Raw genomic sequence first — 113,243 nt, forward strand, 5'->3', positions numbered from 1 at the left:
TCGGTGATCGAGTCGTCGGTCACCGGTGGCGCCAACAGGATGGACGTTTCGGGCTGGCCGGCCGGACCGACGGTGAGCCAGCGCATCGTGCCCTGGCCGACGTCGTTGCGGAGCTCGAACCCTAGTGTCCCTCGCCAGGGATCCGTTGCATAAGTCGGTGGGATGAAGTGGTGAGCTGCAAGGCGGAGGAGGAAGGCGTACCGGGTCGTACGGCGACTGACGACAACGCGGCAGATCGCCGCTTCAGCGCGCCGAATTATGTGACGGATCCCTGGCGGGGGGCACTAGCACGTCGCGATAGAACGTCAGCGAAGCCTCAGGATCCTTGTGGGGCAGGAATGTCGTCTGAATGGTGATCTTCATGTCAGCCACCGTGCCAGGTCGTCACCGACCCGGCTTCTCGATTCCTGATCGATCTACCCCTCGTCGAGGACCGAAGCGTGGGCCCGGTCCGGCAGGGCGGTCAGGTACGGGGCTTCGGGCCGGACCAACCGGGTCGACGCCGTGCCGAGGTCGAACCACAGGCCGATCAGCTCGAGCTCCCCGTTGTCTTCGGCCCGGCGGACACAGTCGAAGCTGCGCAGGTTCCGCAGCTGGACGGCGACGTTGGCGACCGAGAGTTTGTCCGCCGCGGCGAGCGGACTTCCGGTGACCGGGTCGACGAGCCCGGGCATCCGCTCGGCCCGGCGCAGCGACGGCTCGAAGTGGCCCAGCCAGGATCGCAGACCGGATCCGGCCGGCGCGGTCCGATGCAGCGCCGCCGCGGCCGCGCCGCAGTGCGAGTGGCCGCAGACGACGATGGACGCCACGCCGAGCACCTCGACGGCGTACTCGACGGCCGCGCTGACCGAATCGCCGCCGGACCCCTGCCGGGGCACCAGATTGCCGATGTTGCGGACGCAGAACTGGTCGCCCGGTCCGGTGGTGGTGATCAGGTTCGGCACGATCCGGGAGTCGGCGCAGGTCAGGAACAGTTGCGTCGGCCGCTGGCCGTCGGCGGCGAGCCGGGCCAGCACCGGCCGGATCTCCTCGGCCCGCTGCTCGAACTCGCGGATCCCGTCCAGGGTGGTCTCGGTCCGCGGCCGGCCGGTGGCGAGCCGGCCCAGCCCGGCCAACCAGCGGAGCCGGCTGGAGTTGCCGCGCAGCGCCGTGAGCAGGGCGGCCTCGTCGAGGTGGACGGTGCCGCCGCGGGCGAGGTGTCCGCGGCGCCAGTCCTCGATCGCCTCGTACGCGGCGTGATCGAGATGATCGATCTGGAGCTCGACCCGGGCGGTCGCTCCGGCCGGCACGGTGCGCAGGGTCCGGATCAGGGCTGCGACGCCGAGGAACACCAGCGAGCCGTCGAGTCGTACGGTCCAGATCCCGTCCCGCTCGGTCGCCGCGACGCTCGACCGAGCCAACCGGTAGAGCACCCGGGCGAGCGCCAGCACGAGACCGGCGAGCACTCCCTCGGCCAGCCCGAGCACGGCGACGCCGAGGCCGGTGACCAGATAGACCAGCAGTTCGTCGTGCCGGCGCAGGGTCCTGATGTGGGCGAGCTGGATCAGTTTGATCCCGGTGACCAGCAGCACACCGGCCAGGGCGGCCATCGGGATCCGCTCCAGCAGGGCGCCGGCGGCGAGCACGAACGCGGCGATCCAGACCCCGTGCAGGATGGCCGACGCGCGGCTCCGGGCGCCGGCGGCGACGTTGGTGGAGCTGCGCACGATCACGCCGGTGACCGGCATCCCGCCGAGCGCGCCGGAGATCGCGTTGGCGGCGCCCTGGCCGACCAGTTCCCGATCAAGGTTGCTCCGCGGCCCGCGGTGCAGCTTGTCCACGGCGACCGCGGAGAGCAGCGACTCGACGCTGGCGACCAGGGCGACGGTGAGCACACCGATGGTGATCTCCAGCGGCCCGCCGGTCGGCAACGCCGGCGGGATCAGGCTGCGCAACGGATCGTCTGGCAGGTCGACTCGGTCGACGGGCAGCCACAGGGCGGCGGAGAGTACGGTCACGGCGACGACCGCGACCAGCGGCCCCGGGACGGCCCGGGCGCGCGGGATCCGTGGCCAGATCACCAGCAGGGCGACGGTCAGCACCCCGATCAACACCGACGGCGGATGGTGGCCGATCACCTGACCCGGCAGCTCGGCCAGGTTCTTGATCAACGAGCTCTGCGGCGAGCCGCCGAGCACCACGTGCAGTTGCTGGAACGCGATCGTCAGGCCGATCCCGGCGAGCATGCCGTGCACGACGGCCGGGGACAGCGAGAGGGCGAGCCGGCCGATCTTGGTGATCCCGAGCAGGATCTGCACCAGCCCGGCGGCGCAGGTGATCGCCGCGGTCGCGGGCCAGCCGAACTGGCTGACCAGCCCGGCGACGATCACGGTCAGTCCCGCGGCCGGACCGCTGACCTGCAGCACCGAACCGCCGAGCGCGCCGGCGACGACTCCGCCGACGACCGCGGCGATCAGGCCGGCGATCAGCGGCGCACCGGAGGCGGCGGCGATGCCGAGCGAGAGCGGGATGGCGATCAGGAAGACGACCAGGGAGGCCGGCACGTCGTGCCGGACGATCGAACGCCACGCCCTCGGTTCGGGAGCGTGGTCAACAGTGGTGGGTGCAGGCATCGGCACAGGTCCCATCGGCATCGGTGTCGCAACATCGATTCGTCGCCGCGGCGACGTGTCGAACTGGATCGTGTCGGTGTCCGTCGAATGATCACGACGGAACGATCCGTCGTCAGACGATCAGGGGATGCTTCCGGCCGCGCCGATGCGCCACGAGGTCGTACAAGATCATCGGGGGCCTCCCGGGTCCGCAGTTCTGGCCGCTGTGGGCCGGCCCCGAGCCCGGCTACTGCACCTCACAACTAGCAGACCCCGCCCCGAGTTCCCGCTAGCGCCGCCCGCCCCACCACCAAACGCGGCAGTTGCGACGATCCGCGGCAGTTGCAACTGCCGCGGATCGCTCGAACTGCCGCGTTTGGGTGGGGTAGGGGCGGGGCGGGTTAGAGGGTCAGGCGGTCGAGGTCGGGGGCGCTGCTGCTCGGGTTGCCGAAGGTGATCTTGTTCGGGCCCGCTTTGAGGTCGACCATGACCTGGAGGGTCTGCGGGGTGTTCCAGTCCTCGTCGTTGGTGCCGGGGGCGTTGATCCAGGTGATCTTGTCGTTGATCGTGATCTTGGCCTGACGGGAGGAGTCGGCGGCGACGTAGTCGATCGTCAGCAGATAGCTGCCGTCGGCCGGGGCGGTGATCGCGGGGAAGCTCATCGTGCCGGAGCCGCCGATGTAGCCGGCCTTGCGGCCGCCGGAACAGTTGTCGCAGTCCCAGATCCCGGCGCCACCGGCGAGCTGGTTGGCCGGGTCCTCCGCCTCGTACTCCCGCGGGCCGTCGGCGCCGGGGGTGGTGATCCGGAGCGGTGCGCCGGGGGCCGAGGTGTGTCGGGCGCCGACCGCCCGGATCTCGAATCGGTACGCGGTCGCCGGGTCCAGCCCGGTGATCACGGTGTCGGTGTCACCGGTGCGGAGTGCTTCCCGGCCGTTGATCAACACGGCGTAGTCGGGTGCCTCGCCGCCGTCGGTCGCCGGCTGCCAGGCGAGGGTGACCCGATCGGGCCCGGCGTCGGTCGCCCGCAGCCCGGTCGGAATCGACGGCTGCGCGGCGTGCGGCTTGACCGGTCGGACGGTGAAGAGCCTGGAGCCGTGCACCGGCAGGTCGGCGCCGATCCCGGAGCGCTCGACCCCGAGATCCTTGCCCTGCCAGACATCGCGGACCTTGGCGGGACCGTCGAAGCCGAGCTCGCGCCAGCTGGCCGAGACCTTGGCGGGCTCGCCGGCCAGGTTGAACAGCGCGACGGTGTTGCTGCCGTCGTCATTGCGCGCCGACCACACCTGCTGCTGCGACGACTGGCTCAGCGGCCGGGCCGCGTTGCCGCGCTGGTTGATCGCGATCACTTCGCGGTTGGTCAGCAACTGCTTGCCGTACGCGTCGAGTCTGGTCAGGTCGTCGCCGATGTAGAGCGGTGCCGCGGCGATCGACCAGAGGGTGACGTAGCTCTGCCGTTCGGCCTTGGTCAGCCCGTCCATCTCGCCGTTGCCGACGTTGAGCGAGTCGAGGTTGGGCCAGAATCCGGCGCCCGCGTCGTCCAGCCACTGCACGGAATCGAACCAGCGTTGCTTCACCGACTGGTCCCACTTGACCAGGGTGTCGCAGTAGCACTCGACGTCGGTGTCCACCCGGACCCCGTTCGACCACTGCTTCCACTCGTCGGCGTAGCGGTGGCTGATCGACCAGGAGAGCAGGAAGTTCATCGATCGCCCGGTCTTCTTGATCGCCTTCGACCAGGCCTCGATGTCGGCCCGGTTGTCGTAGTTGGCGCCGCCCTTGAACGAGCCGGGGCCGACCCCGTCGATCTTGATGAAGTCGACGCCCCAGTCGGCGAACACCCGGGCGATGCTGTCGGCGTACGCCTGGGCGCACGGGCTGTCATAGTTGATCTTGTATGACATGTCCCAGCCGTTGGTGGTGCGCAGGTCGTCGTAGACCAGATCGGCGGTGGTGCAACCGGGCGCGTCCTTGATCGGTGTCGTGCCGTCCCGGTAGACGTCCTTGCCCAGCCCGACCACGGTGTAGATGCCGAACCTCAGGCCGCGATCATGGACGTAGTCCGACAGCGCCTTGATCCCGCTCGGGAAACGATCTTGGTTCACGGTCGGCAGTCCGTGCTCGTCGCCGCCGGACTGCCAGCCCGCGTCGATGTTGATGTATTCGTAGCCGAACTCGGCCAGGTCCGCGGCCATCACATCGGCCTGGGCCCTGACCCGGTCCTCGTGCAGCCAGCTGCCCGGTCCGTCGGGATTGACGCCGGGGTAGTTGGTCGCCTGCAGGCTCCAACTGCTCCAGCCCAGGTACGGCTTCGCGGCGGTCGCCGGGCCGTTGTCCCGAGTCGGTGCGATCGGTTCGGCGACCGCGGCCGGGGCGGCGGTCAGGCCCGCAGCGGTGATCACCAGAGCCAGGGCGGCTGCGGTCAGGCGGGGGAGTCGGGGCCGGCGGACAGGATTCGGATGCGTCATCGCAGTGCCTTCCAGAGGGTCGGTCACTCGACCGTACCGGCACTTACTTCACATCGTCAAATATTTGGTACGGCCACCGGACAGGACCACCGACCGGAGCAGGGCGACGGCCGCGCCGCGAGCCCAGTCGGTGAAGCTGTGCGAGCGGGTGCCGATCCGACACCGATCCGCGGCGCCGAACACATGATCATGGAACTCGTCTCGCATCCGGGCTTCGTAGAGGTCGAAGTCGGCCACCCCCTCGCCGACCACCTGGACCACCTCGGGCCCGACCAGATTGACCACCGTGGCCATCGCCCGGCCGATCGCGGCGCCGGCCTGCTCGAACGCGGCGACCGCGACCGGCTCCCCGGCATGCGCCAGGCGCAGCGCGTTGTCCCAGGTCAGGCGCCGTTTTCCGGTGCCCGCGCGGATCTCGGCCAGGATCGCCGCCGAGGACGCGACGGTCTCCAGGCAGGCCCGGCGACCGCAGCTGCAGACCCGTTCCGAATCGGCCATCGGCAGGTGTCCGATCTCGCCGGCGACGCCGAAGGCCCCCTCGACCACGTCACCGTTGAGATGCAGGCCGCAGCCGATGCCGGTGCCGATCGTGATGATCACGAAGGAGCCGGTGTCGACGCCGACCCCGAACCAGTGCTCGGCGATCGTCAGCGCGCGGACGTCGTTCTCGATCAACACCGGCAGCCCGGTCCGCTGCCGCAGCAGCTCGGCCAAGGGCACCTCCTGCCAACCCAGCCGAGCCGAGGCGCGGACGATGCCGCCGCGGCTGTCGACATCGCCGGACACGGCAACCCCGACGCCGATCACCCGGTCGGACAGCGCGCCGGCCCCGGCGCGGAGCCGGGTCACGAGCTCGGCCGCCGCCGCGACGACGGTCTCCACCTCGTCGCCGGCCGGCTCGATCCGGAGCTCGGCCCGGATCCCGGCGGTGAGGCCGGTGATCACGCCGATCAACTCGCCCGGATTGATCTTGATCCCGATCATCAGCGCGGCGTCCTCGACCACCGACAGCGGATTCACCGGACGGCCCGCAGCCGAAGCGGTTCGCGCCGCCCCGAGCTCGCGGACAACCCCGGCGTCGACCAGCGGCGCGATCGCCTTGGTCACGGCGGCGAACGACAGCCCGGTGGCCCGAGCGATCTCCACCCGCGGCACCGGTCCGCGGGTGAGCAGATGGGTGAAGACGTCGATCGATGCCGGGCCGGTCAGCGGCAGCAGCGAGTGCTCGGCCAACGTCGCTGAGTCGGTCGTGATCCACCTCGCTTCGGGCACTTCGGACGTGGGCACTCTATCCGTCGGCGCGGCGTCGGCCGGGCTCCGACGGCCGCCGACCCGACGTGGTCCACGGGTCAATCGACCTGGAATCGATAGACCGCCGGGGGAGACCGGTCGTCCTTGATCGTCGCGGTGCCAGGCCGGGCGGTCTCCGGAATGTGGACCGTGACGTTGAAGCCGAAGTCCTGGCCGGCGGGCGTGAAACGGCCCAGCCGCTGTGGTTGGCCGCCGGGCAGGGTGAGGGTCAACTCCACGTCCGGCAGCGGAACCAGCGGATCATTGCGACAGGTGTCGTTGCAGGTGCTGGTGTACCAGTGCCCATAGATCTCGACGCTGTCCCCGGCGCGCACGGTAGGGGTTGGTGCGCCGTAGCTGCCAGCTGGTGGTTGGTCGTCGAGGTAGGGCCCGACGCAGGATGCCGCGCAGCCAACGGAAACCGTGCATGCCACGAGCAGCGGCATCAGGAGCAGTAGCCAGCAAAGGCGCTTCATGAATGGATTGTGGTCGAACCGAACTCGGAGAACCGCACGACAGCCAAGATCGCAAACCGATCGTGACGACTATGGACGCTCCGGCACCGGCCTTCCTCAGGGCAAGCGGCGCCGGGACCAGGTCGCGGTTCGACCCACCGAGTCTGGCTCGACGTGGCCGGCGGCTTTGAGTTGATTGAGCACCAATCGAATCGTCTGGTCGGAGACCCCTGGCAGCGCGACCCGGATGTCGCCGATCTGGAACGAGGCGGGTGCGTGGTTGACCACGTAGTCGCGGACCCGGTCTTGTTTGCTGCCGTCTGACCGGGCCCGGGAGGTGAGTGAGGCGAACTCCTCATAGGACCTGGCGACGATGGTGACGATGGTGACGAAGTATCGGAGCCAAGGCCACGGATCGTGTCGGGCTCGGTGCCACTGTGCGGTCGAGCCGAGCAGCGCTGCGTAGTAGGCATCCGCCGACTGCGCGATGGACGTTTCGAGCGAGACATAGCGGGTCACCTCGTAACCGGCATCCTGGAGCAGCGCGTTGGTGAGCGCCCGAGTGATCCTGCCGTTTCCATCGAGGAATGGGTGGATCGTGAGGAGATCGAGCGCGAAGAGCCCGATCATGATCACGGGATGATGCCGGGCATCCTGCTGGGCCGCGAGATACCGATCGATCAACTCGGCGACATGGCCCGGTGTTTCGGCCGCTGAAACGGGAGTGAACCGCTTGACCCGGGTCCCGTCCGGAAGCCGGTCGACGACGACATTGTCGGTCGTCTTGAACGGACCCCCGGTTACCTCGGTGTAGCGGAACAGCAGCCGGTGCAAGTGCATGATCAGCCCGACATTGAGTGGTTGCCATGGTTCGCGGTAGAGGTGGTCGAGGGCCGCCCGATAGCCGGCCAGCTCCTGCTCGCTGCGGGTTCGGAGATGCTCCGAGTCGCCTTGAACGATTTCGGCAGCGCGCCGGCGATCCTCGACGACGACTCCTTCGATGGCTGACGATGCCTCGATGCTGGCGACTAAACTAACTAATTAACAGGGCAGATTAGTTAGTTTGGTCAGTTCTTGGCGGTCAGGACGAGAGCCAGACCCGATGCGGGCCGACCGGGGTGAAGCTGGCAGCGAGGGCGTCGGTCAGGTCCTGGTCGCGTTCGTAGCCGACCAGGTCGCGGCCCGGGAAGAGCAGCTCGGCCATGATCATGATCTCCGCCCAGCCGCCCGGTTCGACATCGGCCCAGACGTTCGACACGGCGACGACTGACCCGGTCCGGTGCAGCACGGCACCGCCGGTCAGCCGGCCGTCCCGGGTCCGGGCCAGGATCCGCAGCTCCGGCAGCCGCAGGGCGGCCTCGGTCAGCACGCCGACGTAGTCGTGCCGCCGGCTCCACTCCGCCAACAGTTCCGGCGACGTGATCACGGACCAGTCCTCGGGGTGAGCGGCTCCCGTTCGGGGCGCCGGCGCGTGCACCCAGGTGGCGTCGAACAGCACGGTGAAGCCCTGGTCGGCAAGATCAAGATCGACGAAGTTGTCGGCGATCGAGGAGTCGAAGTCGGGGCCGAGCAGTTCGATCACCCGGGCCGGTTCCAACCCGGGCTGCAGCGTCATCGCGCCCGAGTGCCAGGGCGGCCCCGGATCGGTGCCGAGCCAGAGCCCGTCGACCGTCCGGAATCCCTTGCCGTGCAGGCCGTAGGCCATTTCGTACCAGGCTCGGCTGGCGCCGGTCGCGGCCGCCAGTCGATCATCCGGAACCCGTACGTCACTCATGGCTTCAGCAGTCGGCCGAGGGTGAGCGCCATCCGCAACGTGTACGCGTCCCGGGGATCGGTCGGGCTGTAGCCGGAGACCTCGTGGATCCGGCGCAACCGGTAGCGCACCGTGTTGGCGTGCACGAACAGCGCCCGCGCAGCGGCCTCGACCGAGTTGCCGTGATCAAGGAACATGATCAAGGTCTCCAGCAGTCCGCCGCCGGCCTGGGTGAGCGGGAGATAGACGTCGTGGGCGAGAGCACGACGGGCGTGCCCGTCGCCGGACAGGGCTCGCTCGGGCAGCAGGTCGAGCGCGTCGACCGGCCGCGGCGCCTCCGGCCAGGCGGCGGCCGCGCGGAAGCCGGAGAGGGCACCGCGAGTGCTCGCCGGGGCGTCCATCAGATGCTCCACGGCCGGGCCGACCACGACCGGGCCCGGGCCGAACCGATCGACGAACCGGGCTGTCGCCTGGGCCGCCCGGCCCGGCTCGGCGAGCTCGGTGCCGCCGAGGATGATGGCCAGCCGATCGCCCTGGACGGCGCCGAGCATGTCCAGGCCATCGTTCATCGCGGCCCGCCGGATCGACTCGACCGCCTGGTTCGGTTCCTTCTCCGGTGCGGGCCCGACCACGACGACGACCGTCGTCGCCGAGCCCCAGCCCAGCGTCGAGGCGCGGGAGAGCACCGCCTCGTCGGTCTCGCCGCGGAGCACCGCGTCGACCACCAACGCCTCCAGCCGGGCATCCCAGGCGCCGCGCAGCTCGGCCGCCCGGGCGTAGATCTCGGCGGCCGAGAAGGCGATCTCCCGGCTGTAATGCAGGATCCCCGCGTGCAGCACCGGTCGGTCGGCGCGCGGCATCAGTTCGTCGATCTGCTGCTCGACCACGTCGGTCGTGGTGCGGACCAGCTCGACGGTCTGATAGAGCGAGATCTTCCGGGCCAGCTCGCGCGGCGCCGAACCGAAGACGTCGATCGTGCTCGGGTCGGCCGGGTCGGGCTCGCTGAACCAGCGGACGAAGCCGTCGATGCCGGCCTGCGCGACCAGCGTGATCCAGGACCGGTCCTTGGCGTCCAGCCGGCCGAACCAGGGGTGCCGCGACTCCATCTCGGCCACCGTCGCGGTCGCCATCGCACCGGTCACGGCCGCCAGCCGGCGCCCGATCGCGGCCCGCGTCTTGGCCGAGGGGAGCAGCGACCTGATGATCCCTCGAGTGGTCGCAGCCATGCGCTGAGCCTATTGCAACCCCGACTTGTCAGAACTAGGGAACGCTCTGGCGTGCCCTAGTGGTGTGGTCAGGAAGTTGTGTGACGTTTGCCGGCGCCCAGGCACGCACCTCGCTGCGTTCTCCTCAGTCGATCTATGACCCGATAGGTCTTCCTCGTCGGCCTGGCGATGCACGCACCTGAACACCGGCAAACGTCACACAACTTCCTGACCACACCACTAGTTCTGACAAGTGGGGGTTGGGCGTCATTAGGGTGAGGGGGTGAGTGATGTCGAGGCCCGGCCGGGGGAGTACGACTGCGGGTCGGCGGGTGCCGAGGGGCCGGAGGCGCTGCTGCTTCCGGCGCGTACGGTCTGGCTGGGCAAGACCACCCAGGTGGCGCGGGCGTTGCCGGACCGCACCGTGCGAATGATCGGCGCCTGGTGCTTCCTCGACCACTACGGGCCGGAGGACGTCAGCGACTCGCCCGGGATGCGGGTCTGGGCCCATCCGCACACCGGGCTGCAGACCGTGACCTGGCTGCTGGCCGGTGAGATCGACCACGCCGACAGCCTCGGCAGCCGGGTCCGGGTGCGGCCCGGCGAACTGCACCTGATGACCGCCGGCCGCGGGATCGTGCACAGCGAGCTGTCGCCGGCCGCCAAGCCGCCGATCAGCTTTTCGGGGTCCCCGCGGCGCAGTTCGGGGGAGCGCAGCGGAGGAGAACTGCGTCGTGCGGTGTTCCTGCACGGTCTGCAGCTGTGGCTGGCGCTGCCCGACTCGGCCCGGTTCACCGAGCCGCGGTTCGTGTCCCATCCGGAGTTGCCGGTGATCACCGGCAACGGCGTGACCGGGATCGTGCTGCTCGGCGAGATCGACGGGGTGGCCTCGCCGGCCGACACGTACACGCCATTGCTCGCGGTCGACCTCGACCTCGAACCGGGAGCCGAGATCACCCTGCCGCTGACTCCGGAGTTCGAATACGGAGCCTTCACGGTGAGCGGGACGGCCGACGTCGCCGGGACCCGGGTCGAGCATGATCAACTGCTGTATCTCGGCACCGGCCGGCGCGAGCTGGGATTGCGCAGCCGGGAAGGTGGTCGGATCCTGTTGCTCGGCGGCGAACCGTTCGCCGAGGAGATCGTGATGTGGTGGAATTTCGTCGGTCGTGATCATGACGAGGTCGCCGGCTACCGACAGGCCTGGCTGGATCGGGCCGATCGGTTTCCGCCGGTGGTCGACCGGTCCGAGCCGGTGATGGAAGCGCCGGCGATGCCCAGTGTGCCGTTACGGCCGCGGCCGCGCCGCCGGCGTTGACCGGCCGAAGCCGACCCTGTCCGGAAGACCGGACGCCTATTCGAGAAGGGGAATGACCGTGGATCCCGTGGTCGCGTTGCGAGAGATCGCCTTCCTGCTGGAACGGAGCCGGTCCGACACCCACCGGGTCAAGGCGTACCGGCGCGCGGCCGACACGGTTGATGCCATGCCGGTCGACGTACGTCATGATCATCAGGAGCGCAACAGCTGGGCCAAGGTGGCCGGGATCGGGCCCAAGACGGCTGCCGTGATCGGTCAGGCGATGGCCGGCTCCGTGCCTGAATATCTGGCTCAGCTGCGGGCTGCGACCGCGCCGCTGGTCGAGGGTGGCGAGACGATGCGGCAGGCGCTCAAGGGTGATCTGCACTGCCATTCCGACTGGTCCGACGGCGGTAGCCCGCTGGACGAGACCATGATCACCGCCCGGTCGCTCGGCCACGAATACTGCGCGATCACCGACCACTCGCCGCGGCTCACCGTGGCCCGCGGCCTGACCACCGAACGGCGGCGGCAGCAGCTGGCAGTGATCGAGGACCTGAACGAGGCCCTGGCGCCGTTCCGGATCCTGAAGGGGATCGAGATCGACATCCTCGAGGACGGCTCGCTGGACGGTGAGGACGAACTGCTGGCCGACCTGGAGCTCGTCGTCTCCAGCGTCCATTCCAAGCTGCGGATGGATTCGGAGTCGATGACCCACCGGATGGTCGCGGCGATCGCGAACCCGCGGACCAACATCCTCGGCCACTGCACCGGCCGACTGATCCAGGGCGATCGCGGCACCCGGCCGGAATCGACCTTCGACGCCGAGGTCGTGTTCGAGGCCTGCCGGACGTTCGGCGTCGCGGTGGAGATCAACTCCCGGCCGGAACGCCGTGATCCGCCGACCCGGCTGCTGCAGTTGGCCGTCGAGATGGGCTGCCTGTTCTCGATCGACACCGATGCTCACGCGCCCGGTCAGCTGGAGTTCCTGGCGTACGGCTGCGAGCGCGCGGAGGCCGCCGGCATCGACCCGGATCGGGTGATCAACACCTGGCCGGTGCAGCGGCTGCTGGACTGGTGCGCGGGCGACCTACCTGGGCGACACGACACTAGATAGGGTCGAGTCCGTGGACGATTCCGATCTTGCCGCGGACCTGGTGCGAGACGCGGGCACGCTGGCCGCGAAAATGCTGGCCGACGGCCTGGAGACGCACTACAAGACGTCGGTCTCCGACGTCGTCTCGGCAGCCGATCATGCCGCCGAGGAACGAGTGCTGAGCAGGCTGATCGAGCATCGGCCCGACGACGGGGTGGTCGGCGAGGAAGGGGCGAGCCGGCCCGGCCGACGGACCTGGTACATCGATCCGGTCGACGGTACGTACAACTTCCTCAATCAGATCCCCTACTGGTGCTCGGCCATCGGGCTGGCCCAGGACGAGCTGCCCGTGGTCGGCGCGGTCTACTACCCGGCGATGGACGAACTCTGGGTCGGCGGCCCCGACCGGCCCACCACCCGCAACGCTGTGCCCGTCCCGACTCTCGAGGACCAGCCGTTGGAACGGATCTCGGTCTGCACCTACCTGCATCCGAACCGGTTCGACGATGCGGACATGTTCGAGCCGTGGCGCGCCGTCATCGCAGCCACCGCGACGATCCGGATGCTCGGCTCCGCCTCGATCGACCTGTCCGGTGTGGCGACCGGCCGCTCCGGTCTGTTCCTGCAGAAGAACCTGAACCTGTGGGACTGGCTGCCCGGCGCAGCCCTGGTCCAGGGCGCCGGCGGCGTCGCCGAGATCTTCCCGCACCGCGGCCAGAGCTGGAATCTCGCCGGCTCCGCCCAAGCCGTGGCCGAAGCCAAGGCCCTCATCCTCGGCTGCTGAATCTCTCGCGCACCCGGGCTCGCGCCCTCGGTGTCTCGCGCTCCGGGTTCGCGCCCTCGGCGTCTCGCCTTCCGGGAGTTGCGTACTCGGCCTCCCTCTCCTGGGGATTTGCCGCTCGCGGCACGTCTTTGCGCGACTTGGGAGCGGCCGGTGCCGGCTGGGCCGTGTTGAGCGGTTGCGCGATGGGCTTCTGCGGTATGCATGGGTGAAGTCGATGGTCGGGTCGAGGGCGCGGCGGGGAGGGCGGTTGCCGGTCTTGGCCGGTGTGGCCGGTTCGATCTGGCTTCGCGGCCGTTTCTGAAGCTTCGCGCCGTCTATTGGTGGGGCGGAGGGCGAGTAGGTGGGGCGGAGGGTGAGATTGCCGGGTCGGGCTGCCCTCCGACTCGCGGTGTTGGGTCTCGCGGTCGTCGGCGTCGTGGAAGGCGGTCCGCGGGCCGAGGTGTTGGCGGCGCGGTGGGTGCCCGCGGTGGGTCCGCGCCGTCACGGGTGGGGCGGTGGTCGGGTCGCCGGCGCGCCAGGAAGGGCGGGTGCCGGTTTGACTGGTGTGGCCGGTTCGATCTGGCTTCGCGGCCGTTTCTGAAGCTTCGCGCCGTCTGTTGGTGGGGCGGAGGGCGAGTAGGTGGGGCGGAGGGTGAGATTGCAGGGCCGGTCGGGCCGGTTGGCTCTCCGGCTCGCCGGGGTTCGGGTCTCGCCGTCGAGTGGGTTTGGCATCGGCGTCGCCTGGGCCGAGGCAAGGCAGCTCATGGCTCGGCTCGCGGGGCCGGGGACTTGCCGGTCCACAGGTCTGCTTCGCTCCACTTTCTCGGGCTTCGCGCCCTCTATTGGTGGGGCGAAGGGCGAGTAGGTGGCGCGGAGCGGGTGTGCCGGCTCGGCCGGGCGTCCGGGTCTCGGTCCTGGGGAGCGGGGATCGCGCCGCCTGTAGCTGGGGCGAAGCCCCAGCAGAGGCCGCGCGACGGTGCCGAAAGGATCGGTCGGGCCGCGGAGGGCCCACGAGTGGACTGGTTGGCCACGGGTTTGGGCGATTCCGGTGGTCAAGGTCCGCCCGCGGGGTCAGGGGGTGTCGGTGAGGCGGTGGGAGCGCGGGGAGGTGCCGTCGGGGTGGCCGGAGCTGAAGACGGCGAGGGGGAGCTGGCTGCGGGACAGTCCGAGGCGGGCGTGGAGGGCGGCGGCGGCGAAGGGCGCGTCGATGATCTCCGAGTGGGGTGCGACGCGTTGGCCGTGCCGGTGGGCGTGCAGCCAGCAGCGGAGCAGGGCTCGGCCGGCCTCGATCAGCGCGGCGGCGCCGATCCCGGCCGGGCTCGTGGACCCGGCGGACCCCGCGGGCCGGGCGGACCCCGCGGGCTGGGCGGACCCCGCGGGCCCGGCGGACCCCGTGGACGCGTCGGACCCGGCAGACTCGGAGGCGAGCCTGGGGTCGGCGATCAGGACGAGATGATCGACTCCGGCGACGTTGCTGACCGGGGCACGGTCCGGTGGGCGGTCGCCGGTCCGGGCTCGCCAGAACAGTTCCAGCGGGGTCCCGATCGCGGTCACCAGCCGCAGGGTGGCCCGAGAACGTGCGGGATGGCGGAGCCAGGAGCGGAGGAGCCGGCCGACCCCGGTGGGTAGGCCGAGGGAGCGGACGTCGAGGCCGTCGCGCCGGGTCCGGGCGTCGGCCGGAGTGAACCGGAGCCAGGCGATCAGCTCCGACAGCACCAGCGGGTGTGAGAGCAGATAGCCGGTGCCGAGGCGGAGCAGTCGGTGCATCGCGGGCGAGTCGAGGCGTCGCAGTTGCAGCCAGGGCGGCAGGTCGCAGTCGGTCAGGTCGTCCCACAGTTGCGGCCCGGGGATCAGCCGACCCCGGAACACGGCTCGCTCGGCGACGTCGGTCGCGCTGAACGGCGAGGCCGCGGCACCCGGGACGAGCTCGACCCGGGCCACGGGCCGACCGAAGTCCGGCGCGCCGGTCAGCTCGAGTTGGTCCACCTGCTCCACCGCCGGCAAGATCGTGATCATGGTCCGCAACCCCGCGGTGGCCGCGACGATGGTGAAGCACTCCAGCCAGGCGCCCAGCGCCAGCAGGGTGTCCCGGCCGGTCTGGTCGCCGGCCGGCAGGGTTCGCCGCGGGTCGACCGCAAGATCAACACCGCCGTCCCGGATCCGGGTCGCCCACGGCTGGGTGTTGTGCGCGGAGGGTGCCCGACCTGCCGCGCGGATCAGGTCCAGCAGTTGATCATGGTCGGGCTGCCGGTGATCATCGTCGGTCGTCGTCACCGGCACCCCGCGGTCGTCCGGCCGGCGGTCAGGCGCGCGGTCGCGGTCATCGGTGCTGCCGGGGATGGGTTACCGGGCGGCGGTAGAAGGTGTAGCCGTGCAGCGGTTGGCCGCCGACCCGGGTCAGTTGCCGGGCGGAGGCGGGATTGTCCCGGCCGATGTAGGTGGTCCGGATCCGTCGGTAGCCGCGGGTCTGCAGGTTGGCGTACAGCTGCCGGACCAGCAGGGTGATCACCCCGCGGCCCTGCAGCCCGGGCACGGTGCCCTGGACGATCCCGATCGCCTCGCTCCGGTACGCGCTCGGGGTGATCAACAACCGAAGCAGCTGCAGCGGCCCCATCCGGCCGCCGGTCCGCTGCAGGAACAGGCTCAGGTCGGGGACGAAGAGCACGAAGGCGACGACCCGGCCGGCGTCGTCGTAGGCGAGCAGCAGCAGCTTCTCGTCCAGCAGATAGGAGAGCCCGTCGGTGGCCAGGGCCAGCTCGGCCGGGGAGATCTCGGTGTAGTACGGAAGTTGATCAAAGCTCGCGTTCAGGGCGACCAACAGATCAGCGAGCTGGCGCCGGATGAACCGTCGGCGGCCGTACTCGATCCGCAGCCCGGCGTCCCGCCACTCGGCCGCGCTCGGGGCGCCGCCGGAACGCTCGACCGTCGCCGCGGTGATCGCCAATTGCCAGGTGTCGGCCGGAAACCACTCCTGGTAACCGTGGGCGGCGTAGTCGAGGAGATAGCGGCCGGGATTCCAGGCCGAGTCGACGAAGCCGCGGTCGCTGAAGCCGCTGGTGATCACGCCGCCGGACTGGTTCGGCAGCAGGTTGACCGGGCCCAGCAGCGCCACCCGATCGGCGTCCGACGCCCGCCGATCAAGGTGTACGGTCAGCGCGCCGAGGGCTGTGGCGTCGGCGAACTCGCACAGCCCGAACAGCTGCAGTCGCTCGCCCAGCTTGGCGTCCAGGCGGGGATCGTGGTGACTGACGCAGCGGCCGACGGCCGCACCGGACGCGTCCCGGGCCAGCCAGAACTCGACCGGCCGGCCGAACGCGTCGCCCTTGGTCCACCAGCGATGCAGCGTCGGTCGCGGCACCGGGACATAGCGGTCGGCCGGATGCAGCCGCAGCGGCAGCGCGACGAAGTCGGCGAAGTCGCGCCGGGTCAGCACCGGCACCACGCGGGGCAGGGCGGCGGGAGTCATCGCCATTCCGGCTGGTCCTCCTCGGCCCGCCAGAGCCCGTTGGTGTAACCGTCCGGATCGCCGGTGTAGAAGCGAATGAAGCCGGCGTCCGCCGGTCGGCGACCGGTCCGGGGGTGGGGCGCCATCACCCAGCGCACCAGGTCCCGGTGGATCGGCGTCCGGGCGAAGGTGGTCAGCTCGGCCCGAGTGCTGAAGCCGATCAACAGGCCGATGCTCCACGGCGGCACCCAGTAGGAGTGGTGCCAGCAGTAGCCGGGCGCGGCTCGGAGCTGCCGGTCCACCCGGGGCCAGCGCAGGATCTGGGTGATCATCGGCCCCGGCCCGCTGAAGCCGTTCAGACCGACGAAGACCGCCTCCGCCCGAGCGTGCCGGGGCGCGGCTGAGAAGTCCGTGCTCCTCATCGGCCGCCGTCCTCACGATCCACCAGATAGACGTTCTTGATCTTGGTCCGGGCGGATGAGAACGGGCCGGTGCCGTGATCATGGACCAGCACCCGCAGCTCGGCCGAGGTCGGGTCCTCGGCCAACGACTGGGCGAAATCGCGGGACACCGACGCCAGATGCCTGATCACCCCGGCCCGGGCCCGGCCGGCGAGGTCGGCCCGTTCGGCGTCGGTCAGCCCGGAGCGCGGCCGCAGCTCGAGATGCACGGAAGGCCGGGCTTCGGAGTCACCGATGTCGTCGACGCTGAGCTTGAACGACTCGATCCGGTCCGCGTACGGATTGTCGTCGTAGAGCCCGTTCTCCACGTCCAGCGGATAGATGTTCGCGCCCAGGTAGGAAATGGTGGAGTCCTTGCGGCCGAACAGCAGCACGAACGGCAGCTTCATCCGCTGGCTGGCGAACGCCCGCTCGAAGCCGTACGCCAACCGGGGAAAGGCCGCCAACCGCTGCCGCAGCTCCGGGAACGTGATCAACTTCGCCTCGTCGCCGATGTTGTAGCGCAGCTTCGGCGCCAGCACGGCGGTGGAGTTGATCGTCACCACCAGCTCGTCGTCCGGCGTCGTCTCGAAGTAGGTCTCCAGCGGGTTGTACTGGAACACCATCGGGGTCCGGTCCTCACCGGGGCCGAGCAGCGCGTGCCGCACCTCCGGCCGGGCCAGCAGCACCCGGCGGATCCACACGGCCAGGTCGGTCTCGCCGCCCATCCCGATGGTCAGATCCGACGCACCGTAACCGGAATAGACCCGGACGAACCTTTCCTCCAGGTAGTCCCGCAGCCCCTCGGTCAGCGCCTCGCCGCCGACGAACCCGTGCAGGGTGTGGCGGTCCCAGTCGAACTGCTCGTCGTCCAGCCGATCTCGCAGATGCTTGAGGAACGGGGGATAGGCGCTGATCAAATAGACGAAGCCGGGGCCGAAGTGCCGCAGCGTGTCGACGATCTTGTCCAGGTCGGGACCGGTGTTCTTCACCATGGCCACCCGGGCCATCGCGATCCCGGTGTTGGTGCCGGTGGCCCAGGCGCCCATCGAGAAGGCGTTGATGCAGAACAGCTGCCGGGAGCCGAAGAGCAGGGTGATGTAGCCCGCGACGTTCTTGTGCACGGTCCGCAGTTCGCGCCGCGACCGGACCCAGTTGAAGGCCTGGCCGGACGACCCGCTGGACTCGTCCACCACGGTGCCGGCGGTGACGATGGTGCCGTGCCAGCAGCGGTCCGCCTCGCTGTAGGCCCGGACATAGCTGTCCTTGGCGGTCGCCGGATAGCTGGTCAGGTCCCACCAGCGGAACCGGAATCCATGATCAGCAAGGAAGGCCGAGTAGGCCGGAACGTCGAGATTCGCGTGCTGGCAGGTCATCCAGGCGTTGAGCCGGGCGAACCGGCCGAGCGCCGGATGATAATTGCGGGCGGTGAAACGCCACAGAGCGGGATGCGACCGGTAGATGCCGTAGACGGCGGTCAACGCGGCCGACCCGGCTCTCAGTGCGGTCCGTCGGATCCGCGAGCCAAGGGCCATCAACGAATCCTAAGGACCCAAAGCTCACGAACCCCCCGACTTGTCAGAGTCTCACCACGTCATAGCGTGGTGAGAGTCTGACAAGTCGGGGGGTTCAGGCGGTGGCGGTGCGGGCGACCGAGAGGGCGGAGGGGCCGTGGATCTCGACCTCGATGCCGTCGGCCGCGACGATGTCCAGGGCCTTCCGGACCAGCCGGACCTGATCACCGGAGCGGTGCAGGTCGACGTCGAAGCCGCGGACCCGTTGATCGAATCGGGTGTCGGTGGACCAGTAGCGCAGCCCGACCCCGTACACGTCGATCCGCCGGACCCCGCACCAGCGCAGGATCTGCAGGGCGCCGAAGATCACGTTGTAGCCGTGCCCCAGGCCGATCCGCGGATCCCGGGAGAAGGTCTCGTAGTCGAGCATCCGGATCGCGATCAACCGGTCGTCGACGATCCCGGCCTGGTGGGCGATGTCGGCGTTGGCGGCGAAGAACCTGGTCCGGCACAGGTACGGCAGCAGGGCGTCGGGCTTGGTCGCGATGAAGCGCTCGTCCTGGATCCAGCACAGGTCGGCCATCGCGTCGTGCTCGGCCATCAACTTCAGGCCGGCGTTGACCGTCACCACCCGGACCGACGGCCGCGGCCGCCAGTCGCTCGCGGACGGTCCGTTGCCGACCAGATCGATCGACGCCCCGGCGAGATGATCACGCAACCGCGTCAGCCCGCTCGCCATGCTCCACCTTCCCGCCGCGATAGATCTCGTCGTAGATGCCGACCACCCGCTCGGCCGACATCACCCGCCAGTAGTAGTCGTGCGACGCGTCCATCCAGTCCGCCAGCAGCCGGCGATCGGAGGCGAGCCGGCCCAGTTGCTCGGCGAACTCGTCCACATCGGTGCGCAGGAACGGCGGCGGCTCGTTGGTCTGGAACCCCATCGCGAAGGCCGCCAGCGACAGCTGGTCGGCGCCGTTGACGACGACGTTGCCGGCCGCCATGCCCTCATAGGACACCAGGTGGAAACCCCCGGTGAGGATCTCGTCGATGCTGACGTCGGCCACCGTCCGGGTCGCCGACAGCCGCTCCGGAGAGACGTCGGTGACCCGGACCAGCTCGAACCGCCGGTTGACGGCGAGCGCCTCCAGCAGCGCATCGAAGACCGGCGAGGTCTTGCTGCTCCATCGGGCCCGGGACGGCGTCGACGGCGAGAAGACCACCCGGACCGGACCGTCGAACCGCGGCCGGGATCGGCGCTGCGGCGTGAGCCAGTCCCGGTACAGACAGTTCGGCACCGGCGTCATGGTCGGGAACAGCCGCGGATGGATCTGCGACACCGCCAGCCGGGCCCGCCACTGCAGGCCGAGCGAGGCCGACAGATCCTGATAGATCGGGCGTTCCCGGGTCGGTGAGTGCACCTGATAGATCAGCGTGCGTTCGTTGATCCCGTCGATCGACGCGAGCCAGGCCAACGCGAACGGGGCGACCAGGTTGTGGACGTGGATCACGTCGGCCTCGGTGACGTGCTGCCGGACCAGCTCGGCATCGAGCGCGTTGGGTCGGACCGGGATGCAGTTGACCGACATCAGGTCGCGGAAATGACCAAGATCACCGGTCCGGAAATGGACGGCATCGTAGCCGTACAACTGATTCTGGGCGCGGGCCAGCATGCCGGGCGCCCCGGCCAGCGCCGAGCCGGACAGGTGAACGATCTTCATCGCGGTCTCCAAGAAGGCGTCGGCGAGGGCGACTGGATCCGCAGCCGCGCGCCACGTTCGATCAACCGTTGCAGCAGGACGGCCGGCTGCTCGGCGCGGATCAGAGTCTCGTGGCTGTAGAGGAAACGGGAATGGACGGCGATCACCAGTGACAGGTCGATCAACGCGTCGAGGTATTCGGCGAAGCTGGACAGCACGCTGGCGTCCAACTCCTCCGGAATGACGCAGACGATGTCGATCTCGGAGTCGACTCCGGCCGGCAGTTCGTCGATGTCGCCCAAGATCGCGAAGTGATAGCCGGGCGGTCGTTCCAGCGACCCGCTGACCAGCGCCTTGATCTGGGCCAGTGCCTCATCGGGCTCGGAAAACGTTGTGGTGAAGGGAATCCGCAGGTCCGCGTACGGCTCCGGGTCGACCCCGTCGGCGATCAACAGGGCGTCGACCTCGGCGAAACAGGACGGTGGGAACGGGCTGGGCCGGGTCAGCACCGCGACGGTCCGGGTCCGGCCCCAGGTCGAGGCCACCGACAACGACGTCCGGGTCGGCGGGTCGAGCACGACGACCAGGTTGCGCTGCTCGGTGAACTGATCGACGGTCGGTTGGATCCGGGTCCGGGACAGCAGCGTGAGCAGGTCGTGCGCCGAGGTGAGCTGCGGATTGCGCTCGTCGATCACGCAGACCAGGTCGCGGTTCTTCGACGGGAAGACCCGGCGGCCGAGCTCGTTGGCCAGGGCGGTGGCGTCGGTGTCCTTGTTGACCCGCCAGACGGCGATGTGATCCCAGCGGGAGATCCGGAGCGGATCGGCCCAGACCACGCCCCGGAGCCCGGCGAAGAAGTCGTCCGCGCCGGGCCCGATGTCGATCTTGGAGCCGACCTTGATCCGGAGCGCGATCGGGACCCGGCTGCCGTGGTGATTCAGTGGCTTCCGGACGATGCTGAACCGGAGCGCCTGGTAGTGGCGATTGCCTCGGATCCGCTCGTTCTTGGTGATTTTCTGGACCAGTTTGTTGCGCGCCAGAGTGCGGACCAGATTTGCCACGGGCAAGACCGTACCAGTCCCGGATGGGCCGTCGGTCCACCGATTTCGGGCTCGGGTTCGTTCGTCAGCTGTCGACCATCTGATGGTCACCTTCCGTTCATCTGAAGGATTCCGGACGGATGCGATCAGTCCCAGGCCTGGGCGATCGTCTGCCGGATGATCTTGCCGTCGCGGACCGTGGAGACGGCCAGACAGGTGACGCTGTTGCCCTCGGGATAGCGGCAGTGCTGCTCGAAGGCGACGCCGTTGGCGTCGGCGACCAGCTGCGGCACCGTGTGCACGATGTCGCGGCCACAGATGTCGCGGAAGTAGGCACCGATCTCCTCGGTGCCAATCAGCACCAGCGGCGATGCCGGTGGATGATCGCGGTCGACGACATTGATCACGGCGTCGCCGGCGTAGAACGCGGTGAGGGTGGCGGCATCGCGCCGGGTGGTGGCCGCGATGAGGGCGGTGCCGTCCACGCCGGCGCCGGTGGTTGTGGTGGTCATGATGATCTCCTTGGATCGATGGTGGCTGCCGTTGGTCGGAGCCGAGTGAAGTTGATCAAGGTCTGGCCTCGAGGACGAGGTTGACCGGACTGGTGGCGGCGACCCGGACCCGGCCGAAGCCGGCGTCGCGGAGCACCGAGCTGAGGACCGCCGGGCCGGCCTGCGTGCCGAGTGCCCGTCGCCCTTCCTGCTGCAGTGAGCAGGGCGTGCAGATCATGGTCGAGGCGCCGTAGAACACCCGGCCGAGCGGATGGAGATTGTCCTCGATCCGGTCGCCGGCCATCGGCTCGACGACCATCAGCGTGCCGTCGGCGCCGAGCAGCCCGCGGGCGGCGCGGGCGGCGGCCGCCGGATCACCCAGGTCGTGCAGGCAGTCGAACATCGTCACCAGGTCGGCCGATCCCGGTGGCAGCGAGGACGCGTCGGCCACCTCGAACGTGACCCGGCCGTCGAGACCGGCGGCCGCGGCCCGGCGGCGAGCGACCGTGATCGAGGCCTCGTGATAGTCCACGCCGAGGAAGGTCGACCGGTCGAAGGCCTGGGCCATCAGCACGGTGGAGGAGCCGTGGCCGCAACCGACGTCGACGACCCGGCCGCCGGCCTCGAGCTTGGCGACGACGCTGTCCAGCGCCGGCAGCCAGGTGCCGACCAGGCTCTCGACATAGCCGGGGCGGAAGAAGCGCTCGGTGCCCTCGAACAGTTCCGGATCGTGTTCGTGCCAGCCGAAACCTGCTTCGGTACGGAAGCACTCCTCGATCTGGTCCACGTCGCGCAGGGTGGCCAGGGCCAGCTGCATCGACGCGGCGAAGAACGCCGGACTCTCCGGCTGGGCCAGGACGAACGACTGCTCGGGGGTGAGCGACCAGGTGCCGGCCGCCGGGTCGTACTGGACGTAGCCGCCGGCGGCCTGGCCGGACAGCCAGGGCCGCAGATAGATGGCGGAGGTGCCGGTCCGCCGGGCCAGTTCCTCGACCGTCACCGGGACGCCGTCGGCCATCGCCCGGTAAAGCCCGAGCCGGTCGCCGAGGACCACCAGGCCGGCGTTGAAGGTCGCCCCGAGGTCGCCGATCATGAGGCCGAGCAGGGCGTTCAGCCGATCGGTGTCGACGGCGCCGGGGCCCGCGATGGTGGTGGACATGAGGCTCTCCTCTCCTCGATCCGCCGGGCGCGGACCGGATGTCGCCGAGCGTGCCCGGCCGGCCGTCGATTCACCGTCAAAACAGCGTCAACGCCAGGAGCCGGGACTTACCCTGGTGAGATGCTCCGCTTGCGGATCTGCGGGCCGATGGCCGCCGATCTGGCGGGGATCCCGCTCGCCCTGCCGAGCAGCGAACGGGCCCGGGCGCTGATCGCCTGGCTGGCGCTGCACCCCGGACGAAACGCCCGGGCCGCGGTGGCCGCCGGGCTGTGGCCGGACGCCGGCGCGGACCGGGCCCGGGCCAATCTGCGCACCGCCGTCTGGGCCGTCCACACGGCGTGGGGCGATGCCGCCGCGGTGCTCGAGACGACCCGGACCACGCTGGCGCTGGTCGACGTGGCGGTCGATGTCGACGACGAGCCGTCACCCGACCGGGCCCCGGACGAGCTGCTGCCGGAGCTGGCCGACGACTGGGTGTTCCGGGCCCGGGCCGAGCTGGTCGATCGCCGGGCCCGGCGCCTGGTCGAGCTGGCCGACCGGGCCGAGACGGCCGGCGCCGGGACCGACGCGGTCGGCTGGTCGCGGCAGCTGGCCGCCCTGCGCCCGCACGACGAGTCGGCCCACCGGGCGCTGGTGGAGCGGTTGTTGCGGGCCGGTGAGCGGGCCGAGGCGGTGCTGGTGACCCGGGAGTTCGCGCGGCGGCTACGGGAGGAGTTGGGCGTACGGCCCTCGCCCGCGACCCGGGCCGTGCACGCGCGGACCGACGGTGGCCGGGGAACGAGCCGACGGATCCAGATCTTCGGCCGGTCGGCGGAACTGGCCTGGCTGGCCGAGCGCTGGCGGGAGGCGGCGAACGGGCGCGGGCAGGTGGTCGTGCTGGCCGGCGAGGCCGGGATCGGCAAGACCACGCTGCTGGCAGAGCTGGCCCGCCGGGTCGCCGATCAGGGTGGTCACACCGCGGTCGCGGCCGCGATCGACGTGGCCGGGGAGACGCCGTTCGCCGCCTGGCTCGAGCTGGCCCGGTCCCTGGTCGGCGGCGTCCGGCAGGTGCCGGCCGCGGCGACCTGGCCGGAGGAGCTGAACCGGCTGTCGCCCGGGCTCGGCGCCCGGCTCGGCCACCCGCACCCGCCCGCGCCGGCCACCGCCCCGGAACTCGAACGGCTCCGGGTGTCCGAGGCGCTGCTGCGGCTGGTCGAGTGGTCGTGTCTGGAGCGGCCGACGCTGCTGGCCGTCGACGACGCCCAGCGTGCGGACCGGGCGAGTCTGCGGCTGGCGGCGTACGTCGGCCGTCGGCTGCCGCAACTGCCCGCGCTGCTGCTGCTCGCCCGGCGGGACGGCGCGCGACGGCCGGAGGTCGACCAGCTGATCGCCGACCTGAGCGGGCACGGGGTCCCGGTGAGCACGCTCGCGATGCCGCCGATCAGCGACCGGGACGTGGCCGCCCTGACCCGCGCCCTGCATGATCTCGACGCCGGCCGGCTGGCCAAGGTGATCGGCGCGGCCGAGGGCAACCCGCTGCTCGCGGTCGAGGCCGCCCGGACCATCGTCGCCGGCGGCGAGGGCCCGCCGCCCAACCTCCGCGCGGCCGTCGCCGCGACGATGAGCCGGCTGCCGGCCGCGACCGTCGCGCTGGTCGAGCTGGTGGCCGCGGCGGGCCGGCCGCTGTGGCCCGGCGAGCTGGCTCGGCTGCCGGTCCCGGTCCCGGCCGACGCGGTGGCCGGCTCGGAGGGGCTGTTGACCCGCCGGGACGGGCGGCTCGGCTTCCGCCACGAACTGCTGCGGGCGGCGGTCTACGCCGACCTGGCCGACCCGGCCGGCCTGCATGACCGGCTCGCCGACGGGATCGAGCCGACCGAGCACGTCGAGCGGGCCCATCACCTGGCCCTGGCCGGCCGGGGTCGGGAGTCGGGTCGCGAGCTGGCCGCCGCGGCCGCCCGGGCGCGATCCGTGGGAGCGCTGGACGAGGCGGCCGAGCTGCTCCGGCGGGCCGTGGCGGTCGATCCGGCGGACGGCGGGCTCTGGCTCGAGCTGGCGGAGGTCTACGCCTGGGCGCACCGGCAACCGGAGCTGGAGCTCGCCTGGTCCGAGGCCCTGGTTCGGCTGCCCGCAGCGGCGCTGCCGGCGGCGTGGTGTCGGCGCGGCCGGCAGTTCCGGACCGTCAGCTGCCATCCGGCGGAGTCACTGCGGGCCTATCGCACGGCCCGCTCCCTGCTCACCGCCGACCCTGATCCGGCCGTGCTGGCCGAGGTGCTGGTCGGCCTGGCCTGGGGCGACGCCGTCGCCGGCCCCGGCACCGACAGCGAACGGCTGCTGGCCGAGGCTTCGGCGCTGACCGACCTGCGCTCCACGCTGAGCGCAGACGTGCTGGAGATCAGGATGCAGGCACTGATCCGGCAGGCTCGGTTCGCCGAGGCGGCGGCATTGATCGCCGACCCGAACGATCCCGTCGTCCGCCGGGTCGAGGCCGCCCCGGACCGGGCGTACACCGTGTTCGTCAACGCCGCCTGTGCCCTGCTCTGCGACGGGCGGGACGAGCCGGCGCTGGTGATGATCGACCGGGCCTACGAGGCGAGTGCGGCGGTGACCGGTCTGGCGCTGAAGACGCTCGCGGCCAAGGCGCAGATCCTGGCCCGGCTGGGCCGGCACGACGAGGCCGCGCGCGCCGCGGACGAGGTGCAGGACTGGGCCGACCGGATCGACGATCCGGTGCTGGCTGCCACCGCGACCCACGACCGCGGCCTGCTGGCGCTGCGCGCCGGACGGTACGGCGAGGCGGCGGAGCTGATCGGCCGTGGCCTGGCGGCGGGCGCCGAAGTCAGCCGGGTGACCGCCGGTCTGGTCCGGGCCGAGGCGCTCGCGCTGGCCGGCCGACCGGAGGAGGCCACCGCCCAGCTCCGCGCCGCCCTGCAGGAGTCGGTCGGCCGGGCCGATCAGGCCTGGGCGCTGGTGCCGCGGGTGGCCTGGGTGCAGGCCCTGATCGCCCAGGCCCGGGGCAGCTTCGGCCTGGCCCAGCGGCGGCTGGCGGAGTCGGCGGCGGCCTGGCAGCGGGTCGCCGGAGCCGCCGCGGGCGAAGCGGGCGACGGCTATCTGGCCAGCCTGGTCGACCTGGGCCGGCCGCCGATCATCGGTCTGGTCGAGCCGGGACGCGAGCTGGAGCGGATCGCGGAACTGAGCGCCCGGGTCGATGCCGCGGCCGCCGTCGAGTCGGTGCGGTGAGTCCGATGCCGTCGTTCACGCTGAACCGTCGCAGCGCCGGTCCGGTCGAGGCGGTGTGGAAGCTGCTGCACGACCCGACCCGGTTCCCCGACTGGTGGCAGGGCGTCGAGACCGTCGCGGTGCGCACGGCCGACCCGGACTCTTCGGCGTACACGATGTGGCCGGCCGGCTATCCCGACTTCCCGATGGAGCAGCGGCTGGACGCGACGCCCGGCCGGGTCACCATCTCCTGCCTGGTCTCGGAGCTGATCTTCGTCTGGCGGCTCCGCGAGGACGGCAGCGGCACCGAGATCGAAGTCACCGTCGAGCTGCCCGAGCGGGAGGCCCGTCGGCTCGATGATCAACGGCGGCTGATCGAGGAGTCGCTGCTGACGTTGGCCCGGCTGGCCGTCGACGACTGACCGGGTTTCTGTCAGCTGTTGCTGGCCTGTTCGTCACCTTCCCGACATCTCCGACCCCTCTGCTGGGTACGCGAGCGGCACCGGCCGCTCGCCTCAGAGAGCTTCAGGGGTGACGATGTCCGCGACGGTCGACGGCGCGCCCCGGCCCGTCCTTGATCAGGAGCGCCGGTCGGTCCGGGCCGTGCTGCCGACCATGATCATGACGGCGATGATCTTGGTCGCGGCCGGATGTGCGCTGCTGCTGCCGCTGAACGGCGACGTCCGATTCGAGGCCGGCGTCGAGCAGACGTCACCCCGGCCGGTGGCCGACACGTTCACCCATCGCCCGCTGGCGTACCGGCTGATCATGTCGGCCGTCTTCGCCCCGGCCCGGCTGTTGGGCGAGAGCAGCCGCGGCTTCGAGCTGGCAATGCAGGCCTCCGCGCTGCTGCTCTGCGTGCTCGCCGCCCTGCTGCTGCACCGCGCGTTGACCGATCGCGGTCTGCCGACCGCGACCACGCGGCCGCTGGCAATCGCGGTCGGCGGCTGCATCGGCTTGCAGGGCGCGGTCTCGGTCTGGGAGCCGGACTGGCTTGCGCTGCTGCTGACCGCGCTCGCCGTGTCGGTCGGGCTGCTCGGCCGCGACGATCGCCGGACCTGGCTGCCGGCGGCGGTCGGCGCCGGCGTGCTGCTGGCCGCCGCGGCGTCGATCAAGTTCGTCACGCTGCCGATCGCGTTGATCGGGCTGGTGCTGATCACCGTCCTGCACCGGCGCCGGGCGATCGCCGCGACGTTGGCGGCCGGGGCCGCCGGGATCGCCGGGATCGGGCTGACGGCCTGGCTCTGGCCGCGTGAGTTGCGGTGGCTGGCCGAGCTCTCGGCCCTGCAGCCGCCCAACACCGAACCGGTCTGGCGGGCCTTGCTCGGGCTGGGCTGCGCGCTGCTGGCCTGGCCGGTGACGATCATGCTCCCGGCCGCGCTATCGGTGCTGATCGCCGGCCGGCCGGCGCGGGTCAGGCTCGGCCACGGTGCGGTCGCGGCCGTGGTGCTGCTGCTCGCGTCGCTGCCCGCGGTCGTCCAACAGCAGTTCTTCATCTATCACTTCGTCGCGTTCCCGGTGATCACGGCCGCCGTGCTGGTGCTGGCCGTCGTCCGGGCCGACCGGCGGACGGCGGCCCGGTTGGTGATCGGCACCGCACTGGCCGGGCTCACGACCGCGGTGATCATCCGGCTGCCGGCACCCTGGCGGGTTGATCATCCGGCCGCGTTCGTGACCGGCCTGATCGCGGCCATGATCATCGCCGTTCTGATCGTGCGCCGGCCCGGCCGAGCGTCCGGCCCGGCGCCGAAGATGGCGGTGACCGCGGCGGCCGCCGTCTGCTGCGCGAGCATGATCGGCATCGTCGCGCCGGGGCCGACCGGCACGGCCCCGCTGAGTGAGCTGCCGCAGACCGGGCTGGTCAACATCTACACCGCCGAGGCGTCCGATCAGCGCCAGGAGTCGGCCCGGCAGGTGCGCCGGTTGATCGGCGTCGACACCCCGGTGCTCTATCTCGCCTTCGGCGACGTCAACTATTTCGTCCGCAACCCGACGCCCTGCGACTATCCGGCAGCCGTCTGGCTGCAGCGCGCCCGCTACAACCCGTCGGTCGTCGACACCACCAGCTACGCCGAGAACCTCGCCTGTCTGGACGACCCGGCGCCGCGGTTCCTGCTGATCGACGGCGGCTGGTTCCAGCTGCCCAAACAGCCGGACCAGGTGCAACGCCTGATCACCACCCGCTACGCCTGCACCGACGCCCGGAAGATCGACGACCTCCTGATCTGCCCCCGCCGCCCCTGAAACCCCCGAGTTGTCAGACTCTCACCACGCCAGGGCATGGTGAGAGTCTGACAACTCGGGGTTGGGTCAGGCGCCGGCGCCCTCTTGGGCCACGCCGGCTACGGCGGTCGGGTCGCCCAGCTCGTACTGGCGGTAGGCCTCGGCGGCGGCGTGGCGGTCGTACTTGCCTTCCCGGGCCAGGGTCTGCAGGGTGGCGACGACGATGGCCTGGGCGTCGACCTGGAAGTAGCGTCGCGCCGCGGCCCGGGTGTCGGCGAAACCGAACCCGTCGGTGCCGAGCGAGCACCAGGTGTGCTGCACCCAAGGGGCGATCTGGTCCTGCACCGCGCGCATGTAGTCGCTGACCGCGATCACCGGACCCTGCCGGCCGTGCAGCGCCTGGGTGACGTAGGGCCAGTGCCGGTCCTCGTCGGGATGGTTGAGGTTGTACTTCTCCACCTCGACCGCGTCCCGGCGCAGCTCGTTCCACGAGGTGACCGACCAGACGTCGGCCGACACGCCCCAGTCCTCGGCCAAGATCTTTTGCGCGGCCAGCGCATTCGGCATCGCGACACCGGAGGCCAGGATCTGCGCCCGGGATGCGTTCTCGTCCTGGTTGGGCGAAGCGGTGTAGTGGTAGAGACCCTTGAGCAGACCGTCCACGTCGAGCTCGGCCGGCGCGCCTGGCTGGTGCACCGGCTCGTTGTAGACGGTGATGTAGTAGATCAGGTTCTCGCCCTCGGGGTGATCATCGTCGGTGCCGAAGCCGTACATCCGGCGCAGCCCCTCCTTGACGATGTGGGCCACCTCGAAGCCGAACGCCGGGTCGTAGTGCACCACCGCCGGGTTGGAGCTGGCCAACAGCGGGGAGTGCCCGTCGGCGTGCTGCAGCCCCTCGCCGGTCAGCGTGGTCCGACCGGCCGTCGCGCCGATCAGGAACCCGCGGGCCAGCTGGTCGGCCATCGCCCAGATGGAGTCGCCGGTGCGCTGGAACCCGAACATCGAATAGAAGATGTAGAACGGGATCATCGGCTCGCCGTGCATCGAGTACGCCGAGCCGGCCGCGATCGTCGAGCCCATCGCGCCGGCCTCGGAGATGCCCTCGTGCAGCAGCTGGCCCTCGGTGGATTCCTTGTACGACAGCAGAAGCTTGCGGTCGACCGAGTCGTACGTCATCCCGTGCGGCGAATAGATCTTGGCCGTCGGGAACATCGAATCCATGCCGAAGGTGCGGAACTCGTCCGGCGCGATCGGCACGATCCGGCGGCCGATCTCGGGATCGCGCATCAGATCCCGGAGCAGCCGGACGAAGGCCTGAGTGGTCGCGACCTTGGCCTTCTCGCCGGCCGACTCCATCAGCGGGGCGTAGATCTCGTCACCGGGCAGCTTGACGATCGTCGGCTTGACCCGCCGCTCCGGCAGATAGCCGCCGAGCGCCTTGCGCCGCTCCTGCAGGTACTCGTACTCGTCGGAATCCGTGCCCGGGTGGAAATACGGCGGGTTGTAGGCGTCGGCGAGTTGATCATCGGCGATCGGCAGGTAGAGCCGGTCGCGGAACGCCTTCAGATCGTCGGTGGTCAGCTTCTTCATCTGATGGGTGGCGTTGCGCGCCTCGAGCGCGTCGATCGTCCACCCCTTCACCGTCTGGGCCAAGATCACGGTCGGCTGCCCGACGTGCTCGGTCGCCGCCTTGAACGCCGCGTACACCTTGCGGTAGTCGTGGCCGCCGCGGGACAGATGGCGAAGATCATCATCGGAGAGACCCGAGACCAGCTTCTGCAGCCGCGGGTCGCCGCCGAAGAAGTTCTCCCGGATGTAGCCGCCGTTCTCCACCGAGTAGGTCTGGAACTGGCCGTCCGGCGTGGTGTTCATCTTGTTCACCAGCACGCCGTCGCGATCGGCCGCCAGTAGCGGATCCCAGTCCCGGCCCCAGAGCACCTTGATCACGTGCCAGCCGGCGCCGAGGAAGATCGACTCCAGCTCCTGGACGATCTTGCCATTGCCGCGGACCGGGCCGTCCAGTTGCTGCAGGTTGCAGTTGATCACCCAGGTGAGGTTGTCCAGCTCCTCCCGCGCGGCCAGGCCGATCGCGCCGAGGGATTCGGGCTCGCCCATCTCGCCGTCGCCGAGGAACGCCCAGACCTGCTTGTCGGCCGTGTCGACGATGCTCCGGTTGAGCAGATAGCGGTTGAACCGGGCCTGATAGATCGAATTGATGCCGGTGAGGCCCATCGAGACCGTCGGGAACTCCCAGAACTGGGGCATCAACCGCGGGTGCGGGTAGGAGGACAGGCCGTTGCCCTGGCCGCGGGACACCTCCTGTCGGAAGCCGTCCAGATGATCGGTGGTGAGCCGGCCCTCGAGATAGGCGCGGGCATAAATGCCGGGCGAGGCGTGACCCTGGATGAAGATGTGGTCGCCGCCGCCCGGGTGGTCCTTGCCGCGGAAGAAGTGGTTGAAGCCGACCTCATACAGGCTGGCGGCGCTCTGATAGGTGGCGATGTGGCCGCCGACCTCGAGCCCCTTCCGGTTGGCCTTGCTGACCATGATCGCGGCGTTCCACCGGATGAAGGCGCGGATCCGGCGCTCGACGTGCTCGTCGCCGGGGAACCACGGCTCCGACTCCGGCGGGATCGTGTTGATGTAGTCGCTGCTGCGCAACGCCGGCAGCCCGATCTGACGCTCCCGGGCCCGCTCGAGCAGCTTCAGCATGATGAACCGGGCGCGGTGCTTGCCCTGTTCATCCAGCAGGCCGTCCAGCGACTCCAGCCATTCGCTCGTTTCCTCGGGATCGATATCGGGGATCTGCGACGGCAAACCCTCGGCGGTGATAGCCGGTCGAGGTCCGGGCTTGGCCATTGAAGGCTCCTCTTCATCAACTCCCGGCGGGGTGTGCCGGGACCCTGCACTCACGGATACACCCAATCCTGTCACTCCGGCGGAAGGAAGTCTCAACCGCGTCCCGGCGGACGAATCGAGCGAGGCTCCCCCGGGAGACGTCCTACCTCCTGGGCCTAGCTCGTGCACGATCGTCGGGCAGATGCGAGAATTTGTGCGAGACTCGCCGGGGCGTGTCCAGGGTTCCCCCAGGACGTACGGCTCTGGCAGGCTGGGCGCCACGTATTAGTTCCCTCGGGTTCGTCCGCGTGCCAGCGGGTGGGTCCGGGGGAGGGGAACTCGAGTGGAGGCAGGGGAGTGAGTTCGTCAAGGCCCGAGGCCGAAGGTCCCGGGGACAACAAGCTGGGTCTGACCAGCGGGCAGGTCGTGCAGGAACTCGGCTGGGACGAGGATGCCGACGAGAATGTCCGAGTCATGGTCGAGGACTCGATCGACGGCGAGTTGTTCGAAGAAGTCATGGAAGCCGCCGAGGTCGTCCTGATGTGGTGGCGGGACAGCGACGGTGATCTTGCGGACGGTCTGGTCGACGCGTTGACCGACCTGGCCGAGGACGGTTACGTCTGGCTGATGACCCCCAAGGTCGGCCGCGAGGGTTTCGTCGATCCGACCGATGTCGCCGAGGCCGCGGTCTCAGCCGGGCTGTCGGTCACGATCGGGGTGTCGGTGTCCTCCGACTGGGCCGCCAACAAGCTGGTGCGGCCCAAGAGCGGGCGGCGGTGACGGCGTAGCACCGCTTCGCACCGGCGATCGGGCGCCGGAATTCGTCACCCGTAATCAGCACGGACAGGATCTGCGGCTGTCCGCGATGCATGGCCGGCGGGTGGCTCTGATCTTCTACCCCTGGGCCTTCTCCTCGATCTGTACGTCGGAGTTGACCGAGCTCCGCGATGCCCAGCCGAGGCTGGCCGCTCTCGACCTCGAGGTGCTGGCCGTCTCCTGCGACCCGATGTTTTCGCTCCGGGCCTACTCCGATGCCGAACGGCTCCCGTTCGACCTGCTCACCGACTGGTGGCCGCACGGCCGGATCGCCGGCGACTACGGTGTCTTCGACCCCGAGCGGGGCTGCGCCCTCAGGGGTACGTTCATCGTCGGCCCGGACGGGGTGCTCGAGCACGCCTCGGTGACCGCCATCGGTGAGCGGCGTGACCTGCTCGCCCTCCTCGGCGCCGGGGGCTGATCCGGTCGGGGTGGGAGTTGCCGGGAGCGCCGTCTCGAACAGGCACTCCCGAAGGGCACCAGCCATGCAGTTCATTCACGAGACATCGTCAGGCATGGGCGCGACGGGCCGTGCCGCCGACGATGACCTCGATCCCGAACCGGAAGTCGTCGGGCACCTGCTCCTCCCGCTCGGCGCCGCGGGGCAGGTGGCCGGCGCGTTCGAGTTCGCTCCGGTTCTGCTCCTCGGCGACGGAGCCGAGCACGTAGAGCACCAGGGTTCTTCCCGCCCAGCGGGCCTGGTCCGACGACAGCCCGCTGCCGAAGCTCTCGTACAGCTTTCGCAGCGGACGCAGGCCGTCGGGACGGAGGGCGAGCGCGAAGGAGACGACTTCGGCGCCGTCGCGAACGGCGAGCAGGGCCGCTCGGAGGTCGATCGCGGCTTCGATCGGATCGGCCGGCGCCGGGCTCAGTGGGGCGATGATCCGCTCGGCCAGGTCGGCCAGGAGTTCCTGCTTGCTCGGCACATGCCAGTAGAGCGCGCCGGGGGCGACGCCGAGATCGGTGGCCAGCCGGCGCATCGACAGCGTCGCCAGGCCGTGCTCGCGGAGCAGCCGGAAGCCGCAGTCGAGGATCTGGTCTCGGTTCAGTGCCACCCGTGCTCCCGTCTCGATCTCGGCGGCGATGCTACTCTTGAACAGTGTTCAAGAGCGCTGTTGAGTTGACTGCCCTGGCCGACCGGCAACTGGCCGGTGGCGTCCTCACCGAGGACCAAGGGCTCGCTCTGCTGGCTACCCCGGGCCACCTGCTGCTCGACCTGGTGGCCGCCGGCGGTCGGCTCCGGCGGGCCGCGTTCGGGACCACCGTGAAGGTGAACTACCTGGTCAACCTCAAGTCCGGGCTCTGCCCCGAGGACTGTGGGTACTGCTCCCAGCGGCTCGGCTCGGCAGCGGAGATCCTGAAGTACTCCTGGCTGAGCACCGACGAGGCCGTCGCGCAGGCCACGGCCGGGGTGCGCGGCGGTGCGTCCCGCGTCTGCCTGGTCGCCAGCGGCCGAGGCCCGGCGACGCGCGACCTGGACCGGATCGCCGACGTCGTCGGCAACCTCAAGCGGGAGCATCCCGAGGTCGAGGTCTGCGCCTGCCTCGGCCTGCTCCGCGACGGTCAGGCGGAACGGCTCCGCGAGGCCGGCGTGGACGCCTACAACCACAACCTCAACACCAGCGAATCCCGCTACACCGAGATCTGCACGACCCACGAGTACGCCGACCGGGTGGCCACCGTCGAGAAGGCCCGCGGCGCCGGCCTGTCCCCGTGTTCCGGCCTGATCGTCGGGATGGGGGAGAGCGACCGCGAACTCGTGGCCGCGGTGTTCGCGCTGCGGGAGCTGGGCAGTGACTCGATCGCGGTCAACTTCCTGATCCCGTTCGAAGGCACGCCGCTGGCCGGGGTCAACCTGCTGTCACCGGAGCACTGCCTGCGGATCCTCGCTCTGGTCCGCTTCGCCTGCCCGCGGTCGGAGGTACGGCTGGCCGGGGGTCGGGAACTGCACCTGCGGACACTGCAGCCGCTGGCGTTGCACCTGGCCAACTCCCTGTTCCTCGGTGACTACCTGACCAGCGAGGGGCAGGCCGCGCAGGCCGACCTGGAGCTGATCGCCGACGCCGGGTTCGAGGTGTTGAAGGCCGGGGCCGATCCGGCTCCGGAGCCGGTACGGGTGCCGACGGTGGTCCCGCGGCGGCGCGGGGCGGGGACGCTGATCGCGCCGAACGCGGAGACCGGACCCGCTGCGGAGCCGGATCCGGCCGAGATCGGCGGCGATCTGATCGAGCGGGATCGCGGCCTGCTCTGGCATCCGTACGCGCCGCTGGACGGACCGGCCCCCTATGCGGTGACCCGGGCCGAGGGAGTCCGGCTCGGGCTGACCGGGCCGGACGGCCGGCGCCACACGGCGATCGACGCGATGAGTTCGTGGTGGACCGCTGTGCACGGCTACCGGAATCCGGTCCTGGACCGGGCGGCGACCGAACAGGTGGGCCGGTTCAGTCACGTCATGTTCGGCGGGCTGACTCACGAGCCGGCGGTCCGGCTCGCCGAACGCCTGGTCCGGGTGGCGCCGGCCGGGCTGCGGCACGTCTTCTTCGCCGACTCCGGCTCGGTCGCGGTCGAGGTCGCGATCAAGCTGGCGCTGCAGTATCAGGCGGCGGCCGGACGACCGGGACGGCAGCGGCTGGCCGCGCTGCGCGGGGCCTATCACGGTGACACGGCCGCGGCGATGAGCCTGGGCGACCCGGACAGCGGGATGCACGCGGTCTTTCCCCGATTGCTGCCGGAGCAGGTCTTCCTGCCGCAACCGCCGGCCGCGGCCCTGGTCGCGGGGCGGATCGCCGGTGAGACGGACCCGGCGGCCGTGGACCGCTGGATCGCCGAGGTCGAGTTGATCATCGCCGAGGCCGCGGATCGGCTGGCCGCGATCATGGTGGAACCCGTGCTGCAGAACGCCGGCGGCATGCACGCCTACCCGCCGCGCTGCCTGGCCGCGTTGCGACGGATCGCCGATGATCATGATCTGTTGTTGATCACCGACGAGATCGCCACCGGGTTCAGCCGGACCGGGCCGCTGTTTGCGGTGGACTGGGCCGGGATCGCGCCGGACGTCGCCTGCGTCGGCAAGGCTCTGACCGGCGGCTACCTGTCGCTGGCCGCCGTGCTGTGCCACCCGCGGGTGGCCGAGGCGGTGACCCGTTCGCCGCAGCGGGCGCTGCTGCACGGCCCGACCTTCATGGCCAATCCGCTGGCCTGCTCCGTGGCCGACGCCTCCCTGGGGCTGCTCGAGTCGATGCCGGTCCGGGACCTGGTGGAAGGCATCGGTGCCGGGTTCGCGACGGCGCTCGAACCGGCGCGGGCGCTGACCTGCGTCCGGGACGTACGGGCGCTGGGCGCGGTCGGCGTGATCGAGTTGACCGGCCCGGTCGACGTGCCCGCAGTGACGCGGGCGGCCCTCGATCTCGGCGTCTGGCTGCGGCCCTTCCGCAACCTGGTCTACGCGATGCCGCCGTACGTCACCGAAGCCGACGACGTGGCCCGGATCGGCGCCGCCATGGTGGCCGCGGTGGACCGGGTGCACGGGCGGTGAACGGGCTCGAAGCACGGCTCGCGACGGCGGCCCGGGGCCGGGCCCGGCATCGGATGATCAGGACGGCCGAGCCGCGCCCGGCCGGGATCGACCTGGCCTCCAACGACTATCTCGGCCTGATCCGGGACCCGCGGCTGGTCGCGGCGGCGGTGACGGCGCTGCAGCGGTACGGCACCGGCGCCGGCGCTTCCCGGGTCGTCACCGGGACGGTGCCGGTGCACCGAGAGCTCGAGGACGAGCTGGCGGCGTTGACCGGTCAGCCGGCGGCGCTGGTCTTCGCCAGCGGCTACGCGGCCAACCTCGGCTTGCTCGGATCGATCGGCGGGCCGGGCACCATGATCGCGCTGGACGCGCACGCGCATGCTTCGCTGATCGACGGTGCCCGGCTGTCTGGCGCGGTCGTGCGTTTCTGGCCGCACAACGATCTGGCCGCGCTGGCCGAGCTGCTGGGCGCCGCCGACCGCCGGGTCGTGGTCGTCGTCGAGTCCGTCTACTCGGTGCTCGGTGACGCGGCCGACCTGCCCCGGCTGGCGGAGCTGTGCGCGGACCGGGACGCGACCCTGGTGGTGGATGAGGCGCACGGTCTCGGGGTGACCGGAGCCGGCCACGGCTCGGTGTGGGCCGCCGGGCTGGCCGGGGTCGGTCACGTGCTGGTCACCGCGTCGCTGTCCAAGGCGCTCGGCGCGCAGGGCGGGGTGGTGCTGGGCTCCGACCGGCTCCGGGAGCACTTGATCAACACCGCGCGGACCTTCGTCTTCGACACCGGTCTCGCTCCGGCGGCGGCTGCGGCCGCCGCCGAGGCGTGCCGGATCGTCCGCTCGGAGCCGGAGCGGGTCGCCGCCCTGCGGGCCGTGGCGGAGGCGATCGCCGCCGGTTGGGGCCGGCCGGTCGCGGCCGGAGCGGTGCAGTCGCTGCCGGCCGGGAGCGCCGGGGCGGCCGAGAGCGTCGCCCGGCAGCTGACCACCGAAGGCGTCCTGGTCGGTTGTTTCCGGCCGCCGAGCGTGCCCGACGGCATCTCCCGGATCCGGCTCACCGCCCGGGCCGATCTTGATCCGGCGATGGCCCTCGGGGTGGCCCGGCGCGTGCCGGCCCTGCTGGCGGGAGCGGAATGACCGGGTGCCCGGTGCGATTCGGCGGGACGGACTATCAGCAGGTCGAGGATCCCGCCGCCGTCCGGGAGGTGTTCGGCCGGGTGGCCGACTTCCCACCGGCGAACGCGCTGACCGCGGCCCAGCCGCTGAGCCGGGCCGCCCTGGACGTGCTGGCCGGCGCGGGGGTCTCGCTGCCCCCGGTGTTGGCGTCGGCGTCCGGGGAGCTGCATGCCCGGACCCGGCGGGTCGTGGCCCGCTTCTTCTCGCCGGGCCGGTCGGCGGCGACGGAGCCGGCCATCGTCGCTCGTACGATCGCGGCGACCGAGCGGATCCGGGCCGGTCTCGGAGCCGGTCCGGTGGATCTGGCCACCGAGCTGTCCCGGCAGGTGCCGGCGGCCGTGCTGGGCGAGCTGATCGGGGTGACGCTGCCGCCGCCGGAGGTGCTGCAACCCTGGAGCCGGGACTCCCTGGAACTGTTCTGGGGCGCGCCGGACGGCGACCGGCAGCTGCAGTTGGCCCACTCGGTGGCGACCTTCTACCGCTGGCTGCACGCTCAGGTCCTGGCCTGCGAGGGGCCGGCGGACGGGCTGTTCGGTGCGCTCCGGGCGGCCGGATTGTCGCTGCGCCAGCGCTGCTCGCTCGGCTTCTTCTTGATCATCGCCGGCCAGGAGACGACCGTCCAGTTGATCAACATCGGGCTGCTGCGAGCGATCACCCGCACCGGTTGCTGGGCGGAGCTCGCCGATCGGGACCGCGCCGGCCACTTCGTCCGGCGGTTGCTCGCCACCGAGTCGTCGGTGCCGGCCTGGCGCCGGATCGCCGGCCAGGACGGCACGATCGCGGGCCGGCCGGTCGTCCGGGGCACCGAGCTGTTGCTCCGGCTGACCGGCGATGATCATGGTCTGGCGTTCGGCTACGGCGTCCACCGTTGTCTGGGGGCGACCCTGGCCGAGCTGGAGACGACCCTGGTGCTGCACACCGCCGCCCGCGAGCTGCCCGGCCTGGAGCTCGCCGGACCCGAACCCGACTGGATCAGGCTGCTCTGCTTCCAGACCCCGCGCACGGTCCTGGTCCGGGCCGGATGATCACCCGTTGGCCGCCGGTCTCGCTGATCACCGGCACCGACACCGGCGTGGGGAAGACGATCACCGCGGCGGCGCTGGCCGCCGTGCTGCTGGCCGAGGGCCGGTCGGTCGCCGGCTACAAGCCGGTCCAGGCCGGGGATCTCGACGAGGAGCCGGACGCGGTCCGGGCCGCCAGGTTGTCCGGAGCGACCTGGCGGCAGGGCATCGGCCTGCGCGACCCGATGGCGCCCCTGGCCGCGGCGGAACGGGAGGGCCGATCCCTGCCCACGCTGCAAGATCACCGGGACCGGATCACCGAACTCCGGCGGAGCCACCGGCACCTGGTGATCGAGGGTGCGGGCGGAGTCCTGGTCGAGCTCGATCACGCGGGCACGACGATCGCCGACCTCGCCCGCTCCATCGGGCCGGCCGCCGGGGTGATCGTGGTCTGTCGCAGCGGGCTCGGCACGCTGAACCACACAGCGCTCACCCTCGAGGCCTTGCGCCACCGCGGCGCCACCGTCGCCGGGCTGGTGATCGGCAGCTGGCCGCCGACCCCGACCCCGATCGACCTCGACAACCGTGACCGCCTGGCCCGCCTCGGCGCCCCGCTCCTGGGCTGCATCCGGTCGGGAGCCGGCCGGCTGACCCCGGCCCGGTTCCGTACCGCTGCGTCCGAATGGTTTCGGCCCTGACCGCGTACGACCTTGATCACGGCGCGGCGGCCCGAGAGAAGCTGATCAAGAAGGGTCAGCCGGCGGCGATGGCCTCGATCTCCACCAGCAGCCGCGGGTCGGCCAGCTGACCGACGATCAGCAGCGTCGCCGCCGGGCCCGGCTGAGGCACGGCGCCACCGCCGGCCTGGAAGAACCCCTCCAGGTTGGCCGGGTCGGTCAGATAGATCGTGTATTTGATCACCTGCTCGGTCGTCAGGCCGGCCTCGTCCAGCACGGCCTGCAGATTGCCGATCGCGATCGTGGTCTGCTCGGCGATGCCCTCGCCCATCGTGCCGTCGCCCCTGACTCCGACCTGACCGGAGACGAACAGCAGCCGCTCGGGCTGGGTGATCAAGACGCCGGGGCTGAGGAAGGGTTGCGGGGCGATGCTGGCCGGATTGATGTGAGTGATCATGATCGGTCCTTGTCTGTCGGATCGTTCCCTGACGGAGCTGCCGGACCGCAATCGGGCGGGACCGGCGGCCCGGGGACTCGACCTCGCACCGAAGGCCCCGAACGTGCACCAGCATGCCGGGCGCCACTGACAACCGGGCTCGGCGACGGGTCGCGCGGCACCGATCGGATGGCCGGGTGGTGGGCGATACTCGCGGGATGACGATCATCCGGCGGACAGTGCGGCGCTGGGTCGCGCTGGCGGTGACCGGGCTGCTGGCGGTCGCCGGCTGTGCGTTGCTGCCGCCGGAGCCGGTGCCGCTGGTGCCGTTCACCGACTTCAGCATCACCACCACCGGCGGCATCGCCGGGATCTACCGCGAGCTGCGGATCTCCGCCGACGGTGACGTCCTGGTGCTCTCCGACGATCCGCGCGTCGGCCGGATCGGCCGGGCCACTCTGGACCGACTGCGGACCCTGCTGGAGTCGGAGGGACTGCGCCGCGACGTGGCGCGGTTGCGGGACGACCGGAGCGAGTCCCGGTGCTCCGACGCGTTCCAGACGACGCTGCGGATGGGCGAACTGGTGGCGACCGGGACCGACACCTGTGGCCTGGTGCCGACCCCGGCGCTGGACGAGCTCGACGTGATCGTCCAGCCGTTCTGGAAGGGCTTCTTCGAGGAACCGCTGCCGGAGGGTCCGCGGCCGCCCCGGATCGTGGTCCAGGCCGTGCAGTCCGGTCAGCCGACGCCGACGCGCATCGAGCTCGAAGGTGACCGGGCCACCCTGTTCTCCAGCGGCACCAAGCCGGACACCAGCGTGCTCGACCCAGAACTGCTGGCCGTGCTGCAGGTGCTGGCCGCGGCGCCGCCCTGCCGGCCCGACCACGAGCTCGACGACGGCTACCGGATCCGGATCGGTGATCAACCGCCGAGCCCAGTGATCGGCGGCCGCCCCGGCCGGACCTGCCCGGAGCTGAGCACGATCGCGGCCATCGCCCTGGACGCCGTCGACGCCTGACCGGGTCCAGCCCTCGTTCGCCGGATCGCCCTTCGACCCGATGCGATATCCACGAGGATGGCGGTACGGCTGGAAACACCAAGTACTCAGCGGAGTTCAGGGCTAAGTGCTACTCATCGACAGCCAGCACGACGGGAGTAGGCAATGGGTGAGCTGATCAGTGCTGGAGGAAGTACCGAACGTCCGACGGGAGCGGAGGTGGCGGGTCCGGTCGGTCGAAGCCTGATCGTCGCTCAATCAGAGCGCGCGGCAGTCGTGATCACTCACATCGAGGCCTACAGCGACGCGCTGACGTTTGATCTCCAGCTTCGAGTAGCCCCTGGCTTCGCCGAGGTGGAATCGATCGCCCATGAGTGCCTATCCCTCGTTCGTCGGGCTGCGGGTCGTTCAGACGGTGAGGCCTTAACTGGGATCAGTTCCGCGCTGGACGGCCTGCAGTTCGACGTCGCTACGGGCGAAACGCCATCCCGGCTGTCCTCGGCCGGCGCCTGGGGCGGCGGTGTGGCCGCTGGGTTCGGTCTCTGGCGCGTGTCCTACGTCCTCAGACCTCGCCCGGAGAGAGTGGAGTTCACTGCTCGGTGGCCGATGCTCGAAGTGCCTGAATCGGCGGCGGTCCTCGACGCAGCCGATCTCCAGGCAGCCGTGGAAATGATCACGACCCTGTTCAGCGATCAAGGTCGATAGCCGGCCGCCCGGCGCGACAACAGATAGTTCATTTTGTTGTCGATCTGGTCGGCGGTCGCCTGGCCGGGTGACTGCGGGGGAAGGCCTTTGACCGATGACACCTGTCTCCAGACAACGCCGACTACTGCCGCTGGTGGCGATCGCCGCAGCCGCCTTGATCACCGGCTTCTTCGCCATCCCGGCTTACGCTGACGACCCGATGAAGCCCGAGCCGTGCCCGACCGAGAACATCGCCGACGACCAACTGGCCGACATCGCCGACTGCGATCCGACCGGGCTGACGATCCGAACCCGCTCCGGAGCCACGATGGGCGTTCCGGAGAAGGGTGTGTCGGTCGTGGCCAGTTGGATCCGCGACGACGGCATCGTCGACCATCCGGTGACGGTCTTCCAGTCGGAGGAGGGTGGAGTCGCGATCAGCGAGGGCAGTTCCGTCTACGCCGGCAGCACCCAGGAAGCACGATCCAGCCTGAACGCTAGACACCAGCGCAACGCCGAGGAGAGCCAGCCCTCGGCGCCGCTGGCGGTCAGCAAGTGCAGCTCGGCCGCACCGTACGTCCGCTTTTCCAAGTGGGGCAACGGCGGTGAGTACAAGTGGTACTACAACTCCGCCGGACAGCCAGACACCTTCGCCCGGACCCGGATCAGCTCCGCCGGCGCCACCATCGCCGGCGGCCTGAGCAGCACGTGCGGAAACCTCTCCAACGGCTCCACCACGCCCTACGGCGGAACAACAACCGGAGCCATCAACGTCAACTCGAACGGCTGTCCCGACAATTACAGCGGCTTCAACGCTCAAGGCTGGGGGGCCCTCACCGGACCCCAAGAAAAGTGGCTCGCGCTCAACTGCACCTGGTACACCGTGTACATACGCCACTCCGACACCAAGTTCGACCTCACCGGACGCTCCTGGTGGACCGGCGCTACGACGTCGGGATGCAGCGGCAAATGGGACCTCCAAGGTGTCGCGACCCACGAGTTCGGACACGCCCTCGGCCTCGACCACGTCCACGAATCGGAGCCCCAGGTCATGAACCCTGGCCTGGCCGGAACCTGCAACTGGTCCTGGCGCCAACTCGGGCGGGGCGACCAGAACGGCCTCCGGGCCCAGTACGGCTCATAGGATTGACACCATGCGAACAGCAACCAAAGCCGCCATCGGCGTCGCCATCGCTGTCGCGGTCGTCATCGGGGTCGTGGTCCTCGTCCGCGCGCTCATTCCCCCGATGATGGTCCGAACCTGCGCGGATACAGGCGAGGCGGATACCAGCTTCTGTACTAGCAGGCCGGTCGGTCCGTAGCAAGAGTGTGGGCAGCCGCAACGCCTCAGCACGCCCGGACACCGCTGTTCGCCGCTCGGCGACCCTGGACCACCACCACCGTCGCCTAGCTTGACCGTCATGGATCAGACTCGGGGGCCCCGGCGGCCAGCGCCCGGTCGACAGCACTACGCCGGCCGAGTTCGCACGCGTCGTCGACCAGCTGGTGGTGGTCCAGCCGTCGCCCGCGGCCGCCAGCAGGGTCGTGGCGCCGTACATGACGGCGCTGCCGGTGCGGATCTCCGCCGACGTCCTGGCCGCCGCCGATCCAACGGCCGCGCTGGCGGCCCGGTTCCTGCTTCGCGTCTCCCGCAACACCCGCCCCGTTTAGGCCGCGGCCCTGGCCGAGGGGTTCAACTTCGCCCGCCAGCTCGACGTCGAACCCCTGCAGGCCAAGATCGACCACGCCGACGTCTACGCCCTGTACCTGCGCGAACACCCGTATCGGGGCGGCCGGCCGTTGAAGTCGGCCACCGTGCCAGCGCAAGCTGCCGACCCGCTCCAGCTTCTACCGCTACGCCGTCGAGACCCGGGTTCTGTCCGAATCGCCGTTCCTCGGCGTCACCCGGCCCAAGCTGCCGGCCGAGTCGACCACGGGTCGGGCTCGGCCCGGTCGAGATGTCCTCGCCGGCCCAGAAGCCGACCAAGATCACGAGTGAACTGCGAGCCGGTGTTCGCCGGGGGGCGGGTTGTTGCCGGAGGGCACGAACCCTGAGCGTCTTCGACAACCGCCTGAGACAGCAAGAGGCCCGCCGCATCAGCATCGGGCCTCTTTCCTGGGCGTCTCCCGAACGTAGCCGTTTTGCGCCAATGGTGGATCACTTACGCCGGCACGGTCCCGCGTTTCCAGCGGATAGCGGTGTGAACTGCCGTTGCCACGACAGCCAGAACCATGAAGACGACGTGCATTTCGTTCGTTCCCGGCGGGTCGGCCCAAGGTCCGTAATAAAACCGAATGCTCATAATGAGCATGGTTGCGCCAAATGCGACGAGCAGAAGCACGCCGAGTTCAAGGACGAAAGTCAGCGCACACCAAACGATCAACTGCCAACGTCCATCGGGTCGAATCATGGGCATGTCATCCCTACCCTCCAAGTGCCGCCAAACAGCCCACTGAGTTTGATCCATTGAGGACCGGACAAAAGATTTAGTAAATCGCCGCGCATGGGGATAGGTGCTAGTGCAGCGACGGCCATCAACGCGACAACTAACTTTCTCCCGACATAAGCTCATCCCCGGTTGAGTTCCTGTGGAGTGACATAAATCACTCCCAGATGGCGACACGCTAACACGACAACGCGGCGAAATTTGGCTACTTCAGAATCTTCGCAGCAGCGAACCGGAGGGCAACTGAGCACGATGACACTGGGACTCATCGGCCGCGCCGCACCGCCCCCGCGCTCTGCTCGTGCACTGTTACGCCTAGGTGCGCGACGAATACGAACGGGTTTACGGCGAGCTCTGAGTTCGTCGCCGCGGTACCGTGAGCCCTTCGCCCCGTGACGATGTGGAGGTGCCGGTGAAGCGGAAGGATCGCAAGCGGCTCGAGGCCTTCGTCCGAGACCGTACCGACGAACTGTCCGATCCGCGGGTCGCGGCGTCCCACCAGGCGTTGTTGACGCTGACCGAGTTGCTACGCAAAGAGGCGGCCCGGGAGGCCACCTGGGACTGGATCGAGGCCGCGGCGCTGGGCGGCTTCGACGGTGGCGGGGGAGAGCGTTGGGCGGACGACCTGATCGGCGAGAACGTCTTCGGCGACGATCCGGAATCCCAGGCGACCACGGTGATCACCGCGATCCACCAGGCGCTGGCGCTGGCGCATGCTGATCATCCCGACTACGACTCCGGCTGGAGTCCGCGCCGCCGCGACTGACCCGTTCAGGTCCGGGTCGGGCGCCCGGCCCGGATCGCCTCGGTGATCAACGGGAGCTGCCAGAACAGTTGGACGACGCCGATCGCCTTGACCCACCGCGGTTTCGATTCGTCACGCAACAGGTCGGCGGTCAGTTGCAGCTTGGCCGGCATCACCGCCACGAAGAACGCGGCGGCGAGGGCGGCCGCGGGGCGCCGGGCCCGGGTCGTGGTCAGGCCCGCGCCGATTACCAGCGCGGCGGAGCCGGACAGGTAGGTGTAGGTCCGGGCCCGGCCCGGCAGCGCCGGCGGGATGATCGCGTCGAACCGGCGCGGGACGAGGAAATGCGCGCAGCCGGCGCCGAGCATGATCACGGCGAGCCGTCGGGCGGCCGATCGTTGCGGCCCGTCGGGCCGTGGGCCGGTCATTGGTGTCTCCGGTTCAGTGTTGATCATGGAACGGCCTGGTAGCGGGGTGCCAGCTCGTCGTAGCGCTGGATCCAGTTCGGGACCGGTCGCTCGGCCAGTTGGGCGGCGAGCCGATCGAGGTAGGCGTGAGTGCCGGGCAGGAAGCCGCGGGCGTTGTCGAGGCCGAGGCCGCGATGGGTGAAGCGCAGCAGGGTGCCGTCGCCGTCCCGGGACAACGCGTATCGGACCACGCCGGGCTCGATCGGTGCCTGCCGCCACTCGTGCTCCAGCACGTGCGGCGGATCCCAGACCAGGATCCGGCCGGTCATCCGCTTGTCCGCCACCGGGGCCGCCGGGCCGGTCGGCACCAACTCGATCAGGCCGCCGACCCGGCCGTCGATGCTGGTCGGGCCGAACCACTGCCGCCGCTGGGCCGGATCGGTCAGGGCTGACCACACCTCCTCGATCGGGTACGGCAGCCGGCGGACGAAGCTGATCACGGTCTGGTCCTGATCATGACCGAGTCGCCCGTCCTGATCACTCATCGGGATGCGTCGTCGGGTCGTGGCGGCTGGCCAGGTGGAGTTCAAGATCAACCAGATGGCCGGCCCAGAACCGGCGATAGCGCTCGATCCACTGATCGATCTCGGCCAGCCCGGCACCCCGCAACGCGTAGATCCGCCGCTGCCCGTCCGGCCGCACCTCGACCAGCCCGGCCTCACGCAGGATCCGAAGATGCCGCGACACGGCCGGCTGACTCAACCGCGGCAACGTCGCCACCAGCCCCCCCGCCGGCTGCTCACCCTCCGCCAGCAACTCCAGCAGCGTCCGCCGATTCGGCTCCGCCACCGCCTCGAACACGTCCACACCAGAAATATAACAGAGTCCCTATATACGCCAACTGAGATATGTCGCCGGGAGAAGTCAGTGGTGGGGTGTTCCAGCACCGACGCCATCGGCGAGTCGCCCGGTGCCGGGGTGGTTGTGGGCGAACCCGATCTGGCGGCGTGCAACGGTGGTCAGTGGAGGAGTGTCGTGATTTCACTGCGTGCGAGGTGGTTAAGCGTTTAAAGTCGAGCTACCCGTCCGCACGCAGTGAAATAACGACACCGGATCAACCCACAGCGATCAGCGAGTCGGCCGACCCGCGCAAGCGGACACCGGCCCGGCCCCTTTCTGCCGAAAGCTGTCCACCGCCCAGGCCGGTGGCGCGGGACTCGGGCTGATCCCCGGAAGGTCGCGACAGGTCGAGTGGTCCGACCGTCGAGCACGCATCGGTGCCCAACGACCCGGGAAATCAGCAGCACGCAGTCGGCGTCCCTGTCGCCGCGTAGGGTGCTGTCGTGGCTGACGACGAGGTGACGCTTCGCCCGATCGAGGAGACCGACCTCTCCTTCCTGCAACAGATGATCAGCGATCCGGAGAACGCCGGATCCTTTATGTGGCAGGGTTTCCGGGATCCGCGTGAGTGGCGGTCGCGGTGGCAGGCCGGCGGTCTGATCGGCGACTCCGGCGGGGTCGTCCTTGTCACGGCGGGCGGAGAGCAGGCGGGCTGCATTTCTTGGGATCGGCACCACTGGTTCGGCCGGGACTGCTGGAGCCTCGGCATCGAGCTCGCCCGGGCGAGGCGCGGCCGGGGCATCGGGACCCGGGCCCACCGGCTCCTCGTCGACTACCTGTTCGCCCAGACGCTGGTGCACCGGATCGAGGCCTACACCGAGACCGACAACATCGCCGAACGGCGAGCGCTGGAGAAGTCCGGCTTCACGCTCGAGGGGACGTTGCGCGACGCCGGCTTCCGCGACGGACAGTGGCGCGATGGCGTGCTGTATTCCCGCTGCCGCCGATCCGATTCACCGGACGAGCCGCCGACCGCGCCATTAGCGTGACGACATGACGATCGAGGTGCGACCGGCGACCCGCTTCGCCGACGTTGCGACGATGCTGGGCCCGAAGAAGAGTCCGGACTCGAGCGTGTGCTGGTGTCTGAGCCATCGGGTCGATGCCAAGACGAACCGATCGCTGGCCGGACGCGAGCGGGCCGACTATGTCCGCAAGCTCTGCCGCCACACGGTGCCGCCCGGCGTGCTCGCCTACGACGGCGACGACGTGGCCGGCTGGGCCGGCATCGCGCCGCGGGCCGAGCTTCCGGTCGCCCGCTCGACCAAGATCAAAGCCGTCGACGACCTGCCGGTCTGGTCGATCTTCTGCGTCCGCGTCCGCTCCGGCTTTCGCGGCCGCGGGATCGCCCACGAGCTCGTGGCCGGCGCGGTCGATCTGGCTCGCAGCCAGGGTGCGCCCGCCGTCGAGGCGATCCCGGTCGACAACCGCGGCCAGAAGGTCGACCTCACCATGGCCTTCGTCGGCACCCGCTCCCTCTTCGAGCAGGCCGGCTTCACCAAGGTGGCCGACACCGAATCCGTCACCGACGGCTTCCCTCGCGTCGTCATGCGACTCCCGCTCGAGTGACTTCCTGCGGGATCAACAAGGAGACTGAGCACGAGATCGTCAGATTTCTGTCGGGCGATGTTCCCGCAGCCTGGAAGAAACTTCTCGCGCAAGATTGGCCACACGCACCGCGGTGAGTGGAAAATACGTCGCCCAACCCTGCGTCCCGCTGGGACCATGGCCGGGTGTTCCACGAATCGGCGGCCGATCAGGAGTTCCGGGACCTGCTGGCGCGGGTCTCCGACGACGATCGCGTCGCCGGTGTGGTGCTCACCGGCTCCCGGGCGCGCGAGGGAGCGGCGACGGAGCGTTCCGACTACGACGTGTACCTCGTGACGTACGGCGACCCGGCCGCGCTGCCGGACGGAGAGCGGCGCCGGGGCAGCAAACTCGACGTCGTGCCGATGTCCCTCGCGGACTTCCGTACCCACGCGACGCCTGGAACGGCGGCCGAGTGGAACCGCTACGCCTTCGCTCACGCCCGTGTCCTCCGGGACACGGGTGACGGCGAGATCGCCCGATTGGTCGCAGCCAAAGGAACCCTGGCCCCGGACGAGGCACGGCAGCGGGCTGCCGGCTGGCTGGACGCCTTCTGCAACTCCCTCTACCGCTGGCTGAAGAACGACCGCGACGGCCGCCGCGCCGAAGCCCGGCTGGACGCCGCGGAGTCGCTGCCCTGGCTGCTCGGCTTCCTCTTCGCGGTGCACGCCCGGGTCCGCCCGTACAACAAGTGGCTGCTGCAAGACCTGGCGGAGCATCCACTCGGGCCGCCCGAGCTCGCAGCCGAGCGGTTCGGGCCGCTGCTGGAAGAGGTCCTGGACACCGGCGCCGCGACGGCCGGCCACCGGCTCTTCGCGATCATCGAGCCGCTCGCGCGATCGGCCGGGCACGGCGAGATTCTCGACGAGTGGGGCGACGACGTGGCGCTGATGCGCGGAGCTGAAGATCGGTGGGCGCAAAGGGACTCGAACCCCTGACCCCCTGCTTGTAAGGCAGGTGCTCTAACCAACTGAGCTATGCGCCCGCAACTGGCCTGCGGTCCGACAACCCTAACGGCGGCCGGGGCAGCCGCCAAAGTCGATTGTGTGCTCACCTCCTTGACACATGTCGATATGGGCATATGATCTTGGTATGCCCAGGGCAGCGACCACCTCCGACGTGTTCAACGCGGTGGCGGAGCCGTGTCGGCGGGAGATCCTCGGGGCGCTGGCGGTGGAGGAGTGTTCGGTCGGAGATCTGGTCGGCTCGTTGCAGCTGTCGCAGCCGGTGGTTTCCAAGCACCTGGCGGTGTTGCGGGCGGTGCGACTGGTGGACGTACGCAATGACGGCCGGCGCCGGGTCTATCGGCTGGTGCCGACGGCGCTGTTGCCGATGGAGGAGTGGCTGGCGGGGTTTCGGCATCTGTGGTCGGCGCGGCTGGATCGGTTCGACGACGTCCTGGCCGAGTTGCGTGATGATCATGACCGGCGGACGGCGGAGTCCGACCGATGATCAACAGCACCAGTGTGACGCTGCCGAGCGACACCGAGATCGTGATCACCCGGATGTTCGACGCACCACGTGAGCTGGTGTTCACGGTCTGGACCACGCCGGAGTACGTACGCCGCTGGTGGACCTCGACCGACGCGCCGCTGATTGTCTGCGAGATCGATCTTCGAGTCGGCGGCCGGTGGCGCTACGTCTCCCGTGACGCGGCGGGCACCGAGCTCGGCTGGTTCGGCATCTATCGGCAGATCGAGGCGCCGCGTCGGCTGGTCACCACCGAGGGATTCGAAGGCAACCCGGGCGTCGAGGCGATCACCGACCTGGCCCTCATCGAACGGGACGGCCGGACCACGATGACGGTCACCGTCCGGCACGCCAGTCGTGAGCATCGCGACAATCACGTCAGCTCCGGCATGGAGGCCGGCCTGAACCGGTCCCTCCGCCGAATCGATGGCATTCTTGACCAACTCATGAAGGAGCACCGATGAATTCACCCGACGTCACGCCGGCCGAGCGCTATCGCCAGGTCGCCGCGGCCTTCACCGATCGGGTCCAGGGCGTCCCGGACGGCGGCTGGTCCCGGCCGGCTCCGCCCGACGGCTGGGCCGCGCGGGACGTGGTCAACCATCTGACCGAGTGGTTTCCCGCGTTCCTCAACGCCGGCACCGGGATCACGCTGCCGCAGGGTCCACCGGTCAGCGACGACCCGCTGGCCAACTGGACCACGGTGAGTGACGCGGTGCAGGGTCTGCTCGACGACCCGGGGACGGCCGACCGCGTCCTTGATCATCCGGTGGCCGGCCGGCATCAGCTTGATCAGGCCATCCACAATTTCTTCACGGCCGACGTGTTCATGCACACCTGGGATCTGGCCCGCGCCACCGGTCAGGATGAGACCCTCGACGCCGACTATGCCGCGGAACTGCTGGCCGGCATGGAATCCCTGGACGAGGTGCTCCGGTCCAGCGGCCAGTACGGGCCGAAGGTCGAGGTGCCCGAGGATGCGGACGTGCAGACGAAACTGATCGCGTTCATCGGCCGGCAGCCCTGACCGGGTGACTGTCGAGATCTTGTTCTCCGCCGCTGATCGGTACTACCGGTTTGCGGTGCAGGAGTTGAAACGATCATTCCCGGTGGTTGATCATGTCGCCGTCGGTGAGGACGCCGGCCTGATCCGGCTGGACGGCGCCGGCCTGGCCGAGGTGGCGGACGCGGCACGAACCGGCGGGCTCCGGTTCGTCCGCCACCTGGCCGAGGTTGCGGAGCACCGGGCGGCCGGCGACGCGGCCGATCCCGAGATGATCATCGAGCTGGCCGAATCGGCCGCCGGTGCGACCGAGCCGATCGCCGTCCAGGTCTGGGCCAGCGGTCGCAGCCGGCATCGTCCGGAGGCGGTACGAGCGATGATCGCCGACCGCCTCACCGCGGCCGGACGGACCGTGCAGCGGGCCGGTTGCGCGACGGTGCTCGCGGTCTGCCTCGGCGAACGGCGGGTGGTGATCGGCCGCACCCGCGTCGCCGACGCGCTGTCGGACTGGCCCGGCGGGCGGATGCGGCTGGCCGAGTCGCCGCAGCAGATCTCGCGGGCCGAGCACAAGCTGGAGGAGCTGTTTTCCCTGCTGCCGTTGACGATCACCGGTGACGCGCTCGACCTCGGCGCCAGCCCGGGCGGCTGGACCAGGATCCTGCTCGAGCGGGGAGCCCGACGAGTGCATGGCGTCGACCCGGGGGAGCCGGCACCGTCGCTGGCCAGGCGGCCGGAGCTGAGCTGGCACCGGACGACCGCGGGGGAGTTCCTGCGTCGCAGCAAACGGACGTTCCAGGTGATCGTGAACGACATGCGGATGGACCCGCTGCTTTCGGTGCAGACCATGATCACGGCCGCTCCGTTGCAACGCCATGGTGACTTGATCATTATCACACTGAAGATCACGACCAACCGGCCGGTTGAGTTGATCGACCGCGCCCTGGATGATCTCGGCGAGCGATACAAGATCATCTTCGCTCGCCAGTTGCATCACAACCGAAACGAAGTTACGGTCGTCGGCCGACGGCGGTAACGTCGCCGTCGCAGATCGTCACGGGGCTTTTACAGCTCGAAAGCTGGCCCTGAGGCTCATTTCTTGAGTATCGTACGAAGGAGATTGTCAACAATCCTACGGCCGCTGGCGCCCGGAGGCGCCGACGACCATGGCTCGGCGCCGCCCGGGCCGGGACGGAGGAGAGTTCGATGACCGATGCAACAGCCGCAGAATCCAAGCCACCACAGGAGGTGGATGCGAAGACGCTCCGCCGAGCGGTGGGGGCGTCGGCCATCGGCAACGCGACAGAGTGGTTCGACTACGGTCTGTACGCCTACGGCACCGCCTACATCACGGCCAATCTGATCCCGGGTGAGAACGTACTCATCACCCTGGGCATCTTCGCCGTGTCGTTCCTGATCCGGCCGCTGGGCGGTCTGGTCTGGGGGCCGCTGGGCGACAGGCTCGGTCGCAAGCAGGTCCTGGCGATCACCATCCTGATGATGTCCGGGGCCACGCTGTGCCTCGGCCTGCTGCCGACCTTCGAGACGATCGGCTACGCGGCACCGTTGCTGCTGATCCTGCTCCGGTTGATCCAGGGCTTCTCCACCGGCGGCGAGTACGGCGGCGCCGCGACGTTCATGGCCGAGTACGCGCCGGACAAGCGGCGTGGCTTCTTCGGCAGCTTCCTCGAGTTCGGCACCCTCGGCGGCTTCTCGCTGGGCGCCCTGTTGATGTTGCTGGCCCAGTTGGTCCTTGGCCAGGAGGCCATGATGGCCTGGGGCTGGCGGATTCCGTTCCTGGTCGCGGCGCCACTGGGACTGATCGGGCTCTATCTGCGGAGTCGGATGGAGGACACCCCGGTCTTCCAGGAACTGGAGGAGACCGGTCAGAAGGAAACCGAGACGAGGACCCAGTTCCGGGACATGTTCCTCGGCTACTGGCGGCCGATCCTGCAGCTGTTCGGGCTGGTGATCGCGCTGAACGTGGTCAACTACACCTTGATCGCCTACACCCCGACCTACTTGCAGGAGTCGATCGGTCTCGACGAGAACGGTGCGCTGATCGTTCCGATCATCGGCCAGTTGGCGATGATGATCTTCCTGCCCTTCGCGGGTGCGCTGTCCGACCGCGTCGGTCGCAAGCCGATGTGGTGGGCCTCGCTGATCGGCCTGTTCGTGATGGCCACGCCGATGTACATGTTGATGGGCACCAACGCGGTCGGAGCGGTGATCGGCTTTGCCGTCATCGGCCTGCTGTACGTGCCGCAGTTGGCCACCATCTCCGCGACCTTCCCGGCCATGTTTCCGACCCACATCCGGTTCGCGGCGTTGGCGATCGCCTACAACGTGGCGACCTCGCTCTTCGGCGGCACGGCTCCGGCGATCAACGAGGCTCTCATCGGCGCGACCGGAAACAGCCTGTTCCCGGCGTTCTACATGATGGCCGCCTGTGCCGTCGGCGCCGTGGCCTTGATCTCCGTGATCGAGACGAAGGGAGCATCGCTGCGCGGCCGCGGCGTGCCCGGCGTGATCTCCCGGCCGGCGGGCCGCCGACCCGGACCGCGTGGGCCGGTGCCGGAGCCGGACGCGAGCTGATCCGTTGTTCTGGGAGCCCGTCGAAGCTTGTTCGTTCCCTGAGCCTGTCGAAGGGCAAGCCAGCTGGGTGCCCTTCGGTTTTCGGCCTGACGGCCGGAAAGAGCGCGCCAAGGACGGGCGCGGCGAAATCCTGCCGTCCGGGTCCACTCGGCGGGTGCCCGGGTCCCGCGACCCGAATCCAGACAGGGCTTGCCCTTCGACAGGCTCAGGGAACGAACACTCCAGCTGGACTGTGCCCGTCCGACACCGCCCGATCCAAGATCATCGGTGGATCCAGGGAACGAACGTGATCACAGCACGGCGTTCACCGCGTCGGCCCAGATCCCGGCGGCCTCGTCCACCTCGGCCGGGGAGACGACCAGGGCGGGGATGAAGCGGACGACCTGGCCGTAGGCGCCGCAGGTCAGCAGCAGGAGTCCGCGGCGCGAGGCTTCCTGCTGCGCCGCTGCGGCGGTCGCACCGTCGGGGTTGCCGGCGGCGTCGCGGAACTCGTTTCCGATCATCAGGCCCAGGCCGCGGACGTCGGTGATCTGATCATGGTCGGCCGCGACTGCGGTCAGGGCGTCCTTGAGTTGCCGCCCCCGTTCGGCCGAGTTCTGCACCAGGCCCTCGTCCTCGATCACCTGCAGGGTGGCGCAGGCGGCGGCGCAGGCGACGGCGTTGCCGCCGTAGGTGCCGCCCTGCGATCCGGGCCAGGCCCTCTCCATCAGCGCGGCCGGCGCCGCCATCGCGGACAGCGGGAAGCCGGAGGCGAGGCCCTTGGCCGTGATCAATACGTCCGGCCGGACGCCGAAATGATCACCGCCCCAGAACGTCCCGGTACGGCCGAAGCCGGTCTGGATCTCATCGATCATCAGCAGGCAGCCGTGCCGGTCGGCCCGCTCCCTCAGGCCGGCGAAGAACCGCTCGTTGCCCGGCACATAGCCGCCCTCGCCGAGCACCGGCTCGACCAGGAAGGCCGCGGTGTCGGCCGGCGCGGACACAGTCTGCAGCAGATAGTCGAGCTGCCGCAGCGCGAAGTCGGTGCACTCCTCCTCGGACCAGCCGAAGTGGCCGGGATCCGGAAACGGCGCCAGGTGCACGCCGCCCATCAGCGGGGCGAAGCCGGACCGGAACCGGGTGCCCGAGGTGGTCAGCGACGCCGCGGCCACGGTCCGGCCGTGGAACCCGCCGTGGAAGACGATCACGTTCGGCCGCCCGGTTGCCTGCCGGGCCAGCCGGATCGCCGACTCGATCGCCTCCGAACCCGAGTTGGCGAAGAAGACCCGGTCCAACCCCGATGGCAGCACGGATCCGAGCCGTTCGGTCAGCTCGAGCAACGGCCGATTGCGTACGGTCGTGTACTGCGCGTGGATGATCGTCGCGACCTGACGCTGGGCCGCCTCCACCACCACCGGATGACAGTGGCCGGTGCTGGTGACGCCGATCCCGGCGGTGAAGTCGAGGTAGCGACGATCATCGGCGTCGAAGATCAGGACACCGGAGCCGCGGTCGGCGAGGATCGGGTTCGCCTGGGTCAGGATCGGGGAGAGCTCGGCCATGATCGTCCTCTCGAAGGCTGCGTCGGATAGTAGGATTGTTGACAATAATCGAGGGTAACAAGAGGGCTGTCGGCAGGTCGAGGCCAGCGAGTACCGTGGCCCCATGAGCGCGACGCAGACCCCGCAGTCCACCCGTCCGGCCGTCGTCGACGCGGTGCCGAAACAGCTCTTCGTCGGCGGCGCCTGGGGGCCCGCGGCGGAGGGGCGGACCTTCGAGGTGCTCAACCCGGCGACCGGCGAGGTCCTCGCCGAGGTGGCCGACGCCAGCCCGGCCGACGGCCGGCGGGCGCTGGACGCCGCGGCCGCCGCCCAGCCCGCGATGGCGGCCCTGTCGCCACGGCAGCGGGCCGACATCCTGACCCGGGCGTTCGACCTGCTGCACGAGCGAATCGACGACCTGGCGCTGCTGATGACCTCGGAGATGGGTAAGCCGCTGGCCGAGGCCCGGGGCGAGATCGTCTATGCGGCCGAGTTCTTCCGCCATTTCGCCGGCGAGGCGGTCCGGATCGACGGCGGCTACCAGACCTCACCCGCCGGCGACGCCCGGTTCTTGATCACCAAGCAGCCGGTCGGCGTCACGTTGTTGATCACACCGTGGAATTTCCCGATGGCGATGGGCACCCGCAAGCTCGGCCCGGCGATCGCCGCCGGCTGTGCCAGTGTGATCAAGCCGGCGCCGCAGACCCCGCTGTCGATGCTGGCCTTGATCGACATCCTGCGCGAGGCCGGGATGCCCGACGGCGGCGTCAATCTGATCACCTGCACCGACGCCGCCGCCGTCCTGGAGCCCATGATCAGATCCGGGCTGGCCCGCAAGCTGTCCTTCACCGGCTCGACCAAGGTCGGCCGGATCCTGCTCGAGCAATGCGCCGAGAAGGTGCTGCGGACGTCGATGGAGCTCGGCGGCAACGCGCCGTTCGTGGTCTTCGACGACGCCGACCTGGACGAGGCGGTGGCCGGCGCGATGCAGGCCAAGATGCGCAACATGGGCGAGGCCTGCACCGCCGCGAACCGGATCTACGTCCAGGCCGGGGTGATCGAGGAGTTCGGCCGCCGGCTGGCGGCGAAGATGGCCGAGCTCCGGGTCGGCCCCGGCACCGACGACGGCGTCCAGGTGGGCCCGCTGATCGACCAGGCCGCGCTGACCAAGGTTTCCGAGCTGGTCCGGGATGCCCTCGATCGCGGCGCGTCGGTGCTCACCGGCGGCGAGCCGATCGACGGCCCCGGCTACTTCTTCCGGCCGACCGTGCTGTCCGGGGTGCCGCGGGAGGCCAAGATGAGCTCGGAGGAGATCTTCGGGCCGGTGGCGCCGCTGACCCCGTTCGGCGACGAGGAGGAGGCGGTCGCGCTGGCCAACGACACCGAGTTCGGCCTGGTGTCGTACGTCTTCACCAACGATCTGCGGCGGGCGCTGCGGATGGCGGAGCGGATCGAGTCCGGCATGGTCGGGCTCAACCAAGGCATCGTGTCCAACCCGGCCGCGCCGTTCGGCGGAGTCAAGCAGTCCGGGCTCGGCCGCGAGGGCGGCGCGATCGGCATCGACGAGTTCCTGGAGACCAAATACATCGGCATCGCGATGCCGAGTTGATCATCACTCGGCCGGGGCAGACAGGACGCTCCGGGCGAGGCTCTGCAGTGCGGCGACCCGTTGCTCGGCGGTGATTCCCTGATCGATCAGGTGCTGCTGAAGTTCGCCGGCCAGCGGCGCGAGCAGAACGTCGGCCAGGGCATCACCCGGGTCGGCAGCGCCGGCATCGCGCAGCAGCACCTGCAGATGCAAGCGCCAGAAGGCATACGCTCCGGTACGAAAGCGCGCGGCCCCGGTCTCCGCGGCCAGCGCCAGCTGCAGATGCCGGTCGAGCAACTCGACCATCGCCGCGTAGAACGCCGCCAGCCGCTCGGCCGCCGGCGCCCCCGGCCCGAGCGGCGGCGGCCCCGAGATCATCCGCTCCTGCAGCCGCCGTTCGTGCTCGTCCAGCATCGCGACCGCGAGCGCCGCCCGGTTGGGATAGCGCCGATACAACGTCCCCTTGCCGACCCCGGCGGCCCGGGCCACGTCCTCCATGCTGACGTCGGTCGCACCGCGTTCGGCGAACAGCCGCTCGGCGGCCGCCAGCACCTTCGCGCGGTTGCGCTGGGCGTCCGCCCGCTCCGGCCGGTCGGCCGGATCCGCCGTCGGTAGCGTCACGCCGCGAGACTACCAACTGGACGCGCGTCCGTTTCGCTTGTACTCTCGAAATCGAAGAAGCGGACTCCAGTCCGTTTCGCTGGTCCGGAAAGGATGATCATGGGCGCACCGTCTCCCGAACTCGTCGACGAATGGCTCGGCCGCGCGTTCAATACCGGCGATGTCGAGGCCGCCGCGGCCCTGTATCACCCGGAGGCGCGGGTGGTCCGGCTGGACCGGGTGCACGGCGACGACGCGGTGGCCAAGGGGGCCGCGGGGATCAGGGAGGTGATGGCCGGCTACATCGGGCTGAACCCCCGGATGGACGTCGTGGTGCACCACGTCACCCGGGCCGGTGACTTCGCGCTGGTGCGCTCCCAGTGGTTGATCACCGGTACGAAGTCGGACGGCGAACCGCTCGAACTGCACCACCACGGGATGGAGGTGATGCGCCGGCTGCCGGACGACAGTTGGGTCTTCTACATCGATCATCCGTACGGTGCCGACTCGTCCTGGGCCGTCGACCGGCCCGCGCCCGCGCCCGCAAACTAGGGCTTGTTGGCCACCGGCGGGACGACCTGGGCCAGCCGGCCGACGGCGTCGGCCATGTGCGCGATCAGCAGCCGGTCGAACCGTTTCTGATCACCCTCCCGCATCGCCTCGGCCAGCGCCTTGTGCTCCGGCACCCGCTCGTCCGGCGGGGGATAGCTGCCGCCGAGCGCGTTGATGCAGAGCTTGGTCTCGGTCATCAGGGTGCGGTGGATCCGAGACAGCCGCGGGCTCTTCGCCTGCGCCACCAGGCACTCGTGGAACTTGACGTCCCACTGACCCATCGCGACGACATCGTTGCGCTTGCCGGCCCGCTCCATGTCCCGCCAGACCTTGATCAACCGCTCACCGGCGCGCTCCGGGTTCCCGGAGCGGAAGATCTCCTGGGCCGCCGACCGTTCGATCGCCTCCCGGGCCAGGTAGATGTCCCGGACGTCGGCCTCGGTCAGCTCGACGACGAACAGGCCGCGGTTCTTGATCGAGACCAGCAGACCTTCCTGGGTGAGCCGTTGCATGCCCTCCCGGAGCGGCCCGCGACTGACGCCGAACTCCCGCGCGAGCTCGACCTCGTGCAATTGTTCACCGGCGGCGAAGTGCCCGCTGTGGATCGCCGAGCGGAGCCGGTCGGCGATGATGCTCGCGGTCGACACGGCCGAGAGCGGCTCGATCAGGCGGCGTTCGGGCATGGCTCCGCCTCACCGATCGGGGCCGGCGAACAACCGGCCGAGACCGGGCCAGTCGAGCGTTCCGCCGGCGATCCGCAGGCCCTGCCAGACGGTCACCTGGTTGGCGGTCAGCACCGGCTTGCCCAGCGCGTCCTCGAGATCATCCAGCCAGAGCAGGGAATGCATCGCCGTGTCCGGCACCAGCACGGCCTCCGCCTCCGGATGATCATGATCGACGGCGAGCTTGATCACGTCCTCCCGGCCCAGCGTGCCGACTTCGGCCGCGGTCATGATGTCCCGGCTGCCCCAGTGCACCACCTCGATCTCGCCGACACCGAGGAAGTCGACGAACCGGGCCGCCACGTCCGCCGGGTACGAGGCCGCCACGGCGACCCGGCGCAGCCCGAGCGAGCGGGCCGCCTCGACGAACGCGATCGAGGTGGAGGAGGCCGGTTTCCCTTGTGCGGCGGCGATCTGCTCGACCTGCTGCCGGGCGCCGTCCCAGCCGAAGACGAAACTGCCCGAGGTGCAGGCCCACATGATCGAATCCGGCTCACTCGCGGCCAATCGCTGCGCGCCCTCGGCCAGCCGGGCGTCGCTGCCGAGATCGAGCAGGGCGTCCACCCGGTGCGCGTCCTCGCCCACGCTGGTGTGCACCAGGGGCAGCCGAAGTCGTCCCTCCAGCCGCTCGGCCAGGGCCGGGAAGTCGTCCTCGGCGCTGAACCCCGGATACAGCAGGCCGACCGTCACCGGTGCGTTCGTCATCAGCTACCCCTCCACCTGTCAGGCCGGCGCTTTGTCGTCCAGCGTGCCGATCAGTCGCAGCGCCGCCAGGGCGTACGTCCTCGCCGCGGTGACCAGGTCGGCCACCGGGACCGACTCGTTCGGCCGGTGTGCGTGCTCGTTCACCGAACCCGGCCCGAGCACGACCACCGGCACCCCGGCGTCGCGGGCGATGAAGCCGCCGTCGCAGGCGGCGGTCCAGCCACCGAGGCCCCAGCGCGGTCCGCTGGCGTCGGACAGCGCCGCCTCCACCGCCTGGACCAACGGATGATCGGGCGGAGTCTCGAAGCCGGGCATGTCCATCGTCATCCGGGCCCGGACCGACAGCCCGCGCGCCGCCAGCCCAAGATCATCGAGCCGGCGCCGGATGTCGTCCAGCACCGCACTGGCGGATTCGCCGGGTAACAGCCGCCGGTCCGCGACCACGGTGCACTCGCCGGCCACCACGGTCGGGCCGGTGCCGCCGGTGATCGTGCCGATGCTCCAGGTCGCCGGCCCGGCCAGCAGGTGGGCGCTGGTCGCCAGCTCGCTCTGCCAGGACTCGATCGCGGTGATCACGGCCGCGGCGCCGGAGATCGCATTCGCCCCATCGGAAGGGTTTCCGGCGTGCGCCGGCCGGCCGGTGATCACGAACTCGACGTAGGAATCGCCGCGGGTGGCGATGATCGTCTGCAGCTCGGTCGGCTCGGCGACGATGCAGCCGGCGAACGGGCCGATCGGGCCGCCGAGGTAGTGCCGGATGCCGAGTCCGTGGTCCTCCTCGTCGACGACCGCGGCGAGTTCGACCGGCCCGGCCAACCGGACCCGGGCCTGCCGGATCGCCGCCATCGCGGTCAGGCAGGCGGCCAGCCCGCCCTTCATGTCCGTGGAACCGCGGCCGTACAGCCGGCCGCCCGAGATCTGCCCGCTCCACGGGTCGCCGGTCCAGCCGTCGCCCAGTGGGACCACGTCGGTATGGCCGAGGAACAGCAGGCCGGGCTCGGTGCCGCCGGGCAGCCGGACCGAGACATTGGATCGATCTTGGGCGACCTCGCTGGTGATCACCTCGAGGTCGAGGCCGGACGCGAGATCGGACAGCACGGCGACGGTCGGCGCCTCGCCACCGGGCGGATTGACATTCGGTACGTGCCGGGCCGGTGCCCGCACCAGCGCCACGGCGAGCCGGGTCACCAGACCCTCGTCGATCTGGTCCAGCACCGCTTGTTCGGTCGTGGAAAGCACCGTGGGGTTGATGGCTATCTCCTCACCTCCAGGTCACGGGGCAACCTGCAGAGCGGCTCGGCACCGCCAGCGGAGATGATCACCGGCTCGGACAACTCGTACCCCCAGCCGTCCATCCACAGCCCCAGAATCACGTGCAAGGCCATGCCGGCGGTGAAGGTCCGAGTCTCCTCGGCTCGGAGGCTGATCGTCCGCTCGCCCCAGTCGGGAGGATAGCCGACGCCGATGGAATAGCCGATCCTCGATTCCTTGGTCAGACCGCGGGCGTTGATGATCCGGCTGAACGCGGAATGTGCCTCTCGGATGGCGGTGCCGGGGGTCATCGCGGCCAGTGCGCCGGCCATCCCGTCCTTGATCACCGCGGCTGCTTCGGCGAGTCGCGGCGGCGGGTCGCCGAGCATGACGGTCCGGGCCAGCGGCGCGTGGTAGCGCTGATAGGCCCCGGCCAGCTCGATCGTCGTCGCCTCGCCGGTCCGGAACGGCCGTTCGGACCAGGTGAGATGCGGGGTGCCGGCGTTCACCCCGGTGGGCAGCAGCGGCACGATGGCCGGGAAGTCGCCGCCGTGATCATCGGTGCCGGCGGCCTGGGCGGCGAGGATCTCGGCCGCGACGTCGCACTGGCGCCGGCCGGGGACGACCGCCTCGAGCGCTACCCGCATCGCCTGCTCGGCCAGCCGGCCGGCGACCCGCAGCCGCTCCTGCTCGGCGGCGGACTTGATCAGCCGGACCCAGTTGACCAGCGCCTCGCTGTCCACCAGCCGAGCTCGGCCGACTCGGGCACAGAGCGACTGGTAGGCGCGCACCGAGAAGAAGTGCGCGTCGCCCTCGACGGCGATGATCGACTCCGGCCCGTCCGGCAGCAGCCCCAGCTCGCGGGCCCGGTCGGCGATCCAGTCGAACGGATGGACGTCGATCCGGTGCACCAGGGCCTCCGGATAGCCCTCGATCCGGTCCGCCGGCAGCCGGGCCGTGGCCGTGGCGCCGTTCGCGTCCATCGCCCGCAGGAACAGCCGCGGCTCACCCACGGCCGGAACGATCAGGCACTGCGGCATGTAGAACGACCAGGCGTCGTAGCCGGTCAGATAAAACAGGTTGGCCGGATCGGCGACGACCAACGCCGACCATGATCGCGGCACCATCGCCTGCTGCACCCGGAGCACCCGGTCGGCGTACTCCTCCTCGGTGACGGGTTTGATCATGCCCGGACCGATCACGATTGTCCGGCCAGCGTCTGCCCGGGGCCGATCAACTGGCGCCCGGTCAGCCGCAGCGCGGCCCAGACCGTCGCCTGGTTGGCCGAGATCACCGGGATGCCGAGATCGACCTCGAGCGGGGCGATCAGGTCGTAGCTGCTCAGGTTGGTGCAGGAGATCAACACCGCCTCGGCGCCGGACCGCGGAATGCCCATGATCATCCGCGCCGTGGTCCGGTACGGGACCTGCCAGATCTTGCCCTTCAGGCCGAGGAATCCCTGCCCGGACACGGAAACCCCGGCCTCGTCGAGGAAGGCGACCAGCCGCTCCGTGACCGCGGCGTCGTACGGGGTCGCCACGCACACACTGCTCACGCCGAGGGCGGCCAGGGCGGCGAGCAAGGCCCCCGAGGTGGTGATCGCCGGGGCGCCGCCGGCCAGCTCCATCGCCACCGCCAGCTCCCGCTCGCCCGCCAGGCCGTGGACGAAGCTGCCCGAGGTGCAGGCGTACGCGTAACCGACCGGCTCGATCACCTTGAGGTCGGTGACGCACTGGCTGATCTGATCAAGGTCGGCCAGCACCTCGGACTGCTTCAGGCTGACCGGCACCGCGGCGTGCGGCGTCCGGGTGCAATGCAGGCTGACATCGTTCGGCAGCCAGCGGCTCAGCTCGTCGTCCAGGGCCATGTCAAAGGGGGCCACGACCCCGATCCGGACCCGGTCCGCAGGGCCGGTCAGGCGGTCGACCGCGCGGGTCCGGGGCGCCGACCTCATCATGGGAGCATCATGCATCCCGGATCAGATTGTTGACAATCCTGTCGCCGGATTTCTAATCTCGCCGTTGTGAGCCCCGCCCGGACCGAGACCGTCATGACGGTGCTCTGCGGGCCGGACGGGGTTCGGCCACGTGGCCTGGAGCGCGTCGCCGAACGGGCCGAGCTCCGCTACGTCGACGCCGCCGGGCTGACCGACGGGCTGGCCGGAGCTCGCGCGCTCTTCCTCTGGGACTTCTTCTCCACCGCGGTCGCCGACACCTGGCCGGCCGCCGCGGAGCTGGACTGGATCCACGTCGCCGCGGCCGGGGTGGACTCGCTGCTCTTCGACGGTCTGGTCCGGTCGCCGATCACCGTCACCAACGCCCGCGGCACCTTCGACCGGCCGATCGCCGAGTTCGTCCTGACCTCGATCCTTGATCACCTCAAGGGTGTGCATCTGACCCGGTACCAGCAGCGCGAGCAGCACTGGCGGCATCGGGAGACCCTGCTGGCCGAGGGGCGGACGGTGTTGATCATCGGCACCGGTCCGATCGGCCGGGCCACCGCCCGGCTGCTGCGGGCCGTCGGGTTCGAGGTCCGCGGCGTCGGCCGCGTCGCCCGGGAAGCCGATCCGGACTTCGGCACCGTCGGGTCCAGTGCGACCCTGGTCGACCAGATCGGCTGGGCCGATCACGTGGTCGCCGTGGCCCCGCTCACCCCGCAGACCTGGCACCTGCTCGGACCGGACGTCTTCGCCGCGATGAAGCCGACGGCGCAGGTGATCAACGTCGGCCGCGGCCCGCTGATCGACCAGCAGGCCCTGCTCGCGGCGCTGACCGGGGGCCGGATCGCCGCCGCCGCGCTCGACGTGTTCGCCACCGAGCCGCTGCCCGCCGATCATCCGCTGTGGAACGCTCCCGGCGTGGTCGTGTCACCGCATCTGTCCGGCGACGTCGTCGGTTGGCGGGACACGCTGGGCCGCCAATTCGCCGACAACGCCCTGCGGTGGTTGGACGGGCGGCCGTTGTTCAATGTCGTCGACAAACGTCGCGGCTACGTGACAGTTTCATGATCAGCTAGGGAGCTTCATGATCAAGAAGGCGTGCCGGCGATGACCGACCTGTCGATGCTCAGCGCGACCGAGCTGGTCGCCGGCTACCGTTCCGGGGACTTCACCCCGGTGGACGCGACCCTGGCCGCGCTGGCCGCGATCGAGGCCCACGACCGGGCGGTCAACGCCTTCGTCCTGGTCGATCCGGAGCGGGCGCTGACCGCGGCCGAGTGGTCGGCCCGGCGCTACGCCGCCGGCGCCCCGACCGGGCCGGGCGACGGCGTCCCGACTTCGATCAAGGACATGTTCCTGACCGAGGACTGGCCCACCCGCCGGGGGAGTGCGCTGATCCCGGCCGACGGTCCGTGGCTGGACAGCGCGCCGCCGGTGGCCCGGCTGCGGGAGGCCGGTGCCGTACTGCTGGGCAAGACGACGACCCCCGAGTTCGGCTGGAAGGGCGTGACCGACTCGCGCGCCTTCGGCGCGACCGGCAACCCGTGGGATCCGGCCCTGACCGCCGGCGGATCGAGCGGCGGTTCGGCCGCCGCGGTCTGCCTCGGCATGGGCGCCTGGTCGATCGGCACCGACGGCGGCGGCTCGGTCCGGATCCCGGCATCGTTCACCGGCACCGTCGCGCTGAAGCCGACCTACGGCCTGGTACCGATCTATCCGCCGAGCCCGTTCGGCACGCTCTCCCACGCCGGCCCGATGACCCGCACCGTGACCGATGCCGCGATCATGCTCGACCTGCTGGCCCGGCCCGACCCGCGGGACTGGTCGGCCCTGCCGACCCCGGCCGCCTCGTTCCTTGATCAACTCGAGCACGGGGTCGACGGCCTGCGGATCGGGTTCTCGCCCGATCTCGGCTTCGTCCGCAACGATCCGGAGGTCGACCGTTGCGTCCGGGCCGCGGTCGACGTGCTGGCCGGGGCCGGGGCCCGGGTGGAGGAGGTCGAGCTCGGCCTGGAGGATCCGGTCGACGCGTTCTCGGTGCTCTGGTTCGCCGGCGCGGCCAAGGTGCTGGAGGCGTACGGGCCGGGGATCGAGGACCGGATCGATCCCGGGCTGCGCCGCGGCGCCGAGTACGGCCGCACCCTGTCCGCCTCGGACTATCTGGACGCGACCGCGGTCCGGATGCGGCTCGGCACGCTGATGGGGGAGCTGCACGAGTCCTACGACGTGCTGGTCACGCCGACGATGCCGCTCGCCGCCTTCCCGCTGGGCCGGGACGCCCCGCCGGACTGGCCGTCGGACGACTGGACCAGCTGGACCTCGTACACCTATCCGTTCAACCTGACCCAGCAGCCGGCCCTGAGCGTGCCCTGCGGCTTCACCGAGGACGGCCGCCCGATCGGCCTGCAGTTCGTCGGGGCGCGCCACGCCGACGGCCTGGTGCTCCGCGCCGGCCGCGGCTACGAGCGGGCCACGGACTGGGCCACCCGGCGACCGGCGCTGCTCTCCCGGGACCGTCCGGCCGAAGCCACCTGACCCGGCGTTCTTGATCACCTGCGAAAGGATCTCCATGACCCGCTACATCACTGTCACCCTCGAGGCCCGCGGAGTGACCTGCCGGGCCCGGCTGCTGGACGACGAGGCCCCCCGAACCGCCGCCGCGGTCTGGGACGCACTGCCGCTGTCCGGGCCGGTGCACCACGGAAAATACGCCCGGAACGAGATCTACAATCTCGTCCCGGCCTTCGCGAAAACCGAACCAGGCAAGGAGAACACGACGGTCACCCCGATCCCCGGTGACCTCTGCTACTTCGCCTTCGATGCTGATGATCTTGGTAATCCGGCCTACGGCTACGAGTCCGACTCCGGCCCGGGCGAGCTGTCCAAGATCATCGACCTGGCCGTCTTCTACGGCCGGAACAACCTGTTGATCAACGGCGACCAGGGCTGGGTCCCGGGCAACGTCTTCGGCACCATCGAGGAAGGCCTGCCGGAGCTGGCCGCCGCCTGCCAGGACGTCTGGATGGGCGGCGCCCGCGGCGAAACCCTGACCTTCGCCCGCGCCTAGCCCGCCGGCCAAGACTCCGCCCAGTGGCCTGACCCACGGTGTCGCAGCGGGGTCGGGGGGCGAAAGTCGCCACAGGTAGAGAAATTCGCCGATTCCGGGCCGAGACAGGTGCGGAAGTCGCCACAGGTAGAGAAACGCACCGCTCGGGTTGGGGTCGAAGGGGGAGTGAATCGGGCGGTCGGGGTGCAGGAGGGGCGTTGATCCGGCACCGGACGACCGAACCGGACCAGGGCGCGCCCCATCGGCCCGGGGAGCCGTAGGGTGAGGCGTGATGGAAGGCAATGACACCGCGCATCCGATCCTCCGGCTGGTTCTCGGCCTGGGGGCCGGCGCGCTCACGCTGATCGGCATGATCCGCCTGGTCGCCGGCAACTTCGACGGCCGGCTGGCGGTGTTCGCCTGGGTCGTGGTGGCCCTGGCCATGATCCCGTGGATCGGCTACTGCGCCTGGCGCAGCTGGCACGGCCGATTGAATCTCAAACGCGCGCTCGTGGTCGCGATCCTGGTCGTGGTCGGGCTGGTCGTGGTGTGGCTGTTCGTGCTGGGCCCGGTGATCGGGCTCGCCTGCTCCCTGGCGGCCTTCGTGCTGATCTGGATCAGCGACTGGCCCGGGAAGCGGGCGACCGGCGAGGAGAAGTTCGTCGCGTTCGAGGAGTTGGCCGAATCGACCGAGGACGATCCCGACCCGGATGAGCCGTCACGGAACGATCCGCCACGGAACGATCCGCCGCGGCAGCACGATCCGCCGCGAGACGACGCCGACCCGGACGCACCGACCCGGCAGCGCAGCACCGCTCCCGGCCGCATCACCGGCGCCCTGGACCAACCCTCCACCTGACCGAGTTGTCAGAACTGAGTTGTGCCCTGGGGCTACTCAGTTCTGACAACTCGGTGGGGTTGGTCAGTTGAGGCCGAAGGCGAGGGCGGCGGCACCGAGCAAGCCCGCGTTGGCCAGGACTGCCGGCCGGACTTCCAGCTCGCTGACGTACGGCAGCACGGCGAAGTCGCGCAGATGCCGGCGCAACGGTTCGAAGATCACGTCGCCCGCCTTGGCGACCCCGCCGCCGAGCACGACGGTGGCAATGTCCAGCTCGGTCGCGGTGGTCGCCAGGCCCGCGGCCAGGGCACGCATCCCGCGATCGATGACGCTGGTCGCGATCGGGTCGCCGTCCCGCGCCGCCGCGGTCAGGGCCCGGGCGTCGTCGGGTCCGGTCCAGCCGGCCTGCCGGGCGGCGGCCACCATCCCGGGCCCGCGCGCGTACAGCTCGACGCAGCCGTAGCCGCCGCAGACGCACCGGGCGCCCCAGGCGTCGACGGTGATGTGGCCGAGGTGGACGGCGTTGCCGGTCATCCCGCCGACCAGCCGGTCCCGCAGCACCGCGCCGCCGCCGACCCCGGTCGACACGACCACGCCGATGATCGAATCCAGATCCCGGCCCGCGCCGAGCCAGTGCTCACCAAGGGCGAAGCAGTGCCCGTCGCCGGCCAGCCCGACCAGCGGCTCAGAACCGGTCAGTTCCTTGATCACCGTCCGGGTGCGCGGCACGATCGGGAAGCCGCGCCAGGCGCCGATGTTGACCGGCGACACGGTCCCGGCCGGCTCGTCGATCGGCCCGGCCGAGCCGATCCCGACCCGCGGTGCCGGTGTGCCCGGCTCGAGCAACTCGGTGACGGCGGTCGCGAGCGCGCCGAACACCTCGTCGGGGTCGGCCGTCCGCGGCGTCGGCTGCTCGGTCTGCCGGCCGATCGCGCCGGTGTCGTCCACCAGCGCGGCCGCGATCTTGGTCCCGCCGACGTCGATCGCCAGCACCTGCTCGGTCATCGGGCTCCTCCCCGTCGGTCGGAGAGCTTAGTGGTGCCTCAGCCTGAACCGGCAGGCGAGTTCAGGGTGAAGGCGGAGTGACCGGAATCCCGCACTCGTCGGCGAGATCCGCCTTCCGGCACGCGTTTTCGGCGACTGTTGCTGGATTCCGGTCACCGAGTCGGCACCCTCATCGAGCGGTCGGTGCCGCGCTGTGGACCGAGTCAGTAGAGTGACCGGTTGTGGCAGTCTCAGATTTTCCCGCAGAGCTCGCCGAGCTGGGCAAGGCCCTGGACTCGATCGAGGCCGTTCTCGACCCCGAAGCCAAGCGGGCGGAGATCGCCGAGCTGGAGATCGAGGTGGCGGCGCCCGACCTCTGGGACGACCAGGCCAACGCCCAGCGGGTGACCTCGCGGCTGTCCGTGCTGCAGTCCGAGGTGGAGCGGATGGCCCGGCTGCGCTCCCGGCTGGACGACTTGGGCGTGCTGGTCGAGCTGGCCGAGGAGGAGAGCGACGCCGGCAGCCTGGCCGAGGCGGAGTCGGAGCTGACCGGGCTGCGGTCCGAGATCGACGCGCTCGAGGTGCGGACCCTGCTGGCCGGCGAGTACGACGAGCGCGAGGCGTTGATCACCATCCGGTCCGAGGCGGGCGGCACCGACGCGGCGGACTTCGCGGCGATGCTGCTCCGGATGTATCTGCGATGGGCCGAGCGGCACTCGTACTCGACCGAGGTCTATGACACCTCCTATGCCGAGGAGGCGGGGATCAAGTCGGCCACCTTCACGGTCAAGGCGCCGTTCGCGTACGGCACGCTGTCGGTGGAGCAGGGCACGCACCGGCTGGTCCGGATTTCGCCGTTCGACAACCAGGGCCGGCGGCAGACGTCGTTCGCGGGGGTCGAGGTGCTGCCGGTGACCGAGGAGGCCGACCACATCGACCTGCCCGAGGCCGACCTGCGGATCGACGTCTTCCGGTCCTCGGGTCCGGGCGGGCAGAGCGTCAACACCACGGACTCAGCGGTCCGGATCACCCACCTGCCGACCGGGATCGTGGTTTCCTGCCAGAACGAGAAGTCCCAGCTGCAGAACAAGGCGGCGGCGCTGCGGGTGCTCCAGTCCCGGCTGCTGGAACGCGCCCGGCAGGAGCGGGAGGCGGAGCTGAACGCGCTCCGCGGCGACGGCGGTAACAGCTGGGGCTCGCAGATGCGGTCCTACGTGCTGAATCCGTTCCAGATGGTCAAGGACCTGCGCACCAACCACGAGGTGTCCAATCCGGACGCGGTCTTCGACGGCGACATCGACGGCTTCATCGACTCCGGGATCCGCTGGCGCCGGACCTCCGCCGCGGCCAACTGACCGGCCGGTGACTCGGGAGGACTGGTCGGCCGAGCTCTCCGCGCTGGCCGTACGGCACGGCGTGCCCGGCGCTGTGCTCGGCGTGATCGACATCGGCGCCGACCAAGCCGCGGACCGTTGCCGGGTTGCCGCGCACGGAGTGATCAACACCGGCACCGGCCAGCCGGTGCTGCCCGAGACGGTGTTTCAGATCGGTTCGATCACGAAGCCGTACACCGCGACCCTGATGGCGCAGGCGATCGACGAGGGCCGGACGGCGCTGGACCAGCCGGTGATCGAGATCCTCGGCCCCGGGGTGGCGCTGACCGCCGATCCCGTGGCGTCGTCCATGATCACGATCGGCCACCTGCTGACCCACCGGTCCGGCATCGACGGCGACCTCTTCGCCGACACCGGCCGCGGCGACGACTGCCTCGAGCGCTACGTCGAACTGCTCGCCCGATCGACCCAGATGTTCCGCCCGGGCAGCCGGTACTCCTATTCGAATGCCGCCTGGGTGGTGGCCGGCCGGGTCCTCGAGATCCTGTACGGGCGCCCGTGGCGGCTGGTGCTGCGGGACAAGATCATCGAGCCGCTCGGCCTGACCCACACCTCGACCCTGGCCGAGGAAGCGATCCTGCACTCGGCCGCGGTCGGCCACACCGGCGGTCCGGGGGAGCCCCGGCACCCGGTTGATCACTGGACCCTGCCGCGGTCGATCGGACCGGCCGGCTTGATCAACTCCACCGCCGCGGAGCTGCTCGCGGTGGCCGCCGAGCACGCCCGGGACGGCGGCCGGCTGCTGTCGCCGGCGGCGGCCGCGTCGATGCGAGCCGACTACGGCGCGAACCCGCCCGGCCTGCAGATCGAGGGCCATCAGGGTCTCGGCTGGATGGTCGGTCGTTGGCAGGGGCACGAGGTGTTCGGGCACAACGGGCTGACCGTGGGCCAGTCCGCGTACGTGATCGTGGTGCCGTCGCTGCGGGTCGCCGTCTGTCTGCTCACCAACGGGCCCGGTGCGGCGAACCTGTGGTTCGAGCTGCGCCGAGAGGTGCTGGCCGACCGCGGGCTGACGGTGCCGCCGAGCACGCTCGAACCGACCGGGACCGAGGCCGACCTCGCCCCCTGGCTCGGCCGCTACGGCCGGGTCGGCGAACGGATCGAACTGGTCCGTTCCGAGACCGGCTACCGCGCCCTGATCGAGGAGGACATCGATCTCGGCGACGAGCCGGAGACCCAGGAGTTGGAGCTGCACCCGGTCCGCGACGGGCTATGGGCCGGCCGCTCCGCCGGTCAGCTGTCCTGGACCCAGTTCCGGGTCGGCACGTTCACCGATGCCGAGCTCCCGCCGACCAGCCCGCCGGCCGATCGCCGCTACCTCTACGCCGGCTCCCGGATCAACCACGTCCTCAGCTGACCGTCCCGGCGCTCACCTGGACCGGCGGAGCTCGGAGGGTGCCGGGGGAGGTGCCGGTTTCGGCCTTGATGTGGCGGCTGAGGTGGCTGACGGAGTCGTAGCCGCACAGGGTGGCGATCTTCTGCAGGGTCAGGGTGGAGTTGCGCAGGTAGCCAAGTGCGTGGCGGAGCCGGACCGATCGCAGGTACGCGCGCGGGCTGATCCCACGGAGCCGGCCGAAGTAGGACCGCAAGGCCGACGGGGAGCAGGACAGCTCGACGCACAGGTCGGCGACCCGCAGCCGGTCGGCGAAGCGCTGCTCGATCAGCCATTCCGCCGCGGCGACGGTCTGTTCGGCGACCCCGACGGATCGTTCGGCCGCAGCCCGGCGCAGCTGCAGGTCGAGCTGTTCGGTCAACAGCGCGAGCATCCGGTCCCGGTCCCGGTCCCGGTCCGGGGCGGGGCGCAGGAACTCGTGGGTGATCGCGTCGAAGAGCCGGCCGAGCGAGCCGGCGCCGTCGTCGAAACTGGCCCGCGGCCAGGCCCGGTCCGGCGGCGCGTCGAGCTGGATGTAGCGGTTGGCGTAGCCGGTCACGGTCAGTTCGGCGTGCGGCGTGGCGGGCGGCGTCGCCAGGATCGTGCCCGGGACGCCGTCGTACGTCTCGTCACCGATCGGGCAGCGGGCCCGGCCGCTGGCGTAGTAGACGACCTCCCAGCTGCCGTGGGAGTGCAGCGGGAAATCCTGCCCGGGCCCGGCGACGTGCGCACCGGCACCGATCAGTCGTGGCACAGCGGGCGGTCCTGGCGGTTCGTGCATAGGGTGCGTCGCCTCCTGCATTCTGCTCGCCTCCCGATCGCGGCAGGGTCGAGGTCAAGCACATCAGGCGGCGACGGGCGTCCGCAACGAAAGGTGCAAGCGATGGACATGGAGACGGCACTGCGCGACCTCGGCGTCGCCGACGACACGTTGACCGCGGCGGAGCGGGAGCAGCTGGACCGGGACGGCTTCCTGCCCCTGGAGGGCATCATCAGCGCCGAACAACTCGCCGCGTTCAACGCGCGGCTGGCCGAGCTGACCGCGGCCGAGGGCGGCCAGGCCGGGGTCGAGGTGCATCAGGAGCGCGGCACCGATCGGCTGGCCGACCTGGTGAACAAGGACCCGATGTTCGAGGTCTGCTTCTCCCACCCGCGCGTGCTGGCGGCGATGCGGCACGTGTTGGGCGCCTCGTTCCGGCTGTACTCGCTGAACGCCCGGTCGGCGCTGCCGGGCCAGGGACACCAGGGCCTACACGCCGATTACGGGGTGCCGGTGACGGCGGGCGAATACCTGGTCTGCAACTCGATCTGGCTGCTGGACGACTTCACCGCCGAGAACGGCGCGACCCGGATCGTCCCGGGCACCCATCGCAGCGGCAAGCTCCCGGGGGACGTGATGCCCGATCCGACCGCTGCCCATCCCGATGAGGTGCTGTTGCTGGCCCCGGCCGGCACCGTGGTGATCTTCAACAGCCATCTCTGGCACGGCGGCACCCAGAACCGGACCGACCGGCCGCGGCGGGCGATGCACTCCTGTTTCGCCAGCCGCGAGCTGCCGCAGCAGCTCGACCAGCAGGCGTACATCCGGGTGAACACGTTCGCCCGGCTGAGCCCCGCCCAGCGGTACGCGCTCGACGTGGCGATGCCCGGCGCCTGACCGCGGCCGCTCGACGCGCCAACGGGTGCCAATGGTCTTGGATCACAGAACGGTCACCTAGACTCTGCTCTGGCCGGTTTCCGGCGCTCTACTAGGAGCGCCCTCAAACGTCTAGCCCGGCCGAGGCACAACTGTGATTCGTTTCGAGAATGTTTCCAAGGTCTATGCCAATCAGCGCCGGGCGGCGCTGGACGAGGTCGACGTCGAGATCGAGAAGGGCGAGTTCGTCTTCCTGGTCGGCGCGTCCGGGTCGGGCAAGTCGACCTTCCTCCGGCTGATCCTGCGCGAGCAGCGGCCGACGGCGGGTCACGTCTACGTCGCCGGACGGGACCTGAACCGGCTGCACTCCTGGAAGATCCCGAGCATGCGCCGCCAGATCGGCACCGTGTTCCAGGACTTCCGGCTGCTGCCGAACAAGACCGTGCACGAGAACGTCGCGTTCGCCCTGCAGGTGATCGGCAAGCCGGCCTCGGTGATCCGCCGGGTCGTGCCCGAGGTGTTGGACCTCGTCGGCCTCGACGGCAAGGGCGACCGGATGCCGGACGAGCTGTCCGGCGGCGAGCAGCAGCGGGTGGCGGTGGCCCGCGCGTTCGTCAACCGGCCGAAGATCCTGATCGCGGACGAGCCGACCGGAAACCTGGATCCGGCGACCAGCGTCGGGATCATGAAACTGCTCGACCGGATCAATCGTTCGGATACGACGGTGCTGATGGCCACCCACGACTCGACCATCGTCGATCAGATGCGCAAGCGCGTGATCGAGCTGGACGAGGGGATCGTGGTGCGCGATCAGAGCCGCGGTGTCTACGGATACTGAGCGCCTGATCGTCGTGTTTCTGCTGTGTTCTGTGATTGAGGTTGATTGATGCGTTTCCGCCACATCGTCTCCGAGACCCTGAATGGGTTGCGGCGCAATCTGACGATGACCCTCGCGGTGATCATGACCATGTGGGTGTCGCTGTCCCTGTTCGGTTCCGGTCTGCTGGCCAGCCAGCAGATCAACCTGATGAAGGGCAACTGGTACGACAAGATCGAGATCGCGGTCTTCCTCTGCACCAAGGACACCCGGGGCCAGATGTGCACGCCGGGCCAGGACATCAGCCAGTCGCAGAAGGACGAGATCGAGCGCACCCTGCGGACCAACCCCGAGGTCGCGCCGGACGGCATCTTCTTCGAGACCAAGGCGATGGCGTTCGCCGAGTATCAGGACCGATACCGGGGCAATCCGCTCGGCGCGGTGCTGACCGAGCAGGACATGCAGGAGTCGTTCCGGGTCAAGCTGAAGAATCCGGAGCATTACGAGGGCGTGGTGAGTGCCGTCGTCGGGCTGCCCGGAGTGCAGACCGTTCAGGATTTGCGAGCGATTCTCGAACCGTTCTTCCAGTGGCTCAATCTGCTCCAATGGACGGCCATTGTCGCGTCCGGATTATTGCTGGTGGCGGCGGCCATGCAGATCGGTAACACGATCAGATTGGCGGCATTCGCGCGGCGCCGGGAGATCGGCATCATGCGCCTGGTCGGAGCGAGCAATCTATATATCACGCTTCCGTTCCTTTTGGAAGCCATCGTCTCAGCCCTCGTCGGGGCTGCTCTCGCATGCGTCACATTGGCCGCAGGCGTTTACTTCGTCATCTTCCAACGGGCTCAACCCTCAATCCAAGGTTTACCCTGGATCCAGTGGCATCACGCCTTGTTGGCCATGGGAGGGGTTGCGATCGTCGGGTTGCTTCTGTCTATTATTCCCACGCTGATAACGACCAGAAAGTACTTGAGAGTGTGACCTGAGTAGAAACTCTCGCGCACGACTCAAGACGCTCTCAGAATCGGGGACTGGGCGGAAAAAATCGAAAATCTGTGATTGGGGAAAGCTGTGGTTCCGGATCTTCCCTGCGCCCGAAAGGGCGCTCCGGGCGACAGCGAAGCGAAGAACGATGGTCGCTTCGCCCGGCCGAAATTGGTGTCCGCCGAAACGGACGCCGCCCGACTCGCCAGTCGGCGACGCTGGTCGCTGCGGGCTCGCCGACTGCGGGCCGGCCTCGTGGTCGTGCTGGCGACCGCGGTGGCCTTCGCGCTGCCCAGTGGTTTGGCGACGGCCGACGACCTCGATGATCAGAAGGCCAAGATCGAGGCCCAGCTCAAGGACACCAAGCAGCAACTGAACGAGTCGACCTCGCAGCTGCAGAATGCCGTCGCCGCCGTGGAGCAGGCGCAGGCCGACGTCGATGCCGCCGAGGCCAAGCTCGCCGCGACCCAGGCGGAACTGGATGAGGCCCGCCGGGTCGATCAGCAGATGGCCGCGAAGCTGAAGAAGTCGCAGGCCGCGCTGAAGGCGGCCAAGGCCGCCGTGGTCGCCGGCCAGCGCCAACTGGAGGCGAAGGAGAAGCGCGCCGCCGCGGTGGTACGGGATCAGGTGCAGCAGCAGACCAACCTGCTCGGGGTCGCCTTCCTGGTCGAGAGCTCGACCCTCGGCGACCTGCAGACCCGGCTGCAGTGGTCCACCACGATGGTGGAGACCTCCAACAGCCAGATCACCGAACTGACCGAGGCCCAGCGCAAGCTGAACGCGGCCCGGTCGCACCAGACCGACGTCGAGAAGGAGGACGCGGCAAATCGCCAGGCCGCCGCGGAGAACCTCGTCCGGAAGCGGAAGTTGGAGCAGCAGGCGCAGGACGAGGCCGCCCAGGTCGCGGCGCTGCTGCAGACCAAGCAGGCGGCCGAGAGCGCCGCCGCCGGTCAGGTCGCGGCGGACAAGGAGCAGTACGCGGAGCAGACCGCCGAGCGGGCCCAGGTCGAGCAGCGGATCGCCGACCGGATCGCCCGGGAGAAGGCCGAGGCGGCGCGGAAGGCGGAGGCCGCACGGAAGGCCCGGATCGCCGCGGAGAAGCGGCGGAAGGCGGCCGAGGCCAGGGAGCGGGCCGAGGAGCAGGAGAAGTCGAACTCCGACTCCGGTTCGAGTTCCGACGATGACGACGATGACGAGCCGAAGAAGAAGCCGAAGAAGAAAAAGAAGTCTTCGTCGTCCTCGGCCTCGCACGGCTTCGACTACCCGGTCAGCGCGCCCATCACGTCCCCGTACGGGATGCGGTTCCACCCGGTGCTGCACTACTGGAAGCTGCACGACGGGACCGACTTCGGCGCCGGCTGCGGCACCGCGATCCGAGCGCCGTACAAGGGCCGGGTCGAGGAGCGCTACTACAACGGCGGGTACGGCAACCGGCTGATCATCGACCACGGCAAGGTCGACGGCCGCTACGTCACCACCGCGTACAACCACGCCATCCGCTACACCGTCGGCGTCGGCGAGCGCGTGTCCAAGGGCGAAGTGATCGGCTACGTCGGCACCACCGGCTATTCGACCGGCTGCCATCTGCACCTGATGGTCTGGCTCGACGGCGACATGAAGAACCCGATGTCCTGGTTCTGACCCCCCTTCAAGCCGAGTTGTCAGAACTGAGTAGCCCCCGGGCACAACTCAGTTCTGACAACTCGGCATGTGGGCGAGGAGTGCGGATTTTTCCAAGTCGGCTGTCAGGGGGCGGTGGCAGGGTGACTTGCTGTGACCGACTCGGTGTTGACCCGGCTTCGCGACCGGCAGGAGTGGAAGTTCTTCCGTGTCCTGCCGCGGGCGGATCTGCCGCTGACCGTGCTGTGGTGGACGTTGCTGTTGGTCAGCGGCATCGCGCCGGCCGTGTTCGCCGTGGCCACCGGGGCGGTCGTCGGCGCGATCGCGGGCGGCTCCTCGATCGTCGGCCCGCTGGTCGCGGCCGGCACGCTGTTCCTGCTGATGCAGGTGCTGCCGCCGGTGCTGCAGGCGGTCAGCATGAACCTCGGCAATCGGGTCTCGGCCTGGCTGAACGATGAGCTGACCCGGACCTGTGTCGAGCCGCCCGGCATCGCACACCTGGAGGACCCCGAGCTGGCCGAGGATCTGACCGTCGCGCGGGAGTTCGATCGCGGCATGACCGGGCCGCCGATGTATCTCAACGTCGACTTCATCGCCGGCGGGCTGCTCGGCGTGGTCGGCGGGGTCGCCTCGGCCGTCGTACTGCTCGGATTCGCCTGGTGGGCGCCGTTGATCCTCGTGGGCTGCTGGGCCTCGACCCACTGGCTGCTCCGGGAGAGCGGGGTCTGGAAGGACCGGCAGACCGCCGAGGTCCGGTCGGCGCAGCGGCACGCCGACTACGCGTACCGGCTGGCCGTCGACCCGCAGCCGGCCAAGGAACTGCGGTTGTTCGGGCTGGCCGGCTGGGTGGTCGAGCGGTTCATCTCGCGGCGCCGCACGTTGTTCGAGCTGCAGTACCGCGCCACCCGACTGCGGGAGAAGTCCGTCCTGCTCAGCCTGGCGATCGTGCTGGCCGGCAACGCGGTCGTCTTCGGTGCGCTGGGGCTGGCCGGGGTCGACGGCACCCTCACCGTGGACCGGATCGTCGTCTTCGTGCAGACCGCGATCGGGATCAGCCTGATCGCCTTCGGCGGCCTGAACTGGGCGCTGGACGGGGCGGCGGCGCCGGTCGCCGCGGTGCTCCGGCTGGGCGCTGCGATGCGGCCGCGGGGTGCGCTGCCGATCGGCAGCCGGCCGGCCGGTGACGCTCCGCTGCGCGAGCTCAGGTTCCGCGACGTCTCGTTCCGCTATCCCGGCACCGACCGGCCGATCTTCGATCACCTCGACCTGACCATCCCGGCCGGTGGTTCGCTGGCCATCGTCGGCCAGAACGGCGCCGGGAAGACGACGCTGGCCAAGCTGCTCTGCCGGCTGTACGACCCCGACGAGGGCACCATCGAGGTGGACGGGGTCGACCTGCGCGAGCTCGATCCCGACGCCTGGCAGCGGCGGATCACGGCCGTCTTCCAGGACTTCGTCCGGTTCGAGTTGCCGCTGCGGGAGAACGTCGCGCCGGGCGGCGCGCTGCGAGTTGATCACGCGCCGGGCGGCGCGCTGCGAGTTGATCACGCGCCGGGCGGCGCGCTGCGAGTTGATCATGCGCCGGGCGGCGCGCTGCGAGTTGATCATGGAGCCGCGGCGGTGGACGAGGCGGCGATCCGGGCCGCGCTGGCCGATGCGGGCGCCGAGGGGCTGGCCGAGCTGGACACGATCCTGGCCAAGGGGTATCCGGGCGGCATCGACCTGTCCGGCGGGCAGTGGCAGCGGATCGCTCTGGCCCGCGCCCTGTATTCGGTCCGGGCCGGTGCCGGGCTGGTGCTGCTGGATGAGCCGACGGCGCAGCTGGACGTACGCGGCGAGCTGGCGATCTTCGAGCGGGTGCTGGCCGCAACCCGAGCGGCGACGACGATCCTGATCTCGCACCGCTTCTCCACGGTCCGCAAGGCCGATCAGATCTGCGTCCTGGAGCACGGCCGGGTGATCGAGCAGGGCAGTCACGACGACCTGATCGAGCGCGGCGGCCGCTACTGCACCATGTATCAGCTGCAGGCCCGGCGCTTCGACGCCGACTTCGACGAGGAGGGGGTGGCCTTCGATGTCCTCGGCTGACCCCGCGGTCGACCGGACCGATCCGGACGCGCTGCCACCGGCCCTGGCGTCGATGTGGCGGCTGTTCCGTCTCGGCTATCAGCACGAGCCGCTGCTGTTGCTGGCCGCGCTCGCGATCACCTTGCTGGCGGCGGTGCCGGATGCCCTGCTGGCGCTCTGGCTGCAGTGGCTGGGCAACGCGATCATCGCCCGTGACGCCGGAATGATCATGGTCGCGGTGTTCGCCATGGCCGGCTCGGTCGCCGCGACCTGGCTGCTGCGGGTGCTCAGTGACCGGTTGACCCGGCGGTTCCGGGACAAGGTCACGATCGCGCTGGAGACCCACATCGCCACCCTGCAGGCGTCGATCACCGGGGTCGAGGTGCACGAGCGGCAGGAGTTCCTGGACCGGCTCGCCGTGCTGCGCAACCAGGTCTTCGTCCTCGACCACATGTATTTGTCGGTGCTCAGCACGCTGGGCTGGATCGTCCGGCTGGCCGTCACGCTGGCCCTGCTCGCCTCGGTGCACCCGCTGTTGCTGGTGCTGGTGCTGTTCGGGCTGCCGCCGGTGTTCAGCTCCTCGATCCGGCCCGCGGTGGAGCGCCGGGTCGAGGAGGGGGCGGCCCGGCACGCCCGGCTGGCGGAGCACCTGTTCACGACCGCGACCACGGCGGCGGCGGGCAAGGAGGTCCGGGTGACCGGGATCGGCCCGGGGCTGGTCGCCCGGCGCCGCAGCGAATGGGAGCGCTGGTTTCGGCCGGTCGCGGCGGCCCGCTGGGGCAGTGCGGTGACCCATGCCCTCGCCTGGGCCGTGTTCGGTCTCGGCTACGTCGGCGCGATCGTCTTCGTGGTGCTCCGCGGGTCGTCGATCGGCGACGTGTTGTTGATCATGGCGGCGGGCGCTCGGCTGTCCTCCTACATCGGTGCCGCGGTGGGCGAGATCGGCTTCCTGCGTGGGATCTGGCTGGACGGCTCGCGCCGGCTGGTCTGGCTGGAGCGCTACGCCGCCCGGCAGCTCGAGGGGGCCGACCGGCCGGCGCCGGAGCGGTTGCAGCGGGGGATCAGCCTGCGGGACGTGACGTTTCGCTATCCCGGGGTCGACCGGGAGGCGTTGTCCGGGATCACCGCCACGCTGCCGGCCGGCGCGGTGGTGGCGATCGTCGGCGAGAACGGCGCCGGCAAGTCGACCCTGGTCAAGCTGCTCTGCGGCCTGTACCGGCCGACCGCGGGCGCGATCATGATCGACGACGAGCCGCTGGGCCGGCTCGATCCGGCCCGGTGGCGGGAACGGCTCGCCGGCAGCTTCCAGGACTTCTTCCGGTTCGAGTTCCTGGCCCGGACCAGCGTCGGTCTCGGCGATCTGCCCCGGGCCGGGGACGAGCCGGCCGTGACCCGGGCGGTGCAACGGGCCGGCGCGGACGACGTGGTGGCCCGGCTGCCGCAGGGGCTCGGCACCCAGCTCGGCCCGACCTGGCCCGACGGCGCCGAGCTGAGCTTCGGTCAGTGGCAGAAGCTGGCCCTGGCCCGGGGGTTCATGCGCGCGGCCCCGTTGCTCACGGTGCTCGACGAGCCGACCGCCGCGCTCGACGCCGAGACCGAGCACGAATTGTTCGAGCGCTATGCGGAGTCGGCGGGGTCGCGCCGTGACGGCGGCATCACGATCCTGGTCTCACACCGGTTCAGTACGGTCCGGATGGCCGACCTGATCCTGGTCCTGGACGGCTCCCGGCTGGTCGAGATCGGCAGCCACGCGGACCTGATCGCCCGCAACGGTCAGTACGCCGACCTCTACCGGATCCAGGCCGGCGGCTACCGCTGATCCGGGGCGAGGAGGTCGCTCCTGATCACGCCGGCCGGGCGACGACGACCAGGTTGTCGGCGTAGCCGCCCCGGGCCCGGTCGTAGGCGCCGATGCAGGTGAGCAGGATCAACCGCGGCGGCCCGGTCTGGGCGAAGACCTCTTGATCATCGGCCAGCCGCCGCCGGTCGACCCGGCGGATCTCGGTGACGCGGAAGCGGCGATGCAGCTCGTCGGCGCGGACTGTGAGGTGATCGCCGACCTTGATCGACCACAGCCGGCGGAAGAAGCCGATGCCCTGCTCGGCCGAGTCGACGTGACCGGCGATCACCGTTGCACCGTACGGATCACCGACCTGGGCGCTGCCGTCCCACCAGCCGACCTGACCCACGTCGTCGGGAACGACCAGGCTGCCGGCCACCGTCGAGACCGGGACCACCGCGGCCTGGATGCCCCCGGGCAGGTCGATCCGGTCGGGCACGAAGCGGGAGTCCGGCGCGGCGTCGGTGCCCACCTCCGCCGCGGCCGGTGGCCTCGGCGAACTTGGAGCGACGCGTGCCGGTGCCGACTCGGGATCGGTGCCGACCGGACGAGGCTGGCAGCCGACGCCTCCGATCAGCAGACCGGCCAGCAGTGCCAGCCCCACCACCCGGTGCTTGATCATCACCGCCTCACGGCCATGATCAACGGACGGCCGACCAGGCCGCCTGCCCGCCGGTGCCGGTGTTGACGTCCTGCGGTCGGTCACTGCCCGCACTCGCCAGTTTGATCGCGTGGCTGGTGTAGGTCATCATCCCCGCCGCCGGATCGCCGTAGGCGAAGACCCGGGTCAGGGTGCCGCCCTGCACCGTCAGCTCCACCGGGCCCATCAGCGCCGGCATCTTCATCTGGGCGTGGCCGGCCGCGACGCACTTGACCTGATACGTGCCCGCGGGCACCACGGTGTAGACGAAGTCGCCGTTGGTGACGTTGGCGAAGATCACCTTGTCGTTGACCATGACGTCGGCCGGCGGTTCGATGCCGACGTGGGCCACGGCCAGCCCCGCCTTTCCCCGGGGCACGGCGGTCAGATCGTTGTCGAAGACGGTGAGCACCGGGTCGCCCTTGGGCACGATCGGCAGGTGAACGGCCAGATCGGAGTTGGAGCCGGCAGCCAGCGTCGTCTCCGACGTCAGGACCGTCCCGCCGTCGACGGTGACCGAGACGGTCACCTTGCCGCTGTCGATCTTGATCGGATCGCTGATCTTGCCGGGACCGGCGTCGGCGAAGACGGTCCGGCCGTCGATCGCCACGGTCGCCGTCAGTCCGGGCAGACCTTGGACGATGTAGACCGTGGCCTGATCGTCGGCTCCCGCGGTCGGTGTGAGCAGTGCCGCCGAGCCGATGATGACGCCGGCGATGATGATGGCACGGCGGAGCCGGCGCGCGTGTGACCTCGACATGAGCGTTCCCCCGAACGTTCCGACCGGCCTCGATGCCGGTCATCCGGCCGTCGATGACGGCTTTCCAGCAATGCCGCTGGTGCGTGCGATCACATTAACTGTTCGGCCTCTGGCCCGTGACCAAAGTGGTATAAAAGAGCCCAGTACTGGGGTCACTGCTCCCGAACGGGAGCGTTTCGGGGGAAACGATGGCACCGGCCCAAGAATGGCGCGACCGCTCGCGGCGGTTGATCGGGGCGATAGTCACCTGCTTGCTGCTGGTCGGCGCAGGGCTCTTCGCGCGGACGGCGGATGCCCTGCCCGCGGCGTCGCCATCGGCCGGACCCTCCTACCGGAGCCCCCTCCCCGTGGTGCCGACGCCCACCCCGACCGTGACACCGGCTCCGACCCCGGCGCCGGCCGCTCCCGGCGAACCCTCGAGGCCGACGTCCGGACCCGGTTTCACCCTGGCCGGGCTCTGGTTCCGGGCCGCTCCGGTGAGTGACGGCAGCTTTCAGGTCGTCGAGGTGATCAAGTTGGCGACGCCGGTGACCAAGATCAAACTGCGCCCGATTCCGCTCGCGGAGGACGAGCCGGGACCTGAGCTGCGGCCGACGGCGAGGACGGTCCAGCTCAGTGCCGATGATCAACCCGTCCGGCTGCCGGACGGGCCGATCAGGCGCTCAACCGTTGTGGAATGGGAGGTTCCGGCCGACCGGATCGAGGTCCGCTACACCCTGACCGGGGTCGGACAACCGAGCCGTCCGTCCAAGCCGGGACGGGCCCTGGCGACGCTGGGCCCGCTGACCGGGGTGCCGTCACGGTTGCCGGTGATCATGCAGGTCGCCGGGCAGGGGATCCTGGCCCTGGACTGTTTCCGGCTGCCGGCCGCCGAGCGCAGCTGTGCGTCCGGTCAGCCGCCGGACCTGCAGACCGCTCGCCCCTTGCCCGCCCGGGACGCCGTGGTCCGAGTGCAGTACGACCTGCCGCTCCCGGGATGAGCAGCCGGTGCTGCCGCTAGGGCCGGAGACGATGGCCGTGGTCGTCGGCGGCCTTCGGATGCTCACCTACGGCGGCTATGTGCTCGTCGCCGGAACCGGCATGTTCTGGGCGCTGGCCTGGCCGGACGGGGTGCACAATCGGCGGCTGACCCGGCTCGCCGCGGCCGGGATCACGCTGCTCGCCGGCGGCACCGTGCTCGGGGTCGTCGCGCCGTTGGTGCTCGCCGGGCGGCAACTGGGCGAAGTGGTCGACGGGCTGACCGGCAGCTGGCTGATCGTTCGGCTGGCCGGGCTCGCCTTCGCCGCCTTCTTCCTGGCCGACCTGCGCCAGGGGCCCCTGGTGGGTCCGCGTCGGGTGGTCGTCCTGGCCGTGATCGTGGTGCTGGCGGCCACCCTGGTGACCCAGTCCAACGCGATGTCCGATCCCTGGCAGCTGGTCAAGATCATCGCCACCTCCGGCCATGTGATGGCGACCTCGGCCTGGCTCGGCGGCCTGCTGGCCCTGGCGACCACCCTCATCCCGGGCAACGAGGTCGACGTCACGGATCGAGTGATCCCGAGGTTCTCGCTGCTGGCGACGGTCAGCATCGTCATCCTGCTTGGCACCGGCATCCTGCACGCGCTCGCCGTGGCCGGCGGACCGCTGCCCCTGCTGTCGTCGTGGTACGGGCTGGTGCTGGCGATCAAGACCGGCCTGTTCGGCGGCATGCTGGTGCTCGGCAATCACGGCCGGCGCTACGCCGCCCGGGCGGTCGCGGCCCGGCGCCTTGCCGCGACGACCCGGGCCCTGGTCGGCGGACCGGTCGACGAGGCGCCCGCGCCCGTGGTTCGGCAGGAGTTCACGACGCTCGGCGTGGTGATCGGCGCGGAAGTGGCGTTGGCCTTCGCGATCCTCGCGGTGACCGCGGTGCTGGTCGCGGTCGCGCCGGTGAGTTGATCTTGTTCGACTTCGGTGGCCGGCGTGGCGGCCGGAAACGCGTCGACAGCCATGGTGCGGCGGCGGATACTCTTGCAAGCTGACGTAGACACGGCGAGGACGGACGATGGCGAAGAAGACGACGAAGAACGGCAAGGCGGGCAAGGACCCGTCCGGCCGGACGATGGTGGCGCAGAACCGCAAGGCGCGCCACGACTACGCCATCGGCACCACCTACGAGGCCGGGCTGGTGCTGACCGGGACCGAGGTGAAGGCGCTGCGCGAGGGCCGGGCCTCGCTGGCCGATGCCTTCGCCACCGTGGACGACGGGGAGGTCTGGCTCCGGTCGGCCCACATCCCCGAATACAGCCACGGCACCTGGACCAACCACGCCGCCCGCCGGACCCGCAAGCTGCTGCTGAACCGGCGCGAGATCAACCGGATCGAGCGGGACCTGGGCTCGGCCGGCACGACACTGGTGCCGTTGTCCCTCTACTTCCTCGCCGGCTATGCCAAAGTGGAACTCGCGGTCGCGACCGGCAAGCGGGAGTACGACAAGCGTCAGACCCTGGCCGAGCGCGAGTCGCGCCGGGATGCCGAACGGGCCCTCGCGGCCCGGAACAGGGGTGAATGAGTCGATGCCGCGGATCGCGCGCCGGGTCAGGGTGGCGGCCGTCAAGCCGGTCCCACGATCACTGATCTTGATCCTGGCTGCGATGATCATCGTCGCCGGCCTGTCCCTGGCCGTGACCGGCCGGGCCTTCGGCGCGTCGGACCAGATCGAGTCGTACAAGATCGACTACCGGGTGGACACCGCCGGGGTGCTGCGGGTCACCGAGACGATCGCGTACGACTTCGGGTCGTCGGGCCGGCACGGGATCGACCGCAACCTGATCACCCGGGAGAAGTACGACGACGAGAACGACGCCGTCTACGACGTCAAGATCATCTCGGTGCAGAGCCCGACCGGCGCCCCGACCCAGTACGAGACGTCGACTACCGAGGAGGACGGCGGCCGGTCTGAGGTCACCCGGGTCCGGATCGGCGACCCCGACGAGACCGTGTCCAGCTCGGAGACGTACGAGATCAGCTACGAGGTCCGCGGCGCGATGCGGACCTCGAACTCCTACGACGAGCTGTACTGGGATGCGATCGGCACCGGCTGGAACGCCGACATCAACGACGTGGCGATCACCGCGACGGTGCCCGGCGGTGCGCAAGACACCAACTGCTACGTCGGCCTGGCGACCAGCCGGACCGAGTGCGACCAGCAGTCCAAGGCCGGCTCCGAGCAGGCCACCTTCAGCCAGTCCGCGCTGACCGCGGGCGAGGGGATGACGATCGCGGTCAAGATCAAGTCCGGCCTGATCACTGACAACAAGCCGCATCTGGAGCCCGACGGCTCCAAGCTCAGCCCCGGCGAGATGATCATCGCCGGCGTGATCGTGGCGCTGGGCGCAGCGGTGATGATCCTGCCGCCGATCATCGGCGTCCTCTGGTGGCGCCGGAACGGGCAGGATCAGCGCTACGCCGGCCTGGCACCCGGCACGGTGCCGCTGCAGGGGCAGCCGAGCCAGGTGGTCCGCAACGACCCGAAGATGCAGATCCCGGTGGCGTTCTCGCCGCCGCGGGTGCCGGTGGCCGAGGCGGGCCTCTTGGTCGACGGAGTTGTTGATCACCGGGAGACCGCGGCGACGATCATCGACCTCGCGGTCCGCGGCGCGCTGACCGTGCAGAGCGAGGGGGAGAGCGACTTCCGGGTCACCCTGGTGGATCCGAGCCGGGCCACGGCGCCGCACGAGATGACGCTGCTGACCAAGTTGTTCGACGGCCAGCCGGCGGGGACGGTCAAGGACCTGTCGGCGCGCGGCACGATGGTCGCGGCGCACACCGCGATGCAGACCGCGGTCCGCAATCAGGTCGCGCAGCGCGGCTGGTTCGTCAAGCTGCCGTCGGCGACCACGGCCGGCGGCGTCGGGTTCGGCGTCGTGATCTTCGGCGTCTTCCTGGCGTTCACGTTCGGGCTGCCGATCCTCTGGCTGGTGATCCCGCTGGCCCCGTTGATCATCACGCTGCTGGTGCTCCGGTCGAAGCTCCGCCGCGGCCGGCGCACCCCGGACGGGCGGGCCATGTGTGATCAGGCCGAGGGGTTCCGGCTCTACCTGGAGACGGCCGAGGCCGAGCAGTTGCGGTTCGAGGAGGGCGACGACATCTTCTCCCGCTATCTGCCCTGGGCGATCGTGTTCGACCTGGCCGACCGGTGGGCGCAGATCTGCGCCAGGCTGGTGGCGCTCGGCCGGATCCCGGACACGACCCCGTACTGGTACTCCGGCAACTACTCCAGCCTGAGCAGCTTCAACACCGGCTTCATCACCGGCAGCCTGATCACCGCTTCGAGCCCGGTCGCCAGCAGCTCCGGCGGCGGCGGCTTCAGCGGCAGCGGCTTCGGCGGCGGCAGCTCGTTCTCGGGCGGCGGCGGCTTCTCCGGCGGCGGTGGGGGCGGCGGAGGCGGCGGCAGCTGGTAGCCACCGCCGCACCGCCCTCCCGACGAGAGCGAGGCCTGCGACTTCGGGTCAGCGAACTCCGAGCAGGTCAACCACGAAGATCAGGGTCTCGCCCGGCGCGATGGCGTTGCCGGCGCCCCGGTCGCCGTACCCGAGATGCGGCGGGATGACGAGCTTGCGGCGCCCGCCCACCTTCATCCCGGCAACCCCCTGGTCCCAGCCCTGGATCACCCGGCCGGCGCCCAGCGGGAAGTCCAGCGGCGCGCCGCGGTTGTAGCTCGCGTCGAACTCCTCGCCGGTCGAATGGGCCACGCCCACGTAGTGCACGCTCACCTGGGTGCCGGGCGCCGCCTCGGCGCCGTCGCCGACGGTGAGGTCGGTGATCTCGAGGTCGGTCGGGGGCGGTCCGTCAGGAAAGTCGATCTCCGGTTTTTCGGTCATAGCCCCACACCCTATGAGGGGGTTCGCGGGACCACTCAGGGGAGTGCCCGATGGTCTGGCGGGCGTCGATCGATCAGGCTGGTGCCCATGACTTCCGCATTCGAACATCCCAGCCTGAAGATGCCGGTCACCGACGATCAGCGGGACCGCGCCGAGCAGTGGCTGCAGGAGGCGTACGCCGAGGGTCGGATCACCGAGCAGGAATTCGACCGGCGCATCGGCCAGGTGATCTCCGCCGGCACCCGGCGCGAGCTGAACGAGGCCTTCTTCGGCCTGGTCCATGTCCCCAGCTCGTCCAAGGCGCTCGGGGTCCATCCGGCCTACCAGCCGATGATCCGGCCGGAGACCAAGCAGCAGGCCGGCCGCGGCGTCGCCGGCCTGGCGCACTTCTCGGTCTTCTTCCTCTGGATCTTCGGGCCGCTGCTGTTCTTCGCGCTGTCCCGCGAGGGCAGCTACCCGCGGAAGGAAGCCGCCAAGGCGTTCAACTTCCAGCTGATCTCGATGGTCTCCTTCATAGCCGCCGCGATCCTGAGCAATGTCGTGCCGTTCGACATCTTCGACTGGATCTTCCCGCTGATGGGCGTCGGCTGGCTGGTGCTGACGATCATCGGCGGTGCCAAGGCCCTGCAGGGCGAGGACTGGAAGAACCCGGTCAAGTCGGTGATCAAGGTCGAGGCGCTGAAGGAGCGCTGACCTCGGCGTACGACAGGGGAAAGGGCCGGCATGGGCGGAACATGCTGGCCCTTCGTCGCGTTGTAAACCATGCTGCACTCTCTGGGTCCCTTGAGCTAGAGTGGGCAGGCACAACTCAACAGGGGGTGATCGGTTTCGACTTGGGACGATAGTTCCAGGGGAAGCGGGCCGAGGATCCAAGGTCATCTCGTAAACGACTCCTTGGAAACCAATAAGTGCCACTGAAAAGCGCACTGACTTCGCTCTCGCTGCCTGAGCAGTGATCGAAGGGTCAGACCGGGCGTGCCTCCGTCCCGGACCCTGGCCTCATCTAGGAGGCTTACCGGTTCCAGCTGCGTCTTAGGGCTGAACAGGGACATCTACTGAGACTGGGCTTGTCTGCAACGTGCTAGCGCGAGTGCAGGAGCCGAGTAAAACGACTTGCTAGCTGCGCCCGGAGAAGACCTGGTTCGTCGCTCGAGGACGCGGGTTCGATTCCCGCCACCTCCACCCGCGAATGAGCGGACCCTGCTCGGTGCCCTGACGGGCACCTTCGCAGGGTCCGCTTCTGTCTGCCGGGGGACCGAGTCCCCCGAACCCCCTACGTTCCTACCGTGCCGGGTTCCTGCCCCGTTGAGTTCCGCCGAGACGCCAGAAGTGCACGTGGTTTGGCGGCGTGTCGGAGCAGAAGTGGCGGGTCGATCGCGAAGCGTTGTCCGAGTTCGGTGCTGTCCGACCGGGTCGCGATGAGGTCAGTAGGCTTCGGCGCCGACCGCCTTGCGGAAGGTGGCGGCGCAGAAGGCGGTCCAGTTGGTGCCGGAGCTGGCTACGGTGCCGGACGTCTGGCCGATGCGGCGCAGGACCTCGGTGGAGTGGGCGCTGGTCTCGGGGCCCCAGTCGCCGTCGACGGCCGTCCCCTTCGCCCAGACGAAGCGGCAGGCGGCTTGCAGGATGTACGTCTGGCTGGTCGAGCCGGTGTTGTAGCGGGCGTTGGTCGGCGAGCCGTAGACCGCGTTGTCGGCGTGGATGTGGTTGTGGTGATCGGCGTTGTCGTAGTAGGTCAGGACGTGCTGGAAGTAGCGGGCGAAGCTGCAGGCCAGACCCCAGTAGCGGGTCCGGTACAGCTCGGCGTTCGCGGTGCCGTTCCACTGGTCGTAGCGGCAGGACATCAGCTTGGTGATGCCCTCGGCGTTCCGGAACCGGTAGCGGCCCAGATCGAACGCCCGGCCCTGCCCGTGCATGCCGGGCTTGTTGACGTACGCGCCGTAGGAGAACACCTCGACTGGCGCGCCCCAACTCTCGGGCACGTTGTAGGAGGTCCACCGTTTCCAGGTCGACAGCTGGTTGTAGAAGGTGTCGTTGAACTGGAGGGTGACCGGATTGCCGGTCGGCTCGTAGTAGAACTTGCAGTCCGGGCTGTCCAGCGTGCTGTGGCCGGTCAGGGCGTGGGCGGTGTCACCGCCGGCGGCCCAGCCGATGGTGCCGGCGGCCAGGGCCGCGCCACCGGTCAGCAGCAGCTCGCGCCGGGTTCGTCGTGGAGTCGGGGTGGATTCGGGCATGGGTCGTCCTCTCGCAGATTGGTTGTGCGGTGGAAACTCGGCGGCGGTCAGGAGCCCCCGGACTGCTGCAGCGACTCGGCGTATTCGGCGGCGATGGTGTCGCCGCCGTCGCGCTTCCAGGCGGCGACGGCCTCGTCCCAGTCCCGCAGAGTGCGCTGCCCGCGCATGATCTCGTCCTGCAGGCTCGTGATCGTCTTGCCCAGGTTGGCGGCCTTGGTCTCCTCGGTCGCTGAGTAGAGTCCCGCCGTCGGCCAGGGGGCCGAGACGGTGACCGCCGACTCCTCGGCCCGATACTCGGCCTCGGCGATGTCGGGGTAGCCGGCGACGTAGTGCACCCGGGGCGGCGACATCACGTAGCCGATGTTGAAGAGCTCCGCCTTGCCGTCCTCGCCGAGCACCGGCTCACCGTTCACCCGGGTGTGGTGGAAGCCCTCCTCGCCGTACGCGATGAACAGGCCCTCCTCGGTGCCGAACGGCGCGGCGAGGTAGTCCAGCATCCGCAGCAGCTCGTTGATCCGATCGGGCTCGGCCTGCTTGAGCGCGGTGGTGCACAAGATCGCCGGACCGAGATACTGCGCCGCGGGACCGCCGCCCTCCCACTTCGGCGGGCGGACCACGGCCACGGTCTGGTTCGGATCATGATCTTTGACGGCCTGCGCGCTGGGGAAGAAGGCGCCCGGTCCGCTGACCATCCGGACCGTGCCGGCCGCGATCCAGGCCGTCACCTGGGCGCTGACCGAACTGAACGAATCGGGATGGAACACGCCCTCCTTCCACATCTGAGCCAGGATGTCGAGCGCCTGCCGATACTCATCGGTGGTGTAGTCCCGAATGAACTTTCCGCCGTCGACCCGCCAGGTGTTCGGGGTGCCGATCATCTGGTTGACGTAGCCGAGCATGTTTCGCGGCGACCGCTCGGCCCAGTGGTTGTTCTTGGCATCGGTGAGCTGCCGGAACATCTCGCGGAACTCCTCGCCGTTGCTCGGCTCGATCGAGACGCCGAGCTCCTTGGCGATGTCGTCCCGGATGATCAACGACACGGTCTGCGGCGTCCGGTGCTGCGGGATGCCGTAGATCGCGTTGTGATACACCCCGGCCGGCCAGCTGATCGTCGGAATGTTCGCCAGGGCAGGAAAGTCCTTGATCGCGGCACCGCTCAGGTGCTCGGTCAGGTCGGCGAACTTCGCTTTGAGCAGGCCGGGCAGCTGGGTGGTCTGATAGAGCTGGACGACGTCGGGCAGTTCGCCGCCGGCCAGGATGGTGGCGAGCTTGGCCGGGAAGTCCCCGGTCGGCGCGCCGAGGATCTTGATCTCCGCGCCGAGCCGCGACTCCAGCGCCTGCCAGTAGCGGTTGTCGTTACGCTCCCGGACCACGTTGTTGATGATCGCCGCAGCGGTGACCGGATCGCCACTGGTGATCGGCTTCGCGCCGGTGATCGACTTCGGCTCGGCCGGATAGCTGAAGAACGCCGGCTGCAGACCGGCCGCGGAAGCGGGCAGATCGCCGGCGACCCCGGTGAAGGGTACGTACTCCGGCAGGGCGACTCCGGTCCGGGAGACCTGGCCTCCGGTCGAATCCGGCCCGCTGGTGCAGCCGGCGAACAGGCCGCCGGCGCCGACCGCGAGCGCGGCGGCCGCGGTGCCGCGGAGCAGTCCCCGCCGGCTGAACAGCTGATCGTTCATGATCAACGCGTCCTTCTCTTGGTCAGGCGGGCCCGGTGGGTTCGGCCGTCGCGATCACTCGTGTCGACCTGGACGGTGATCTTGGTGCCGGCGGCCGACACCTCGACGGTGGGATCGGCCGACAGCGGTTGAAAGCCGACGCCGTCGAGCGTGACGGTCACCGCGTCGACGTTGTGCGCCGGATTGGCCACGCCGATCAGGAGCTCGTCCCGCTGTGACGTGAGGGCGACGGAGCAGAGCTTGGACGCCGACACGGTGCCGCCGGTCAGTGGTCCGGCCAGCCGTACGGACTCGGCCGGATCGGGGATGCCGAAGAAGTTGACGCCGGTGAAGCCCGAGGCGGCCGCATACACGGCGTGGGTGTAGTTGGACTGGGCCAAGATCATCACGCCCGGGTCCCGCTGCCGCTGTTCGGTCACCGCGGCGCTGGCTCCCGGCAGGATCAGGTACGCATAGCTGCCGGCGTTCGGGTCCTTGCCGTGGGCGAAGTACAGGGTCAGATAGCGCCGGGTGTGGGGAGTGTCGTCGTGGCCGGACCAGTAGTGGTTGATGTCCAGCCAGGTCCCGGTCCGTTCCTGCCGCAGGGCGACCAGGTCGGCCGGGGTGCCGGCGGCCGGATCGAGCAGGACGTAGCCGGCCACCGAGGCCAGGTGGGCCCAGGCCGGGCGGCCGAGGTTCGCGGTCCAGCCCTGGTCGGCCGGCTGCCGGACCCCGTCGATGATCAACGCGTTGGACCCGGAGTCGGACAGGTTCCGGTTTTCCATGATCGTTTCGATCGGGTACGAGCCGTCGCCGACGATCCCCGAGCCGAGGGCGACGACCGCGTCGTCCAGGCAGAACCAGGACTTGTTGCCGCGCAGCGCCGAACCCTCGCCCGGCCCGACGATCTTCTGGCCGACCACCGCCCGCACCCCGTCGGCAGAGGCTCCACCGGCGAAGGAGGCCGTGGTGTTCCGTTCGCCCATCTCCGGCAGCGGTCGGCGCTCGGTGGTGATGCCCGGCAGCCGCATCGGGTCGACCGTCGGCCAGAACACGTCGGAGAACTGGGCGTTGTCGCCGGTCAGATAGAGATAGTTCATGCCGCGGCCCTGATTCCAGCCGCGCTTGTTCTCGCCGGTCGACATCGCCTCGTAGGCGGAGATCCCGACCCGGCACATGGCGACGGTGAAGGCCCAACCGGGGCGGCGATGGATCGATCGGGCCATGCTCGGGATCAGCAGGTGGCCGGGTGGCTCGGGGGCCGGCCGGAGGGTCGGGTCATCGAGGACCGAGCGGAACAGGCCGAGCCGGCGCAGGTTCGAGGTGGCCAACGGATCGAGGAAGGTGGCCCGTTCGAACCAGCCGCGGCACCGTTCCCGCCAGGCCTTGGCCCGGTCGGCGGGCACGGCGCCGGCGAGGGTGAGGATGCCCTCGGCGATGTCCAGCGCCGGACCGTGCTCCACCCGATCCCGGCGGGAGGTCGCCCGGCCGCAGATATGGGAGAACGCCTGGTTGTCATAGACCACCGGCGCGTAACAGTTCTCCACCGCGTCGAAGATCAACTCCACGTCGCCGGTCAGCTCCCAGGTCGAGCCGGCGAGCAACGCCAGCAGGACGCTGAGGTCGCGCAGCAGTCCGGAGCCGTAGGTCCCCGTGTAGGGCTGGCTGTTGTGCTGGATGAACCCACCGTCGCGATGGAACCCGTCACCCTTGGTCGTGTAGACGAACACCTCGGCCAGGGCGGCGACTGCGTCCTCGAGCCGCGCCGCGGAGCGGCCGTTGATACCGCGGATGATCACCGCCTCGCAGAGATCGACCCGGTTGGCGCCGGTGGACAGCTTGCGCTTCGGATCGCCGATCGGATAGTTGTAGCGCGGGTCGGGCACGTACCAGTCGATCGCGGCGCAGTAGGCCGCAAGATCATCGGGCTCGGCGTCGTCGCCCAAGATCGCGAAGACCCCGGCCAGATACTGCGGAATGGCGATCTCGTTGTTGTACCAGTTGCCGGACTCCGGAATGCCGTCGGCGTAGTTGTGGGTGAGCACGGTGCGGGCGCCGGCCGCGATCGCGGCGAACAGCGCGGCGTCGTCGTGATGGCGGGAGCCCTCGGTGGCCCACGCGATGCCCATGCTCCGCAGCTGACTGGCGGTGGACGCGACATTCCTTGATCGATTCGGGTCGGACAGGTCGTACGGCAGCTTCGTGAACACCGCGGTCCGGTTCGGATCCGGGTCGAGGTCCGCCACGTAGCCGTCCACCGCGGCATCCTGGGCCGCGATCGCGGCGCGTACGCGGTCGTCGGTGAGATCCTGAACGCCGCCGGTGAGGAAATCGACCCACCACCGGCGCAACCGGGCGAACTCCGCGTCGTCGGCCCAGGCCGGGGTCGGCCGGCCGAGCACGGCGGCGGCGGTCAGGCCGGTGGCAGCACCGGTCGCTCCCAGCAGGAAGCCGCGCCGGGACACGTCCGGTCGGGCCGCTTCGGGATGGTCGGGTGGCGAATCGATGATCATGGGCGGGCTCCTCGGGCTCGGATCGACCGATGGGCTGCAGAGTGGGCCACACCGGTGCCCGCACACCGGTGGCTTCCCCACCGTCCCGTCGCTGGGCCGGATCAGGAATGGCCGTCACATTACGTCGGGTTCCGGCATAAGGTCAAGAGATTGTCGGATCCTGCCACTTGTATCCGTTATGTGTAACGTATTCATTGGCAGGAGCGTTATGATCGGTAGTCGGTCAAACAGCACGCGAATCACGAGTGAGGTGAAGGGAGTGGTCATGGTCGCCGGGTCGACGACGGGTGCCGATCCCGCCCTGCTGCGCCGGTTGAACACCGAGTTGGCCCTGCGGACCGTGCGCGACCTGGGGGCGATGACACTGGCCGAGGTGGCCCGGGTCGCCGGGTTGGCGCGGTCCACCACGGCGGACGTGCTCGGTGACCTGGTCCGGTCCGGCATCGTCGCGGAACTGCAGCCGGCCAGCGGGCGATCCGGCCGGCCGGCCCGACGCTACGCGTTCCGGGCCGAGGCCGGCTATCTCGCCGGGGTGGGCATCGACGCCACGGGCGTCCAGGTCGTGGTCTGCGATCTCTCCGGTCGCGTGGTCGCCTCCCGTGCCGGCGAGATCGACGATCGGCACCGCGCCTCGCCGATCCGGATCGCCCGCCAGGCGGTCGAGGACGGACTGCGGGAAGCGGGGGTCAAGCCGCGACTGCTGCGAGCGGCCGCGGTCGGGATTCCGGGTGTCGTCGGCGCCAAGGGCGACATCCTGATCTGTCACGGGCATCCGGACTGGGTCGGTGTTGATCTTGCGGCCGGGCTGGGTCAGGAGCTGCGATGTCCTGTGCTGGTGGAGAACCGGGGCCGGATGGCGGTCCTCGGTGAGGTGTGGCGGGGGATCGGCGACGGGGTTCAGGATCTGATCTTCGTCCATGCCGGCGCGCGAAACGGCGTCGGCGTGATCGCCGGCGGCGTCCTGCTCCAGGGCCGGCACGGTGCGGCCGGCGAGATCGGGCATCATCCGGCTCTGCACTGGGCCGGCCAGCAGCGTTACGGCGACGACCTGGCCGCCCTGTTTCCCGGGCTCGGCCTGGAGGAGGCGACCGTGGCCGCCTTCGCCGCGGCCGCAACCGGTGATCATCGCGCGGGCCGCCTGGTCGAGCACTACGCCGATGATCTCGCGGCGGGCATCAACGCGCTGGTGTTGATCTTGAACCCGGAGCTGGTGGTGATCGGCGGCCCGATCACCCGCGGCGGCGAGACCGTCCTGGAACTGCTGCGGTCCCGGGTGGAGGAGGTGGCGCTGTTTCCACCCAAGGTGCGATTCTCCGAGCTCGGCGACGACGTCGTCGCACTCGGCGCCGCCCGCCGGGCCCTGCTTCAGATCGACGAGAACCTGCTCGAACTAGCCCGACCCTGACCGCCCCCATGAAGCAGGGGTCGCGGAGCGGACGATCTGCTCGACCAGGTCACCGACGGTGCCGTCGTCGGCCAGCACGCCCGGCAGGGTCAACTGCTCGATGACCAGTCCGTTCAACGCGAGGTAGAGCAGGATCACCGTGCAGCGATCACCGGGCAGGCCGGAGGCGGCGTGGTTGGTGACGTTGAACTCGAGGTCCTCGCGGACCCGACGCGTCAGCATCTGGTGCAGTGCCGGCCGCCGGGTGGCCTCGAGCCGGAGCTCCAGCAGGGCGAGGTAGACCGAGCGGCGATCGATCAGGCGCCGCACCACCGCGCGCATCACCGCGATGAGTTGATCAAGGTCCGCCGGTCCGGCCACCGACCGTTCGAGCTCCTCCGCGTCGGGCGCGAAGCGGAGATACAGGTGGGCGCCGACCTGGGTCAGCAGGTCGTCCCGGCCGGCGAAGTAGTTGGACGCGGTGCCGACCGGCACGCCCGCCCGGGCGTCGACGGTGCGGAAGGTGAGGCCGCGGGCTCCGTCGGCGGCGAGCACCTCGATCGCGGCGTCCAGCAGGGCGGTCCGGCGGCCCGGGTTGCTGACCATCGTGTGCTCCGTTTCTTGTCGCTTGCGCTAACCACTACGTCTGGAGTAGTTTACATCCACGTCAACTGTAGTGGTTAGCCACTGGACTTCGGAGGAACCGTGCGAACCCTGACCTATTTCGTCGCCACCACCATCGACGGCTTCTGCTGCGGCCCGGACGGGTCCTTCGATTTCTTCCCGTTCGAGCCGGACACGCAGGAACTCGTCTCGAATCGCTTTCCCGAGACGTTGCCGGCCGCCGTCCGCGCCATGCTCGGCATCGACGACGCCGAGAACCAGCAGTACGACGCGATCCTGCAGGGCAAGGGCTCGTACCAGATCGCCCTCGACGAGGGCGTGACCAGCCCGTACCCGCACGCGAAGCAGTACGTCTTCTCGACCAGCCTGGCCGCCGACCTCGATCCGGCCGTGACCGTCGTCGGCACCGATCCATGCGATTACGTCCGCGGGCTCAAGCAGGAGCCGGGGCTCGGACTGTGCCTGCTCGGCGGGCCCGGCATCGCCGGGGTGCTGCTGCCGGAGATCGACGAGTTGATGATCAAGCGCTATCCGATCATCGCCGGGCACGGGAAGCCGCTCTTCGCCACCGGGTTCGATCCGCAGGGGTTCACCCGGGCCTGGTCCCACTCCTTCGACAGCGGCGCCGACTACACGCTCTTCCGCCGGGTCGGACAGGGTTGATCACGACCGGCCCCGGCCGGATGTCAGGATGTCCGGATGAGACCACCCCACGGCGTTCTCCTCCTCCGCTGCGTTCCCCCGGACAACGTCGCGGGGACCCCGGGATGAGCCTGTCGTTGCCGCCGCTGACCACGCCGGTGCGGATGATCGGCGGACGCCGCTTCGACTTCGCGCGCGAGATCGCCGTGATGGCGATCGTCAACCGGACTCCCGACTCGTTCTATGACGGCGGTCGGACCTACGAGCTGGACCGGGCGGTCGAGTCGGCCTGCACGGCCGCGGCCGCGGGTGCGGACTGGGTCGACATCGGCGGCGTGCCCTTCTCGCCGGATACGCCGTCGGTGGGCGAGAGCGAGGAGCTCGACCGTGTGCTGCCGGTGATCACCGAGACGGCGCGACGCAGCAACGTGGTGATCTCGGTCGACACCGTCCGGCCCGAGGTCGCGCGGCAGGCGGTCCTGGCCGGGGCGGCGGTGATCAACGACACCAGTGGGCTCCATGATCACGAACTGGCCGAGGTGGTCGCCGAGTCCGGAGCGACGCTGGTGATCACGCACTCGCTGGCCGCGCCCGGTCAGCACCTGCGGCGGCCGCGCTACGACGACATCGTGACCGAGGTGCGCCAGTTCCTGGCCGATCGGGTCAACCTGGCGATGGCGCTCGGAGTGCCGGAGGAGCGGATCGTGATCGACCCCGGTCATGATCTGAACAAGAACACGCTGCACTCGCTGGAGCTGACCCGGCGGATGGACGAGATCGCCGTGCTCGGCCTGCCCCTGCTGGCAGCCGTGTCGAACAAGGATTTCATCGGCGAGGCCACCGGCCTGGACAAGCCCGACCGGCTGGCCCCGTCCATCGCCGCCGCCACGATCTGCGTCTGGCAAGGCGCCCGGATCCTGCGGATGCACGACCCCGCCGCCGCCACCGCCGCCGCGACCATGATCGAAACCATCGCCGGCTTCGCCGACCCCCAATACCTCCGCCACAACCTCGACTAACCGCCGACCCGCCACAAACGCACCGGCTTTTGCGGTGTGTCGGTGCACAAGTGACGTCTCGGCGTGACGTCGGGAGGGGCGGAGTCGGGTCGGGGAGGTCGGAGTCGGGCGGCCCGGGGTGGCACCTCGCCGGCCAGCAGGTGATCGGCGCCGGAGGGGTCGACGCTCAGCGCGGCAGCGGCGGGGTGACCAGAAAGTGCCAGCCCAGCCACCACCAGAAGGCGATGATCACGATCCGGGCGATCCGGGATCGCAACGTTCGGTCGAGCACGGTGGCGAAGGTGGCGACGACGGTCGGCCGCAGCCAGCTGAGGATGATCAGCACGACCAGACCCGCGGCCGCGAGACCGTACGCGGTCAGAATGATCACCCGGCTCATCGGGGCAGCCTTCGGTCAGCCTGCGCGGAGGCTGCCGGCCGCCAGGCGCGGCGGAGCAGCGCGATCCCGCCGCAGACCCAGGCCGCGGCGAACGCGAGCCGGCCGGGATCGGTGTCCAGCAGCGGTCCGACCAGATCCGACACGGCCGGGAACGCCAGTTGGGCGCCGACCCCGGTCCGGCTGAGCAGATAGGCCCCCACCTCGAAGGCACAGGCCAGGATGCAGACCGCGGCCCAGGCGACGCGGCCCCGGTCGAGCGCCGGGTCGGCGGCCGGGATCCGGGGCGTACGGCTCGCCGGCCAGGCCATGATCAACGCGAGCACTCCGGCCGCCCCGATGATCACGGCCAGGGCGGTGGAGTAGCGCGGCGCGGCGGCCAGCGGGACACCGACCGCCACGGCGATGATCGCGAGCACCGGGGTCGGCGGCAGCCACCGGTCCCGGCTCGGCAGCCGGCGCGCCAGCCCCAGACCGTCGATGATCAGCACGACCGGCAGCACCGTGAAGATCACCGCCTCCGGATACGCGCCGCGGATGAACTGGAGCAGCGCCATCACCAGGCACAGGACGAGCCAGAGCCAGCCCCGGCGGAGCTCCGTAGCCCTGATCATCACCTGACCCACCGTAACTCCGTCCGGCCGCGGGTGAAGGATTTGGCCAGGGGCAGCGAATCGGGAGCATTCCCGTGCGGTGGCGGAGAACGTCGCGCCACGCGGCGCGGGCAAACCTGTTCGGGGTCGGAACGGCAGTAGAGTCGCTGCACTCGGGGCCAGCATCCAGAGCTGAGGGGGAGTCGATGACGGACTCCGGATCTCCAGAAAATGCCACCGTCGCGAAGGGGCAGCGTGGGCCGGATTTCGTCGTGCCCGAGCACGGGCCGCGACTCATCGACCCGAGACCACCCACGTTCACCCGGCCGACCGTCGCCTCGGCCGGGCCGGTGTTCCCGCGCGATGGCGTACCCGCATCCGGTGACGCACCGCCCGCCGGATCGCCGCCGAGCAGCGGCGCCCCACCCAGATCATCACCGCGATCCGGCCCGTCCCGGGTGCTGGTCGCCCTCCTCGCCGTCGCGGCCGCCGTGGTGGTGGTCGCCGGCGTCGGGATCGGCGTCGTGATCATGAACCCCGCGACGCTGCCCGTCCGGGCGCCGATGCCCGAGGACACCGCGCGGGCATTCGTCGAGGCGGCCTATCGCAGCGACTGCCCCGCGGTGCGGGCGACGATCACCGACGAGTTCTGGGACGGCGCCGGGCTCACCTGCCTCGACGTCAGCTTCCACGGCGTCGATTTCGCCGACACCACGGTGGCGGACTGGACCTTCACCGACACCGAGATCACCGGCAACGAGGCGAGCCTCACCCTCGATCCGCCGGGCGAGATCCCTTCCACCGCGCTGCGGATGCGGCTCGTTGACGGGACCTGGAAGATCACCAACTGGCAGTTCTAGAGCGTCGTGGCCCGAGTCATGGGTTACGAGACGTCGGGTTGCACGCGGCGGCCGATGGTTGCGCCGATCGGGCGGAGCAGGTCGGCGGCGTGGCGGATGCTGCGGTCGAGGTCGGGTTCCGCGTCGGACAGGGCGTACGCCTCGTCGAAGCCCGCGCTCAGGGCCTGCGCGGCGGAGAGTTGGTTGCGGCCGCAGACGGCGTACACCGTCGGTACGCCGGCGGCGCGGGCCCGGCGGGCGACGCCGACGGGGGACTTCCCGGCCAGGCTCTGGTCGTCCAGGCTGCCCTCGCCGGTGATCACCGCGTCCGCGCCGGCCAGACGCCGGTCCAGCCCGACCAGCTCGCAGACCAGGTCGATGCCGGGACGCATGCCACCGCCGAGGACGGAGAGCACGGCGAAGCCGACGCCGCCGGCGGCCCCGGCGCCGGGTGACTCGGCCAGCCGATCCGGATCGGCGGAACGCAGCGCTTCGGCGACCAGCCGGGCATAGCCGGCCAGAGCCCGGTCGAGCAGCGCGACGTCGGCGGCACCGGCGCCCTTCTGCGGCCCGAACACGGCCGCGGCACCGTCCGGGCCGAGCAGCGGGTTGCTCACATCGGCGGCCAGCACGATCCGGGTCGCGGCGATCCGCGGGTCCAGCCCGGCCAGGTCGACCCGGGCCAGCCGGGCCAGGCCGCCACCACCGGGCGGCACCGGGCGATCGTCGGAGTCGAGCAGCCGGGCGCCGAGGGCGGTCAGCAGGCCGGCGCCGCCGTCGGTGTTGGCGCTGCCGCCGACCCCGATCACGATCTCGGCGCAACCGGCATCCAGCGCGGCCCGGACCAGTTCGCCGGTGCCGGCGCTGGTCGCGGCCAACGGATCGAGCCGGTTCCGGCCGGCCGAGTCGCGCGGCAACACGCCGAGGCCGGAGGCGGTGGCCAGCTCGATCACCGCGATCGGCTTCCCGGTGTCGGACGGCCCGATCGCATAGGTCGCCCGTACCGGATCGCCGAGCGGGCCGGTCACCGCGACCGTCTCGGCCCGGAAGCCCGACCCGTCCGGCGCCGCGCTCAGCGCCGCCTCGACCGTGCCCTCACCGCCGTCGGCGACCGGGACCTGGTCGACCTCGATCGGCATCGTGGCCAGCCCGTCGGCCAGGGCGCGCGCGACCTCGACCGCGGTCAGCGAACCCTTGAACTTGTCCGGGGCGATCACGATGCGCATGCGCAGAGTTTCCCAGTCGGACCGAGCCTCACCACGCCCGGCCCGGATCACCCGACAGTGTCCAACCCGCCGTGAGAGGATCGGCGGGTGAACGCGCCCTCTGTCTCCTACTCGATCACGGTCCGACTGGAGGTCCCGGCCGGTGGCGGCGGAGTGGGTCAGTTGACCATGGCCGTCGAGCAGGCCGGTGGCGCGGTGACCGCGCTCGACGTCACCCGGTCCGGTCACGAGCGGCTCAGCATCGACGTGACCTGCGCCGCCCGGGACACCGAGCACGCCGATCAGCTGGTCGCGGTGATGCGGTCCGTGCCCGGCGTGGTGATCGGCAAGGTCAGCGACCGGACCTTCCTGATGCACCTCGGCGGCAAGATCGAGATGAACACCAAGCATCCGATCCGCAACCGTGATGATCTTTCGATGATCTACACCCCGGGGGTGGCCCGGATCTGCACGGCGATCGCCAAGAATCCCGAGGATGCGCGCCGGCTGACGATCAAGCGCAACAGCGTCGCGGTGATCACCGACGGTTCGGCCGTGCTCGGGCTCGGCAACATCGGGCCCAAGGCCGCGCTGCCGGTGATGGAGGGCAAGGCGGCCCTGTTCAAGCGGTTCGCCGAGATCGACGCGTGGCCGCTCTGCCTGGACACCCAGGACGTGGACGAGATCATCAACGTGGTCAAGGCGGTCGCGCCCGGTTTCGCCGGGATCAACCTGGAGGACATCTCCGCGCCGCGCTGCTTCGAGATCGAGGCCCGGCTGCGGGCGCAGCTGGACATCCCGGTCTTCCACGATGATCAACACGGTACGGCGATCGTCGTGCTGGCGGCGCTCTACAACGCGCTCCGGGTGGTCGAGAAGGATCTGTCCAAGATCAGGATCGTGATGTCGGGGGCCGGCGCGGCGGGCACCGCGATCATCAAGCTGCTGTTGGCCGCCGGTGCGACCGACGTGGTCGTCGCCGACATCGCCGGAGTGGTGCACCGCGGCCGGGAAGGGATCACCGGCGAACTCGCCTGGCTGGCTGAGCACACCAACAAGCTCGGCATCGACGGCACGCTGGCCGACGCCATCGTCGGCGCCGACGTCTTCATCGGGGTGTCGGCGCCGGGGGTGCTGACCGGAGCCGACGTGCAGCGGATGGCCGAGAAGGCGATCGTCTTCGCGCTGGCCAATCCGGAGCCGGAGATCGACCCGGCGGTGGCGATCCAGTACGCCGAGGTGGTGGCCACCGGGCGCTCGGACTTCCCCAACCAGATCAACAACGTGCTCGCCTTCCCGGGCGTCTTCCGCGGACTGCTCGACGCCCGGTCGACCGAGGTGGCGACGCCGATGCTGATCGCCGCGGCCAAGGCGCTGGCCGGCGTGGTCACCGACGACGAGCTGAACGCCGCCTACATCACGCCGAGTGTGTTCCACGCGGATGTGCACCAGGCCGTCGCCGCAGCGGTACGAGAAGCCGCGGGCGGCGGGCCGGAGCCGGTCGAAACCGAGGTCGCCTGAGCCACCGATGCCCCTGAATCCATCGATCAAGAGGCAGCCAGCGGCCGTCGGCGGTGGCTCCGCCGGCAGCCGGATCCTGCTCGGGTTGTTCGTGCTGGGCTGCCTGCTGCAGTTGATCGGTCTGTACCGGCCGACCGGGCCGCCGACGGTGGACGCGATTCCCTTCCTGGACAAACTCGGCCACGCCCTGGTCTTCGCCCTGCCGGTGGCGATGATCTTGCTCTACCCGGCGTCGCGCACCGGGCGCGGGTGGTCCGGTGTGTTCGGCGTGGTCGTGATCTTGATCTTCGCCGGGCACGCCGTGGTCAGTGAACTGCTGCAGGCCTGGCTGTTGCCCGAGCGCAGCGGCGATCCGTACGACGTCCTCGCCGACCTGACCGGCATCGCCATCGGGTACGGTACGGCGGTGCTGATCCAGCGACGGCGGCCGGGGGACCTCGGTGACTGAGGTGTCGCCCAAGCCCGGGCAACTGCTGGTCGCCAGCGTGCTGCTGACCGAGGGGATCTTCAGCCGCTCGGTCGTGCTGGTGCTGGACAGCGACGCCGACGGCGCCCTCGGGGTGATCATCAACGAGATCTCGCAGACCCGGCTGGAGTCGGTGCTGCCCGACTGGGTCGAGACGGTGTCGGAGCCCAAACTGCTGTTCGGTGGCGGTCCGGTGTCGCCGAACGGCGCGATCTGTCTGGCCAGCATCGCCCGGTCCGGCGAGGAGCCACCCGGCTGGCGGCGGTTGTTCGACGACATCGGCCTGCTGCACCTGGACACCCCGATCGAGATCGTCGCCGGCGCCTACGCCGACCTGCGGATCTTCGCCGGCTATGCCGGCTGGGAGCCCGGCCAGCTGCAGTCCGAGATCGCCGGCGGCATGTGGCACGTCGTCTCGGCGACCTACGCCGACGTCTTCGGTGGTCGCCCCGACGACCTGTGGCGCCAGGTCCTCCGCCGTCAACGCAACCGCCTCGCCTTCTTCTCCGCCTACACCGACGACGCCGACGTCAACTGAACCTCCCGGTCAGGATGACGCGCTGGAGTAGCGAGCCAAGGCCAGACGCCAGTGCAGGCGGGTGAGCAGGATGATCACCACCGCGGCCAGGATGACGCCGCCGAGCAGTGCCAGATCGACGCCGTGGCTGAGGAACTGCACCGGCAGGCTGGCCGCCGCTCCGATCGGCACCACGAAGATCAACACGGCCCGGATGGCCGACGGGAAGAAGGCCACCGGATAGCGGCCGGCGGTCAGCGCCTCGCGGACCAGGGTGTGAATGAACGAGGCCGCCTCGAACCAGAAGGCCAGATAGGACAGGTTGGCCCAGAGGCAGCCGATCATGGCCAGGCCACAGCCGAAGACGAGCACCGCCGCGATCACCCCGACCGGTGAGATCGGTGATCCCCACAGCCCGACGATGATCAACGCGACCCCGGCCAGGGCACCGGTGAACGCCGCCGGCTGGATCCAGCGGAAGGTGGTCAGCCACTGGGCCGAGGCCGGCCGGATCAGGATCGTGTCCAGCTCGCCCTCCCGGACATAGCCGTCGATCCGGGTCAGGTTCGGCGCGACGAAGGTGTTGAGCACGCCCATGGCGAGCTGGAACATGCCGGTGACGGCGATGATCTGCCCGCCGGTCCAACCGTTGATCTGCGAGGACGTACGGATGATCAACAGCACCGGGATCAGGCCGGTGGCGATCTCGGCCAGCGCGACCAGCCCGGTGGTCCAGGCCTGGGCCCGGAACTGCGCATCCCGCTTCAGGGCCTGGGTCAGGGCGGCGCGCCAGATCCGGCCGTGTCGAGCCAGTTGATCAAGAAGCCCGTCCCGGGCCGGTGGGGTGAACATCACGCGCCCACCGCCGAGTACGAACGCAGGCCGACCCGCCAGATCACCAGCGCGGCCACGGCGAAGACGATCAACCAGCCGACCTGCTGCGCGAATCCGAACAGCAATCCGCCCGGCACCTGGTCCAGCAGCACCTCCATCGGGAAGGAGAGCATGAACCGGAACGGCTGCCAGAGGGTGATTCCGGCGACCTCCGGCGGCATCAGGGCCAGCGGGACGACCGCCCCGGACAGCACCGGGGTCATGATCGAGATCGCCAGGTTGAACCCCTGGACATCCTCGAACCAGAACGCCAGCGAACCGCGCGCGATGTCGAAGATGTAGGCCATCGCCATCGCGATCAAGATCGCCAGCACGAACAGCAACCAGCGGGCCGGATCCCCGGGCACCGCCAGCCGGCCCGGCATCACGATGATCAGGATCAGGATCAGCGGCGCCAACAGCAGCAGCTTGATCGCCTTCTCGCCGAGGTTGTTCGCCAGCCCGTCGAGGTGGACCGAGGCCGGCCGGATCAGCCACTTGTTCAGCGAACCGTCCCTGATCATCTCGGCCAGGAACCAGGCCGTCCAGGACGAGGTGAGCATGTTCACCACGGCGACCAGGACGAAGTAGGTGGTCAGGAACTCGGCCGTGACGCCGATGGTCGCGCCGGCCGCCAGGGCCGCCTGCCACACCACGAGCGAGACCAGCGGGGTCAGCACCGACGCGATCTGCAGCAGCAGGAAGTCGCCGCGGTAGACGAAGGTCATGCCGATGTTCAGGGCCAGCACCCGGCCGAACACCCGGAGCTGCCGGACCGCGCCCGGCGCCGGCTTCGCCGCGGTGATCATCGGACCCCGCCGCTGAGCACGGCCCGCATCACCTCGTCGAGATCGGCTTCCCCGACCTCGACGTCCACCAGCTCGCCCCAGGCCGGCGCCGCCGACAGCACCGCGGTGATCCGGCTCCGCTCCGCCTCGAGCCGGACGATCGGTCCCTCGTTGTTGATCATGGAGGTGTCCGGTGGCAGGTCCGGCGGCAGCACCGGTGGCGCGGCGTAGGTGAGGGTGAGTCGTTTCGCCGGCCGGGTGGAGCGGATCAGGTCGGCCAGCAGGCCGTCGAAGCCCAGTCGACCGTGATCGACCAGCAGCACCCGCTCGCACAGCGCCTCGACATCGTCCATGTTGTGGCTGGTCAGGATGATCGTCGTCCCGTGCTGCTGGTTCACCTCACGCAGGAAGTCCCGGATCACCGCGGTGGACAGCACATCCAGCCCGATCGTCGGCTCGTCCAGGAACAGCATCTCCGGCTGATGCAGCAGGGCTCCGATCAGCTCGCATTTCATCCGCTCGCCGAGGGAGAGCTTGCGGACCGGGATGGTCAGCAGCTCACTGACCGACAGCATCTCGGCCAGGTCGGCCACCGAGCGGTCGAACGTGGCACGGTCGAGGTCGTACATCGCGCGATGGACCAGATAGCTGTCCATGGCCGAGACGTCCCACCAGAGCATGGATTTCTGGCCGAGCACGACGGCGATCCGGCGGAGGAAATCGAAGCTGCGTCGCCACGGCTCGTGGCCGAGCACCGAGACCGTACCGGAGCTGGGGCGGAGCAACCCGGAGAGCAGCTTCAGGGTGGTGGTCTTGCCGGCGCCGTTGCGGCCGAGCAGACCGACGAACTCGCCCGGTTCGAGGGTGAGGTCGAGCCCGTCCAGTGCGCGGCGGGTCTCGTAGGTGCGGCGGAACAGGCTTTTCACCGCCCCGCCGAGCCCGGGGGACTGGCGGTGGAAACGGTAGTCCTTGGTCAATCCAGAAGTAGTGATCACGGGCATGACGGCTCCTTGCTGCAACGTATCTGCGGCGCCGGGAAGGGTTGCTGACTGGCAGAAGATGTGCAGCCTGGAAGGAGGCGCCCGCGAAGACGCCGACAATCTGAGGTCCGGGCTGCGGACCTAGTTAGCTCGCCCGATCACGGGCCAAACCCTAGCGGAGGTCGCCCCGAACCACGGAGCGATTTATCGCGCCGCTCGTCGTCGACCCGTCACTTGTGCACCGACACGCCGCAGAAACGCGTGCATTAGTGGCGGGTCGGCGGAAAGAGAGAGTTCCGCCTGCGACCGGTCGGTTTGGGTAACGAACGTCGCAGGCGGAACCCTTTCTTGTTGCCGCACCGCAGCCGGTGGGGACGGCTGTCAGGGGGTACGGCATTCGGGGCCGGAACCGAGGCCCCTTGACCGGCGACTCACTGGCACCGGTCGATCTTGGCTACCCCTCTCGGTAGACGTGGGAAACGCGGCTCACAGCGGCATCGACGCCCGGTCGTAGTCGATCGGGTCGAAGTCCTCGCGTTCGTAGATCAACTTCTCGAACGCGGCCCAACCCTCGGCGTCGACGAACGTCGCCTCGGCCGTGGACACGGGGAGCAGCCAGTCGATGTTGACGGCCAGGCCGCCGCTGCGGAACCGGGCGAAGTCGGGCGGCAGGTGCGGCGGCTGGCCGAGGTAGAGCGAGTTCATCGTGGACAGGTCGGCCAGGACGGGGACGTTGCGGACGATGGTGCCGATCTCGGGCAGCTCGCGCAGGGCCACGACCATCCGGCCGTAATCCCCGAGCACGTACGGCAGCGCGCTGTGCCGCAGTCGTTCCGGGGCGATCATGATCAACTCGAGCCGGAAGCGCCCATCGGCGACCGGCGAGTCGAGGATGTAGTCGCTGAGGCCGAGCGTCGAGTAGATGACGGCCTCGTCGATCCGCCCCGGGGCGAACTCGACCACCTGGAAGCCGAGGTCGGCACCGGCCGGGTCGGTCGACCAGGCGGCGGAGACCGATCCGAGGTGACGCGTCAGGTGCCGGAACAGCCGGTCGGTGAGCCCGCCGATCGCCGTCGCGGCCACCGGCGCCCGGCCCGACCGGTCGGCGATCCGATCGGTCAGATTCGGGACGGCGGAGAGCGGGGCCACGGTGGGTTCGTCGCCGCAGTAGGGCGCATACGCCTGGGACTGGTACATCGTGCTCCTCCTCCGGTGGCTCGAGGTGGGAGGCCGCCAGATTCACCCTGGCGACCTCCCGCAGTGCGCCGGCCGGGGCAGTCGGACGCACCACATCCGCGGCCGCAGCCGACAACGGACCACCGCGCCAGCCCGGTTGGGTGGGAGCCGGCGCAGTGGGTGTTCGATCAATGGACGAGATCTCCCCGCCCTTTGACGCGTACGTCCTGTGATGTGAATCACGTGTCGGGCGGCGTCAAACGAGTCGGCCGGGCCACTCTGTGTCCGAGTGGCTGCGGGGTGACCTGCGGTCAGCCGTCGGGCCGTACGTGCAGCTACGGGGTCAGGTGTGCAAGAGTCGGAGAGTTCAGCGAGCAGCTGGATGTTCGGAGCGGGTTGGGGATGCTGTGAGTGGTAGGGGGCAGGGGCGCTCGACGCTGCCGAGCCGGGGTGCGACCGGCGACCTGCGCAGCCGCCGGGGAGACCGGTTTCGGCGAATCCTGGCGGGGCTCGCGGCGGTCGTCATCGGCCTCACCACCGGCGTTTCGCCGTCGCTGATCGACCCGCAGCCGGCCCGGGCGGCCCGGCTCGATCCGATCAGTTGCGGTCAGTTGTACGCCGTCGGTCAGCACGGAAACTCCCGGCACATCTTCACGGTGGACCGCGACGGCGGCGCGCTGACGGAGAACAACTCGGTCTCGCTGCCCGGGTGGCCGTCCCTGAACGCCCTGGCCGTGGACGCGGCCGGCGGCGCCTTCTGGATGGCCGGCCAGCAGTCCGGCCAGACCGGCACGATGATCGTCCGGGTCGAGGCCGAGACCGGGACCCAGAGCACCTTCGCGGCACCGCTGCCGGGGGCACCGGCCGGCAACGGCGGCCTGGTGATGGGAGCACTCAATCCCGACAACGGGATCTACTACTACGGCATGGTCAGCGACTCGAACGTGCTCTCCATCTGGGGCTTCGACACCGAGACCTTGACGCCCGTGCCCGGGATCATTGGGCGGGTCTCGCTCGGCAGCGGCCGCGGCGGCGACTTCGCCTTCGACAGCCGGGGCCGGTTGTACGTCGTCAGCCAGGGCATCCTGCTGGTGCTGAACGAGGAGATCCCCGCCCAGGGCTCGCCGGGCCCGGGCCCCGAGCTGGCCGGCAAGATCATCGCGGCACCGCCCGGCAACTCGGTCGGGTCGATGGCGTTCGGTCCCGACGGCTACGTCTACGTGGCGGGCGAGACCTTGTACCGGCTCAACCCGTCGACCGGCGCCGTCGCGGGCAGCGAGGAGCTCACCCCGGCGTCGGCCTCGATCGCCGACATGGCCTCCTGCGCCTCGCCGAACGTGATCACCCTGGTCAAGGACCTGCCCGAGGGTCGCCATCAGCCCGGTGATCAGTTCCGCCTGGCGATCACCGGCGGCGGGCTGGCCGGCGGCAACCGGGGCACGACCAGCGGCAGCAGGCCCGGAGTCCAGGACCGGACCGCGGGCGCGGTCGCCGGACCGGCGCTCGGCCTGTCCGGGACCAGCTACACGATCACCGAGTCCGCGGCCGGCAGCACCGATCTCGCCGACTACCGCAGCGCCTGGGAGTGCGTCGATCGGGCGTCCGGCGACGTCGTCGCCGCGGGCAGTGGGACCTCGGGCCGGTTCGAGCTTCCGGCCAGTACGGCCCGCGGCGCGGAGATCCGCTGCACCTTCACCAACCGCCCGCGCGCCGCCGGCAACGGCGCTCCCGACGTGGCGGTGTCGCAGTCGGTCGATCCGGTGTCGGGTTCGGTCGTGACGCCGGGGCAGGTGATCAACTACCGGCTGACGTTCCGCAACACCGGCACCGCGGCCGGTCCGGTGGCGATCGACGACGTGATCACCGGCGTGCTCGACGACGCGACCCTGACCTCGGCACCGGTCAGCAGCCACCGGTCGCTGACGGTCTCCGAGGTGATCGACGGCCGGTTCACCGTGTCCGGCCTGCTGGCCGCCGGCCGGACCGTGACGGTCGGCTACGCGGTCAAGATCAACCCGGACGGCCGGCGCGGCGACGACGTGCTGAGGGACTTCGTGGTGGCGGCCGACGCGGCCCCGCCGGCCGAGTGCGAGGCCGACAATCTGCTCTGCACCGAGAACCCGGTGCCGGCGCTCGCGGTGATCAAATCGGTCGATCCCGAGAACGGTTCGGAGGTCGCGGCCGGGCAGCGGCTGTCGTACGCGCTGAGGTTCACCAACACCGGCGCCGCCCCGGTCGCGGTCGGGTTCGACGAGGTGATCGCGGGTCTGCTCGACGACGCGACCCTGGTGACAAAGCCGACCAGTTCGGATCCGAGCGTGACCGTGTCCGCTGTGTCCGACGGTCGGATCCGCCTCGCCGGCAGCGTCAATCCGGGTGCGACCGTGACCGTCCGGTACGCGGTCGAGGTCAAGCCCGACGGGCAGCGGGGCGACGGCCGGCTCGCCGGCTTCTTGATCAAGACCGGCGACGACACACCCAGCGCGTGCCGGCCGCGGAACCCGAGCTGCACCGCGCACCCGATCGACGGCTCGAACTGATGGAAGGGCAGAGCGAGCCGGCCCACGACGATGCCGGACCGAGGGACCATGCCCTGGTCGAGTCCTACCGTTCCGGCAACCCGGAAGCGGCCGGCACGCTGTTCGAGCGGCATCGGAAGGCGGCGCTCGGCTACGCCCGCCACCTCGCCGGAGCATCGCACGCCGAGGACGTCGCCTCCGAGGCGTTCCTGAAGACGCTGCGGGCGATCGTGGCCGGCAACGGGCCCACCTCCAACTTCCGGTCCTACCTGCTCACCACGGTCCACAACACCTACGTGTCGCTGGTCCGGGCCGACGCGCCGTACGTGCTCCAGCCCGACTTCGACGCCGCCGCGATCGACGAGCCGACGGAGGACGAGGACGCTTCCCTGCGGGCGATCGCCGAGGCGTTCGCCGGTCTGCCCGAACGCTGGCAGACCGTGCTCTGGTACACCCTGATCGAGCGGCACACCCTGGACGAGACCGCGGCGGCGATGGGGATCACGGCGCAGGCCGCCGGATCGCTGCGCTACCGGGCCCGGAACGGTCTCTACCAGGCCGTGCTGGCCCAGCTGCCGAGCCGGGATGCCGAGTGCGCCGCCGTGCGCCGGCTGCTCAAGCGGGATCCGGATCAGCTCACCCGCCGGAACCGGCGGTTGATCAACGACCACCTGCCCGACTGCGACCCATGCAGCCGCGCCGCCAAGGCCGCGCCGTTCGGGGTCGCGCCGGCGCTGGCGATCCTGGCCGGCACCATGCTGGGCGGTGGCTACTTCTTGCTCGGTCCGCCCGAGTTGGCAGCCGCGGCCGCGGCGGTGCCGGTCGCGGCCGGCGGTGCCGGCGGCGGGCCGGCCGGTGGTCCCGGCGGTGGCAGCGGGGGAGGACCGCCGCCCGGCGGTGGCCTGGCCCGCAGCCTGGCCCTGCCCGGGGCGGTGGTCCTGGTGCTGGTGTTGATCATCGTCGCAGTGGCTCTCGGCCGGCCCCAGCCCGGCGAGGTGGCCGACGAGGCGCCGCCGCCCGCGCCGGTCGCGCCGGTTGCGCCGACCGAACCGGCCCCGACCGAGGCGCCGCCGACCGAACCCGCGCCGACCGAGCCGGCGCCGACCAGTTCCGCACCGACCCGGCCGCCGACCAGCCGGCCGCCGGCCCCGAGCACGCAGCCGCCGGCGGCCACTTCGCCGGCCCCGCCCGAGAGCACGGCGCCGGCCACCAGCGCACCGGCCGACTCGCCTCCGGTGCAGCAGGATCCGAGCTTCCGGAACGTCTCGGTCAGCAACCCCACCGCCGGGTCCTACGACATCACCTTCGAGCCCAGCGACGTGGCCGCTTCGACCACCATCGACTTCGTCGTCGCCGACCTGCGGGACGTCCGGATCAGTTGGGGGCCCGACATCCCGACCATGAGTTGCTCGGCGCCGGTCGAGGGGAAGTTCCGCTGCCAGGTCCGGGCGGCCGTCCCGGACGGCAAGGTGACCGTTCGCCTCCGGACCGGGTCGCCGCTCAAGGGATCGATGATCATGAGCGACTCCGAGCAGGGCGACGCCGACCCGAGCAACAACAAGATCACCTGGGGCTGAGCCCCGCGCGGTCAGCCGTCGAGGAAGGCGGCGGTCCGGGTCAGGTTGGCCGCGTGCTGCTGCGGCCCGCCGCCCTCGTGGCCGTTGTACGGCCAGACCGCGATGTCCTTCGGTCCGGCGTAGTGGTGATAGGCCGCGAACACCGTCGACGGCGGGCAGACCTGGTCCATCAGTGCGACCGAGAAGCCGGCCTCGACGCCGGCCCGGGCGGCGAAATTGACCCCGTCGAAGTACGCCAGCGTGCCGAAGACCCGGTCGATGCTGTCCCGGTGACCGGACAGGTAGCGGGCGATCTCGGCCCGGGAGCCGGCGCCGCTGATCTCGGTCGCCCGGCGGAACAGCGCGAACGACGGCACGTCCAGCAGCGCCAGGGCGAGGTCGGACCGCAGGCCGGCGACGGCGAGCCCGATCCCGCCGCCCTGACTGCCGGCGGCGATCACGATCTCGGCCGCGGCGCCGACCAGTTCGCGGGCGACATCGACCGAGCGGTAGGCGTCGACGTACAGCCGGCGCAGGTAGTAGAGCTCGCGGTCCTCGATGCCGCGGGTGAGGAAGCCGGGCACCTCGCCCTTGCCCATCCCACTCGCCCCGCGTGGGCCGGGATCGGCGGTGTCGCCGGGATGTTGCGATCCGCCGCCTTGGCCACGGATGTCCATCACCAGCACCGAGACGCCGAGGGCGGCGTAGTCGAGCCACTGGTGCGGGTAGCCGCGGCCGCTGTCGTACCCGGGGAAGTGGAGCACGCAGGCGGTCCGGCCGCGGGGCCGCTCCGGGCGCAGCCACCAGCCGCGGATCGGGTCGCCGCCGTAGCCGGCGAAGCTCACGTCGTGCACGGTCAGCCCGGCGAACGGCGCCGGCTCGGGCCGGGTGATCACGTTCAGCGGCCCGGCGTTGTCGGCCAGAGTCGCCGACCAGAACGCGTCGAAGTCCGCGGGCTCGTCCCGCACCGGGCGGAACTCGCGCAGTTGATCAAGGGGGAGATCGAACAGCGGCACGCCCTAGCCCCGATCCGTTCCCTTGATCACGACCCGGCGGATCCGCAGCGTCCGATCGCCGTCGCCATGATCGAACAGGATCAGGTCGGCCGGCGCCCCCGGGGTGATCACGCCGCGATCCGCGGTCAACCGGCCCGGGTTGGCCGTGGCCAGCCGCAGTCCCTCGGCCAGCGACAGCCCGGCCAGCTCGACCGCTCCGGCGACGCCGGCCGCCAGCGGTAACGCTGCGCCGGCCAGGAACGAGGTGTTGGCGTCGCCGAGCCGGCCGTCGGCGCTGAGCACGACATCGCCGCCGACGGGGGTGCGATAGCGGCCGGGCGGCATCCCGGCGAGCGCGGTCGAGTCGGAGACCAGGAAGGACCGGACCAGGCCCTTGGCCCGCAGCATGGTGGTCAGGGTCGCCGCCGGCAGGTGGTGGCCGTCGGCGATGAAACCGCAGATCAGTCGATCCTCGGCCAGCTGGGTCCAGAGGTAGTTCGGGTGCCGCGGCAGGGTGCCGTGAGCGCCGTTGCCCAGGTGGGTGGAGTAGCGGGCGCCGGCAGCCACCGCCGCGGTGAGCTGTTCGCCGGTCGCGTGGGTGTGCCCGATCGAGACCCGGACGCCGCGGCGGGTCAGCTCACCGACATAGTCGACGGTCTCCGGGAAGTGCGGCGACAGCGTGACCAGGGTGATCAATCCGTCGGCGGCCGCCTGCCAGCGCTCGAACTCGGCCAGGTCCGGCGGCCGGATGTGGGCGGCCGGATGGGCGCCGCGGGCACCGTCCTGGTCGGAGAGGTGCGGCCCCTCGACGTGGATGCCGGCGATCACGTGCGCCGCCAGCGGGTCGGCCCGCCGGGCCTCGGTGATCGCGCGCAGCGAGGCGAGCATCGCCTCCGGCGATTCGGTGATCACCGTGGGGAAGCAGGTCGTCGTCCCGACCGCGGCCAGGGCCGTGATCATGGCCACGATGCCCTCGGGGGTGACGTCCGGACCGTTGGCGTCGTGGCCGCCGAAGCCGTTCACCTGGAGGTCGACCAGCCCCGCTGCGATCCACGGCAGGCCCTCGTCATCGGGGTGCTCGACCGGCTCGAGGCTGTCGATCAGACCGTCGGTGTACCTGACTTCGTACGGCCGACCGTTGCTCGGGTGCCGCCCCACCATCGCCCGCTGCTGGCTCATGCTGCCCAATGATCACATGCAATCGATTGCAGATCAACGGCCCAATTCCGGCTCGCTGGGTGTAATGTCACAGCACGTCGACCCGCGGAGGAGGTTACGTCGATGAGCAAGGTGACAATCTACTCGATCGCCGAGGAGCTGAGCATCTCGGCCTCGACGGTGTCCCGCGCGTTCAGCCGCCCGGAGCTGGTCAAGGCCGACGTCCGGGATCAGATCCTGAACCTCGCCGCGCAGCTCGGCTATCAGCCCAACAAGACCGCCCGGCGACTGGTGACCGGCGTGACCGGGGCGATCGGGCTGTTCGTGCCGGACATCACCAACCCGTTCATGCCGCCGCTGGTGCGGGCGATCCAGCAGGCCGCCGTCGAGCGCGATTCCTCGGTGCTGCTGGTCGACGCCGAGGAGGACAGCAAGGCCGAGCTCGGGTTGATCACCCGGATCGCCGGCCAGGTGGACGGCATGATCATCGCCTCGCCGCGATCGCCCAGCTCGGTGATCAAGCAGGCCGTCGGCCGTAAGCCGGCGGTGCTGGTCAACCGGGTGATGGACGGCGTGCCGTCGGTGGTCTGCGACAACACCTCGGCGCTGCGCGAGGCCGGCCAGCATCTGGTCGACCTCGGTCACTCCACGATCGCGTTGCTGCGCGGGCCGTCGGCCTCCTGGGCCGCCCAGCGCCGCGCGGAGGCCGTTCGGACCTGGGCCCGCAAGGCCGAGGTCAGCTTGATCGAGCTCGGCCCGTTCGACGCCTCCTTCGACGGCGGGCGCGAGGGCGCCGAGGCGTTCGCCGCCTCCCCGGCGACGGCGGCCTTCACCTTCGATGATCTTGCCGCCTGCGGCGTCGTCGCCGGCCTGGCCGAGCGTGGCCTGTGGGCGCCGCAGCACCGCTCGGTGATCGGCTGCGACGACGTGCTGCTGGCCCGGGTGCTCACCCCGAGCCTGACCACGATCACCGCCCCGGTCGACGAGCTCGGCGTCACCGCCGTCCGGCTGTTGGAGGAGGCGATCGGCGGCGCCACCCCCGAGTCCGTCCGCCTGCCCGGCACCTTCGTCCCCCGCGACTCCACCGGCCCCGCCTAAATCCCCCTTCTCTGCCGACTTGTCAGAACTGAGTTGCCCTATAGGGCTCCTCAGTTCTGACAAGTCGGAATTTTGGTGTCTGGAAACTGGCGGAAACATGTTGCCGGAGTCGTGGCGGGCGTGCCAGACTGAGCCGGGTCGGTCGGGGAGGGTGACCGGCGCACGGTCGTGGACATCGAAGGGGACAACCATGAGCGTCTCGCAGGCCGCACCTGATCATGATCGGGCCGAGGTCGCCGGCGGCCGGATCGGGCCGGTCGACCCGAAGGCACCGGTGATCATGACTCCGCTGCCGTTCGACGCGGTCCGGCTCAGCGGCGGCGTGCTGGGCGACCTGCAACGGGACAACGGCGCGCTGTCGGTGCCGCGCGGCGCTGGGCATCTGGAAGCTCAGGGCGCCTGGGCCAACTTCGACAACGTCGCGGCCGGGCGCACCGACGCCGACTACCACGGGCCCTGCTTCGAAGACGGCGAAGCGTACAAGTGGCTGGAGGCGGTGGCCTGGGAGGCCGCCCGCTCCGGTGATCAAGCCTGCCTGGACTGGCTGGCCGGCTACTCCGAGCGGATCGGCGCTGCCCAGGCCGACGACGGCTATCTGAACACGTTCGTCCAGGCCGGTCGTCGAGCCGGCCGGTACGAGCAACTGGCCTGGGACCACGAGATCTTCAACAACGGCGCGCTGATCCAGTCCGCGGTGGCGCAGTTCCGGGCGACCGGGCAGCAGCAGCTGCTCGCGGTGGCCCGTAACGCCGCTGATCACCTGGACCGGACCTTCGGCCCCGGCAAGCGGCAGGGCAGTTGTGGGCATCCGTTGATCGAGATGGCGCTGGTGGAGCTCTACCGTGCCAGCGGCGAGCGACGCTATCTCGAGCTCGCCGGCTACTTCGTCGACGTCCGCGGCCAGGATCTGATCGACCCGGTGCACGGCTTCGGCGATGCGTACCACAGTGATCGGATTCCGGTCCGGGAGACGACCGTGCCGGAGGGGCACGCGGTCCGGGCGATCTATCTCGCCGCCGGGGCCACCGACGTGGCGATCGAGCGTCAAGATCACGAACTGCTGGAGCAGCTGAAACTCCAATGGCAGAACATGATCGAGCAGAAGACCTACCTGACCGGCGGGCTCGGCAGTCGCTGGGAGGGCGAGGCCTTCGGGGATCCGTACGAACTGCCGTCGGATCGCTCCTATGCCGAGACCTGCGCCGCGATCGCCGGCATCCAGTGGAGCTGGCGGCTGCTGCTGGCCACCGGCGAGGCCCGCTACGCCGACCTGATCGAACGGCAGCTCTACAACGCCGTGCTGCCCGGGATCGGGCTGGACGGAGACTCCTATTTCTACGCCAACGCGCTGCAGCTGCGCGCCGGCGCGGTCGCCTCGGACACCCGGATGGCGGCGGCCGGGCGGCAACACTGGTTCGGCTGCTCCTGCTGCCCGACCAACCTGATGCGCACCCTGGCCAGCCTGCACGCCTACGTGGCGACCACCGGCGGCGACGCGTTGCAGCTGCACCAGTACGCCGCCGGGACGGTTGCGGCCGACCTGGCCGCGGGACAGGTGATGATCACCGTCGCCACCGACTACCCGTGGCGCGGCGAGATCAAGATCACGATCGACCGGCCGGCGGCGGGCCCGTGGGCACTGGCGCTGCGGATCCCGGCCTGGGCCGAGGGCGCATCGGTGCGCGTCGGTGATCACGAACAGCCGGCGACGCCGGGGGAGTATCACACGATCGAGCGACTCTGGAGCGAGGGCGAGACCGTCCTGCTCCGGTTGCCGGACGCGCCCCGGCTGGTCACCGGCCACCACCGGGTGGACGCCACCCGCGGCTGCGTCGCCATCGAGCGCGGCCCCCTGGTCTACGCCTTCGAGCAGGTCGATCAAGATCACGGCGTCGTCGTCGATGATCTTGTGCTCACCTCGACCGAGCTCGCCGACGAGTTCGTCGATCAGCTCGGCGGCGTGCCCCAGGTCCTCGCCCGGGCCCGCACCCTCGATCCCGCCGACGGCACCCCCGGCCCGGAGACCACGGTCCGCGCCGTCCCGTACTTCCGCTGGGCCAACCGCGACCTCGGCCCGATGCGCGTCTGGGTGCCGATGGCCCGACCTTGACCCGTCCGAAGACGTCCGGTTCGTGTCCCGGGCCGGGTGATCATGGTGCCGGGGAGACGGGCAGTTCCAGCCAACCGGCGCGGAAGTGCCAGTGGCGACCCTGGCGGAGATGATCATCGATCGCCCGTTCGAGCGACGTGGTGCGGGGCAGCCCGGAGGCGTCGCCCAGTGGTCGGCCGAAGATCGCCTCGACGGTGGGCTGGTCGCCGTTCGCGGGATCGGGATCGTCGAGCAGGGTGAACCGGTCCTGGAATCGGAGGATGTTGGTGCCGGGGTCGAGATGGTCGCGGAGTTGGGGATCGAGCACCCAGGACACGCAGGTCGCCCACCGCAGCGGTTGTTCCTCCGGGAAGTGCGCGGCGAAGAAGTCGCGGGCGGCGGTCAGCGACTCGGTGCACGATTGCGGGGTCAGCCGGCCGCGGGGGATGTGGACCCCGAGCGCCAGGTCCCCCTTCGCCGGGCCGGCTTCGGTGTCGAACCAGCAGCGTTGGCGCTCGTACAGCAGCCGGCCCACCCGATAGAGCACGCCGCGGAAATGGGCGGTCAGCCACTGCTGCGCACTCAGCCCGCCGGTGCCGTTGATCGACCGGTGGTAGAACAACTGCGTCGCGAGCTCGGCCATGGTCGCCGTGGTGATGTCGTCCGGGATGCCGCGGGCGTTGTTGTGCGCCCGCAGTACGGCCACGTGGGCGAGGAACACCCAGACGTAGAAGTAGTGGCCGAGCGCCGGGGTCGGTGCCGGCCAACCGTCGACCGTGCCGTGGCCGCCCATGGTCTGCCGCAGTTCGTGGCAGCAACGTTCCAGCAGCCACCAGCGGTCGGGGTGCCGCTCCGGATCCGGCCGCTCCGCGGCGATCTCGGCCCGGTCCTCCGGCAGGACGCGCAGGCTGGTCAGCAGGTCGGTCAGCTCGTCGCCGGGGACGGTGACCGGCTCGGGCGGGGCGCCGAGGCGATCGAGCCGGGCCAGGACGGTTTCGCTGTCGGGCGGTAGGCCGAGCCGGTCCCTGAGGGCGGCCAGCTCCGCCGCCGGGCCGGTGGCTTCGTCAGCGGTCATGGCTGCCCTCCAATAGTTTCGATATATCGGAAACTAATTCAGCTTATTGGAGAGTCTAGGGCTTGGTTGGTCGGCCGCCAAGGCTGAGGGAACGAGCAGGTTGTTGATCAGTGGGGGCCGGACTCGTCGGTCGAGGCTCGGGCCACCAGATGGCAGGCCACGCGTTCGACACCGGAGTGCGGTTGGCCGGCGATGGCGTCGAGGAGGCGGCGGGCGGCCA

The 113,243-nt window shown here is 70.1% G+C and carries 106 protein-coding genes, 1 tRNA gene, 1 other RNA gene and 1 pseudogene (2 of these 109 cut by a window edge); 57 read left to right on the top strand and 52 right to left on the bottom strand.

The features are described from left to right. From FNH24_RS22595 to FNH24_RS22625, 6 genes are all read right to left on the bottom strand, one after another. A protein-coding gene (locus tag FNH24_RS22595; protein WP_343031910.1) for a VOC family protein crosses the window boundary here: on the bottom strand, window positions 1-269 show its 5' portion. The gene continues 211 nt to the left of window position 1, outside the view; only the first 269 of its 480 coding nucleotides appear in the window; the start codon lies at window positions 267-269; its stop codon lies beyond the left edge, outside the window. A 147-nt stretch (window positions 270-416) separates the two neighbouring features. Next, a complete protein-coding gene (locus tag FNH24_RS22605; RefSeq protein WP_152364512.1) occupies window positions 417-2,612 on the bottom strand; it encodes a bifunctional SulP family inorganic anion transporter/carbonic anhydrase in 2,196 nt (731 codons plus the stop codon). Between the two features lie 380 nt (window positions 2,613-2,992). Further along, window positions 2,993-5,056 (bottom strand): fibronectin type III domain-containing protein, encoded by a 2,064-nt coding sequence (locus FNH24_RS22610; protein ID WP_152364513.1) that lies wholly within the window; start codon window positions 5,054-5,056, stop codon window positions 2,993-2,995. Window positions 5,057-5,104: 48 nt separating this feature from the next. Further along, entirely contained in the window at window positions 5,105-6,328 is a 1,224-nt protein-coding gene (locus FNH24_RS22615; protein ID WP_246187027.1) for an ROK family transcriptional regulator, read from the bottom strand. Between the two features lie 77 nt (window positions 6,329-6,405). Next, entirely contained in the window at window positions 6,406-6,822 is a 417-nt protein-coding gene (locus tag FNH24_RS22620) for a hypothetical protein (RefSeq protein WP_152364514.1), read from the bottom strand. A gap of 96 nt (window positions 6,823-6,918) precedes the next feature. Then, window positions 6,919-7,641 (bottom strand): Fic family protein, encoded by a 723-nt coding sequence (locus FNH24_RS22625; protein WP_217428437.1) that lies wholly within the window; start codon window positions 7,639-7,641, stop codon window positions 6,919-6,921. On the opposite strand from FNH24_RS22625, the gene FNH24_RS32010 reads away from it, so the two are divergent. Next, window positions 7,636-7,809 carry a hypothetical protein gene (locus tag FNH24_RS32010; protein ID WP_217428438.1) on the top strand — a complete coding sequence of 58 codons (174 nt, stop codon included), beginning with the start codon at window positions 7,636-7,638 and terminating at the stop codon, window positions 7,807-7,809. The two genes, FNH24_RS22625 and FNH24_RS32010, sit on opposite strands and share 6 nt — an antisense overlap. A 73-nt stretch (window positions 7,810-7,882) precedes the next feature. Here the strand turns inward: FNH24_RS32010 and FNH24_RS22630 are convergent, their stop codons facing one another. Continuing rightward, window positions 7,883-8,575 carry a hypothetical protein gene (locus FNH24_RS22630; protein ID WP_152364516.1) on the bottom strand — a complete coding sequence of 231 codons (693 nt, stop codon included), beginning with the start codon at window positions 8,573-8,575 and terminating at the stop codon, window positions 7,883-7,885. Further along, entirely contained in the window at window positions 8,572-9,780 is a 1,209-nt protein-coding gene (locus FNH24_RS22635; RefSeq protein WP_152364517.1) for a PucR family transcriptional regulator, read from the bottom strand. The genes FNH24_RS22630 and FNH24_RS22635 overlap by 4 nt, the downstream gene beginning before the upstream one ends. Window positions 9,781-10,042: 262 nt before the next feature. Between FNH24_RS22635 and FNH24_RS22640 the strand changes: the two genes are divergently transcribed. From FNH24_RS22640 to FNH24_RS22650, 3 genes are read left to right on the top strand one after another with little or no spacing between them, the layout of a single operon-like run. Beyond that, on the top strand, window positions 10,043-11,077 hold the full coding sequence (locus tag FNH24_RS22640; protein ID WP_152364518.1) for a pirin family protein: 1,035 nt from the start codon (window positions 10,043-10,045) through the stop codon (window positions 11,075-11,077). 52 nt (window positions 11,078-11,129) lie between these two features. Further along, a complete protein-coding gene (locus FNH24_RS22645; RefSeq protein WP_152364519.1) occupies window positions 11,130-12,173 on the top strand; it encodes a PHP domain-containing protein in 1,044 nt (347 codons plus the stop codon). Between the two features lie 10 nt (window positions 12,174-12,183). Further along, window positions 12,184-12,936, top strand: a complete 753-nt coding sequence (locus tag FNH24_RS22650) for an inositol monophosphatase family protein (protein ID WP_170304527.1) — start codon at window positions 12,184-12,186, stop codon at window positions 12,934-12,936. A gap of 1,050 nt (window positions 12,937-13,986) precedes the next feature. On the opposite strand, the gene FNH24_RS22655 is transcribed toward FNH24_RS22650, so the two are convergent. The 9 genes from FNH24_RS22655 to FNH24_RS22695 form a co-directional block, all read right to left on the bottom strand. Further along, a complete protein-coding gene (locus FNH24_RS22655; protein WP_152364520.1) occupies window positions 13,987-15,189 on the bottom strand; it encodes a nitroreductase family protein in 1,203 nt (400 codons plus the stop codon). Window positions 15,190-15,235: 46 nt separating this feature from the next. Further along, window positions 15,236-16,387 (bottom strand): hypothetical protein, encoded by a 1,152-nt coding sequence (locus FNH24_RS22660; protein WP_217428439.1) that lies wholly within the window; start codon window positions 16,385-16,387, stop codon window positions 15,236-15,238. Then, the gene (locus FNH24_RS22665; RefSeq protein ID WP_152364521.1) at window positions 16,378-16,782 is read right to left on the bottom strand and encodes a hypothetical protein; all 405 of its coding nucleotides are present in this window, start codon (window positions 16,780-16,782) and stop codon (window positions 16,378-16,380) included. The genes FNH24_RS22660 and FNH24_RS22665 overlap by 10 nt, the downstream gene beginning before the upstream one ends. Further along, window positions 16,779-18,335 (bottom strand): phenylacetate--CoA ligase family protein, encoded by a 1,557-nt coding sequence (locus tag FNH24_RS22670; protein ID WP_152364522.1) that lies wholly within the window; start codon window positions 18,333-18,335, stop codon window positions 16,779-16,781. The genes FNH24_RS22665 and FNH24_RS22670 overlap by 4 nt, the downstream gene beginning before the upstream one ends. 94 nt (window positions 18,336-18,429) lie before the next feature. Then, window positions 18,430-19,053: a hypothetical protein gene (locus FNH24_RS22675; protein WP_152364523.1), complete on the bottom strand. Its 624-nt coding sequence runs from the start codon at window positions 19,051-19,053 to the stop codon at window positions 18,430-18,432. Beyond that, on the bottom strand, window positions 19,025-20,032 hold the full coding sequence (locus tag FNH24_RS22680) for a glycosyltransferase family protein (RefSeq protein ID WP_152364524.1): 1,008 nt from the start codon (window positions 20,030-20,032) through the stop codon (window positions 19,025-19,027). Before FNH24_RS22680 ends, FNH24_RS22675 begins: the two co-directional genes overlap by 29 nt. Then, a complete protein-coding gene (locus tag FNH24_RS22685) occupies window positions 20,029-21,072 on the bottom strand; it encodes a hypothetical protein (protein ID WP_152364525.1) in 1,044 nt (347 codons plus the stop codon). Before FNH24_RS22685 ends, FNH24_RS22680 begins: the two co-directional genes overlap by 4 nt. 125 nt (window positions 21,073-21,197) lie before the next feature. Further along, window positions 21,198-21,563: a nuclear transport factor 2 family protein gene (locus FNH24_RS22690; RefSeq protein WP_152364526.1), complete on the bottom strand. Its 366-nt coding sequence runs from the start codon at window positions 21,561-21,563 to the stop codon at window positions 21,198-21,200. A 55-nt stretch (window positions 21,564-21,618) separates the two neighbouring features. Continuing rightward, window positions 21,619-22,701 (bottom strand): class I SAM-dependent methyltransferase, encoded by a 1,083-nt coding sequence (locus FNH24_RS22695; RefSeq protein WP_152364527.1) that lies wholly within the window; start codon window positions 22,699-22,701, stop codon window positions 21,619-21,621. 120 nt (window positions 22,702-22,821) lie between these two features. On the opposite strand from FNH24_RS22695, the gene FNH24_RS32485 reads away from it, so the two are divergent. From FNH24_RS32485 to FNH24_RS22710, 3 genes are all read left to right on the top strand, one after another. Continuing rightward, entirely contained in the window at window positions 22,822-25,917 is a 3,096-nt protein-coding gene (locus tag FNH24_RS32485; protein WP_152364528.1) for an ATP-binding protein, read from the top strand. A gap of 5 nt (window positions 25,918-25,922) precedes the next feature. Continuing rightward, on the top strand, window positions 25,923-26,318 hold the full coding sequence (locus FNH24_RS22705; RefSeq protein WP_152365033.1) for an SRPBCC family protein: 396 nt from the start codon (window positions 25,923-25,925) through the stop codon (window positions 26,316-26,318). A gap of 115 nt (window positions 26,319-26,433) precedes the next feature. Continuing rightward, window positions 26,434-28,140, top strand: a complete 1,707-nt coding sequence (locus FNH24_RS22710) for a hypothetical protein (RefSeq protein WP_152364529.1) — start codon at window positions 26,434-26,436, stop codon at window positions 28,138-28,140. Between the two features lie 66 nt (window positions 28,141-28,206). On the opposite strand, the gene aceE is transcribed toward FNH24_RS22710, so the two are convergent. After that, complete coding sequence (aceE, locus tag FNH24_RS22715; protein WP_152364530.1) at window positions 28,207-30,978, bottom strand: pyruvate dehydrogenase (acetyl-transferring), homodimeric type; 2,772 nt, start codon at window positions 30,976-30,978, stop codon at window positions 28,207-28,209. A gap of 336 nt (window positions 30,979-31,314) precedes the next feature. Between aceE and FNH24_RS22720 the strand changes: the two genes are divergently transcribed. Then, window positions 31,315-31,737, top strand: coding sequence for a DUF3052 domain-containing protein (locus tag FNH24_RS22720; RefSeq protein ID WP_152364531.1), 423 nt, complete (start codon window positions 31,315-31,317; stop codon window positions 31,735-31,737). Further along, window positions 31,628-32,194, top strand: coding sequence for a peroxiredoxin (locus FNH24_RS22725; protein WP_152364532.1), 567 nt, complete (start codon window positions 31,628-31,630; stop codon window positions 32,192-32,194). The genes FNH24_RS22720 and FNH24_RS22725 overlap by 110 nt, the downstream gene beginning before the upstream one ends. 88 nt (window positions 32,195-32,282) lie before the next feature. On the opposite strand, the gene FNH24_RS22730 is transcribed toward FNH24_RS22725, so the two are convergent. Beyond that, entirely contained in the window at window positions 32,283-32,828 is a 546-nt protein-coding gene (locus FNH24_RS22730; RefSeq protein ID WP_152364533.1) for a TetR family transcriptional regulator, read from the bottom strand. Between the two features lie 164 nt (window positions 32,829-32,992). On the opposite strand from FNH24_RS22730, the pseudogene bioB reads away from it, so the two are divergent. The 5 genes and pseudogenes from bioB to bioD all read left to right on the top strand — a co-directional run. Continuing rightward, window positions 32,993-33,787: pseudogene (gene bioB / locus FNH24_RS32695) on the top strand (biotin synthase BioB); the annotation flags it as partial. Between the two features lie 228 nt (window positions 33,788-34,015). Further along, window positions 34,016-35,308, top strand: a complete 1,293-nt coding sequence (locus tag FNH24_RS32700; RefSeq protein ID WP_425486907.1) for an adenosylmethionine--8-amino-7-oxononanoate transaminase — start codon at window positions 34,016-34,018, stop codon at window positions 35,306-35,308. Then, a complete protein-coding gene (locus tag FNH24_RS22745) occupies window positions 35,305-36,420 on the top strand; it encodes an aminotransferase class I/II-fold pyridoxal phosphate-dependent enzyme (protein WP_217428443.1) in 1,116 nt (371 codons plus the stop codon). Before FNH24_RS32700 ends, FNH24_RS22745 begins: the two co-directional genes overlap by 4 nt. After that, a complete protein-coding gene (locus tag FNH24_RS22750; protein WP_152364534.1) occupies window positions 36,417-37,484 on the top strand; it encodes a cytochrome P450 in 1,068 nt (355 codons plus the stop codon). Before FNH24_RS22745 ends, FNH24_RS22750 begins: the two co-directional genes overlap by 4 nt. Continuing rightward, window positions 37,481-38,158: a dethiobiotin synthase gene (gene bioD / locus FNH24_RS22755; RefSeq protein ID WP_152364535.1), complete on the top strand. Its 678-nt coding sequence runs from the start codon at window positions 37,481-37,483 to the stop codon at window positions 38,156-38,158. The genes FNH24_RS22750 and bioD overlap by 4 nt, the downstream gene beginning before the upstream one ends. Window positions 38,159-38,213: 55 nt before the next feature. Here bioD and FNH24_RS22760 read toward each other — a convergent pair whose 3' ends face one another. Beyond that, on the bottom strand, window positions 38,214-38,594 hold the full coding sequence (locus tag FNH24_RS22760; protein WP_152364536.1) for a RidA family protein: 381 nt from the start codon (window positions 38,592-38,594) through the stop codon (window positions 38,214-38,216). 197 nt (window positions 38,595-38,791) lie between these two features. Here FNH24_RS22760 and FNH24_RS22765 point away from each other — a divergent pair, with 197 nt between their 5' ends. The 3 genes from FNH24_RS22765 (at window position 38,792) to FNH24_RS22775 (ending at window position 41,399) form a co-directional block, all read left to right on the top strand. Then, a complete protein-coding gene (locus FNH24_RS22765) occupies window positions 38,792-39,592 on the top strand; it encodes a hypothetical protein (protein WP_152364537.1) in 801 nt (266 codons plus the stop codon). Window positions 39,593-39,736: 144 nt separating this feature from the next. Next, window positions 39,737-40,276, top strand: coding sequence for a hypothetical protein (locus FNH24_RS22770; protein ID WP_152364538.1), 540 nt, complete (start codon window positions 39,737-39,739; stop codon window positions 40,274-40,276). Between the two features lie 94 nt (window positions 40,277-40,370). After that, window positions 40,371-41,399, top strand: a complete 1,029-nt coding sequence (locus FNH24_RS22775; RefSeq protein ID WP_152364539.1) for a matrixin family metalloprotease — start codon at window positions 40,371-40,373, stop codon at window positions 41,397-41,399. Window positions 41,400-42,417: 1,018 nt separating this feature from the next. Here the strand turns inward: FNH24_RS22775 and FNH24_RS22780 are convergent. Further along, window positions 42,418-42,672 (bottom strand): hypothetical protein, encoded by a 255-nt coding sequence (locus tag FNH24_RS22780; RefSeq protein WP_152364540.1) that lies wholly within the window; start codon window positions 42,670-42,672, stop codon window positions 42,418-42,420. Window positions 42,673-43,114: 442 nt separating this feature from the next. Between FNH24_RS22780 and FNH24_RS22785 the strand changes: the two genes are divergently transcribed. Next, window positions 43,115-43,468 carry a hypothetical protein gene (locus FNH24_RS22785; RefSeq protein WP_161606269.1) on the top strand — a complete coding sequence of 118 codons (354 nt, stop codon included), beginning with the start codon at window positions 43,115-43,117 and terminating at the stop codon, window positions 43,466-43,468. A 5-nt stretch (window positions 43,469-43,473) separates the two neighbouring features. Here FNH24_RS22785 and FNH24_RS22790 read toward each other — a convergent pair whose 3' ends face one another. Genes FNH24_RS22790 through FNH24_RS22800 form a run of 3 tightly spaced genes read right to left on the bottom strand, consistent with a single transcriptional unit; the run spans window position 43,474 to window position 44,721 of the window. Beyond that, window positions 43,474-43,875: a DoxX family protein gene (locus tag FNH24_RS22790; RefSeq protein WP_152364542.1), complete on the bottom strand. Its 402-nt coding sequence runs from the start codon at window positions 43,873-43,875 to the stop codon at window positions 43,474-43,476. Window positions 43,876-43,898: 23 nt separating this feature from the next. Further along, entirely contained in the window at window positions 43,899-44,399 is a 501-nt protein-coding gene (locus tag FNH24_RS22795) for an SRPBCC family protein (RefSeq protein ID WP_152364543.1), read from the bottom strand. Further along, window positions 44,392-44,721 (bottom strand): ArsR/SmtB family transcription factor, encoded by a 330-nt coding sequence (locus tag FNH24_RS22800; RefSeq protein ID WP_152364544.1) that lies wholly within the window; start codon window positions 44,719-44,721, stop codon window positions 44,392-44,394. Before FNH24_RS22800 ends, FNH24_RS22795 begins: the two co-directional genes overlap by 8 nt. A 476-nt stretch (window positions 44,722-45,197) precedes the next feature. On the opposite strand from FNH24_RS22800, the gene FNH24_RS22805 reads away from it, so the two are divergent. The 3 genes from FNH24_RS22805 to FNH24_RS22815 all read left to right on the top strand — a co-directional run bounded on the left by FNH24_RS22805 (window position 45,198) and on the right by FNH24_RS22815 (window position 47,279). After that, window positions 45,198-45,743 (top strand): GNAT family N-acetyltransferase, encoded by a 546-nt coding sequence (locus FNH24_RS22805; RefSeq protein ID WP_152364545.1) that lies wholly within the window; start codon window positions 45,198-45,200, stop codon window positions 45,741-45,743. Window positions 45,744-45,747: 4 nt separating this feature from the next. Then, window positions 45,748-46,323 carry a GNAT family N-acetyltransferase gene (locus tag FNH24_RS22810; protein WP_152364546.1) on the top strand — a complete coding sequence of 192 codons (576 nt, stop codon included), beginning with the start codon at window positions 45,748-45,750 and terminating at the stop codon, window positions 46,321-46,323. Window positions 46,324-46,487: 164 nt separating this feature from the next. Beyond that, the gene (locus tag FNH24_RS22815; RefSeq protein WP_152364547.1) at window positions 46,488-47,279 is read left to right on the top strand and encodes a nucleotidyltransferase domain-containing protein; all 792 of its coding nucleotides are present in this window, start codon (window positions 46,488-46,490) and stop codon (window positions 47,277-47,279) included. Here FNH24_RS22815 and FNH24_RS22820 read toward each other — a convergent pair. After that, window positions 47,253-47,326: transfer RNA gene (locus tag FNH24_RS22820), tRNA-Val, on the bottom strand. The two genes, FNH24_RS22815 and FNH24_RS22820, sit on opposite strands and share 27 nt — an antisense overlap. Before the next feature lie 107 nt (window positions 47,327-47,433). On the opposite strand from FNH24_RS22820, the gene FNH24_RS22825 reads away from it, so the two are divergent. The 5 genes from FNH24_RS22825 to FNH24_RS22845 all read left to right on the top strand — a co-directional run bounded on the left by FNH24_RS22825 (window position 47,434) and on the right by FNH24_RS22845 (window position 51,406). Continuing rightward, window positions 47,434-47,793 (top strand): ArsR/SmtB family transcription factor, encoded by a 360-nt coding sequence (locus FNH24_RS22825; RefSeq protein ID WP_152364548.1) that lies wholly within the window; start codon window positions 47,434-47,436, stop codon window positions 47,791-47,793. Continuing rightward, the gene (locus FNH24_RS22830) at window positions 47,790-48,275 is read left to right on the top strand and encodes an SRPBCC family protein (protein ID WP_152364549.1); all 486 of its coding nucleotides are present in this window, start codon (window positions 47,790-47,792) and stop codon (window positions 48,273-48,275) included. The genes FNH24_RS22825 and FNH24_RS22830 overlap by 4 nt, the downstream gene beginning before the upstream one ends. Continuing rightward, window positions 48,272-48,838: a TIGR03086 family metal-binding protein gene (locus tag FNH24_RS22835; RefSeq protein WP_152364550.1), complete on the top strand. Its 567-nt coding sequence runs from the start codon at window positions 48,272-48,274 to the stop codon at window positions 48,836-48,838. Before FNH24_RS22830 ends, FNH24_RS22835 begins: the two co-directional genes overlap by 4 nt. A 4-nt stretch (window positions 48,839-48,842) precedes the next feature. After that, window positions 48,843-49,847 (top strand): SAM-dependent methyltransferase, encoded by a 1,005-nt coding sequence (locus tag FNH24_RS22840; RefSeq protein WP_152364551.1) that lies wholly within the window; start codon window positions 48,843-48,845, stop codon window positions 49,845-49,847. A gap of 170 nt (window positions 49,848-50,017) precedes the next feature. Further along, window positions 50,018-51,406 carry an MFS transporter gene (locus FNH24_RS22845; protein ID WP_152364552.1) on the top strand — a complete coding sequence of 463 codons (1,389 nt, stop codon included), beginning with the start codon at window positions 50,018-50,020 and terminating at the stop codon, window positions 51,404-51,406. A 290-nt stretch (window positions 51,407-51,696) separates the two neighbouring features. Here FNH24_RS22845 and FNH24_RS22850 read toward each other — a convergent pair whose 3' ends face one another. Next, window positions 51,697-52,947: an aspartate aminotransferase family protein gene (locus tag FNH24_RS22850; protein ID WP_152364553.1), complete on the bottom strand. Its 1,251-nt coding sequence runs from the start codon at window positions 52,945-52,947 to the stop codon at window positions 51,697-51,699. Window positions 52,948-53,050: 103 nt separating this feature from the next. On the opposite strand from FNH24_RS22850, the gene FNH24_RS22855 reads away from it, so the two are divergent. Further along, on the top strand, window positions 53,051-54,535 hold the full coding sequence (locus FNH24_RS22855; protein ID WP_152364554.1) for an NAD-dependent succinate-semialdehyde dehydrogenase: 1,485 nt from the start codon (window positions 53,051-53,053) through the stop codon (window positions 54,533-54,535). Between the two features lie 3 nt (window positions 54,536-54,538). On the opposite strand, the gene FNH24_RS22860 is transcribed toward FNH24_RS22855, so the two are convergent. Next, on the bottom strand, window positions 54,539-55,135 hold the full coding sequence (locus FNH24_RS22860) for a TetR/AcrR family transcriptional regulator (protein ID WP_152364555.1): 597 nt from the start codon (window positions 55,133-55,135) through the stop codon (window positions 54,539-54,541). Window positions 55,136-55,234: 99 nt separating this feature from the next. Here FNH24_RS22860 and FNH24_RS22865 point away from each other — a divergent pair, with 99 nt between their 5' ends. After that, the gene (locus tag FNH24_RS22865) at window positions 55,235-55,666 is read left to right on the top strand and encodes a YybH family protein (RefSeq protein ID WP_161606270.1); all 432 of its coding nucleotides are present in this window, start codon (window positions 55,235-55,237) and stop codon (window positions 55,664-55,666) included. On the opposite strand, the gene FNH24_RS22870 is transcribed toward FNH24_RS22865, so the two are convergent. Genes FNH24_RS22870 through FNH24_RS22890 form a run of 5 tightly spaced genes read right to left on the bottom strand, consistent with a single transcriptional unit; the run spans window position 55,663 to window position 60,301 of the window. Continuing rightward, window positions 55,663-56,349, bottom strand: a complete 687-nt coding sequence (locus FNH24_RS22870) for a GntR family transcriptional regulator (RefSeq protein WP_152364557.1) — start codon at window positions 56,347-56,349, stop codon at window positions 55,663-55,665. The two genes, FNH24_RS22865 and FNH24_RS22870, sit on opposite strands and share 4 nt — an antisense overlap. Before the next feature lie 9 nt (window positions 56,350-56,358). Next, window positions 56,359-57,093 (bottom strand): maleate cis-trans isomerase family protein, encoded by a 735-nt coding sequence (locus FNH24_RS22875; protein WP_152364558.1) that lies wholly within the window; start codon window positions 57,091-57,093, stop codon window positions 56,359-56,361. Window positions 57,094-57,111: 18 nt separating this feature from the next. Then, entirely contained in the window at window positions 57,112-58,332 is a 1,221-nt protein-coding gene (locus FNH24_RS22880) for a M20 family metallopeptidase (protein WP_152364559.1), read from the bottom strand. A 14-nt stretch (window positions 58,333-58,346) separates the two neighbouring features. Next, entirely contained in the window at window positions 58,347-59,531 is a 1,185-nt protein-coding gene (locus tag FNH24_RS22885) for a M24 family metallopeptidase (RefSeq protein WP_152364560.1), read from the bottom strand. Between the two features lie 11 nt (window positions 59,532-59,542). Beyond that, window positions 59,543-60,301: a maleate cis-trans isomerase family protein gene (locus FNH24_RS22890; RefSeq protein WP_152364561.1), complete on the bottom strand. Its 759-nt coding sequence runs from the start codon at window positions 60,299-60,301 to the stop codon at window positions 59,543-59,545. A 66-nt stretch (window positions 60,302-60,367) separates the two neighbouring features. Here FNH24_RS22890 and FNH24_RS22895 point away from each other — a divergent pair, with 66 nt between their 5' ends. From FNH24_RS22895 to FNH24_RS22910, 4 genes are all read left to right on the top strand, one after another. Continuing rightward, window positions 60,368-61,351, top strand: a complete 984-nt coding sequence (locus FNH24_RS22895; RefSeq protein WP_246187028.1) for a D-2-hydroxyacid dehydrogenase — start codon at window positions 60,368-60,370, stop codon at window positions 61,349-61,351. A 39-nt stretch (window positions 61,352-61,390) separates the two neighbouring features. Further along, on the top strand, window positions 61,391-62,818 hold the full coding sequence (locus FNH24_RS22900; RefSeq protein ID WP_152364562.1) for an amidase: 1,428 nt from the start codon (window positions 61,391-61,393) through the stop codon (window positions 62,816-62,818). A 34-nt stretch (window positions 62,819-62,852) separates the two neighbouring features. Beyond that, window positions 62,853-63,350, top strand: a complete 498-nt coding sequence (locus FNH24_RS22905; protein WP_152364563.1) for a DUF3830 family protein — start codon at window positions 62,853-62,855, stop codon at window positions 63,348-63,350. A gap of 271 nt (window positions 63,351-63,621) precedes the next feature. After that, a complete protein-coding gene (locus FNH24_RS22910) occupies window positions 63,622-64,188 on the top strand; it encodes a hypothetical protein (protein ID WP_152364564.1) in 567 nt (188 codons plus the stop codon). A gap of 63 nt (window positions 64,189-64,251) precedes the next feature. Here FNH24_RS22910 and FNH24_RS22915 read toward each other — a convergent pair whose 3' ends face one another. After that, window positions 64,252-65,172 carry an ROK family protein gene (locus FNH24_RS22915; protein WP_152364565.1) on the bottom strand — a complete coding sequence of 307 codons (921 nt, stop codon included), beginning with the start codon at window positions 65,170-65,172 and terminating at the stop codon, window positions 64,252-64,254. 221 nt (window positions 65,173-65,393) lie between these two features. Between FNH24_RS22915 and prfB the strand changes: the two genes are divergently transcribed. Beyond that, window positions 65,394-66,506, top strand: a complete 1,113-nt coding sequence (gene prfB, locus FNH24_RS22920; RefSeq protein WP_152364566.1) for a peptide chain release factor 2 — start codon at window positions 65,394-65,396, stop codon at window positions 66,504-66,506. Window positions 66,507-66,513: 7 nt separating this feature from the next. Continuing rightward, on the top strand, window positions 66,514-67,902 hold the full coding sequence (locus FNH24_RS22925) for a serine hydrolase domain-containing protein (protein WP_152364567.1): 1,389 nt from the start codon (window positions 66,514-66,516) through the stop codon (window positions 67,900-67,902). Here FNH24_RS22925 and FNH24_RS22930 read toward each other — a convergent pair. Next, a complete protein-coding gene (locus FNH24_RS22930) occupies window positions 67,895-68,671 on the bottom strand; it encodes a helix-turn-helix transcriptional regulator (RefSeq protein WP_161606271.1) in 777 nt (258 codons plus the stop codon). The genes FNH24_RS22925 and FNH24_RS22930 overlap by 8 nt on opposite strands. 129 nt (window positions 68,672-68,800) lie before the next feature. Between FNH24_RS22930 and FNH24_RS22935 the strand changes: the two genes are divergently transcribed. The 6 genes from FNH24_RS22935 to FNH24_RS22960 all read left to right on the top strand — a co-directional run bounded on the left by FNH24_RS22935 (window position 68,801) and on the right by FNH24_RS22960 (window position 76,863). Then, window positions 68,801-69,574, top strand: coding sequence for a phytanoyl-CoA dioxygenase family protein (locus FNH24_RS22935; protein ID WP_152364569.1), 774 nt, complete (start codon window positions 68,801-68,803; stop codon window positions 69,572-69,574). A 133-nt stretch (window positions 69,575-69,707) separates the two neighbouring features. Continuing rightward, window positions 69,708-70,391 (top strand): cell division ATP-binding protein FtsE, encoded by a 684-nt coding sequence (gene ftsE / locus FNH24_RS22940; RefSeq protein WP_152364570.1) that lies wholly within the window; start codon window positions 69,708-69,710, stop codon window positions 70,389-70,391. Between the two features lie 48 nt (window positions 70,392-70,439). Next, entirely contained in the window at window positions 70,440-71,354 is a 915-nt protein-coding gene (ftsX, locus tag FNH24_RS22945) for a permease-like cell division protein FtsX (protein WP_152364571.1), read from the top strand. Window positions 71,355-71,531: 177 nt separating this feature from the next. Continuing rightward, entirely contained in the window at window positions 71,532-72,998 is a 1,467-nt protein-coding gene (locus FNH24_RS22950) for a M23 family metallopeptidase (protein ID WP_152364572.1), read from the top strand. 132 nt (window positions 72,999-73,130) lie between these two features. Beyond that, complete coding sequence (locus tag FNH24_RS22955; RefSeq protein WP_152364573.1) at window positions 73,131-75,065, top strand: ABC transporter ATP-binding protein; 1,935 nt, start codon at window positions 73,131-73,133, stop codon at window positions 75,063-75,065. Further along, window positions 75,052-76,863: an ABC transporter ATP-binding protein gene (locus tag FNH24_RS22960; RefSeq protein ID WP_152364574.1), complete on the top strand. Its 1,812-nt coding sequence runs from the start codon at window positions 75,052-75,054 to the stop codon at window positions 76,861-76,863. Before FNH24_RS22955 ends, FNH24_RS22960 begins: the two co-directional genes overlap by 14 nt. Before the next feature lie 25 nt (window positions 76,864-76,888). Here FNH24_RS22960 and FNH24_RS22965 read toward each other — a convergent pair whose 3' ends face one another. Together FNH24_RS22965 and FNH24_RS22970 are read right to left on the bottom strand one after the other, a co-directional pair. Beyond that, window positions 76,889-77,506: a class F sortase gene (locus FNH24_RS22965; protein WP_246187029.1), complete on the bottom strand. Its 618-nt coding sequence runs from the start codon at window positions 77,504-77,506 to the stop codon at window positions 76,889-76,891. Between the two features lie 19 nt (window positions 77,507-77,525). Next, entirely contained in the window at window positions 77,526-78,284 is a 759-nt protein-coding gene (locus tag FNH24_RS22970; RefSeq protein WP_152364575.1) for a DUF4397 domain-containing protein, read from the bottom strand. A 350-nt stretch (window positions 78,285-78,634) separates the two neighbouring features. Here FNH24_RS22970 and FNH24_RS22975 point away from each other — a divergent pair, with 350 nt between their 5' ends. The 4 genes from FNH24_RS22975 (at window position 78,635) to FNH24_RS22990 (ending at window position 82,705) form a co-directional block, all read left to right on the top strand. Then, a complete protein-coding gene (locus FNH24_RS22975) occupies window positions 78,635-79,264 on the top strand; it encodes a hypothetical protein (RefSeq protein WP_152364576.1) in 630 nt (209 codons plus the stop codon). A 7-nt stretch (window positions 79,265-79,271) separates the two neighbouring features. Continuing rightward, the gene (locus FNH24_RS22980) at window positions 79,272-80,201 is read left to right on the top strand and encodes a CopD family protein (RefSeq protein ID WP_152364577.1); all 930 of its coding nucleotides are present in this window, start codon (window positions 79,272-79,274) and stop codon (window positions 80,199-80,201) included. 106 nt (window positions 80,202-80,307) lie between these two features. After that, window positions 80,308-80,814, top strand: a complete 507-nt coding sequence (smpB, locus tag FNH24_RS22985; RefSeq protein ID WP_152364578.1) for an SsrA-binding protein SmpB — start codon at window positions 80,308-80,310, stop codon at window positions 80,812-80,814. 4 nt (window positions 80,815-80,818) lie between these two features. Further along, window positions 80,819-82,705 carry a DUF2207 domain-containing protein gene (locus FNH24_RS22990; protein WP_161606272.1) on the top strand — a complete coding sequence of 629 codons (1,887 nt, stop codon included), beginning with the start codon at window positions 80,819-80,821 and terminating at the stop codon, window positions 82,703-82,705. A 48-nt stretch (window positions 82,706-82,753) separates the two neighbouring features. Here the strand turns inward: FNH24_RS22990 and FNH24_RS22995 are convergent, their stop codons facing one another. After that, the gene (locus FNH24_RS22995; protein ID WP_152364580.1) at window positions 82,754-83,125 is read right to left on the bottom strand and encodes an FKBP-type peptidyl-prolyl cis-trans isomerase; all 372 of its coding nucleotides are present in this window, start codon (window positions 83,123-83,125) and stop codon (window positions 82,754-82,756) included. An 87-nt stretch (window positions 83,126-83,212) separates the two neighbouring features. On the opposite strand from FNH24_RS22995, the gene FNH24_RS23000 reads away from it, so the two are divergent. Together FNH24_RS23000 and ssrA are read left to right on the top strand one after the other, a co-directional pair. After that, on the top strand, window positions 83,213-83,818 hold the full coding sequence (locus tag FNH24_RS23000; RefSeq protein ID WP_152364581.1) for a DUF1707 and DUF4870 domain-containing protein: 606 nt from the start codon (window positions 83,213-83,215) through the stop codon (window positions 83,816-83,818). 121 nt (window positions 83,819-83,939) lie between these two features. Next, window positions 83,940-84,310, top strand: a transfer-messenger RNA (tmRNA) gene (gene ssrA / locus FNH24_RS23005). A 239-nt stretch (window positions 84,311-84,549) separates the two neighbouring features. On the opposite strand, the gene FNH24_RS23010 is transcribed toward ssrA, so the two are convergent. The 3 genes from FNH24_RS23010 to FNH24_RS23020 are packed head-to-tail and all read right to left on the bottom strand — an operon-like array spanning window position 84,550 to window position 89,530. Then, entirely contained in the window at window positions 84,550-85,356 is an 807-nt protein-coding gene (locus FNH24_RS23010) for a hypothetical protein (RefSeq protein ID WP_152364582.1), read from the bottom strand. 47 nt (window positions 85,357-85,403) lie between these two features. After that, a complete protein-coding gene (locus FNH24_RS23015; RefSeq protein WP_152364583.1) occupies window positions 85,404-87,038 on the bottom strand; it encodes an extracellular solute-binding protein in 1,635 nt (544 codons plus the stop codon). A 2-nt stretch (window positions 87,039-87,040) separates the two neighbouring features. Continuing rightward, window positions 87,041-89,530: a polysaccharide lyase 8 family protein gene (locus tag FNH24_RS23020; RefSeq protein WP_152364584.1), complete on the bottom strand. Its 2,490-nt coding sequence runs from the start codon at window positions 89,528-89,530 to the stop codon at window positions 87,041-87,043. A gap of 265 nt (window positions 89,531-89,795) precedes the next feature. Here FNH24_RS23020 and FNH24_RS23025 point away from each other — a divergent pair, with 265 nt between their 5' ends. Next, window positions 89,796-90,935 carry an ROK family transcriptional regulator gene (locus FNH24_RS23025; protein ID WP_246187058.1) on the top strand — a complete coding sequence of 380 codons (1,140 nt, stop codon included), beginning with the start codon at window positions 89,796-89,798 and terminating at the stop codon, window positions 90,933-90,935. Here FNH24_RS23025 and FNH24_RS23030 read toward each other — a convergent pair. Beyond that, window positions 90,921-91,520, bottom strand: coding sequence for a TetR/AcrR family transcriptional regulator (locus tag FNH24_RS23030; RefSeq protein ID WP_152364586.1), 600 nt, complete (start codon window positions 91,518-91,520; stop codon window positions 90,921-90,923). The two genes, FNH24_RS23025 and FNH24_RS23030, sit on opposite strands and share 15 nt — an antisense overlap. A 99-nt stretch (window positions 91,521-91,619) precedes the next feature. Between FNH24_RS23030 and FNH24_RS23035 the strand changes: the two genes are divergently transcribed. Then, window positions 91,620-92,201: a dihydrofolate reductase family protein gene (locus tag FNH24_RS23035; protein WP_152364587.1), complete on the top strand. Its 582-nt coding sequence runs from the start codon at window positions 91,620-91,622 to the stop codon at window positions 92,199-92,201. Window positions 92,202-92,305: 104 nt separating this feature from the next. After that, window positions 92,306-93,199 carry a dihydropteroate synthase gene (gene folP, locus FNH24_RS23040; RefSeq protein ID WP_152364588.1) on the top strand — a complete coding sequence of 298 codons (894 nt, stop codon included), beginning with the start codon at window positions 92,306-92,308 and terminating at the stop codon, window positions 93,197-93,199. Window positions 93,200-93,365: 166 nt separating this feature from the next. Here folP and FNH24_RS23045 read toward each other — a convergent pair whose 3' ends face one another. Together FNH24_RS23045 and FNH24_RS23050 are read right to left on the bottom strand one after the other, a co-directional pair. Continuing rightward, window positions 93,366-93,578 (bottom strand): DUF6186 family protein, encoded by a 213-nt coding sequence (locus tag FNH24_RS23045; RefSeq protein ID WP_152364589.1) that lies wholly within the window; start codon window positions 93,576-93,578, stop codon window positions 93,366-93,368. Further along, window positions 93,575-94,192, bottom strand: coding sequence for a hypothetical protein (locus FNH24_RS23050; protein ID WP_161606274.1), 618 nt, complete (start codon window positions 94,190-94,192; stop codon window positions 93,575-93,577). Before FNH24_RS23050 ends, FNH24_RS23045 begins: the two co-directional genes overlap by 4 nt. A gap of 182 nt (window positions 94,193-94,374) precedes the next feature. Here FNH24_RS23050 and FNH24_RS23055 point away from each other — a divergent pair, with 182 nt between their 5' ends. Beyond that, window positions 94,375-95,028 carry a hypothetical protein gene (locus tag FNH24_RS23055; RefSeq protein WP_152364591.1) on the top strand — a complete coding sequence of 218 codons (654 nt, stop codon included), beginning with the start codon at window positions 94,375-94,377 and terminating at the stop codon, window positions 95,026-95,028. A 23-nt stretch (window positions 95,029-95,051) separates the two neighbouring features. On the opposite strand, the gene FNH24_RS23060 is transcribed toward FNH24_RS23055, so the two are convergent. Then, window positions 95,052-96,233: a glycerate kinase gene (locus FNH24_RS23060; RefSeq protein ID WP_152364592.1), complete on the bottom strand. Its 1,182-nt coding sequence runs from the start codon at window positions 96,231-96,233 to the stop codon at window positions 95,052-95,054. Between the two features lie 87 nt (window positions 96,234-96,320). Here FNH24_RS23060 and FNH24_RS23065 point away from each other — a divergent pair, with 87 nt between their 5' ends. From FNH24_RS23065 to FNH24_RS23075, 3 genes are read left to right on the top strand one after another with little or no spacing between them, the layout of a single operon-like run. Next, window positions 96,321-97,733, top strand: a complete 1,413-nt coding sequence (locus tag FNH24_RS23065) for an NAD-dependent malic enzyme (protein ID WP_152364593.1) — start codon at window positions 96,321-96,323, stop codon at window positions 97,731-97,733. A 7-nt stretch (window positions 97,734-97,740) separates the two neighbouring features. Next, window positions 97,741-98,181: a VanZ family protein gene (locus FNH24_RS23070; RefSeq protein WP_161606275.1), complete on the top strand. Its 441-nt coding sequence runs from the start codon at window positions 97,741-97,743 to the stop codon at window positions 98,179-98,181. Continuing rightward, a complete protein-coding gene (locus FNH24_RS23075) occupies window positions 98,174-98,737 on the top strand; it encodes a YqgE/AlgH family protein (protein ID WP_152364595.1) in 564 nt (187 codons plus the stop codon). Before FNH24_RS23070 ends, FNH24_RS23075 begins: the two co-directional genes overlap by 8 nt. A gap of 9 nt (window positions 98,738-98,746) precedes the next feature. Here the strand turns inward: FNH24_RS23075 and FNH24_RS23080 are convergent, their stop codons facing one another. The 4 genes from FNH24_RS23080 to FNH24_RS23095 all read right to left on the bottom strand — a co-directional run bounded on the left by FNH24_RS23080 (window position 98,747) and on the right by FNH24_RS23095 (window position 102,554). After that, complete coding sequence (locus FNH24_RS23080; protein WP_152364596.1) at window positions 98,747-99,568, bottom strand: ABC transporter permease; 822 nt, start codon at window positions 99,566-99,568, stop codon at window positions 98,747-98,749. Then, the gene (locus FNH24_RS23085) at window positions 99,568-100,398 is read right to left on the bottom strand and encodes an ABC transporter permease (protein ID WP_152364597.1); all 831 of its coding nucleotides are present in this window, start codon (window positions 100,396-100,398) and stop codon (window positions 99,568-99,570) included. Before FNH24_RS23085 ends, FNH24_RS23080 begins: the two co-directional genes overlap by 1 nt. Continuing rightward, a complete protein-coding gene (locus FNH24_RS23090; protein WP_152364598.1) occupies window positions 100,395-101,378 on the bottom strand; it encodes an ABC transporter ATP-binding protein in 984 nt (327 codons plus the stop codon). The genes FNH24_RS23085 and FNH24_RS23090 overlap by 4 nt, the downstream gene beginning before the upstream one ends. 465 nt (window positions 101,379-101,843) lie before the next feature. Further along, window positions 101,844-102,554 (bottom strand): suppressor of fused domain protein, encoded by a 711-nt coding sequence (locus FNH24_RS23095; RefSeq protein ID WP_152364599.1) that lies wholly within the window; start codon window positions 102,552-102,554, stop codon window positions 101,844-101,846. 386 nt (window positions 102,555-102,940) lie between these two features. On the opposite strand from FNH24_RS23095, the gene FNH24_RS23100 reads away from it, so the two are divergent. Continuing rightward, window positions 102,941-105,073, top strand: a complete 2,133-nt coding sequence (locus tag FNH24_RS23100) for a DUF7927 domain-containing protein (RefSeq protein WP_152364600.1) — start codon at window positions 102,941-102,943, stop codon at window positions 105,071-105,073. Beyond that, window positions 105,073-106,629 carry an RNA polymerase sigma factor gene (locus FNH24_RS23105; protein ID WP_152364601.1) on the top strand — a complete coding sequence of 519 codons (1,557 nt, stop codon included), beginning with the start codon at window positions 105,073-105,075 and terminating at the stop codon, window positions 106,627-106,629. The genes FNH24_RS23100 and FNH24_RS23105 overlap by 1 nt, the downstream gene beginning before the upstream one ends. An 11-nt stretch (window positions 106,630-106,640) precedes the next feature. On the opposite strand, the gene FNH24_RS23110 is transcribed toward FNH24_RS23105, so the two are convergent. Then, window positions 106,641-107,624: an acetylxylan esterase gene (locus tag FNH24_RS23110; protein ID WP_152364602.1), complete on the bottom strand. Its 984-nt coding sequence runs from the start codon at window positions 107,622-107,624 to the stop codon at window positions 106,641-106,643. A 3-nt stretch (window positions 107,625-107,627) separates the two neighbouring features. Beyond that, window positions 107,628-108,782: an N-acetylglucosamine-6-phosphate deacetylase gene (locus FNH24_RS23115; protein ID WP_152364603.1), complete on the bottom strand. Its 1,155-nt coding sequence runs from the start codon at window positions 108,780-108,782 to the stop codon at window positions 107,628-107,630. 102 nt (window positions 108,783-108,884) lie between these two features. Between FNH24_RS23115 and FNH24_RS23120 the strand changes: the two genes are divergently transcribed. Both FNH24_RS23120 and FNH24_RS23125 read left to right on the top strand, forming a co-directional pair. Then, complete coding sequence (locus FNH24_RS23120; RefSeq protein ID WP_152364604.1) at window positions 108,885-109,859, top strand: LacI family DNA-binding transcriptional regulator; 975 nt, start codon at window positions 108,885-108,887, stop codon at window positions 109,857-109,859. A 190-nt stretch (window positions 109,860-110,049) separates the two neighbouring features. Further along, window positions 110,050-111,969 carry a glycoside hydrolase family 127 protein gene (locus FNH24_RS23125; RefSeq protein WP_152364605.1) on the top strand — a complete coding sequence of 640 codons (1,920 nt, stop codon included), beginning with the start codon at window positions 110,050-110,052 and terminating at the stop codon, window positions 111,967-111,969. A gap of 40 nt (window positions 111,970-112,009) precedes the next feature. Here the strand turns inward: FNH24_RS23125 and FNH24_RS23130 are convergent, their stop codons facing one another. Beyond that, entirely contained in the window at window positions 112,010-113,023 is a 1,014-nt protein-coding gene (locus tag FNH24_RS23130; RefSeq protein WP_152364606.1) for an acyltransferase domain-containing protein, read from the bottom strand. Between the two features lie 107 nt (window positions 113,024-113,130). After that, window positions 113,131-113,243 carry the end of a LacI family DNA-binding transcriptional regulator gene (locus FNH24_RS23135; RefSeq protein ID WP_246187030.1) on the bottom strand. 916 nt of this gene lie beyond the right edge of the window, so only the last 113 of its 1,029 coding nucleotides appear in the window; the start codon falls outside the window, past its right edge; the stop codon is at window positions 113,131-113,133.

This window comes from Microlunatus speluncae, assembly GCF_009299835.1.
GTDB lineage: Bacteria > Actinomycetota > Actinomycetes > Propionibacteriales > Propionibacteriaceae > Microlunatus > Microlunatus speluncae.

Bases quoted from the DNA above. Each gene is read 5' to 3' on its own strand.
- FNH24_RS22830 (WP_152364549.1), top strand. From the start codon at position 47,790: ATGATCAACAGCACCAGTGTGACGCTGCCGAGCGACACCGAGATCGTG.
- FNH24_RS23055 (WP_152364591.1), top strand. From the start codon at position 94,375: ATGACGGACTCCGGATCTCCAGAAAATGCCACCGTCGCGAAGGGGCAG.
- FNH24_RS22645 (WP_152364519.1), top strand. From the start codon at position 11,130: ATGACCGTGGATCCCGTGGTCGCGTTGCGAGAGATCGCCTTCCTGCTG.
- FNH24_RS22660 (WP_217428439.1), bottom strand. From the start codon at position 16,387: ATGGCGATGACTCCCGCCGCCCTGCCCCGCGTGGTGCCGGTGCTGACC.
- FNH24_RS22680 (WP_152364524.1), bottom strand. From the start codon at position 20,032: ATGAAGATCGTTCACCTGTCCGGCTCGGCGCTGGCCGGGGCGCCCGGC.
- FNH24_RS23095 (WP_152364599.1), bottom strand. From the start codon at position 102,554: ATGTACCAGTCCCAGGCGTATGCGCCCTACTGCGGCGACGAACCCACC.
- FNH24_RS22765 (WP_152364537.1), top strand. From the start codon at position 38,792: ATGACGATCATCCGGCGGACAGTGCGGCGCTGGGTCGCGCTGGCGGTG.
- FNH24_RS22780 (WP_152364540.1), bottom strand. From the start codon at position 42,672: ATGCCCATGATTCGACCCGATGGACGTTGGCAGTTGATCGTTTGGTGT.
- FNH24_RS22825 (WP_152364548.1), top strand. From the start codon at position 47,434: ATGCCCAGGGCAGCGACCACCTCCGACGTGTTCAACGCGGTGGCGGAG.
- FNH24_RS22665 (WP_152364521.1), bottom strand. From the start codon at position 16,782: ATGAGGAGCACGGACTTCTCAGCCGCGCCCCGGCACGCTCGGGCGGAG.
- FNH24_RS23025 (WP_246187058.1), top strand. From the start codon at position 89,796: ATGGTCGCCGGGTCGACGACGGGTGCCGATCCCGCCCTGCTGCGCCGG.
- FNH24_RS23115 (WP_152364603.1), bottom strand. From the start codon at position 108,782: ATGAGCCAGCAGCGGGCGATGGTGGGGCGGCACCCGAGCAACGGTCGG.
- FNH24_RS22995 (WP_152364580.1), bottom strand. From the start codon at position 83,125: ATGACCGAAAAACCGGAGATCGACTTTCCTGACGGACCGCCCCCGACC.
- FNH24_RS22705 (WP_152365033.1), top strand. From the start codon at position 25,923: ATGCCGTCGTTCACGCTGAACCGTCGCAGCGCCGGTCCGGTCGAGGCG.
- smpB (WP_152364578.1), top strand. From the start codon at position 80,308: ATGGCGAAGAAGACGACGAAGAACGGCAAGGCGGGCAAGGACCCGTCC.
- FNH24_RS22760 (WP_152364536.1), bottom strand. From the start codon at position 38,594: ATGATCACTCACATCAATCCGGCCAGCATCGCCCCGCAACCCTTCCTC.
- FNH24_RS22915 (WP_152364565.1), bottom strand. From the start codon at position 65,172: ATGACCGAGCAGGTGCTGGCGATCGACGTCGGCGGGACCAAGATCGCG.
- FNH24_RS32485 (WP_152364528.1), top strand. From the start codon at position 22,822: ATGCTCCGCTTGCGGATCTGCGGGCCGATGGCCGCCGATCTGGCGGGG.
- FNH24_RS22875 (WP_152364558.1), bottom strand. From the start codon at position 57,093: ATGACGAACGCACCGGTGACGGTCGGCCTGCTGTATCCGGGGTTCAGC.
- FNH24_RS22890 (WP_152364561.1), bottom strand. From the start codon at position 60,301: ATGATGAGGTCGGCGCCCCGGACCCGCGCGGTCGACCGCCTGACCGGC.
- FNH24_RS23070 (WP_161606275.1), top strand. From the start codon at position 97,741: ATGCCCCTGAATCCATCGATCAAGAGGCAGCCAGCGGCCGTCGGCGGT.
- FNH24_RS23060 (WP_152364592.1), bottom strand. From the start codon at position 96,233: ATGCGCATCGTGATCGCCCCGGACAAGTTCAAGGGTTCGCTGACCGCG.
- FNH24_RS22605 (WP_152364512.1), bottom strand. From the start codon at position 2,612: ATGCCTGCACCCACCACTGTTGACCACGCTCCCGAACCGAGGGCGTGG.
- FNH24_RS22635 (WP_152364517.1), bottom strand. From the start codon at position 9,780: ATGGCTGCGACCACTCGAGGGATCATCAGGTCGCTGCTCCCCTCGGCC.
- FNH24_RS23105 (WP_152364601.1), top strand. From the start codon at position 105,073: ATGGAAGGGCAGAGCGAGCCGGCCCACGACGATGCCGGACCGAGGGAC.
- FNH24_RS22990 (WP_161606272.1), top strand. From the start codon at position 80,819: ATGCCGCGGATCGCGCGCCGGGTCAGGGTGGCGGCCGTCAAGCCGGTC.
- FNH24_RS22750 (WP_152364534.1), top strand. From the start codon at position 36,417: ATGACCGGGTGCCCGGTGCGATTCGGCGGGACGGACTATCAGCAGGTC.
- FNH24_RS22695 (WP_152364527.1), bottom strand. From the start codon at position 22,701: ATGTCCACCACCATCGCGGGCCCCGGCGCCGTCGACACCGATCGGCTG.
- FNH24_RS22870 (WP_152364557.1), bottom strand. From the start codon at position 56,349: ATGCCCGAACGCCGCCTGATCGAGCCGCTCTCGGCCGTGTCGACCGCG.
- FNH24_RS22675 (WP_152364523.1), bottom strand. From the start codon at position 19,053: ATGGCGAGCGGGCTGACGCGGTTGCGTGATCATCTCGCCGGGGCGTCG.
- FNH24_RS22670 (WP_152364522.1), bottom strand. From the start codon at position 18,335: ATGGCCCTTGGCTCGCGGATCCGACGGACCGCACTGAGAGCCGGGTCG.
- FNH24_RS22810 (WP_152364546.1), top strand. From the start codon at position 45,748: ATGACGATCGAGGTGCGACCGGCGACCCGCTTCGCCGACGTTGCGACG.
- FNH24_RS23000 (WP_152364581.1), top strand. From the start codon at position 83,213: ATGACTTCCGCATTCGAACATCCCAGCCTGAAGATGCCGGTCACCGAC.
- FNH24_RS22845 (WP_152364552.1), top strand. From the start codon at position 50,018: ATGACCGATGCAACAGCCGCAGAATCCAAGCCACCACAGGAGGTGGAT.
- FNH24_RS23120 (WP_152364604.1), top strand. From the start codon at position 108,885: ATGAGCAAGGTGACAATCTACTCGATCGCCGAGGAGCTGAGCATCTCG.
- folP (WP_152364588.1), top strand. From the start codon at position 92,306: ATGAGCCTGTCGTTGCCGCCGCTGACCACGCCGGTGCGGATGATCGGC.
- FNH24_RS22855 (WP_152364554.1), top strand. From the start codon at position 53,051: ATGAGCGCGACGCAGACCCCGCAGTCCACCCGTCCGGCCGTCGTCGAC.
- FNH24_RS22865 (WP_161606270.1), top strand. From the start codon at position 55,235: ATGGGCGCACCGTCTCCCGAACTCGTCGACGAATGGCTCGGCCGCGCG.
- FNH24_RS22905 (WP_152364563.1), top strand. From the start codon at position 62,853: ATGACCCGCTACATCACTGTCACCCTCGAGGCCCGCGGAGTGACCTGC.
- FNH24_RS23130 (WP_152364606.1), bottom strand. From the start codon at position 113,023: ATGACCGCTGACGAAGCCACCGGCCCGGCGGCGGAGCTGGCCGCCCTC.
- FNH24_RS23080 (WP_152364596.1), bottom strand. From the start codon at position 99,568: ATGTTCACCCCACCGGCCCGGGACGGGCTTCTTGATCAACTGGCTCGA.
- aceE (WP_152364530.1), bottom strand. From the start codon at position 30,978: ATGGCCAAGCCCGGACCTCGACCGGCTATCACCGCCGAGGGTTTGCCG.
- FNH24_RS23030 (WP_152364586.1), bottom strand. From the start codon at position 91,520: ATGGTCAGCAACCCGGGCCGCCGGACCGCCCTGCTGGACGCCGCGATC.
- FNH24_RS22725 (WP_152364532.1), top strand. From the start codon at position 31,628: ATGTCGCCGAGGCCGCGGTCTCAGCCGGGCTGTCGGTCACGATCGGGG.
- FNH24_RS23090 (WP_152364598.1), bottom strand. From the start codon at position 101,378: ATGCCCGTGATCACTACTTCTGGATTGACCAAGGACTACCGTTTCCAC.
- FNH24_RS23085 (WP_152364597.1), bottom strand. From the start codon at position 100,398: ATGATCACCGCGGCGAAGCCGGCGCCGGGCGCGGTCCGGCAGCTCCGG.
- FNH24_RS22620 (WP_152364514.1), bottom strand. From the start codon at position 6,822: ATGAAGCGCCTTTGCTGGCTACTGCTCCTGATGCCGCTGCTCGTGGCA.
- FNH24_RS22625 (WP_217428437.1), bottom strand. From the start codon at position 7,641: ATGCACTTGCACCGGCTGCTGTTCCGCTACACCGAGGTAACCGGGGGT.
- FNH24_RS23010 (WP_152364582.1), bottom strand. From the start codon at position 85,356: ATGCCCGAATCCACCCCGACTCCACGACGAACCCGGCGCGAGCTGCTG.
- FNH24_RS22610 (WP_152364513.1), bottom strand. From the start codon at position 5,056: ATGACGCATCCGAATCCTGTCCGCCGGCCCCGACTCCCCCGCCTGACC.
- FNH24_RS22835 (WP_152364550.1), top strand. From the start codon at position 48,272: ATGAATTCACCCGACGTCACGCCGGCCGAGCGCTATCGCCAGGTCGCC.
- FNH24_RS22965 (WP_246187029.1), bottom strand. From the start codon at position 77,506: ATGATCAAGCACCGGGTGGTGGGGCTGGCACTGCTGGCCGGTCTGCTG.
- FNH24_RS22790 (WP_152364542.1), bottom strand. From the start codon at position 43,875: ATGACCGGCCCACGGCCCGACGGGCCGCAACGATCGGCCGCCCGACGG.
- FNH24_RS23020 (WP_152364584.1), bottom strand. From the start codon at position 89,530: ATGATCATCGATTCGCCACCCGACCATCCCGAAGCGGCCCGACCGGAC.
- FNH24_RS22795 (WP_152364543.1), bottom strand. From the start codon at position 44,399: ATGAGTGATCAGGACGGGCGACTCGGTCATGATCAGGACCAGACCGTG.
- FNH24_RS22775 (WP_152364539.1), top strand. From the start codon at position 40,371: ATGACACCTGTCTCCAGACAACGCCGACTACTGCCGCTGGTGGCGATC.
- FNH24_RS22690 (WP_152364526.1), bottom strand. From the start codon at position 21,563: ATGACCACCACAACCACCGGCGCCGGCGTGGACGGCACCGCCCTCATC.
- bioD (WP_152364535.1), top strand. From the start codon at position 37,481: ATGATCACCCGTTGGCCGCCGGTCTCGCTGATCACCGGCACCGACACC.
- FNH24_RS22710 (WP_152364529.1), top strand. From the start codon at position 26,434: ATGTCCGCGACGGTCGACGGCGCGCCCCGGCCCGTCCTTGATCAGGAG.
- FNH24_RS22770 (WP_152364538.1), top strand. From the start codon at position 39,737: ATGGGTGAGCTGATCAGTGCTGGAGGAAGTACCGAACGTCCGACGGGA.
- FNH24_RS22630 (WP_152364516.1), bottom strand. From the start codon at position 8,575: ATGAGTGACGTACGGGTTCCGGATGATCGACTGGCGGCCGCGACCGGC.
- FNH24_RS22935 (WP_152364569.1), top strand. From the start codon at position 68,801: ATGGACATGGAGACGGCACTGCGCGACCTCGGCGTCGCCGACGACACG.
- FNH24_RS22885 (WP_152364560.1), bottom strand. From the start codon at position 59,531: ATGATCAAACCCGTCACCGAGGAGGAGTACGCCGACCGGGTGCTCCGG.
- FNH24_RS22960 (WP_152364574.1), top strand. From the start codon at position 75,052: ATGTCCTCGGCTGACCCCGCGGTCGACCGGACCGATCCGGACGCGCTG.
- FNH24_RS23125 (WP_152364605.1), top strand. From the start codon at position 110,050: ATGAGCGTCTCGCAGGCCGCACCTGATCATGATCGGGCCGAGGTCGCC.
- FNH24_RS22970 (WP_152364575.1), bottom strand. From the start codon at position 78,284: ATGTCGAGGTCACACGCGCGCCGGCTCCGCCGTGCCATCATCATCGCC.
- FNH24_RS22910 (WP_152364564.1), top strand. From the start codon at position 63,622: ATGGAAGGCAATGACACCGCGCATCCGATCCTCCGGCTGGTTCTCGGC.
- FNH24_RS22900 (WP_152364562.1), top strand. From the start codon at position 61,391: ATGACCGACCTGTCGATGCTCAGCGCGACCGAGCTGGTCGCCGGCTAC.
- FNH24_RS23015 (WP_152364583.1), bottom strand. From the start codon at position 87,038: ATGAACGATCAGCTGTTCAGCCGGCGGGGACTGCTCCGCGGCACCGCG.
- ftsX (WP_152364571.1), top strand. From the start codon at position 70,440: ATGCGTTTCCGCCACATCGTCTCCGAGACCCTGAATGGGTTGCGGCGC.
- FNH24_RS23045 (WP_152364589.1), bottom strand. From the start codon at position 93,578: ATGAGCCGGGTGATCATTCTGACCGCGTACGGTCTCGCGGCCGCGGGT.
- FNH24_RS22850 (WP_152364553.1), bottom strand. From the start codon at position 52,947: ATGGCCGAGCTCTCCCCGATCCTGACCCAGGCGAACCCGATCCTCGCC.